Origin of the sequence: Vibrio sp. HDW18, from assembly GCF_011306175.1 — a bacterium.
Taxonomy (GTDB): domain Bacteria; phylum Pseudomonadota; class Gammaproteobacteria; order Enterobacterales; family Vibrionaceae; genus Vibrio; species Vibrio chanodichtyis.
Genome location: NZ_CP049913.1, coordinates 2,132,873 through 2,248,215, shown reverse-complemented (window position 1 = coordinate 2,248,215; position 115,343 = coordinate 2,132,873). Strand labels below are relative to the sequence as shown.

Below are 115,343 nucleotides of genomic sequence, written 5' to 3'. Positions count from 1 at the left end.
TTAATATTTCTTAGTTTTTCCACTACGTCAGGTTGATCCTTAGGTAGTGGAAAACTGTCCACTTGTGCGACGGCACGTTGGGTTGCTGCGCACAAACGGCTATCACCATCAATCACGCTGAGGCTGCCCAGTAAGGCTCCTGTTCCGGTAGGGATCAGCCTTAAGTTCACCCGACACTGCTTACCTCTAAAACTCTCTTCCACTAATAAATTCTGGCGAATCAATTGGGTATAAATTGCACCGTAACGGCCAACTTCTGAAGTCACAAACTGTTGCCGCGCAGCATTATTTTGCTGATTTTCACTACTCAAACTACCAAAAATATCATTCAGTGCCGCTTCTTGTGCTTTACGCTCAGCCGCAGCTTTAGCGGCACGTTCTTTCTCTTGGCGCGCTTTCTCTGCCGCATCTTTCGCCGCTTTTTCTTTGGCTAAACGTTCTTGCTCAGCTTTCGCTGCCAGCTCTTGCTCGCGTTTAGCTTTCTCTTGAGCTTGTTTGGCTTCCTGTTCGCGTTGGATGCGCTGCTGCTCAGCTTTGGCTGCCGCCGCTTCTTTGGCGACTCGTTCTTGTTCGGCTTTTCTCGCCGCATCTTCTTGAACTTTACGTTCAGCGGCGGCTTTAGCGGCACGCTGCTGTTCTTCACGCGCTTGTTGCTCAGCGGCAACACGCTGTTGTTCTTGCTGCTGGCGTAATTTTTCCGCTTCGCGGGCGGCCTTTGCGTCTTTGGCTTGCTGCTCTTTGAGCTGACGAATCCGCTCTTCTTCCGCTTGACGATTTTTCTCAAGCAGCTCACTTTCTCGGCGCAATTTATCTAATCGTTGCTGCTCTTTTTTAGCCGCTTCTTCGCGTTGATTGCGAATTTGCTGGGCTTGTTGGCGCACCAATTGCGGATCAATCACCACCGCTTCAATCATTTGTCCTGTCGGTTCAGGCTCAGACATGCTGAAATCTGCGCCCCAGAATAAAATCACCACTAAAGCACCATGCATAGCCAGTGAAAGCGTGATTGATTTAGCATTACTACTTGTTCTGGACTTATTCTCTTTCATGCTCAATGTGAAACCTACTACTTAAGGTCGGTGAGTAACCCTACTTTGGGAATGCCGGCTCGACTCAACTCATCCAATACCAAAACAATCTCTGCATAAGGCGTAGCAGCATCCCCCCCACGGCAACTGGCGAATTAGGTTTAAGGCTCAATTCGGCTTTAACACGTACGATCACATCTTGCAGTGATAACCCGCGCTGCACATCCTCATCATTCACACTCAAGCCAACATTACCCTCTTTATCAACCTCAACGATAATAAAGCTCGAATCGCTCTCTCCGGCCATATCGGCGGCTGATTTTGCCGAGTGTGTTTTGGGTAATTCAACATCAACGCCTTGAGTGACAAATGGCGAAGTCACCATAAAGATAATCAGCAGAACCAGCATAACGTCGATATAAGGCACCACGTTAATTTCTGCTTTCATCTCACGCTTTTTCGGTTGATAACCAGCCATAGTTACTCTCGACCCGCCATCGCTTGACGGTGCAAAATAGTATGGAACTCTTCAGAGAAAGTCGCATAGGTGTGCTCAAGCTTACTGACCTTATGGCTCAACCGGTTATACGCCATGACCGCAGGAATAGCGGCAAACAGACCAATCGCGGTCGCGATTAGCGCTTCAGCAATCCCCGGCGCCACCATTGCCAACGTGGCTTGCTTAACTTCACCTAGAGCAATAAAAGCATGCATAATGCCCCACACCGTGCCGAATAGACCGATATAAGGGCTGATAGAGCCCACCGTCGCCAAAAAAGGCAAACTGGTTTCTAAAGAATCCACTTCACGAGCCACTGCGATGCGCATCGCCCGTCCGGTGCCTTCCATCACAAAATCTGGGGCACTAGGATTGGTTTTACGTAAACGAGCAAACTCGGTAAAGCCAGCATAAAAGATTTCCTGAATACCATAGATCTCGTCTTTGCGTTTTTTTACATCTTGATAGAGAGCACCAAGATCAAGCCCAGACCAAAAACGGTCTTCGAATGCATCCGCTTCACGCTCCGCTGCGGCAATCACTCTACTGCGTTTGATAATGGCCGCCCAAGAAGCCACCGACATGCCTAGCAAGGTCAACATGACCATTTTTACCAAAAAACTGGCTTGTAAAAAAAGATCCAGAAATGAAATATCAGCGCTCACTACCGTTAAACTCCAAACTGATTAATTGAGGCAATGCCTTCGGCCTCATATTTTCATGATCAATACATGCTACCTTAACCTTCGCTTTAGACAATACAGCGCCGTCAGGATTAACCAGTTCCTGACAGAAGGTTAAAGAAGCTTTTCTTAATTCAGACACGTAAGTGATCACTTCAAGGTGGTCATCTAATTTTGCCCCTTTAAGAAAATCTATCTCCATGTGTCTGACCACAAAACCTGTATTTTGTTGCAGCAAACTTTGCTGATTAACGCCAAATGCTCGTAGCATTTCAGTACGAGCTCTTTCAAAGAATTTGAGATAATTGGCGTGATAAACGACACCACCAGCGTCAGTATCTTCGTAATACACTGTCACAGGCCAACGAAAAGTTTTCATGGTTTTGATAAAAATCTCATATACCTAGGATCGGCCGCTACTATAACGCAACTCTTGGATGATAGTACAAATGCGGATAAAGTTTTCTTAAGCGAATAATAAAAATTGGCGCTATCTCAAAGAGACAGCGCCAATCTGCTTAAAAGCTCATCAATTATTAAACCACCAGCTATACCCAAACAACTTGGAGTTGCAGGTAGGCGGCAAGTGAGTGAATCCCCATGAGCATAGGCAAACGATGTGATTGGGGTGAGCGAACGTCGCCAACACCGCTGCAACTTCAAGTTGGAAGGATATAACCGATAAATGGCACCAAGGTCAGATAACTCAAGATCGTCAGTGAGAGATAGGGACTAAACACCACCTGCCATAGCCAGTAACGCGGTTTAAACCCGATACCAAATATCATACTGGCACAAATAGCCCAGATCATCAGCGGAGCAAGCAGTGCGTTAAAGCCGCCAATCCGAGCGGCATAACTGCTGGGATCCCACATCACCATTGCCGTATGGTAAAAACCTAACCCTAAAGATAAGGCCTGTAACCAGGCCTTATCTGTGATGCGGTGGAAAACGGCGATCTGTTCAGACCACGATTTCAACCGATTATTCACTGTCTTTATCCATCATCTCAGAATGCTCTAGCCAAAGAGCATTGATGATACCGAATGAACAGGCCAGCAATACGCCCAAAATCCATGCGAAATACCACATAATAATTGCTCCTTAGTACAATGAATTTTTATTATCTTCGATGAATTTATCATCGAGACGACCAAACATCTTGTAGTAACTCCAGATGGTGTAACCCAAAATGATAGGCACCATCACCACCGCAACCACAGTCATCAGCTCTAACGTCAGTTTGCTTGAAGTTGCATCCCACATAGTCAAGCTATGTGATGGATTGAGGCTGGAAGGCATCACAAATGGGAACATCGCAAAGCCAGCGGTCAAGATAACGCCAGCGTTACCTAAGCTAGAAGCCAAGAACGCAAAACCACCTTTATTCAAGCGTGATGCAAGCACAGCCAGCAGCGGCATCAACACGCCTAGCGCTGGGGCTAACCATAGTAGCGGCACTTGTTCAAAGTTACGCAGCCAAGCGCCCGCCTCACGAACCACTTCTTTATTCAACGGGTTCGAAGCGGCATTACCATCAACGACACCTACCCATAGATAACCTTCAATTTGCTGGATCCAGAAACCTGCGGCAACAAAACAAATTACGGTCAAAATACCCATCAACTGGGCGACATTACGCGCGCGTTGATGAACATGAGCCGTCGTTTTCATCTGTAGCCATGTTGAACCTTGCAGCAAGATCATAAACAAGCTAACCAAACCACACAGCAGAGCAAATGGATTAAGCAGACCAAAGAATGAACCATGGTAGGTTGGCATCAGAAAGTCGCTCAATTGGAATGGTACGCCTTGCAGCAAATTGCCAAACGCAACCCCGAAAATCACCGGTGGGATGAAACCAGATGCTGAGATGGCTAAATCCCAATTATTGCGCCACTTGCTACTCTCAATTTTTGAGCGGTAATCAAGCCCGAGCGGACGCAGCCACAATGCGGCTAACGTCACCAGCATCGCGAGATAAAATCCAGAGAATGATGTCGCATACACTAATGGCCAAGCGGCAAACAGTGCGCCACCGGCGGTGATTAACCAAACTTGGTTACCATCCCAGTGTGGAGCGATCGAGTTGATCATCACGCGACGTTCATTATCGGTTTTACCAATCACAGGTACCAAGGCACCCACGCCCATATCAAAGCCATCGGTAATGGCGAAGCCGATCAGCAGCACACCAATCAGTATCCACCAGATGAGTCGTAAGATTTCATAATCAAACATGGTTATATCTCCTCGCCTTATGCTTCAACTTGACGATTAACTTGATCCTGAACTGATTCAGCACCTTGTTCAAAATGATAGCGTCCGGTTTTAAGGCTACTTGGACCCATTCGGGCGAACTTGACCATCAAGTACACTTCGGCAATCAGGAAAATGGTGTATAGCGCTAAAATCGCCAGCATTGAAATGATGATATCACTGACATTAAGCGCAGAAGCGGCAATGTTAACCGGTAAAATTTCACCGACTGCCCACGGCTGACGGCCAAATTCAGCCACAAACCAACCGGTTTCGACTGCGATCCAAGGTAGCGGAATGCTGAATAATGCTGCTTTCAGTACCCATTTTTTCTGCTCAATTTTCTGGCGACAGGTTTGGATAAAGGCAGCACCAAATACGATCAGCATAATAAAGCCACAAGCAACCATGATGCGGAATGACCAGAAAAGTGGCCATACGGTTGGAATTGAATCATCGGCAGCCGCTTGGATTTGCTCCTCGCTCGCATCGGTCACTTTGTCGGTGTAACGCTTAAGCAGAAGTCCGTAGCCCAGATCCTGTTTCACTTCATCAAAGGTCGCCATATTTTCTGGCGTTTTTTCACCAGCACGTAAACGCTCAAGCAGCTCATAGGCATACATACCATTACGGATCCGCTCTACGTGTTCAGCGCGCAGGTCACGCAAGCCAATCACTTGTTCATCAAGTGAACGGGTTGCAATAATCCCCATCACGTAAGGAATTTTTATCGCATAGTCAGTATGCATGGTTTCTTGGTTTGGAATACCAAACAGAGTGAAAGCCGCAGGGGCTGGCTCGGTGTGCCATTCAGACTCAATCGCCGCTAATTTGACCTTCTGGACATCACCCAGTTCATAGCCAGATTCATCGCCTAATACGATAACCGACAGCACTGAAGCCATACCAAAAGAGGCCGCAATCGCAAAAGAACGGCGGGCAAACGCAACATCACGACCTTTCAATAAGTAGTAGGCGCTGATACCGAGAATAAACATCGCACCCGTGGTGTAACCTGCCGCGACAGTGTGGACAAATTTCACCTGCGCAACTGGGTTAAGTACCACTTCGGCAAAACTCACCATCTCCATCCGCATGGTTTCAAAGTTAAACTCAGAACCGACTGGATTTTGCATCCAACCGTTAGCCACTAAGATCCACAATGCCGAGAAGTTAGAACCTAACGCCACCAACCAAGTTACGGTCAAGTGTTGGCGCTTAGATAGGCGATCCCAGCCAAAGAAGAATAAGCCGACAAAAGTAGATTCAAGGAAGAAAGCCACCAAGGCTTCAATCGCGAGAGGCGCGCCAAAAATGTCACCGACATAGTGTGAATAGTAGGACCAGTTAGTCCCAAACTGGAACTCCATGGTGAGGCCGGTGGCAACACCAAGCGCAAAGTTAATCCCAAATAACTTACCCCAGAACTTGGTCATGTCCTTGTAGATCTGTTTATCGGTCATAACATAAAGAGACTCCATAATGGCAAGTAAAAACGCCATACCTAGAGTCAGAGGAACAAACAGGAAGTGATACATCGCAGTCAGCGCAAACTGCAACCGCGATAAATCGACGACATCGATCATGATAACTCCTTTGTGTCGGCTGAATGACACGTTCGACATAGCACAACAATCACAAAGCCAAACGTCAGCAAAATGCTGCGATTGCGTTGCGATTTAGCACCAATATAATTAGTTAATTGTTAAGTCACAGCTGATATAAGCTAGCGCTAATACTAATGCCAAACAGAGCTTGTTTCAAAAGGTTTCTAGAAGAATTACGCTTTGATCTACATCAGTTTTACCCACAGAAAAGTGCGCAATAAATCATCAGGATGATCTAAATCAAAATGGAAAAAGCAATTGAGTTATCAAACGGTAAATAAAGTGATGCAGCTCAAACAAAAAACAATATGGCGCCAACAATTTATCAGTGATACCAACAATTTATCATTGATACCAACAATGGATTAGATGAAGTAAATAGTAGAAATGCGATCGTTATCAAACCAGCTAAACTCGCCCAATACACTGAGCGAGTGGAATAACCCTCACTTCTCAAGCCAAAAATTATTTTTCAAGCCCAAAATGTAAGTAAGCGCGATCGGTGGCAATCCGACCACGCGGTGTACGTTGTAAATAACCTTGCTGGATCAAAAAAGGCTCTAACACATCTTCAATGGTATCTTTCTCTTCACCAATTGCCGCAGCTAAGTTATCTAATCCCACTGGACCACCGGAAAATTTTTCCATAATCGCCAGCAACAATTTTCGGTCCATATAATCGAATCCTTGATGATCGACATCAAGCATATCGAGGGCTTTATCTGCCGTTTGCGCGCAAATATGCCCATCACCTTTGACTTCCGCATAATCTCGCACTCGGCGCAGCAAGCGGTTGGCAATCCGCGGGGTGCCGCGTGCCCGTCGTGCCACTTCTAATGCCCCATCACTGTCCATTGAAAGCCCTAAACAGTGGGCACTCCGCTGAACAATATTTTGTAAATCAGCCACTTGGTAATACTCCAAACGCTGGACTATCCCAAACCGATCACGCAGTGGTGAGGTTAAAGAGCCGGCACGAGTGGTCGCACCGATTAACGTAAAAGGAGGCAGATCAATTTTGATCGAGCGTGCCGCAGGACCTTCACCAATCATAATATCCAGTTGGTAATCTTCCATGGCTGGATACAGCACTTCTTCGACTATCGGGCTTAAGCGATGAATCTCGTCGATAAACAGCACATCATTATGCTCAAGGTTGGTCAGCAGCGCCGCCAAATCACCGGCTTTTTCCAATACCGGGCCAGATGTGGTGCGAATATTCACTCCCATTTCATTGGCGACAATGTTGGCTAAGGTTGTTTTGCCCAGACCCGGCGGGCCAAAAATCAGCAGATGATCTAACGCCTCTTGGCGTTGTTGCGCGGCTTTAATGAAGATTTCCATTTGATCACGCACGTGATCTTGGCCTTGGTAATCAGCAAGCTGCTTAGGACGAATCGCGCGATCAATCACTTCTTCATCTTTAAAAGTGTGATTAACCGGAGCGATTAAACGATCGGCTTCTATCATATCTTCTCTATTGACTTAACGCTGAGTGGCAAATGATGCATCAATCTCTGTGGCTACACCATAGATCGCAGAGCTTCACGGATCAACGCTTCACTGCTCATGCCCGGTTTGGCGACTTGAGTCACCGCTTTGGAAGCTTGAGGAGGCTTATAGCCTAACGCCAACAATGCACTTATCGCTTCTTCTTGGGCATTCTGCGCGATAGTAGGTATCGAATCCATCGGCGCGGCATCAGTGGCAGGGGTAAACAGATCACCAGCCCCCCAACCTTTTAAGCGATCTTTCATTTCGACCACCAGTCTTTCCGCGGTTTTCTTACCAACACCAGGCAGTTTGATCAGGGTAGAAATATCTTCTTTTTCGACACAACGGACAAACTGAGTAGCGGTCATTCCCGATAAAATAGCCAGCCCCATCTTCGGACCAACACCATTAGCTTTAATTACCTCACGAAATAGAGCTCGCTCATTAACGGTATTAAAGCCATACAGCAATTGCGCATCTTCACGCACCACAAAATGGGTATAAATGATCGCCTCTTCACCAAGGTTGGGCAGTTCATAAATACAGCTCATTGGCATCTGTACTTCATAGCCAATTCCGCCCACTTCAAGCAAAATTTGAGGTGGCAATTTTTCAATCAGCGTGCCGCGAAGACGTCCAATCACAGGAAATTCCTTATGGATGAGGGAAAAGTAAGATGGGCAAGATGATAATCAATAACTGGATGGATAGCCAGTAAAAACCAGCCTAAGTTTAATCCCATCAACGATAGCGACCACGACGCGCACTGGTCGCCTGCCCTGCCAATGCCAATAATGTGTTATTGGTATTCGCATGACAAATCGCCACCCCTAATGCATCCGCTGCATCGGCTTGTGGTTTACCGGGCAGTTTTAACATTTGTTGTACCATATGTTGCACTTGGCTTTTATCTGCCGCTCCCGTTCCGACCACAGCTTGTTTAATCAATCTGGCGGCATATTCATAAACTGGAAGCTCGGCATTCACTGCCGCGACAATCGCACTGCCGCGGGCTTGGCCCAGTTTCAGCGCTGAATCAGCATTTTTAGCCATAAAGACTTGTTCAATCGCAAAATCATCCGGCTGAAATTGGGTAATGATTTCACTCACCCCGGCATAAATTTGCTTCAAACGCAGTGGCAACGCTTGCTCTGAAGTACGAATACAACCACTACCAAGGTAGATAAGTTGCCGCCCTTGCTGACGGATCACCCCATACCCCGTTACTCGTGATCCCGGGTCTATTCCTAAGATGATCGACATAACTCGCTTGCCTTGTTGATTTGAAACCGGCGCATAACACGCAAAAATACAGAACCGTTAGCAAATATAAAACCGTTAGAAAAAGAGTGGGCCTAAGCCCACTCTTTGATTGGATGGGGGTTATTTACGACGCCAAGTCGTACCGTTAGGACCATCTTCCAGCACGATGCCCAACGCATTAAGCTGATCACGCGCCAGATCGGCATTCGCCCAATCTTTACTGGCACGCGAATCGTTACGCAGTTTGATTAACGCTTCAATTTGTTCTGCTTGTTCATCTTCAGCGCCACCTTGGAAAAACGCTTCTGGCTCTTGGTACAAAATACCAATCACATCCGCTAGCTCACGCATCAGGCTTGCCAATGCGCTGGCGTTGGTCACATCTTCACTTTTCAGGCGATTAATTTCACGCGCCATATCAAACAACACCGAATACGCTTCCGGGGTATTGAAATCATCGTTCATCGCGGCAGTAAAACGAGAAACATACTCCTCACCACCAGCGGCAGGCACCGAGCAATCCAAACCACGTAGCGCGTTATACAGTCGCTCTAACGAAGCGCGCGCTTGATTGAGGTTCTCTTCACTGTAATTTAACTGACTACGGTAGTGACCGGACATCAAGAAATAACGAATGGTTTCTGCATCGTAGTGACCAAGTACATCGCGGATAGTAAAAAAGTTGCCTAATGATTTAGACATCTTCTCTTTATCGACCATCACCATGCCACTGTGCATCCAAGTATTAACGTACTGGGTATCATGGGCGCAGCAAGATTGCGCAATTTCATTTTCATGATGAGGAAATTGCAGATCGGAACCGCCACCGTGAATATCGAAATGATGACCTAAAATTGATGAGTTCATTGCCGAACATTCAATATGCCAACCTGGGCGGCCGGCTCCCCAAGGTGATTGCCACGTTGGCTCACCCGGTTTAGACATTTTCCATAACACAAAATCCAATGGGCTACGTTTGGCTGCTTCAATATCCACCCGAGCGCCAGCCTGCAATTGATCCAAATCTTGTTTAGATAACTTACCGTACTCACGGTATTGGCCCACTTCAAACATCACATCGCCGTTAGCCGCCACATAGGCGAAACCACGTTCAATCAAACGCTCAACCAGCGCAATAATCTCTTCAATGTAGGCCGTAGCGCGAGGTTCTACATCCGGACGCTTAATGTTTAATGCATCAAAATCGGCGTACATTTCTTGAATCAAACGTTCGGTTAATGACTCACAGCTTTCTTGGTTTTCTGTCGCACGTTTGATGATTTTGTCATCAATATCGGTAATGTTACGCACAAAGGTCAAATCATAACCCAAGTAGCGTAAATAACGGGCGACCACATCGAAAGAGACGAAAGTCCGTCCGTGTCCAATATGACAGAGATCATAAATAGTGACACCACACACATACATGCCCACTTTACCAGCGGTGATGGGTTTAAATTCCTCTTTCTGTCGTGTAAGTGAGTTATAAATCTTCAACATGATCGCTATCTGATTACCAGCAAAATTATAAATGGCGGACAGTATAACAACTCAAAGATTGCTAGGTCATCCATTTGATGTTTTGAATGCACAAAAAGTTAAGCTAAACTCTGGCTCTCAATCGATAAATGCGAAGGTAAAACTCATGATCACCCTGCATACCAATTTTGGTGACATCAAAATTCAGCTCAACTTTGAACAAGCGCCAATCACTAGCGCAAACTTTGAGCAATATTGCCGTGAAGGTTTCTACGACAACACTTTGTTCCACCGCGTGATTGATGGTTTTATGATCCAAGGCGGCGGCATGACTTCTGGCCTGCGTGAAAAAGAGACGCGCGACGCGATTCGTAATGAAGCCAACAATGGCCTGAGCAATAAAGTGGGTACTCTAGCGATGGCTCGTACCATGGATCCACATTCAGCCAGCTCGCAATTCTTTATTAACGTCAACAATAATATCTTCCTAGATTTCCGTGCCGAAAGCCGCGATGGATGGGGCTACTGCGTATTTGGCGAAGTGGTTGAAGGGATGGACATCGTCAATAAAATCAAGGCGGTGAGCACTGGTTCTTATGGCATGCATCAAGATGTACCACTAGAAGAAGTGCTGATCACCAGCACTACGATTGAAGCTTAATTGGATGAGGAGCGCTTAGGCGCTCCTTTTGTTATAAAAATGCACACACTATTTATTTCTGATCTCCATCTCTCGGCTCACCAACCTGAGATTACTGCCGCCTTTATCCAGTTTATACGTGAACAGGCGACTCAAGCCGATGCACTGTATGTACTTGGTGATCTGTTCGATTTTTGGGTGGGAGATGATGACCCAAGCGCCTTTGCTCAGCAGATCAAAGCCGAATTTCGCCAACTGACGCAACAAGGTGTCCCCTGTTATTTGATCAAAGGCAACCGTGATTTTCTGCTCGGGCAACAGTTTGCCAAACAGACCGGTGTACAATTACTGGCGGACGAAGCGGTGGTTGATTTGTATGGACAAAAAGCCCTATTGCTGCACGGTGATACCCTGTGCACCCAAGATACTCGCTATCTCGCATTTCGTAACAAAGTTCACCAACCTTGGCTGCAGCGCTTGTTTGCATTATTGCCCTTTGCGCTACGCCAGCGCATAGTGAGCAAGATTCAGTCTGATATTCGAGATCACAAACAGCACAAATCGATGCAGATCATGGATGTTACACCCAGTGAAGTGCTAAAGGTCATGCAACATCATCAGGTTGACTTAATGATCCACGGCCACACTCATCGCCCGGCGATTCACCAGATTGCGGCCGATCAAAATAAGCCAAAAACACGCATTGTATTAGGTGATTGGTATGAGCAAAGTTCAGTATTAACTTATTCTAAATCAGCTGAATACCAATTATTGTCTCAACCGCTTAGACATAATGGTTGATTGTATGCTAATAAAGGGACGTTTACGGGATAAAAGTCTTCGTATAATCAATAATGAATAATAAATGTATACCCAAACAACTTGGAGTTGCAGGTAGGCGGCAAGTAAGTGAGTCCCCATGAGCATAGACAAACTATGTGATTGGGGTGAACGAACGTAGCCAACACCGCTGCAGCTTCAAGTAGGAAGGGGATAACAAGACTGAAGGATAGATGAACCTGTGAAATATTCATACGTAGCCAGACAACCGATTTTAGATCGCGATAAGTGCACTATCGGCTATGAATTGCTGTTTCGGGATGGCCCCAAAAATACCTTTCCAGATATCGATCCTGAAGAAGCGACTAGCCGATTACTGTCCGATCACTTTTTGAGCGCGCATTACAAGACGCTGGGCGATCACCTTGGCTTTGTTAACTTTCCCTACCAAAGCCTGATCAATATGATCCCGACCCTATTTCCGGTCAAAAGTCTAGTGGTTGAGATCCTCGAAGACTGCCCTCCAAGCGATGAATTGCTTAACGCAGTCAAAAAGATGGCTCAATATGGTTACAAAATCGCTCTTGATGACTTTATTCCCAGCAATGAATGGAAAGCTTTTCTGCCTTATATTTCGATCATCAAGTTTGATATCCGTTTAGTGCCGATCCCAAAAGCGCACCTGTTCATCAATAAACTGCGTGCGACCAAGATCCAGTTCTTGGCTGAAAAAGTAGAAAATTATCAAGAGTTTGAACAAGCCAAAGCCGCGGGATTTCACTACTTTCAAGGCTACTTTTTTAGTAAACCAGAAATTATTCAGCGCAAAGCCCTGCAACCCTCTTTCCTCGCGGTGGTTAACTTACTCAGAGAAGTTTCCAAGCCCGATGTTGATTTTGGAAAAATCGAAGCGATCGTCGCTCAAGATGTCTCGCTGTCGTATAAATTACTCAGTTTTGTTAACTCATCAACCACGGTGAGCACCAAAATTCAATCATTTCGCCAAGCCTTAGTCTATCTAGGGCTACAAAAATTACGTAAATTTATCGCGTTAATGGCCGTCGCTTCGACCCAAGACTCAAAGCCAGAGTACTTATATGATTTGGCGATTTTACGCGCGCGTTTTTGTGAACGATTGTGTGAACAAGTCACGCCAGCCATCAATACTGAGGCTGGCTTTCTCACCGGAATGTTCTCATTACTGGATAGCTTACTCGACCAGCCTCTAGAGTCGATTGTGCATGAAATACCCATCGAAGAAGAGATTAAAGTGGCATTAACCCAAGGTGGCGGTACGCTTGGACAGATCCTGAATTTAAACAAAGCGTATGAAATGGCCGACTGGGAACAAGTGCTAGCACTGACTAAAGCCCTCAATCTACCCAGTGATGCGCTCAACGAATGTTATATCGAAGCGATCAAATGGAGCGAAGATCTTCTCGGTGCACAGGCTGGTAATTAACCCAATCGCTCGCTAGACTTGGCAACTCGATCATCGGCTAAATCTAAATATTGTTATGTCCTGTTATTGCGGAAATACCCTATCCTATGCCTTGTGCTGCCAACCGATCCATCATGATCCGTTGCAAGCCAAAACCCCAGAGCAACTGATGCGGGCACGCTTTAGTGCCCACATGCTGCAAGATGTTGAGTTTGTGATCAAAACTTACCACCCCTCTTGCCATGCGGAAGATGAACGCCAAGCGATCAGCGAATCGGTACACAGCCACTGGCGACGCCTCGAAGTGCTGGCGGCCGAACCCGGTGCGACCAGCGAGGAAGGATTTGTACACTTTCGCGCCTATTTTGAGCAACAAGGCAAAGAGCAGTGCCTTGCTGAGCGCTCGCGTTTTGTGCGTGAAAATGGCACTTGGTACTATATTGATGGTGAATTTATTGATGGCGAATTTATTGATGGCGAATTTATTGATGGCGAATTTGCCGCTACACCGAAACAGCGGCGCAACGACCCTTGCGCCTGTGGTAGTGGCAAAAAATTTAAAAAGTGTTGTGGGTAAAAATAAAAAAGCCGATCACATCGGCTTTTTTACATAGATAAGATCGATAACTAACTAGAAGTACCAGTAAGCTGCAGCAAATACCCAAGTCTCTTCTTGGTTAATACCTGCATCACCATTTTTGATGTCCTGTTTTACATCAAATTGGATGTCTACACCATTAAGATTGTAGAATCCTGATACGTTGATGTATGAAGCATCAACATCGGCGGAGCCTTTCTTTTCATCCGTTGTAGCAGAATAACCAAGCGCTAGAGTGAAATCATCCGTTAACTGATAAGCAGCACTGGTATAGAATCCTGTTGATTTCTTTTCATCTAAATTTTTACCAGTCAGATCACCCTTATCTCCATCATTAATCCACGCATTAAGACCGATTTGCAAAAGCCCGAATGTTGCGTTCCCTGATAGAGACATAACATCATATTTAGCCTCATCACGTGTTTCGTAACCAGCATAGATATTAAATAGATCAGATTCATAACCGATAAAACCATTTAGACCACTATCAGCTTCTTCATCATCACGGTCATCTTTGGTATCAAAATAAGAGATACCATAAGCGATACTTGCCGTCTTACCACGGAATTGGAAAACATTGAACGCATCAGATACATCGCCTGCACTATTACCAAACTCAGCGGTAAAATCACCAGCACCGTCAACGACGTCAAGCGCTGTATCATTTTCCCAGCCCCAAGACAGAATGCCATACCCTGTGTCAATACCAATCCAAGCTTTATCAATGTCAGTAGCAGGGCCATTTTGAATTGGACCTTCATATGGACTTACTTTACTTTCATTAGTATCAAAGTTCATCTCTAGATCAGCTTCTAGATAACCAACAATGTATCCATTCTTGTAGTGCACTTTCACTGTTGCTGCTGTAGCCCAATCATCGTATACAGAATTAGTATATGAGTCATAATAGCCACCAAGTCCAAGTTGGCCGCTCACTTTAAATTGATCAGCAGAAATAGCTTTCGGTGCTTCTGCAAATGCTTGCGTTGATAAAGTGGCTACTGCCACTGCTAATAATGTTTTTTTCATATTAATCCACTGCCTTTTCTTAAGTTGGGAATTCCCTATCCGGTTCCCTGTTGTGTAGATGATGGTTTGCTAACTCTTTGTTTAGTCATAACCACCACTGTGCGTGACTAAGATTGCAAAAGAATATTCTGCATGTCAAACATCATAAAAAAACCAACAAAAAAAACATAAAATCAAAAAATATCATAGCGTTACACTTATTGCAGTGATTTTTTCGAGCGACTTCTGAACTAGCAGCCAGGCAGAGTCGAAATGCTAATTGCAAGGCTAGACAGCACAAAAATCCAAACAACAACCACAAAATATGAAAATATAGTTTTTAATAAAAACTTAATCACCTAGATCAAGGGATATATTTCTCACGCAAGCAAGCAAACCCAGCTCCTCAAAAGTTCAGTTTTATTTCGTGATCCAGATCAAACTTTGAACCAAAACCATGGAATTTCGTGACCTAGGTATCACGGATTGAACTGTGCTACCATCACGGCAACGTACTTTGGGCCCCCTTATGCTGACAAAAAACATCCAAGACTCGATCCGCAACAGTTACCACAATCTACAACATCAACTGGATAACTTTATTCCACGACGCGCGCAAAATTTTCTGGTGGCTGAAATCGCAAAGACACTGAGTGGCAACTATCACCCATCGAACCGAATCTTGGTGGCCGAAGCCGGAACCGGCATTGGTAAATCCCTTTCTTATTTAATGGCGGCGATCCCGGTTGCGCTGGTCAATCGACGTAAAGTTGTGGTATCCACCGCGACGGTAGCACTGCAAGAGCAGCTGCTGAATAAAGATCTGCCGCTTTACCGGCGCATCAGTGATCAAAGTTTTTCCTTTATTCTGGCCAAGGGACGTCAACGTTATTGCTGTAGCGAGCGTTTAGCCGCCACTTGCACCACCGATGATGCACAAATAGCACTGTTCGAAAGCAAACCGAAACCGCAAGAGAGCGCATTGTTGAATGAGCTTTATCACGCGCTCAACCAAGGCAAATGGGATGGTGATCGCGACGCTTGGCCAACCCCGATTGCCGATCATTTATGGGCGATGATTGTCAGTGATAAACACAGCTGTAATGGCAGTTTTAGCGCCCATCGCCACTGTCCATTTCAAAAAGCACGTTCCGAGTTAGATAAAGCGGATGTGATTATTGCTAATCACAGTTTAGTGATGGCGGATGCTGATTTAGGTGGTGGGGTGATCCTGCCTGCGCCGGAAGAGACAATCTACGTATTTGATGAAGCGCATCATTTACCGACTGTCGCCCGCGAACATGCCTCAGCGGCCGCGACATTAAAAGGCGCAGCCAGTTGGTTAGAAAAACTCAATCAATCATTAGCCAAATTTACCGCTTTGAGTGATGAGAAGCGTGCCGAGCGCTTTGCACAAGAAGCTCGTGAGGCAATGCAATTTTTAATTCCCACTTTAGCCCAGTTGCCCAAGCAGTTTGTGGCCGAGCAATTTGTCGATGGTATCTACCGCTTTGAACATGGTGAGTTACCGGTGTGGCTGGCCGAAGAGTCGCAAGCTCTGAGCAAAGCTGCGCAGAAAACAACACAAGCTATAGGCAAAATTACCGATTTAATTGCGGAAAAGGTCAAAGAGGGCGAATTGGCGGCCAGAATTGCCGAACCGGCATTAGGCGAACTCGGCTTTTATATTCAACGTTTAGAAAATCTCAGCCAAGTTTGGCAACTAATGGCCAAACCCAATCAGGAGAAAGGAGCGCCGCTGGCTCGTTGGTTAGAGATCAGCACCGAGCGTGAGGGCGACTATTTAGTCAGCGTATCACCGCTAGAAATTGGTTGGCAGCTTGATAAGCAAATCTGGAGCCGCTGTATCGGCGCAGTGCTGGCATCTGCCACGTTGAGAGCCTTAAATTCGTTTAGCTTTTTCTGCCGCCAAGCTGGGATCAGTGAGAAAGCCGAGGATGGGGTACAATTTTTGGCTCTCGCCTCACCGTTTGACTATGCCACTCAAGGCGAATTACTGATCCCTAAAATGGCGCTTGAGCCACAAGCGGCGGGGTATACCGCCTATTTAGCCGATAAAGTACTCTGCTACTTACAAGCAGATAAAGCCAATTTGGTGCTGTTTGCTTCCTATTGGCAAATGCGTGAAGTGGCGGAGATTTTACAAAAAGAGTTCACCAAGCGTGATTGGACATTACAAATCCAAGGCGAAAAGTCACGCCAAGAGATCCTAAGTCAACACAAAAAACTGATAAAAAAGCAAAAAACCAGTATTTTATTTGGCACTGGCAGCTTTTCGGAAGGACTGGATCTGCCGGGCGATTTATTGGAGAACGTGATCATCACCAAAATTCCATTTGCGGTGCCGACTTCGCCGGTCGAGCAAGCTCATGCCGAGTATATTGAGCAATTCGGTGGCAATCCATTTATGCAGATCACGGTTCCACAAGCCAGTAAAAAGCTCATCCAGTCGGTTGGCCGTTTACTGCGTAAAGAACGTGATTCTGGTAGAGTAGTCATCCTTGATCGGCGAGTCGTCTCTAAGCGTTACGGAAAAGCCTTGTTGGATGCTTTACCGCCGTTTAAACGTACCATCGAATACTAATTATAACGAATCATCGACTTAGGATGCGCTTTTGATGGAATGGATAGAACCCACCACTCTAGTGGTACTGGCTCTGGTGGCTTTCATCGCCGGATTTATTGATGCGGTCGCCGGCGGCGGTGGCATGCTGACGGTGCCGGCTCTGCTGTCACTCGGTTTGCCGCCTCACCTTGCATTAGGTACCAACAAACTCGCAGCGACATTTGCCTCTTCAACCGCAGCATGGGCCTACTATCGACAAAAATTGTTTGATCCAGCTTGTTGGAAACGCGCTTTTATTGCCACTTTACTTGGCGCGATAATCGGTACTCTAACCGTTGATGCGATCAGCACCGAATGGCTCGCCAAAGTGCTACCATTACTGATCTTAGCCGCCGCTCTCTATACGGTGTGGCATCGTCCGCAGTCCAATCGGCAAAGCACTACCCCACAACCTTGCCCCAAATTGCAGCGTAAACAAATTTTACAAGGTTTCGGGCTAGGTTTTTATGACGGTTTAGCGGGGCCCGGCACTGGCGCATTTTGGACGGTCAGTTCAATGGCGCTATACCGCTTTAATATTTTGTTCGCCTCGGGACTTGCTAAGGCGATGAACTTTACCAGTAACTTCTCCTCACTGGTGATATTTGCCCTGCTCGGCCATATTAACTGGTTACTCGGCCTGACCATGGGCATCTGCTTAATGGCGGGAGCATGGGTCGGAGCGCATTCCGCCATTCGTTTGGGCGCGCGTTTTATTCGGCCACTGTTTATTGTGCTGGTGACTTTGCTCGCCACAAAACTGGCTTATGATGCATGGTGGATCGCATGATGGATAAATACACCAAACTGGATGAAGCGCTCAACGAGCTCAAATCTTCTGCTGCGCATGTGGATCGCCAACGCGGTGAACACAGCCAACCATTGTTTGATGCGGTGCTGTTTCATTGTCATGGTAAGCTGTTGACACCTTGTGTGGCCGAAACCCATGCGACTTTGCAAGCCTTGATCCGCGAAAAAGAGAGTGGCCGTTTGACCGCGCTACGCGCTGAATATTTATCCGAACGTTTATTGGCTCAAATTGCGGCGCTTAAGCGTGAGATTTCAACCCAAAATGTACGCCGTAAAGAGCCTAAGCCCACCAGTTATTTTAAAAAGCCGATTAATGCGCTTTACCAAGAATTGGCGCAGCATCAGGATTGGGAACGTCGGCTGATGGAACTGGTGAGTGATAAAGAGCTATTGCTGGCGCAAGCGCATCCAATCCAAAAAATGAACGCGCAACAAGCATTGCTGCTCGCCGAGCAGCGGCTAAACCGCTGCCAAGCGGCAAAAATAAAGCTTGAGCAACGCATCACCATGCAGGAGAGAAAAGCCTAAATGTCGCCGCAATCTACCACTTTGCAATCTGCCCCTTTGCAATCTGCCCCATTACAATCTATCCCATTAAATGAAGCCGCCGATGAGATAAAACTGGCGGTTGATCTGATCTATTTATTGGAATCTCATGCCATTGCGCCACATATCGCACTGGCCGCGCTAGAGATCGTCAAGCATGACTTAGAATCTAAATTAACACCAAAACCACATTCGATTTAGCTAATATCACGCTTACGCAAGCGCTGGTGAGCTCTCAAATAGAGGTGATACCATCACCCTCCAGTCAATCAAAAGGAATCTCCATGAAAATCGTTAGCTTCAACATCAATGGTCTACGTGCCAGATTGCATCAACTGCAAGCGCTGATCGATAAGCACCAGCCGGATGTGATTGGTTTGCAAGAAATTAAAGTTCATGATGAGGCTTTTCCTCGTCAAGCGGTGGAAGAGATGGGCTATCAAGTCTATTTCCATGGTCAAAAAGCCCATTATGGGGTAGCGATTTTATGCAAACAAACCCCACAGGAAGTGATTAAAGGTTTCCCAACCGACAGCGAAGATCACCAAAAACGGATGATTATGGCGACATTTGCCGACCAAGCAGGTAATAAAACCACCATTCTTAACGGTTATTTCCCGCAAGGTGACAATATTGAGCATGAGACTAAGTTCCCTTATAAACGTCAGTTCTATCGTGATTTGATGAGCTACTTGCGCGAACAATGCAGCAATAGCGAACGTTTAGTAGTAATGGGCGATATCAACATCAGCCCTCTCGATCTAGATATCGGCATCGGTGAAGCCAACCGCAAGCGCTGGTTACAAACCGGTAAGTGTTCCTTCCAGCCACAAGAGCGTGAGTGGTTACAAACCTTATTAGATTGGGGGTTAGTCGATACCTTCCGTCAACTGCATCCAACAGTGGATGATCAATTCTCATGGTTTGACTACCGTTCACGTGGCTTTGAAGATAACCGCGGTCTACGCATTGATGTGATCCTTGCTACACCAGCACTGGCAGAGACATGCCAAGAGGCTGGCATCGACTATGAGCTGCGCGCCATTGACAAGCCATCAGATCACGCCCCGATTTGGGCCACTTTTAGTTAATGGCGACCCTTAGTCACTGCTTAACCCCTTAATCACCGCTTAACCAACTGGCGATCCCTCCCCCTATTGAGCCATAACAGGGGGAGATTCACCGCATCGCGGTATGGCATATTGGCCGATTGCAACCGAGCGAAGCAGAAATTACTCACCATACACATCGTAGGTGAAATATTTGGCTTGGATTTGCTGATAAATGCCCTTATCACGCAGCGCCTTGATCGCCGCGTTCAATTGCTGAGTTAAATCTTTATCTTGTTTACGTACGGCAATCCCAAACCCCTCACCAAACCATCTAGAATCGGTGAGAGCAGGGCCAACAAACTCATATCCATCGCCTCCCACTTTATTAAGCACCGCCTCTAATACTGAAGCGTCGCCCAACAGCGTCACAATCCGTCCGCTAGCCAAATCTCGGTAAGCTTGCTCCGAAGCTCCGTAGCGCACAATCTCGGCTACATCGCCATAATTATCGGTAAGATACTTATCGTGAGTGGTGGCTCGTTGCACCCCAATCTTCACCCCTTTTAAACCTAGTTGGCTAAACGATAGATTAGTGCCTTTTTTAGCAATAAACTTGTTCGGGATCAGCGCATATTTATCAGTAAAATCGACTTTCGATTTACGATCTTCGGTTATCGACATCGCGGCAATAATCGCGTCGTATTTGCGTGCGAGCAGGGCTGGAATGATGCCATCCCAATCTTGAGCAACGATTTTACACTCCACCTGCATTTCAGCGCACAGCGCATGCGCCATATCAACATCAAAGCCTTGTAGTGAACCATCAGCAGCAGTCCAACTAAAAGGAGGATACGCCCCTTCAATACCAAAGCGTAGTGTGGTCCATGGTTTTGCTTGGCTGACTCCACTCAGAGTCACCACCATTAATACGCTGACAACTAACCATTTTTTCATATCGAGATTCCTGTGCTGGTGGTGATACTGTGTTACAGTGCGCGACTAGATAAAAATACACTACTTTAAGTACACAAATAAAATCAAACTATCCTATTGATATTAATAATGATAATCAGGGATCATTCATTTACATAAGTAAAGTGATCGAGATCAATCGATACGCAGAATAAGCACGCTAAACTCGCCGCCAATCGCAGACTTGCCTATAATGCTCAATCCTATAGCCCCCGTGGTTAGGACACGAGCAATGAGTACGTATCTGGGGTGCAAAGTAGTACACCAACTGAGATGCGCAGGATGGATTTGATTGCTATGCTTGCTGTTAACTCGTGCTACAAGTCGACACTTGCAATCATCACCATGAGTTATTGATGCCGATAGATAAACCGACCTTAGTGATACCAAATAAACTTTATTTTAATTTTTTAACTTTTATTGATTTAGTTTAAGGATTGCGATTTTTTTTTAGTGTAGAATAGCTGCGTTGCTGGAACTAATAGCAATATCCATATTCAAACTATGACAGAGTGAATTTGGATATCGTTATTGAAGAGTGTACTGCGCCCTACGGGGATAGCTGACTCAACAGCGAAAACAGTACGTGTTTTTTCTACTAATAAAGGTAGGTATGTCATGGCAGAGCAATTTGCTAACGCTTGGGAAGGTTTTGCAGCAGGTGACTGGCAAAACGAAGTTAACGTTCGTGATTTTATTCAAAAGAACTACACACCGTATGAAGGCGACGAATCTTTCCTAGTTTCTGAAGGTACTGAAGCGACTAACAAGCTTTGGGAAAAAGTGATGGTTGGCATCAAACAGGAAAACTCAACTCACGCTCCTGTTGACTTCGACACTTCACTTATCTCTACCATCACCGCTCACGATGCTGGTTACATCAATAAAGACCTAGAAAAAATCGTTGGTCTACAAACTGATGCTCCTCTAAAACGCGCGATCATCCCTAACGGCGGCGTGCGTATGGTAGAAGGTTCATGCAAAGCCTACGGCCGTGAACTGGATCCACAAATTTCAAAAATCTACTCAGAATACCGTAAAACCCACAACGCGGGTGTTTTCGACATCTACACACCAGAAATTCTGGCTTGCCGTAAATCTGGCGTGCTGACTGGTCTGCCTGATGCATACGGTCGTGGTCGTATCATCGGTGACTACCGTCGTGTTGCACTGTACGGTATCGACTTCCTGATGAAAGACAAACTGGCTCAGTTCAAGTCTCTACAGGAAAGATTCGAAACTGGCGAAGATCTGCACATGACCATGCAACTGCGTGAAGAAATTGCAGAGCAACACCGTGCGCTAGGCCAAATGAAAGTTATGGCTGCGAAATATGGTTACGATATTTCTCGCCCTGCGGAAACTGCGCAAGAAGCGATCCAGTGGACTTACTTCGGCTACCTAGCTGCTGTTAAGTCTCAAAACGGTGCAGCGATGTCGCTTGGCCGTACTTCTACTTTCTTGGACGTGTACATTGAGCGCGACATGAAAGCGGGCAAGATCACAGAAGAACAAGCACAAGAGATGATCGACCACTTCGTAATGAAGCTGCGTATGGTTCGTTTCCTACGTACTCCTGAGTACGATGAGCTGTTCTCTGGCGACCCAATTTGGGCAACCGAATCTATGGGTGGTATGGGTCTGGATGGTCGTACGCTGGTAACACGTTCTAACTTCCGCTTCCTGAACTCACTGTACACTATGGGTCCATCTCCAGAGCCAAACATCACGGTTCTGTGGTCTGAAAAACTGCCTGAAGGCTTCAAGAAGTTCTGTGCGAAGGTATCGATCGATACATCTTCAATCCAGTACGAAAATGATGACTTGATGCGTCCAGACTTCGATAACGATGACTACGCGATCGCATGTTGTGTATCACCAATGGTGATTGGTAAACACATGCAATTCTTCGGTGCTCGTGCCAACTTAGCAAAAACTCTGCTGTATGTAATCAACGGTGGTGTGGATGAGAAACTGAAAATCCAAGTCGGTCCAAAAATGCCTAAGATCATGGACGAAGTTCTTGACTTCAACGATGTATGGGACAAATTGGATCACTTCATGGATTGGCTGGCCACTCAATATGTCACGTCATTGAATGCTATCCATTTCATGCATGACAAGTACAGCTACGAAGCGGCACTGATGGCGCTGCATGACCGTGATGTACGTCGTACTATGGCATGTGGTATCGCAGGCCTGTCTGTTGCGGCTGACTCATTGTCTGCTATCAAGTACGCAAAAGTGAAACCCGTGCGTGACGAAGATGGTGTAGCGGTCGATTTCGCAATCGAAGGCGACTACCCTAAATTCGGTAACAACGATGCTCGCGTCGATGACATTGCTTGTGAATTGGTTGAGCGTTTCATGACCAAGATCCGTTCACTGAACACTTACCGCAATGCGATTCCTACTCAGTCAATCCTGACTATCACATCAAACGTGGTATACGGTAAGAAGACAGGTAACACACCAGACGGTCGTCGTGCTGGCGCACCATTCGCACCAGGCGCAAACCCAATGCACGGCCGTGATGAAAAAGGTGCAGTAGCATCTTTGACTTCTGTTGGTAAACTGCCATTTGCTCACGCAAAAGACGGTATCTCTTATACTTTCTCTATCGTGCCAAATGCACTGGGTAAAGATGAGGGCGCACAACGTGCTAACCTAGCAGGTCTGATGGATGGTTACTTCCATCATGAAACTGGCATCGAAGGTGGTCAACACCTGAACGTTAACGTTCTGAACCGTGACACTCTGCTTGATGCTGTTAAGCACCCAGAAAAGTACCCACAACTGACTATCCGTGTATCGGGTTATGCAGTTCGCTTTAACTCTCTGACTGCAGAGCAGCAGCAAGATGTTATCGCACGTACTTTCACTGAATCTCTGTAAGATTTAGCGAATCTAACTAAAGCCCCGTAATAACGGGGCTTTTTGTTTTTCATCGTACGTAATAATTTGTGTATCTGACTGCACATTTGTGCTCTTCTCTACTAGGTTTATTGTCCGCAATAGCTCATGATTCATCAGCTTTTGTTTTATCTTTCCAACATAGTCCACTACATCATGAAATCGATTCGCTATTTGCCTTTGCTGCTGGTCAGCACTTACGTTACCGCAGCACCTACGCCGACTTTTTCCCTCAGCATCGATAATGATGGTGTGTTCGGGGTCGACCAAAACTACACCAATGGCTTTTTCCTTACTTATACCTCAGGAGCAATCACCCCTTACCCATTCGCTCGCCCACTGAGTCTTGCGATCTGGGGAGCGCCAAGTCTCGATAAGTGGGAATTTAGCCTCGGTCATAAAATGTGGACCCCTTCAGACATTGAACTTGACAAACCACAGCCGAATGAGCGGCCCTATGCAGGTTATCTGCACACTGAGTTTAATTATCTTAGCCTACATCCACAGCAAGCTCAGCGCTTCAACCTAACCTTAGGCTTAACTGGCGATGGCTCATTATCCGAACAAGCCCAGAAGATCGTGCACAGTATTACCAACTCGGATAAACCGAATGGCTGGGAATACCAAGTCGAAGACAAATTGGTAGGCAGCTTAGGCTACCGCTCGCATTTCAACTGGGGACGTTACCCAGCATTGGCAGGCACAACATTCGAATTGGCTAACATCTCAGAAGTCAATGTGGGCAATTTTCGCAGTGATCTCTCTTCCGGCTTGATGCTGCGCTGGGGTACCGATTTAGAAAATAACTTTGGTGCGGCACAGATTTCCTCTGAAAACCCATTTACCCCCGGTATGATTGGCGCATCCGACCAAGGTTGGTTTGTGTTTAGCGGCATTAAAGCACGTTACCGTTTTAACGATGTCACTATTGAAGGGAATCGACAACTGGATAATTTAGCTCAGCCATCTGAGTACTATCAAGTGCATGTTAAGCCATGGCAAACCACCGCTGTCGCAGGCTTTGCCATGTACGCTCGCAGTTTTGGTGCCAGCTTAACTCTCACCGCAAGTAGCCCTGAATATAAAGAGGATCAAAATTCGATCAGCGGTACTGGTAGCGTGACGCTGTATGCGTTTTTCTAATCTGAGTGATCACACCAGCCCGTGACTTAACCCCGGGCTGGCACACTGCATCATGTGTCGCGGTTCACATGCCGTGAACAGATTTGGCTTATCGAGCGTGAGCCCTTGCTACGGCTAGTAAACTGAACAATTCTGCGCGAGATAAGCCTATTTAATCCCTGCTATTTGTAATAAAATGCCGCTCAAATAACATAACTGAGAAGCGCTCATGTCTACCATTGGTCGGATCCATTCTTTCGAATCTTGTGGCACTGTTGATGGCCCAGGAATCCGCTTTATTGTATTCCTACAAGGGTGCTTGTTTCGCTGTAAATATTGCCACAACCGAGATACTTGGGACACGCATAGTGGCAAAGAAGTCACGGTTGAGGAAATCATCCAAGAAGCCAAATCTTACCGCCATTTTATGAATGCCTCTGGTGGGGGTATTACTTGTTCCGGCGGCGAAGCGATGCTGCAACCGGAGTTTGTGCGTGATTTATTCCGCGCCGCTAAAGCCGAAGGTATCCACACCTGTTTAGATACCAATGGTCATATTCGTAAGTTCACCCCAGTCATTGATGAAGTGCTGGAAGTGAGCGATCTGGTGATGCTCGATATCAAACAGATGAATGATGACATCCACCAAGATCTGATTGGCGTATCCAATAAACGTACTCTAGATTTTGCCCGCTATCTGCATCAAATTGGCCAAAAAACCTGGCTGCGTTATGTCGTGGTTCCGGGTTATACCGATGATGCCGCATCGGCCCACCAGCTTGGCGAATTCATTAAAGATATGGAAAATATCGAGAAAATTGAGCTATTGCCTTACCACAAGCTGGGCGCTCATAAATGGGAAGCGATGGGTGAAGAATACCCGCTGGAAGGGGTGAATCCGCCCAGCAAAGAAACGATGGATAATATAGTCGCCATCCTTGAGCAGTATCACTCTAACGTCAAATACTGATCTCACCTCGCCTAAACTGTTCCAACCATACCAACCGATCTGGTTGGTATTTTTTTGCCCGTCAGTGGTGAACAATTGGCTTTTTTTTACCCTTTCGCCATCAAAAGTGTAGCCAGATCATATTTCACAACACACCAATCCTGTTAACCTTAATTCAGCAAAATAATAACTCTGATTTAAAGTGAGACCTTATATGGAAATGACTAACGCTCAACGTTTGATCCTCTCGAATCAATATTTCCTGATGTCACAGCTCGATCCAAGTAACGCCAATCAATACCAGCGATTACAAACCATTGTCGAACGTGGCTATGAGCTGCAAATGCGCGAACTCAATCGTGAGTTCGGTTGCCTAGCAGAAAGCGAATGTCGTCAAATTATCGATATAATGGAAATGTATCATGCGATGCAGGAATCGAACCGCATGCTCGATGAGACCGCACGCAAAGAAGTCGACCAACGTCGCTTAACTTTCCTCGGCTTTGACTTGGCGAGCGAAGCGCAGCTCACCCACTACGTACGCTTTTTAGTCGACTCGGAAGGTTTATACCCTCAATTTGATAAAGGCGATCATCATTTCAACAGCCAAGTGCCGATGTTGGCTAAATACCAACGAATGCTGACCACGTGGCGTGACTGCCCGCGTCAGTACCATCTCTCGGCCAATGAACTGCGGCAAATTATCAACGCTTAAGCCTAGCACTAAGCAATGGCTCATCGTTAACACCAAGCTCGTGAAATCCACTTTAAAGCTGGCCATAGCATGCCAGCTTTTTATTAGTCCAATTTTCAATCCCCTACTTTGCCTTTACTCACCCGTTTCATCCTGATCTCAATTGAAATTAATCAATGATTGATGAAGCAAAACCATCAATCACTAACTAGGCTTAATACGTTAAGCATTGGTTTATGGCTGTGCTGTGTCGGGACGACATTTTCAAAGGGGAAACACAATGAGTATTTTTTCACACTTTCAGGCTCGCTATGAAGCCGCCAAAGATGAAGATCTGTCGATTCAAGATTTTCTGACCCTGTGTAAAGAAAACAAAAGTGCTTATGCCAATGCCGCCGAGCGCTTACTGATGGCCATTGGTGAGCCAATTATGGTTGATACCTCTAAACACCCGACCCTGAGCCGTATTTTCTCTAATCGAGTGATTGCACGCTATAAAACCTTCGAAAATTTCTATGGTATGGAAGAAGCGATCGAACAGATTGTGGCTTACCTTAAACATGCGGCACAAGGTTTAGAAGAGCGTAAACAAATCCTCTATTTGTTAGGCCCAGTCGGTGGCGGTAAATCTTCATTAGCCGAAAAGCTGAAAGCCTTGATGCAGCAAATGCCGATTTATGTGTTGTCGGCCAATGGGCAGCGTAGCCCAGTCAACGATCACCCATTTAGTCTGTTTGATGTCAACGAAGATGGCGATCTACTCAAGCAAGAATACGGGATTGAACACCGTTATTTGCACTCAATTATGTCGCCGTGGGCGGCAAAACGGCTGCACGAATTTGGCGGTGATATTACCCAGTTTAGAGTGGTGAAAGTACGCCCATCGATTTTGGATCAAATCGCGATTGCCAAAACCGAGCCGGGCGATGAAAACAACCAAGATATTTCGTCACTGGTCGGCAAAGTGGATATTCGCAAGCTGGAACATTTCTCACAAGATGATCCGGATGCTTATAGCTACTCCGGCGCACTGTGCCGCGCCAATCAAGGGTTAATGGAATTTGTGGAGATGTTCAAAGCGCCGATTAAAGTGCTGCATCCGCTCCTCACCGCAACTCAAGAAGGGAATTATAACGGCACCGAAGGGCTTTCCGCGTTACCCTTTGATGGCATGATCCTCGCCCACTCCAACGAATCGGAATGGCAAACTTTCCGCCACAATAAAAACAACGAAGCATTCCTTGATCGGGTTTATATTGTCAAAGTGCCCTACTGCCTGCGTGTATCAGAAGAGGTGAAGATCTACCAAAAATTGCTCGATCACAGTGAGCTGGCTCAAGCCCCTTGCGCGCCCAGCACGCTCGAACTACTGGCGCAATTTAGTGTACTGTCACGCCTTAAAGTCCCAGAAAACTCATCATTATTTTCCAAAATGCGGGTGTACGATGGTGAAACTCTAAAAGACACCGATCCCAAAGCCAAAAGCTATCAGGAATACCGTGATTATGCAGGGGTGGATGAAGGGATGGTCGGCCTTTCGACCCGCTTTGCATTCAAAATTCTATCGCGAGTGTTTAACTTTGACCATTCCGAAGTCGCGGCCAACCCCGTACATCTGTTCTATGTTATTGAGCAGCAAGTAGAGCGTGAACAGTTCGCGCCGGAAACGGCTGATCGTTATCATGAATTTCTCAAAGGGTATTTGATCCCGCGCTATGTCGAGTTTATCGGCAAAGAAATTCAAACCGCCTATTTGGAATCCTATTCTGAATATGGGCAAAATATTTTTGATCGCTATGTCACCTATGCCGATTTCTGGATCCAAGATCAAGAGTATCGCGATCCGGAAACCGGTCAGCTATTTGAACGTTCAGCGCTGAACAGTGAATTAGAAAAAATTGAAAAAACCGCAGGGATCAGTAACCCGAAAGATTTTCGTAACGAAATCGTCAACTTCGTATTGCGTGCACGCGCCAACCATAATGGTCAAAATCCACTGTGGACCAGCTACGAAAAATTGCGCACGGTGATCGAGAAAAAAATGTTCTCCAATACCGAAGATCTACTGCCAGTGATTTCGTTTAATGCCAAAACCTCTTCTGATGATCAGAAAAAACACGATGATTTCGTGGCACGCATGATGGAAAAAGGCTACACCGAAAAACAAGTTCGCTTATTGTCTGAATGGTATTTACGAGTACGTAAATCATCATAAGTGCGATTGGCAACTATGCTTGGCGTTCACCAAGCCAGCATAGTGGTTGCAAAAAATAGCAGATCGGCAATTGGCAACCACCAGATCGGCTCAATCTCTATATTGAGCAGCGGTGATTAGGGAGCAGTGCATGGCGCAATTTATCGACAGAAGGCTAAACGGCAAGCACAAAAGTACCGTCAATCGGCAACGCTTTTTACGTCGCTATAAGCAGCAGATCAAAGAGTCAGTCGCTGATGCGGTTAACCGCCGCTCAATCACCAATACCGAAAGCGGTGAAGGCGTAGCCATCCCAACTCGCGACATTAAAGAGCCGATGTTTCAGCAAGGCAAAGGTGGTGTGCGTGAGCAGGTGCATCCGGGTAATGATCAATTTATCCGCGGTGATAAAATCGAGCGCCCCAAAACTGGTCAAGGTAATAACGGTGCAGCAGAAGGTGATGCCAGTGCTGATGGCCAAGGCAGTGATGATTTCATTTTCCAGCTCTCCAGAGATGAATATCTTGATATTTTGTTTGAAGATTTAGCACTACCCAACCTCAAAAAAAATCACGCTAATAAAATCGCCGAGTGGAAAACCCATCGCGCAGGTTTCAAAACCGCCGGTGTACCGTCTAACATTGCAGTGGTTCGTTCACTGCAACAATCATTAGCCCGTCGCACAGCGATGACTGCCAGTAAACGCCGTTTGCTTGATGAGTTACAACAACAATTAACCGAAATCCAGCGCCTTGAACCACCACAGATCATCGAACAGAGGCACATCAAACAACAGATTGAAGATCTGCGGAAAAAAATCGGTAGCGTACCTTTTATCGATACCTTTGATTTACGTTTTAAAAACTATGAGAAGCGTCCTATCCCATCCAGTCAAGCGGTCATGTTCTCGCTGATGGATGTCTCAGGATCAATGGATCAAGCGACTAAAGAGATTGCGAAACGCTTCTATGTGCTGCTCTACTTATTTCTGACTCGCACTTATGACAATGTCGAGGTGGTGTTTATTCGTCACCATACCCAAGCTAAAGAGGTCAATGAACACGATTTTTTCTACTCACAAGAAACCGGCGGAACCATTGTTTCCAGTGCCTTGAAATTAATGAATGAGATCATTAAAGCGCGCTACCCACTTAACCAATGGAATATTTATGGGGCACAAGCTTCGGATGGCGATAACTGGGCGGATGATTCGCCGCGCTGTAAAGAGCTACTGGCCAACCAATTGCTGCCTGATTGCCAATATTATGCCTATATCGAAATCACGCGCCGTTCACACCAAACGCTGTGGCACGAATATGAAAAATTGCAGCCCTCTTTCAGTCACTTTGCGATGAAACACATTCGTAGTGTCGATGATATTTTTCCGGTGTTTAGGGAGCTGTTTCAAAAGGAACACGAGTAGGGAGAGCGCAACATGACCATCCAAGCGACACTGCACCACCAACCACTGCCAGATGGCCCTGATTGGACATTTGAACTGCTGGAGCGCTATCACCAACAGATCCGCCGTGTAGCAGAGCTTTACCGTTTAGAAACTTACCCAAACCAGATAGAAATCATCACCTCAGAGCAGATGATGGATGCTTACTCCAGCATCGGTATGCCGATTAATTATCATCACTGGTCGTTTGGTAAAAAATTCATCCAAACCGAGCAAAATTACCAACACGGTCAAATGGGCTTAGCCTACGAAATCGTGATCAACTCTGATCCGTGTATCGCCTATCTGATGGAAGAGAACACCATCACCATGCAAGCCTTGGTCATGGCACATGCCTGCTACGGCCATAACTCTTTTTTCAAAGGTAACTACCTGTTCCAAACTTGGACGGATGCCAGTTCGATTATCGATTATCTGCTGTTTGCCAAACATTACCTCGCCGAATGCGAACAAAAGTTCGGGGTGGAGGAAGTTGAAACTCTACTCGATTCTTGTCATGCATTAATGAACTATGGGGTTGATCGCTATAAGCGACCAGAAAAAATTTCCATTGCCGAAGAAAAAATACGCCAAGAAGAGCGCGAAAACTATCTGCAATCACAGGTCAATACACTGTGGCGTACCGTACCGAAAAAAAACGTGACCGCAGAACAACAGCACCGCTTCCCGGCTGAACCACAAGAAAACATTCTGTACTTTATTGAGAAACACGCCCCATTACTCGAACCTTGGCAGCGTGAAATTGTGCGTATCGTGCGTAAAATTAGCCAGTATTTCTATCCGCAAAAACAGACTCAAGTCATGAATGAAGGTTGGGCGACCTTTTGGCACTATACCCTGCTCAATCATCTGTATGATGAAGGCTTACTCAGCGACCGCTTCATGCTCGAGTTTCTACATAGCCATACCAGTGTTGTCGCACAGCCGCCTTATAACAGCCTTTATTTCAATGGGATTAACCCTTATGCACTTGGCTTTGCGATGTTTCGTGACATTAAACGCATCTGTGAAGATCCAACCGAGGAAGATCAACGCTGGTTTCCCAAATTAGCTGGCAGCGATTGGTTACAAGCAGTGCATTTTGCGATGCGTAACTTTAAAGATGAGAGCTTTATCAGCCAATACTTATCACCCAAACTGATCCGCGATTTTAAGCTGTTCGCGGTTTGTGATGACGATAGAAAGAATCAAATTGAAATCAGTGCCATTCATGATGAACTCGGCTATCAAGCGATCCGTGAAAAGCTCGCGGCACAATACAACCTGAGTAACTTAGAGCCTAATATTCAAGTGTATAGCGTCGATATTCGCGGTGATCGCTCCTTAACCTTACAATATGTGCCTCATAATCGGATCCCGTTAGAAGCCAACTATGAAGAGGTGCTAAAACACTTGCACCGGCTGTGGGGCTTTGAGGTTAAACTCGAAGAAGTCAAAGAGAGCGGGCGTCGAGATCTGCTGGCAACATGCCCGAAAAAAAGCCATTTTGAGTGCCCGATTTAACCGCTTGGTGATTTGATGACCTGATGATTTTGTCGTCGATTATTTTGTAGTCGATAGTTTTATAGTTAATAGTTTGGTGGTCGATAATTTGGTGATAATCAGTCAATCATTACTGACTATCACCAACGTATTATCGCGGATCAGGCCGCTCAGTGAGCTTGCTGAGCGACAATCTGCCGAACTAAAGCCAAATCTTCTGGGGTATCAACGCCAGCCGGAGGCGCTTGTAAGGCCACTGCAACATGAATTTTCTCACCATGCCAAAGCACTCGCAGCTGCTCTAAGCTCTCAATTTTTTCCAATTGGCTAGGTTGCCACTGAAGGTAGGTGTGGATGAAGCCCGCACGATAAGCATAAATGCCAATGTGGCGCAGCACTGGCTGTGCAATCGTTGGCTCTGGCGTGGCAAAATGATCGCGATCCCAAGGAATGGTCGCGCGACTAAAATACAGTGCATAACCGTGTTTATCAGTCACCACCTTAACCGCATTGGGATTAAACATTTCCGCTTGCTGATCAATTTGCACTGCTAGAGTCGCCATGGGCGCATGGCAAGCGGCTAGATTGTCCGCGACTTGACGGATAATCACTGGCGGGATCAAAGGCTCATCACCTTGCACATTAACCACAATGTGCTCAGCAGGGATCGCCATTTTTTCAACCACTTCCGCCAACCGCTCGGTACCTGATTGATGATCAGGCGAGGTCATACACACAACACCACCAAACGCTTGCACGACATCAGCCACTCGCTGATCGTCAGTGGCAATAATCACTCGCTCAGCTCCCGCTTGCATCGCTTGCTGGTACACCCATTGAACCATTGGCTTACCACCAATATCGGCCATCGGCTTACCCGGCAAACGGGTTGATTGATAGCGGGCTGGGATCACAACCGTAAATGACATTAGTGTCCCTCATCCATACTCATGCTACGAGCTTCTGACTCTAACAGCACCGGAATACCTTGTTTGATTTGATAAGCCAGACGATCCAGTTTACAAATCAATTCTTGGCGAGTTTTATCGTAACTCAGCTTACCCTTACACACTGGGCAAGCGACGATTTCAAGCAGACGGTGATCCATATGACTCCATTACCTCTTTAATTTTGTCGACAATACGCAGCTCCATGTCTGGAGCAAATTGAGCCGAAACAGGCAAATACCACCAATTGGCTTGTGCAAATCCAGCACATTTAACTGCATCTTTTTCCGTCATGATCAGATGGTCACCCTGCTGTACCAGTTGCTTTAACTGCGTGGCATCAAACGCGTGGTGATCCGCAAACCCTTGGCAAACCAACAAATCCGCATTCAGTGCCCGTAAAGTATTAAAAAATCGCGTCGGGTGACCAATTCCAGCCATAGCGCACACACGAGTCAATTGATTGACTGGGCAACGCTCACCGGTGCGCAGGTTAACCGCCAAATCCGGCTGCAGGTGCATAGCGATTTCATTGGGCTGCGCGCGACCGCCATTGGTAATAATAAAATCCACTTGCTGTAACCGGCTAATCGGTTCACGCAGTGGTCCGAGCGGGATCAACTGCTGATTACCAAAACGGCGCACGCCATCAACCACGGCAATTTCAATATCGCGCTGCAAAGCATAATGCTGTAAACCATCATCACTGATGATGATATTCACTCCGCATGCCACGAGTGCTTGTACCGCTTGGCTACGTACCGGATCCACCGCCACCGGCGCGCCGCTGCGTTGAAAGATCAGCTTCGGCTCATCACCACAATGCTCTGGCGGTGTGTGCTGATTAACCAGCAGCGGGTAACTCGGCGCTTTCGCCCCATAACCACGCGATACGACGCCCGGCCGATAGCCCAGTTTTTGCAGCGTTTCCACTAACCAAATCACCACCGGCGTTTTGCCATTGCCGCCAGCGGTAATATTGCCCACCACTACCACAGGGATCGGAGCTCGGAAAGTGGCTTTACGGCCAGTTTGATAAGCATTACGCCGTGAGCGGCTGATCGCAGCGAATATTAAGCTTAACGGCGACAACAGTGGCCATAATAAGTAACTCAGCAGATGGCGTTGAAACCAAATTTTTTCAATCACCGTCATTCACCAAACTGAATGCGATGAAGCTGAGTATAGGCGCCGTCTTGGGCTAGCAACTCAGCATGACGACCACGTTCAATAATTTGCCCTTCATCGACCACCAAGATTTCATCTGCTTGTTCGATGGTCGATAAACGGTGGGCAATCACTAGCACTGTTTTGTTTTTCTGTAGCTCATCGAGCGCCGCTTGAATGGCTCGCTCTGATTCCGTATCCAGCGCCGAAGTCGCTTCATCAAGGATCAGTACTGGTGCATCGCGCAACAACGCCCGAGCAATCGCCACTCGCTGCCGCTGACCACCAGACAAACTGGTGCCATTTTCACCGATCACGGTATCCAAGCCTTGCGGCAGATTTTCGATAAACTCCATCGCATGAGCTTGACGCGCCGCTTGCTCGATCTGCTCACGGGTATATTCGCCTTCCGCGGCATAGGCAATATTGTTGGCGATGCTGTCATTAAACAGATGTACGTTCTGTGATACCAATGCGAAATGGCGACGCAGATTAGTCAGTTTATAATCGCGTACATCGTGCTGATCTAAACGGATCGAACCACTATCCACATCATAAAAACGAGTAAAGAGGTTCGCGATGGTCGATTTGCCAGAGCCTGAGCGCCCCACTAGTGCGACGGTTTTACCTTGCTCAATAGTGAACGACACATTGGATAACGCCGGCTTGTCTTTGCCTTGGTAAGTGAAAGTAACATCTTGCACCACCACCTCACCTTTCACGCGATCCACCGCATATTTGCCATTATCGCGCTCGGTTTCCAGATCCATCAAACCAAATAGAGTTTGACATGCGGCCATCCCGCGTTGGAAATCCGAAGTGACATTGGTTAACGCTTTCAGCGGACGCATTAAGCCAAACATGGCTGAAAACACCACAGTAAAGGTACCTGGGGTCAATTCAGCCCGAATCGAATCAACACTCGCCAAAAACAGCACGGCAAACAGTGCTAGGGAAGCAATCATCTGGATCACGGGATCCGCCGTCGCCTGTGCCGACACCAATTTCATGGTTTGCTGACGCATTCGGTTACTGACTTGGTCAAAACGCTTACGCTCCACCGCTTGTCCACCGTAACTGAGCACCACTTTATGCCCTTTGAGCATCTGTTCCGCAGACGAAGTGACGTGTCCCATCGTCGTCTGCATATTGCGGGAAATCTTGCGAAAACGCTTAGAGACAAAGCTAATTGCAAACGCCACCACTGGTGCAACCACAATCAAGACTAAAGAGAGCTGCCAACTGTTCCAAAACATCAGCACCAGCAGGCCAACAATGCTGGCCCCTTCCCGCACAATGCTCACCAAGGCTCGGCTGGTGGCTCCAGCGACTTGCTCCGAATCATAAGTGATCCGCGACAAAAGCCCGCCCGTGGATTGTTGATCGAAAAAGCTCACTGGCATATGCATGAAATGGTTAAACAAACCACGGCGCATTTGCATCACCACGTTGCCAGAGACCCAGCTCAAGCAGTAGGCAGAAGCAAAACTACTTAGTCCACGCACAAACATCAGACCTAAAATCATGAAAGGTAGAATGCGCAAAAAAGTCGATTCAGCATCACCAAACCCTTCATCTAATAAGGGTTTAAGCAGTGAAATCATGTAGGTATCGGCAACCGCATTAATGATCAACGCGATGGTTGCCACCACCAGCCCCGCTTTATAGGTGCTGATATAAGTCCACAGACGTTTAAAGGTCTGCCAGTTAGATTCGTCAGAGTGAAGTGACATAGAAAGGCTTTTCTGATTACAAAATTGGCCTCATTCTACCCCTTTACGTAGCATCTGCCTATACCAAGGCTCCCAGTAGCGCTGCCGCTGAGCCAACCAATCAAGCTGATCCGGATAGAAAAATAGCGAAATCTGCCCCATTTGTCCGGTATCTAGCCACTGCACTTGTTGTTGCTGATAACGTGCAACCACCTGAGGATGAGGCAAGTTCCAGCGGTTATCTTTGGCCAGAGAAGCGATCGCCAACTGGGGTTGCACTTGGGCTATAAACTCGACGGTCGATGAGGTTTTACTGCCATGATGCGGCACTAACATCACATCACTTTGTAATACAACGCCATCTCGGGCGAGTAACCACTCACCCAACGCGGTGACATCACCGGATAACAACACCGAATGCTGGGATTGTGTATCGCTGACGCGGATCACGCAGGAGTGCGGGTTATAAGCTCGGCTCACCCGTTGCGGCGGCCATAACACATTAAATTCAAGTGACTGCCACTGCCAACTCACACCACGAACACAAGGTTCAAATTGCACGCCGTGTTGACTACTACGGATCCAACGCGGCTGCCAGCGGCTAGCCAATCCCTGCCAATCTCCCGCATGATCATTATCCAGATGACTTAAAATCAGCCCATCTAATTGCTGAATCCCACGCTGCTGTAACAGCGGCTCAATCACGCTGTGAGCGTAGCTTCCAGTCGGCCAACTGCTGCCAGTATCGTAGATAATCGCCCGTTGATTTTGCTCAATCATGATCGCTAAGCCATGCCCAACATCCAACACATCGATTCGCCAAAGCGGCTTGATGCAGGGAAACCACCACCATAGTCCAATCATGATCAATATGAACGCGCACGCTTGGCGACTGATGATTCGATACAACAAACTCACCGCCACAATTCCGATCACGATACCTTGTACGTGCTTGGGTACCACCAACCAACCGACTTCCGCAAATTGCAGCGCCCACTCCAGTGGCACAAAAGTCCAATCCACCCATGGCCAGTAGCCAGATGCCCAACTCGGAAGCGCCACCATCAGTAGCAGGCCCAAGAATAGCACCGGTACAATCACCAATGAAAACCACGGGATAAACAACAAATTGTACAACACAGCCGTGATGCTCAATCCACCAAAAAAATACGCCGTGACTGGTGCCATTAAACAAACCAAACAGATTTGCGCCCACAATAACGCCAGCCACTTGGCTTGACGTTGGTTTTGGCTGGCGAGCTGATAAAGCACCACTGCAACCGCGAGAAATGACATCCAAAAGCTATTGGAGAGCGAAGCGAACGGCGACCAAAACAGCACCACCGCAAGGGTGAGTAAAATACGCTGATACGCTGACAGTGGCAAAGCCAATACCACCAACGCCACGTTGAGCAGACACATGATCAGCGCACGCTGAGTGGGTAGCGTGAATCCGGCCAACCAAGCATACAGCAGTGCTAATAAGCCACCGAGGATAAAAGGCGACCAGATCAGCTTGACATGCCAACGCATTAAACCCACCCCCAGCACATAGCCTAAGCTGAATGCGATACCAATATGTAAACCAGAAATGGCCACTAAATGAATCAAACCGCTGTTGCGCAGTGCTTGCCACTCGGATTCCTCGATCGCTTTACGCTCGCCAAAGGTCAGCGCTAAGATCAAGCCCTGGAAGCGGCTAGTATCGGTCAACGCGGTCAATTGGGTTAGCCAAGCAGACCTGACATCTCCCCGCTGGATAATTTGGTAGCTGGTATTGGGTTTAACACTGGCGCGAGCTAAGACCAATTGCGCCATCGAATGCGCTTCTAAATCAAAACCGACTTGATTACGTCGTCCAATCACCGGTTTCAGGGTTACGGAAAATTCGAATTGGTCATTGGGCTGTAACGGTAACGGCGCGGTTAAACGCACGCGCGGCTGATGCCATCGGTGCAATCTTTGACCATTGACCTGCTGAATTAAGATCAACCCCTCATAGGCATAACGTGTTTGTGTAAAAAAGCTGTCAACTCGGCCTTTTATGCTAATATCCGGGCCTGCTTGATAGAGCAGGTTGGATTGATCTCGTATAAGATTGCCATGTAGCACTATGGTCAGGATGGCCAATCCTAAACCAAGCCATTGACGGCAAATTCGGTAATAGATGCACAGGCCACATATCATGAGGCAAAACCACGCCCAGCCCCACGTTGGCATCCATGGCCAATATGGTGCAGAGAGCATGGTGAGTGAAAATGCCATTAGCGACCAGTAATTCGACAAGAGAGTCATAATCCCGTATGCCAAAAAAATTTATTAAACGGTTTATGCCTGACCACGATGTGATCAAACGCCAAAAAGCCCTGCGCGTATTTGGAAATGTGCTATACAACCCAAACCTTTGGTGTCTTAATCGCCGCTCAGCGGCAGGGGCTTTTGCGGTTGGTCTATTTATGGCTTTTATCCCTCTGCCCAGTCAGATGATCATGGCCGCTGGTGCAGCAATTGCTCTGGGGGTTAACTTACCGCTATCCGTTGCGTTAGTGTGGATCACCAACCCCATCACCATGCCAGTGATCTTTTATTGCACTTATAAAGTGGGAGCTTGGCTCATGGGCATCCCTCCCCAATCATTCCACTTAGAGTTGAGTTGGGAATTTCTGCTCAATCAAATGAACACCATCGGCCTGCCGTTTTTACTAGGCTCGGTGGTTTGCGCTGTGATAGCAGCATTAATGGGCTATTTTAGTATTCATGCCTTATGGCGTTATTCGGTGGTGCGCAGTTGGCAAAAACGCCGTCTTAATAGTCGAATTAATAAAAGCCGCGTCAATAACATGCCGGAGAATCGACCGTAATGCACCGCTGCCTCCCCCTGCGCCAAGTAAATTGTGAGTGATAAGCGGACTACAGATGCAAAGCGTGTCAAATTAAGATGAAAAAAGGACCATACGGTCCTTTTTTTGTTGATGCTGCCTGCAGCGGCCTCAGTTATCCCACATGGAGATTATTTACTACTGAGCACTTGGGCTGGATTTAATCGACTGGCACGCCGTGCTGGATACCAGGTGGCCAGCAAACTCAACACGATCGCGGTACCGGACACCAATAGCACATCCGAAGCTTCAACTTGAGAAGGCAAAAAGTCGACAAAATAGATATCGCCAGATAAAAACTGATGGTCAATCAACTGCTCTAACCCGTTGACCAATCGGGTTAAGTTTAACGCAATTAATACTCCCGCGATGCTGCCAGCCACACTGCCTAGCACACCGGAAAAGACCCCTTGCCAGACAAAGATACGCTTAATCAGGCCATCACTGGCCCCCATGGTGCGCAAAATGGCAATTTCCGCCGCCCGATCTTTGACCGCCATCATCAAGGTAGAGACAATGTTAAAGCTCGCGACACCGATTACCAATACCATCACTAAATACATAATGGTGCGCACAAGCTGAATATCACGGTATAAAAAGCCATATTTTTGCTGCCAGCTATTGAGATAAACATATTCGCTAAGCTGGTTGCCCACGTCACGTACGATCTGGGTCGCTTGCAGGACCTGATCAACTTTAACCGCTACTCCGGTGACACCATCACCTAAATTGGCGTAACGCTGGGCATCCGCAAGCGGTATTAGCGCCAAGCTGTGATCAATTTGCCCATTGAGCGCCAGCAAACCACTCACGGTGACACGTACCCGTTTCGGGGCTTGTAATTTGTCACCACTGGCGGTACTGGGTAGCAGCAAAGTGATCATATCACCGACTTGCACACCCAGTTTTTCTGCCACCCCTTGGCCTAAAATCGCCTGCTGTTGATCGGGGACAAAATTTTGCCATGCCTGCGCACTGATAAATTGTGCCAGACGCGATACCGTTTGTTCACGCTGTGGATCGACACCGCGTACTTCAAGCGCTTTTAGCTGAGTGCCGTTTTCTGCCAACGCCGTCATTTTTACATAAGGCGCCGCCGCAACAATTTGCCGATGTTCGGTCGCTTGTGCGATCAACTCCGGCCAACGCTGCACCGGGCCACGCACACCTTCAAACTCACCATGAGGGATCACCGACAACACCCGCGATTGCAACTCACGCTCAAAACCATTCATCGCAGACAGACCAATAATGATCACCGCAACCCCAACGGCAATCCCCAGCGTTGATGAGAGTGAAATAAACGACACCATCTTATTGCGTTGTTTGGCACGACTAAAACGCCCACCAATAAACAGAGCGAGAGAAATCAAGCGTTACGCCCCCGTAATCTCGGTTAATAATCCATCTTTCATCTGCATCTGCCGATCCATTTTCGCCGCCAGTTCACTATCATGGGTCACCACTAAAAACGCGGTGCCCGATTCGCGATTCAACTCACGCATCAAATCGTAAATCGACAGCGCCGTTTGATGATCAAGATTACCCGTTGGCTCATCGGCCAGTACCAAATCCGGTTTATTGACTAAGGCACGTGCAATCGCGACTCGTTGACGCTCCCCGCCAGATAACTCAGCGGGACGATGAGTTAAGCGATGGGCTAAACCCACCCGCTCAAGCAAACGTTGTGCGGCTGCTTTGGCAGCCGCAACCGGATGACCGCCGATCAACAGCGGCATAGCCACATTTTCTAACGCCGAAAAATCAGCCAACAAATGATGAAACTGATAGATAAACCCCAGATGCTGGTTGCGGATCTTCGCCTGCTGATTAGAACTGAGTTGCGACAAGGGTTGATCAAGAAACGCCACTTGGCCAGAGCTCGCGTCATCCAATGCGCCAAGAATATGCAACAAGGTACTTTTGCCGGAGCCAGAGGAGCCAATAATCGACACCAACTCGCCACGTTTCAGTTCAAAACTTACCCCTTGCAGCACTTGGGTGTGTAGCTCGCCTTCTTGATAGGTTTTACACACCTGTGAACAACATAACAGCTTATTCATAACGTAATGCCTCAGTGGGTTGAACAGAAGATGCGCGATAGGCAGGAAACAGTGTCGCCAATAAACTTAAAACCACCGCAAGAGTAATCACCAGCCCAATTTGCCATGGATTAATCACCACCGGTAACCCGCCGCCCACCGAAAACAGAGCAACACCGAAGGTTTCCAACAAACGATTTAAATTCGCCGCCAACAGACCGCCAAGCAAACCACCACTAAGTGCGCCAAGCACGCCGCTGCTCGCGCCTTGCACCATGAAAATGGCCAGCACTTGCTGCGCTTGCATACCTTGGGTTTTGAGTATCGCCACTTCCGCTTGCTTTTCCATTACCACCATAATCAGTGCAGCAATAATATTAAACGCCGCCACGCCAACAATTAAACCCAGCATTAGGCCCATCATGTTCTTTTCCATACGTACCGCTTGAAACAGCTCGCCACGCTGCTCGCGCCAGTCGCTCCAACGCCAACCCTCCGGCAAAGAGCGTTGGGCATAATCACTCACCACAAAGGGATCATCAAAAAATAACCGCCAGCCTGAAATGGTCTGCGTATCGTAACGCAGTAAGCGAGCGGCATCTTGGCGATGGGTGACCATAAGTTGGCCATCAACATCCGATCCGGTGTTAAATATCCCAGCCACGGTAAAATTACGCTGACTGGGTAAGCGACCTAACGGGGTAAATTGGCTGGCTTCAGTGACCATAAGGCGCACCTTATCACCAAGCGTGACATTTAAATTGCGCGCCAGTAGATGACCAAGCAGCAATTGATATTCGCCCCCCTGTAAGGTCGAAACACTGCCAGCCATTAGATAGCCACTCAACGGATCGTTATGCTGCGGCTCAATGCCGATCAGCAGACCCGCCGCCAATTGCGCTGGGCTTTGTATTACCGCTTCACTGCGCACCAAAGGCTCAGCCGGGCGCGAAGGCGATAGCGCTGCGATAAAACTTGGCGGAGTGGCCATCAGAGCCGTTTTTCCCGTCGCCTCACTGACCACCGCTTGTGGCAGTACACCAAGAATGCGTGATTTAAGCTGGGCTTCAAAGCCATTCATCACCGATAACACGGTCACCAACGACATCACGCCAATCGTGATCCCTGCTGTCGACATATACGAGACAAAACGGCTAAAACGATCGCCAGAACGACCGCGCAAATAACGCCAACCAATAAAAGCCGATACCGGATGAAACATAAATCCAACCTTAGAAATACCATGGCGCTACTGTAACGAGAATCCCTGTTCGGTTGTAGTTTTTCTTTCGTAAATCAAAGCAACAAAGCATTTATTTCACACCGAGAACAAGGACATACCTTGATTAGTTACCGCTTATGACGATAATCAACATTGATGTGAGAAGGAACCCCCTATGACCGACCAAGAATTTTTTACTGTTCACCATGCACTGACTCTCAATGTACAGCCGCTGGCTAGCGATTTTACCCTGCCTTCTCACCCTGTTTTTGAAGCCGAGATCCCCGCTCCATTTGTAGTAGCGAGCGAGTTTAGCCAGTTAGAGCAGCTTAACGATAATGCGTGCAGCGAACTCAAAAACAGCGATTTTCCAAGTGTATTACAACTGCTCGAAGCGCAGAACGCCAAACTCAATCTGCTGCTGACCTTTATGCTCGCCCAGCAAGATGATCCCGACTTACGCACCTGCACCACTAGCTTTGGTGCCAGCCAACTCACCTATTTGGCGCCAACCCCGCTCCCTTTAGGCCAAAAAGTGCGGATCAAACTGTTTTTGGAATACCCCGCAGCGGCGATTTATGGCTACGCGAGCGTGACTGAATGCCTATTGCAAGCTGAACATTGCTTAATCACGCTCAAATATGAACTGCTGCGTGATATGGATCAGGATCTGTTGATCAAAGCCGCCTTATACCAGCAGCAGCGCCTGCTGCGTCAACGCTCACTAGATCGAGAAAAAACAGCGTGACTATGACTAGAAATCCCCTACTCTCTCTGTTTGCGGCGCAAGGTGCCGGAGACAAAAAAGCCATCGGTAACTTACCGGGCGCCAGCTTAGCGCTGGCGATTGCCGAACTGGCCAATGCCCACCACAGCCATACTTTACTGGCAGTACCGGATCCACAAACCGCACTTAAATTGCTGCAGGAAATCGAGCAATTTAGCCAGTATGAGGTTGCGCTATTCCCAGATTGGGAAACGCTACCCTATGATAATTTTTCACCACATCAAGACATTATTTCTGATCGGATTGCCCGGCTCTACCAGCTACCGAGCCAAACTCACGGCATCACGATTGTGCCGATCAGCACCTTGCTGCAGCGCCAATCCCCACGTGAGTTTTTGCTGCAACACACTTTAATCGTTAAACGTGGCGATCATTGCTCGCTCGATAAACTGCGTTTGCAACTGACCAACAACGGCTATCGCCATGTGGATCAAGTATTTGGTCCCGGTGAGTATGCCAGTCGCGGCTCAATTCTCGATCTGTTCCCAATGGGCAGCAGTGACCCATTCCGGATCGATTTTTTCGATGATGAAATCGATACCATCCGCACATTCGATCCCGACAACCAACGCTCAATCGCGGAAATGGATGAAATTCGCCTACTACCGGCCCATGAATTTCCCACCAGTGCCGCGGCGATTGAAGAGTTTCGTAACCGGTGGCGGCAGCGCTTTGAAGCGCGTCGTGAACCCGAATCTGTCTATAGCCAAGTCTCTAAAGGTACTTGGCCTGCGGGCATTGAATATTGGCAACCGCTATTTTTTGAACATTGCGAAACCTTATTTGATTACCTGCCCACCGACAGTCAACTGTTGGTGGTGGGTGAAATCGAACAATCCATCGACCATTTTTTAGCCGATGTGGCACATCGCTACGACCAACGTAATATTGATCCGCTGCGCCCACTGCTCGCACCCAATGAATTGTGGCTACGCAAAGATGAGCTATTCAGCCACTTTAAAACTCTGCCCCAGATCTTACTGTCAAGCGATCCGATTGAGCTGCGCGCCGGTCGCATCAATCCACCTTTGCAAGCGCTACCGCCATTAGCGGTTGAGCATCAAAATAAAGATCCACTGGCAGCACTGCGGCAATTCAGTGAACAGTTCACCGGCAAGATCATTTTCTCGGTCGAATCGGAAGGTCGCCGTGAAGCACTGCTGGAACTGCTGCAACGGATTAAGTTACGCCCAGTGAATCACCCTACGTTCAGCGCGGCGTGTCAGCAGCCCGAGAAATTTTCGCTGATATTAGGCGCGGCCGAACACGGATTTATCTTCACTGGTCATCATGATCCATCACCGATCGCACTAATTTGTGAGAGTGATTTACTTGGCGATCGAGTGCTGCAACGTCGTCGTAAAAAAGATCGCAAGACCACGACCAATAGCGATGCGGTGATCCGCAATCTGGCGGAGCTAAAACCAGGGCAACCGGTGGTGCATATCGATCACGGGATTGGTCGTTACTTAGGCTTACAAACGCTGAGTGCCGGCGGCATGGTCAACGAATACGTGATGCTTGAGTACCAAAATGAAGCCAAGCTGTATGTGCCCGTCTCTTCACTCAATTTGATCAGCCGTTATTCTGGCGGCGCAGAAGAGTCGGCTCAATTGCACAAGCTCGGTGGTGAAGCTTGGATTAAGGCCCGCCGCAAAGCGGCAGAGAAAGTGCGCGATGTGGCTGCTGAACTGCTCGATGTTTATGCCAAACGTGAAATCAAACCCGGCTTTAAATTCCAGCTCGATCGCGAACAATACGCAACCTTTAAAGCCACATTCCCGTTTGAAGAAACCGACGACCAAGCCATGGCGATCAACGCAGTACTGTCGGATATGTGCCAAGCCAAAGCGATGGATCGATTAGTGTGCGGCGATGTCGGTTTTGGTAAAACCGAGGTAGCGATGCGCGCTGCTTTCGTCGCCACCGATAACAATAAACAAGTCGCGGTATTAGTGCCAACCACTCTACTGGCTCAACAACATTTTGAGAATTTGCGCGACCGTTTTGCCAATTTGCCGATCCGCGTGGAAGTGTTATCGCGCTTTAAATCGGCCAACGAGCAAAAACAGATCTTACAAGAGGTCGCCGAGGGTAAGGTTGATATTCTGGTCGGCACCCATAAATTATTATCGAGCGAGCTGCAATTCGCCGATCTTGGTTTATTGATTGTCGATGAAGAACACCGCTTTGGGGTGCGGCAAAAAGAGAAAGTCAAAGCGATGCGGGCCGATGTGGATATTTTGACCCTAACCGCTACGCCAATCCCACGGACTCTGAATATGGCGATGAGTGGTATGCGCGATCTCTCGATCATCGCTACGCCGCCAGCGCGACGGCTCGCCATCAAAACCTTTGTACGCCAAACCGAAGAGAGCGTGATCCGCGAAGCGGTACTGCGTGAAATCATGCGCGGTGGCCAAGTTTATTTCTTGCACAATCAAGTCGAAAGTATCGATAAGGTCGCGGCAGATTTAGAAAAGCTGATCCCAGAAGCCCGTATCACCATTGCCCATGGCCAAATGCGTGAACGTGAGCTAGAAAAGGTGATGAACGATTTCTATCACCAGCGCTTTAACTTGCTGGTGTGTACCACGATTATTGAAACCGGGATCGACGTCCCAACCGCGAATACGATTATTATTAATCGCGCGGACAACTTAGGCTTAGCTCAATTACATCAACTGCGCGGGCGAGTCGGTCGTTCGCATCATCAAGCGTATGCGTATTTACTCACGCCCCCACCCAAAGCCATCACCAAAGATGCGGTGAAACGTTTAGAAGCGATCGCTTCTTTAGAAGATTTAGGGGCGGGTTTCACCCTCGCGACTCACGATTTAGAGATCCGCGGCGCTGGTGAACTGCTAGGCGAAGAGCAAAGTGGCCAGATCCAATCGGTCGGCTTTACTTTATATATGGAGATGCTCGAACAAGCCGTTGAAGCGCTTAAATCAGGTAAAGAGCCTGCGCTGGATGATCTGCTGCGCGAGCAAACCGAAGTCGAAATGCGCCTGCCGGCCTTACTGCCTGAGGAATATATCCCAGATATCAATACTCGCTTATCGATGTACAAACAGATCGCCAGCGTAGCAAGTGAAGATGAGTTAGCCGAGCTTAAAGTCGAGTTGATTGATCGCTTTGGTAAATTGCCAGATGCCGCGTTAAACTTGCTGACCATTGCTGAGCTAAAACTGAATGCGATGCGGCTGAAGGTACGCAAAATTGAAGCCCATGAGCGGGGTGGCTATATTGAGTTCTATCCCAATGCTGACATTAATCCACTGTTTTTGGTTAAACTGCTGCAATCGCAGCCTAAGCAGTTTGCCATGGATGGACCTACTAAGTTCAAATTTACCTTACCTTTGCTTGAACGCAGTGCGCGGATCCAATTTGTCGCTGACATGTTGCATAATTTCCAGCAAAATGTGCTGCCTGCGCGTTAAGTTATCGGCAAGTGAGTGAGTCCCCATGAGCATAGGCAAACTGAGTGATTGGGGTGAACGAACCTAGCCAACACCGCTGTAGCTTCAAGTAGGAAGGCTATAGCAACGTCGGTGATTAACCAGCAATAATTGAACGCCAATAGGTAATGCCTTGAGGTAATAACCCAGTGTTGAGCACTGAACGATGGAGTGACAATGAACCGATTGATCCCACTGCTGCTATTGCTGTTGGCCATGCCTAGCATGGCGGCTCGCCAGTTTGATATTGAAGTGATCATGTTTAAACGAGCGGTCGATGCAGAAAAAGTGAGTGAATCTTGGCCCAATAGCCTACCACCACTGAATTTTGCCCGTTCAGGCAGTTTTGCCGATGTCAGCTTTCGCCAAAGCAAAGGTGTCATTTTACTGCCCTCATCGGCCTATCAACTCAATGAGCAAGCTCAGAAATTAAGTAACCATGCCGGTTTCACGGTACTACTGCATACGGCTTGGCGACAAAATGATCAGGGACGCCAAGCTGCACCGGTATTTCATATCCAAGCTGGACGGGATTTCTCAGATCAATTTCAGGCGGACGGCAACCCAATCGTCAGCCGTACTAGCGATGCTCCGATTGATGGTGTCACCGAAATGAGCATTGCTAAACCACTTTATGAGCTAGATGGCACTTTGCAAATCTATGTACAACATTTTTTATTTGCCGAAGCACTATTGGATTTGAAAAAACCAGCCGTGCGTGAAGTGACACTGCAAGATGCGCCATTGCAACTGAGTCTAATGCCAGAGGAGCAAGATGCGACTGTACAAGCTGGGTTGCTTGAAGCGGTATCACCACAAGTTCAAGAGCAACGCTTCCTCAAAAGCTATCGGCTTGATCAAAAGCGTCGGATGCGCAGTGGTGAAACCCACTATCTGGATCACCCATTGATGGGTGTGATCATTCAAGTCCGTCGAGTCGCCGAATAATCTCACTTAGGGGTTTGAGCCGAGTTAGCCATTGGCAACAAACCCCTTTGCCAACCCTGCTCCTGTCTACAGCCGCTGGCCAATTATAGTTAGCCTCACGACCATGCCCCCGAGGTATTTGTCTCATAAACCTTACGCTATCTCATTTGCAACAATGAGATCTGTCTGTAACACAAGAACTCTCCTAAGTTGCAGTGTTGTTGGGTTGAATCATCCATGATCCAACACCGATAATCCTGTCACTATCAGTATTTTTCTTCATGTTTGCTTATTAGTCGTCAGCTTCCGTCCCTAATAAATACTATTTAATGCAGTTGATAACACGAAGATACGATCTGGATATAAACGATAAGGACAGCCCATGAAACTTAACCTCCCCCTATGCACCCTTGGGGCCGTAGTACTCTGTAGCTGGGGGATTCAAGATCCTGCCCATGCCGCAGATGAGATCCTAACCCAACTGAAATGGTCTTGGTCAACCAGTGCTTTTCATCCTGAGTCTAACCAAGTGATGACGACCCCCATTGTGGTACAGCTCAATGACGATAATGGTGATGGAAAAATTGATCAGCATGATGTAGCTGACATTGTGATTGTGACTTTTGCCGGTAATCAATATTCCCAAGGTGGCTACCTTCGAGCTCTGAGTGGCATTGATGGTTCAGAGCTTTGGGACTACAGCAATGGTGGAGTGATTGCCGATGCACGCTATGCTCCCGCGGCCGCAGATCTTGATGGCGATGGAATCGTCGAAATTGTCTCCACCAGCGGGCTAAGTGCTTATATCAATATTGTCGATCACCAAGGCAACCTCAAACAGCAGTTGTCGAAAGCAGCCTCTGTCTGGCGTTCTGTCGGCGATATTAGCCTTGCAGATATTGATAACGATGGCCAGATTGATATTCTGGCGGCTGATGGCGTGTACAACTACCATTCGGGTCTACTGTTTAGCCATGACTGGGCTCCCAGTTCGCTGGCCTTTGATAGCGATGACGATGGCCAACGTGAAGTGTTTGCCAATGGCACCTTGTACCAAAATAGTGGCGCGTGTCTATGGCAATATTCCGCCAACGATACTGTGTGGTTCTCTTCAGTCGCCAACCTCGATTTGGATGAACAACTTGAACTGATTGTTTCTGTTCCGGCGTCACTTAGCACCCCAGAAAATAGTACTATCGCCGTACTTGAGCACGATGGCAGTGTGAAATGGCAAATCAGCAATTCATCTAATCCTGGCGGTAGCGTACAAGCTGTTTCCAGTTTCTTGGCCAAACCGAGTCGGATCGCAACCACAGTCGATGCCGAATCTTTGGTGTACGGTTACTCCGAGTGGGGTGATCGACAAAAGATCGTAGTCGAACCAGACCAACCGCTACTGATTCGCTCTGGTGCGGTAGTTGATGCAATAGGTGTAAATAGCCAAACCATGTTTGGGGGTAACGGTGGCTCAGTAAGCAGCATCGATACCAGTAAAGTCCGCGCCATTGAAATGACTTATGGTAAGAATAAATATTGGTGGACTTACGGAATACTTGAAATGATCTTTACACTCGATAATGGCGAACAAGTCACTGTGGGGACTAAGGATTCAGCCTTTACTTATCCGAGTTTTGAATGGAAAACCAAAACCATCTCTTACTTAGACTTTGAGTGGCAAAGCAAAACGGTGTCTTATTGGTTATTTGGCTGGCACACCAAGCAAGTCTCCTACTTAGCACCGGTTTGGAAAGAAAAAACCATTTCTTACCCAGTTCCAGTAATGCTGTCAAAATCGACGACAGTTCGTTATGAGATCCCACAAGACTCACAACTGTTAGGGGTCAATGTGTGGAGTAAACCACCACATCAGATCAAGCAATTACAGCAAGTTAACGCGGTGCAATTTTTGACGGGTAAACTCAGTACCGACGCCTCACATATGGGCATCGTGTATGCCGGATATTATGCGGTTGATATGTATGATGCGACAGGTAACCAAGTCTGGTCTGTAGCAAATGATGATTTGAACAGCGGCAAGATTGGGGTGTCGGCCTACGATTTCACTGGTGATGGCATCGATGAAGTGCTCGTGCAAGATCGTTTGAGAATGCGCATTCTTGATGGTAAAACCGGTCAGGTATTAAGCACTATTGCTAACTCATCAGGCACACTGTGGGAATACCCTATCGTCGTCGATTTGGCGGGCGACAATAATGCTGCACTGATCATGGTGGCTAATGATTACGATCGCGACAGCAAAATCAACCATGGGGTATATGTATATGAATCGGCGGACCCAAGTAAACCTTGGCAAAATGCCACTCGGACATGGGAGCAATATGCTTTCCATTTCTCAGCGGTGAACAATGACGATCCCAATCCGCCACTGCCAAGTTGGTTAAGTCATAACAGCTTCCGCTCGGCGACCGTGCGGGTACCATTGCAGTAGCTTTAAGTTCCACACCAAACAAATCAAGCGGCCATTGGCCGCTTGATTTGTTTCGCTGGGAAGTCTTAGTGTAATTTAAGGTTGGGTCTAAGCACTCGGTTAATTCTACCGACTAACATCATCAGTCCGGTTTTAAACACACCATGCAAGGCCATTTGGTGCATACGATACAGCGAAATATAAACGACACGCGCAATACGCCCTTCAACCATCATCGAGCCACGAGTGAGGTTACCCATCAAACTACCGACGGTTGAGAAACGACTGAGTGATACCAATGAACCATGATCTTTATACACGTAGTGTTTCAATTCGCGGCCGTACATTTTAGCCACGATATTACGAAATGCCAATGAAGCCATTTGATGGGCGGCTTGAGCGCGTGGTGGGACAAATTTACCATCGGCTTGCGTGCATTGTGCCAAATCACCAATCACAAAAATGTCATCGTCACGGGTCGTTTGCAGGGTATTTTTCACCACCAGTTGATTGATGCGATTGGTTTCTAGACCTGCAATATCTTTGATAAAGTTAGGCGCTTTGATGCCAGCAGCCCATACCATAATCTGTGCCGCAATTTTTTCACCATCTTTGGTGGTTAAACCGTCTTGCTCCGCTTTCGTCACCATCGTCATGGTACGCACATTCACCCCAAGTTTGGTCAACTCTTGATGTGCAGCAGCAGAAATACGTGGGGGTAACGCAGGTAAAATACGCTCACCCGCTTCAATCAGATTAACGTTCAACTTACTTGAATCAAGATCGCCAAAGCCATAAGTGTGCAGTTCTTTGACGGCATTGTGCAATTCAGCAGACAGTTCAACCCCAGTCGCACCGGCACCCACAATCGCAATATCAACCGTACCCTGACCGTTTTTCGCGTGCAGCTTGAGGAACTCATTGTTCATCTCAGTACGGAAGCGATTAGCCTGCTCAGGACTATCTAGGAAAATACAGTGCTCTTTCACCCCTGGGGTATTGAAATCGTTCGAAGTTGAGCCAATCGCTAATACCAATATATCGTATGCTAAATCACGTTTAGGCATCAGCAGCTCACCGTGCTCATCTTTGAGCTCACTTAACGTGATGGTTTTATTGTCGCGGTCAATCGACTCCAAACTACCAAGCTGGAAATCAAAACGGTGATTCTTCGCATGTGCACGGTAACTGAGCGCATCCACCCCCTCATCCAATGAACCGGTTGCCACTTCATGCAGCAGTGGCTTCCATAAATGGCTTGAATTACGATCCACTAGCGTAATATTGGCTCGTCCCTTACGACCAAGAGTGCGACCCAGTTTGGTGACCAGCTCTAAACCGCCAGCGCCACCACCTACAACGATAATTCGTGTCACAGCAACAATCCTCAACTAAAGATTAATAATTATTATCCAGCTCGATCACTCGCGCTGAGAAAATGGGTTACCAGCAGCAACTTATTGGCTAACTGACAGATTTGGGTGCGGGTGGATTACTCTCAACAACACGTTATAAGGTAGCAAAAGCTTGCGCTAGCACAACTTATTGGCAAGTTTATCACTCGCTCTCAATTTTTCTTGATATTTATCAATAAATTTTAGTGTGAGCCATTATATCGGCCTGATTGGATCCTGCAACTATAGATTGATGGGCTTTGATGAGGTTTCTGGTGGGTAACGATAAAATAAAACAGCCTCACGAAGAGACTGTTGCTGCATATCATCAGTTTGGACAATTAGGCGCTTTTAAAAGCCTTAATCGTTTGTAAATGGTGAGAAATCTTTTTGAATTTATGTGTCTGAGTTTCATCCCATAGGATTGGATAATAATCCTGCAACTCTTGCGCGCTGCACTGATTATCATGAATTTCATCCTCACGTGATAAGATCACTAAACAGCGGCCTTGGTTCTTGGCGCGAAATTTTGCTACGCATTTGGTCGCAATATCATCATATTCTTCTGGGCGATCAATTCGACCGAGCATCGTGCGTTCGGGATGCAAATTAGGATTAAACAGCACCTGTTTTATTCCACACAAGAAGCCAATCCGTTCTGACCAGTAACCACCAAGCCCAACACCACAAATTAGCGGCTGCGGATCATCCGATTGATGGATCGCCTTATCCACTTCTTTCAACAAGTGTTGCATATCGTGTTTTGGATGTAAGGTGCTGTAATTAATAAAACGTACATCACTATCAATAAACTGCAATTGCAGCACTTTTTCATGGTTGCCCGGGCTGGTTGAATCAAATCCATGTAAATAAATAATCATAATATTTCCCCCGTTGCTTGAAACTTCACTCTATCACGAAGAGTTTTAATCCACTACGAGCGGTAGGGTTAAATTACGCTACTAACTCTAACTCGCCGCCAACAGAACTTGCTCTAAACGCTGTGCCTGCAGCCGATAAAGCTCATCGCCCCACAACTGATAAGCAAGCAGATACCAAAGCATCGCTAACATAGTGGTACGCGGCTGCCACGCGAGTACCCCTTCCACCCAATCATCAATCGCGGATAATTGGCGCAATTGGCAATAACGAAATACCGCCTCTTGTACAGGGTGATCGGCAACATCAATACTCAGTGCTAAATCAATCCGCGGATCCGCTAACGCGGCATATTCCCAATCAATCACTCGCGGCCCCTGTGCGCTGCCAACCATGTTATAACCAGCCAGATCAAAGTGGCATAACGCTTGGCCAACATCCACCAAATTGGGGATGTTACGCCACTTGGCATACAGCGCTTTAATTGAGTCCGATTTCAACCCATCACCGATTTGCAACCAGTAATGATCGACTCGACCAAGATAATTAAACGGCGCAACTGGGATGCGATGAATAGCCAATTGATGGATGCGGGTTTGAGTTTTGAGTAACGAATCAAAGGTAAGATTATCGGTCAGAGATTCTCCGGCGATCCACTCAACCAACAAACCTTGTGGATTAATCAGTTCCGCTTTAGGACCAATCGCAGCATGCTCAATCGCTTTAAGTATTTGATATTCTTGAACGCGAGAAATTGAAAATGCTTTGGTGATCGCCGTCACCGGACGCCATACAAAAGCACGCTCACCAGCCACAATTTTCCAGCAACGATTGGTCAGACCTCCGGTTAAGGTCTGTGCATAATCCGGAGGCTGCGAGAAAAAGTGGTTCAATGACAACAAAGTAGGGTCGAGCGAACAAGCTTCTCGCCACGCAATCTTTGCCATCATGCCACTCCTTTCCTATCCATGTGTTAAAAACCTAGGGGTTAAAAAACTAGGGGTTAAAAAACTAGGTGTTAAAAACTTATGTATTAAAAACCGAGAAAACTCTTCGATTGTTGTTTCCGAATTTCTGTTTCGTCAGCCCACTCAATTAAGCCGGTTTGTAAATCCATCAAACGCATGGTCATCTTGTAATAGACATCTTTATCCTTACCAGCACTTTTGTTAATGCTCGAAAGGTTGCCGTACAACATATATTGCGCACCGACCATTTTACCAAACTGAATCGCCGTGCTTTGATTGACTAGCTCATCGTTATTTTGGAAGTTGAGCTGATTGCGTACCGCTTCCACCCGATCCATATCGACAAAACGGAACTTACCGGAATTGAGCATTTTGGTACTGATGGTATCGGTGATCGACTCAGTATCAATATGCTCACTGGTTTTGTTCTTAATCCGCTCAACAAAGACGATCGGACGGCTATCACGCGTTATCGCCGCCACCGAGCCTGACATCATCATACTATCAACCATCTCGGCCGCAATTTTCTGCAAATCGGTAGAGCCAAAATCGACCGTGACGGTTTCCACAGCTTGAGCATCACCGTAACTGACTTTATTCGAACATCCGCCTAAAATGATTGCTAAACCTAGCAGGGCAAAAATACTTTTTTTCATCATAATTCCTCTTAACGCACTGATTCTTGATTGGTGGCTTGCTTGTGGATTGACTGTTTTTTTGTTTATTGATTGTTTTTTCGTTTATTGATCATATTCGCGGATCTGGACGCGAAACTGCTTACCATTAGGATTCACGGAAATCTCGCTCAGTGACACCGTCTCCATACCGCGAAAAATCACAATTTTCCAAGGACTTAACTTCGTGTTCACCTCAAGCCCATCATTGTCATACCAGTAAAATCGATACTGAATATTCAAGTCACTTTTCTTTTGATTGAGGATCTGCACTACCCCTCGGGTATGGCCATCAACCAATGTGGTTGTGATGCCCTCAATCTTGAGATGGTTGCTCAAACTGCTGTCATTAAATAACACCTGTCGCGATGCACCATCAACGCGCAAGCCCGCAGTATTCGCACTGCATCCCACCAACAGTAACCCAGTGAGTACAGCGAATAGCCATGTTTTCATTAGCGTATCCCCAGTTGTTTATGCCAAATGGTCGCACTATTAGCTTGCTGTGATAGCCAAACTAATGCAGTGCCATTTTCTGGAACATGGAAGGTATAGCGAGTCCCTGCAATATCCAGCACTTGATCGCCTGCACTGACCACTTGAGTGGCGGTATTGACTGTCGCAGGCAAAGTTAACCAGCTGCGCGTATCGGGCTGCTCGGTTAAGGTATTCCAAATATTAAACACTAAATTCGCCACATCCTCATCTTTGGCAGCCTCTTTGCGCAGTTGGTCTTTCGTAATCACCCGCAGAGCTTGACGCAATACTAATGTCGGCATTTGCTCACTTAATGCGTTGGAGGCCATTAAGTTCACATCCATCACTGGCATTGATGTCAGTTGACGGCCATTGAGCAACAATGGCGAATGATTGGCTAGCACTGATGACGGGTAATACGGCAGTGCAAGAGAATACAACGCGGTGTTACCACGACTGTCAAATAAAGGTAAAGCAATGCGCCACCCTTGTTTGGCTTGCACAATGCCCTGCTCAGCCAGCACGATCACTCGGGCTTGCCCAGTCGCCAGACGTTGCGGCTCGCCATATTGCTGCTTAAGTAAGCTAAGATCTTGTGTCATTCCTAAGCGGGATGCGACCCGCAACGTACCGTCGATCACCGCGCGATTATTTGGCGCAACCGCCAGTGCTCGGCGATAGTCAACATAAGCTGAGTTCAAATCGTTATCGGCTTCATAAAGTAGTGCAGACAGGTAAAGCAGATAGCCATTTTGTACCGCTTGTAAACTTTTACCCGCATCCGGATATTGAGCCAGCACACTCCCTAAATTTGGTGATAAGCCTTGGGCACGCATCTCTTGCTCAGCTTTCCCCAACTGCTGTTCTCGCTGCTGTTTAGCTTGCTCCTGCACTTGATTAGCCCGCCGAATTTCGACCAATGCGCTATTTAAATCATTGCTACGTACATAGTTCAACGCTAAGTACAAATGTAAAAAGCCTAGCTCATAATCGCTAGGCTCATATTCATTTAAGTTATCATTAACTGCGAGTGAACCAACGCTGGTTGCACTACTACTCAGTGAGATGATCGCGCGATCTTGCTGCTGCTGCACCGCTTGATCAGCGGCCGCTAAACTTTGTCGACTTTCGGCGTATTGTTGATTAAGAAAATAAACGCGACCTCTTTCAAGGTTATCGAGCACCTCGCCTGCCACATATTCCGGCAATAATTGTGTCGCTTGCTGATATTGCCCTGCGGCAACCGACTGGTGTAATCCACTGTTTTGTGCGCTGTAATGACTAAAAAGATTGCCCGCGGTGAGATTGCTACACCCCGCAAGCAGTAATGGTGTCAAAATCAGTGTAATGCGCGAGAAAAAGCGTTGCATGTATTGAATCACTTTAATTGGTCACCTTGGCACAACCTACTCTGGTTTAACCCATTAAGAGAGGACCTAAAGGACGGCCGCCGACTAAATGCATATGAATATGATAGACCTCCTGGCCGCCGTGTGAATTACAATTCATGATCAAACGGTAACCATCTTCGGCAATCCCTTCTTGTTGGGCGATTTTTTTGGCAACAGTGAACATCCGGCCTAGCGCCAATTCATCGGCCATTTCTACATCATTCACCGTTGGGATCAACTTATTCGGAATGATCAAAATATGGCTTGGCGCACGCGGATGAAGGTCGCGAAATGCAGTGACCAGATCATCTTGATAAAGAATATCGGCCGCAATTTCTCTGCGAACAATTTTACTGAAAATGGTTTCTTGCGCCATGAGTTACTCCATACAAAGCTTGGGATTGAAAAATTTCTGATTTGAGTATGCGTTAAGCATTGCCAAAGCTCAATAAAAAACACCGTACAGTTAACAGAACCCGAGCCAGTTCACTGCTGAAAGAGTTTTTTTGCTGTCTCGGTCATAAAATGCGTTTCTCAACCTCAATACAATGCGGATCGTTTTGTTATTTTTTTAAGACACCTTTGTCTTTCATTTATTTTCATCAGAATGCGTCATTTTCGAGGGAGAGAACATATGCGGGGTTCCGTAATTAGACGTATGTATGCAGGTTTTGCACTCATTATTATTATGTTTATTGTTACCGTCACAATCGTATTGCGTGGCATGAGTCAGATCCACAGTAATTTTGAAAGCGTCTCTAAGGTCGCGCTACCTTTGGTTTCGTTGTCAAACCAAACCAGTGTTCAATTGTTATCGGCCGATAAATCGTTTAAAGATTTTTTGACCACGCAAAACACGGCACGCATGCAAGACATGCGTCAAGAATTTGTCGAATCAAAACGGCAATTTCAAACCGTTCTTGCAGCATTGAGTCAAGCAAGCCTAAATCATCCCAAACTTGAACAGCCACTTGCAGAACTAAAACAGCTCGAAGCACGTTATTTTAACGAAGCAGATTTAGCCATGAATAATTATCAGGCGATGTTTGCCGCGCAAGAGTCGGTGCAAAAATCAACCCGTGAATTTCAACGCCTACACTCAGAGTTAAGTATCGGTATGAAAGAGTTTGTCGACAATAACGACAGCATTTCAGTCAAGGTGATGGCGAAAAGTTATTTCATCAAATTGAAAGATGCCGAAGTGATCACCTCCGATGCATTAGCCAGTTCCGATGTGGTTTTTGTCGACAAAGCGGTTAATCAGAATCGGAAGGCGGTCACGCATCTGAATTATGCTTACCGTGGGCTGGCAACCCAAATGCCACAATTAAAAGATCGTTTTGATGAATTAGTCGAAAAATTTAGTCGCGATATTGGCCAAAAAGGTGGGGTACTCGATCAACATGATGAGTATTTACGAGCCAGAACCGCGCTGTATGACAACATCACCAATCTCGCTAATCAAGTCGATAATGCGATGATCATTTTAGACGCGTTTAACCACACCGCGACTGATGATCTCAATCAATCTCTTGCCGAAGCGGGTACAGTTTACCAGAAAGGCGTCATCAAAGCGTTGGTGATTAGCGTTGCGGTTATTTTACTCGCCACGGCGATCGGCTATCACTTAGCACACAGTGTGCGCGAACCTGTCACCCGCATCCTAAAAGCATTAGAAAGCCTAACCCAGGGTAATATGACGCAACGGATTGAAATTCGCTCCAATAATGAATTTAGTCGCTTAAGTCGCCATATCAACACTCTCGCGGATAGCTTGCACGAGATTTTAGTCCAACTAAACAGCGCATCCGATGATTTAACCGCTACCGCAGCCAATAACCAAACCACCTCACTGAGTGCGCAAAGCCAGCTCAATAGCCAACGAGAGCAAACCTCAAATGTGGCGACTGCGATGACTGAAATGGCTCATTCGGTACAAGAAGTCGCCAATAGTGCGCAAAATTCTCTGGCGATGGTCCAGCAAGTGGAAGCAGCTTCTGAATCTGGTCGCCATATTATGAGCACCAATATCAGCACCATTGGTCAACTAGAAGCGCGTTTAATTGAGTCGGTCAAAGCCGTGGCTGATTTACGTAAGATGAGTAGCCAGATCGGCTCGATTCTCGATGTGATCCGCAACATTGCCGAACAAACCAACCTGTTGGCACTCAATGCAGCCATTGAAGCAGCACGTGCGGGTGAACAAGGGCGCGGTTTTGCGGTTGTCGCAGATGAAGTCCGTGTGCTCGCTCAACGTACCACTCAATCAACTTCAGAAATCGAGTCAATGATCAGCAATCTGCAAGCTAGCTCTTCACTGGCCAACAATGTGATTGAAAGTTGTATGCAAGATATGGAACTGTCGGTTGAACAAGCTTCGCATGCCAACAGTGCAATGGAGGAAATCCAAGCTTTAATCATCGAAATCAGTCATATGAGTACCCATATTTCTCAAGCCGCGGGTGAACAAAATGAGACCACCAGCTCGATTGCACGCAGCATTGAAGATATCAACCATATCTCCGATGCCAGCTATCAAGCGATGTCGCAAATCGCGCAAACTAGCACTAACTTAACCACACTGGCCGAACAGCAGAGCTCATTGGTGCATCGATTTAAACTCTAATTTAACGGCTAGCGATAACCATTCGTTTCTATTTTGTTCAAACAGCGACTCTTTACCTGAGTCGCTGTTGTTTTTGGAGTAAGTATACCCAAACCACTTGGAGTTGTAGGTAGGCAAGTGAGCCCATGAACATAGGCAAACTATGTGATTGGGGTGAGCGAACGTAGCCAACACCGCTGCAACTTCAAGCAGGAGCGGATAATCATTATATGACCCATAGTCTCAATTCACTGTGAGGGGAAATCAATTGATAAACAAAATCCCTTCACCCGCTAAGCATCATCTTCCGTAAAATTCGATGGCAAGGTCATTTTCATCTCATTCCAGATGTGAGCACTAGCAATACCGTATTGACGGATCACATGAGGCAGTTGCTCTCGCTCACCGCTTTGGCAAACTGCTAACAATTGGCGATAAAAATCCATCGCTAATTCACGCGCTTGCGGATTAGAGAAGTAGTAACAGCCGACCCGATCGTATAGCTTCTTTACCCCATTAAAAATCAAGCCATAAATCTGATTCCCAGAGTGGAACGCCAAGCGCTGGAACAGCATATAGTCATAAAAATTGAAGGTTTTCGCGATCAAGATCTCCTGCCGCTTCAACTCATCTTTTTCGCTATCCTCTTTGACTTGCTGCAAAATTTTTTCAGCATAAGGTGAAGTGGTAATAAACTCAGTCCAAGATGGGGCCTGAATTAACGCCTCACACGATTCAATCACATTGAGTATGATGCGCTCAGCACTCTCTTTATTGAGTTTGAAAGTATTGCGCATAAAAATAGGGCTAATATTGGTTCTCGCCGACAGCAGATCTTCCACAATACTGGTGGCATTGTCGGCATCGAGTGTCATCAAGGTGTCCAAGATATGTAACCCGGAAGTTTCCATAAATTGATTCACTTTGGTTGGTTTACCGTGCTGGATTGTCAGCCAGCCATCACGCGCCAAACGCTGTAATACTTCTCGCAAAGTGGTACGCGTCACGCCGATCAATTCAGAAAGCTCACGCTCTGCAGGTAAAATCGAGCCAGGGGGAAAGCGACCATTCCAAATACTTTCAATAATGTACTTCTCAGCGAAACCTGCTGGGCTTTTTGCCTTAATGACCATTAATCAGTTATCCAATGCTTATTTTATTTGGGTCGAATGGCACTCATCATACCACTAGTTGCTCTTCACCGAAAACCAAGCAGCACTATTCTTGTCACAAAGCTGAAATAGTGTAATTACTCTAATTTAACCTAACAGAACCAACTGGAACCATTTGCTACAAAAATAAGCTGAAATAAAGTTGCATACACCGAACCACATAAATTACTTGGAATTAAATGGAGTTAGCTCACACTTTGATGAATCTTTTTAGCAAAATAAACTTGCTCCAAAGAGGTATTTATTCCGAGTTAATATGTATTAAATTCCATTTTGCCTGACTGACCGCGACTAGGTGATTTTTTAGATGGTTTGATCCATGGCATACGCCACCTTGATCGCGTTTTTAACTAAAGCTACCCAATTTTTTATCATCATCCTGTTGATTGTTGACTATTATTTAACGGTGCAATTTCGTTGTAAGTTCAATATCCACACGATTTGGAATGATGCGTTGGCGGCAAGCCAGCCAATCATTAACCGCAGATGCAAACTAAAGTCATCACCTATACCCAAACAACTTGGAGTTGCAGGTAGGCGGCAAGTAAGTGAGTCCCCATGAGCATAGACAAACTATGTGATTGGGGTGAACGAACGTAGCCAACACCGCTGCAGCTTCAAGTAGGAAGGGGATAACAACTTAAGAGTAATCACCATGCCAATATCCCTCGGAAATGTGTTTATCAAAAATTTCCTTGGTAAAGCGCCTGATTGGTACAAAGTGGCCATCATCGCTTTTCTTATTATTAATCCTATCGTGTTCTTTTTTATCAATCCGTTCTTGGCCGGTTGGTTACTGGTGATTGAGTTTATTTTTACTCTCGCGATGGCTCTGAAGTGCTATCCGCTACAGCCTGGCGGATTACTGGCACTAGAAGCGATTGCAATTGGCATGACCAGCCCAGAGCAAGTCAAACATGAGCTGGTCGCCAATATTGAGGTGCTGCTACTGCTGGTATTTATGGTCGCAGGCATCTACTTTATGAAACAGTTGTTACTGTTCATTTTTACCAAGATCCTGCTTGGTATTCGTTCTAAAATCCTCCTTTCGATTGCTTTTAGTGTCACCGCGGCCTTTTTGTCCGCCTTTCTCGATGCATTAACTGTCATTGCCGTGATCATCAGTGTCGCGGTAGGTTTTTATTCGATTTATCACAAAGTAGCCTCAGGTCAGCCCAGTTTGTCTGCAGCCGATGAAAAGGCCGATGAGCAAGATGATGATGGCGTATCGGAATTGACTCGTGATGACTTACAACGTTATCGCGCATTTTTACGCTCATTACTTATGCATGCTGGGGTGGGAACTGCATTGGGTGGCGTTACTACTATGGTTGGTGAGCCGCAAAACCTGATCATCGCCGATCAAGCGGGCTGGCAATTTGGTGAATTTTTACTGCGTATGGCTCCGGTTACGGTACCGGTATTTATCGCTGGCATAATCACTTGCGCACTGATCGAAAAATTCCAGCTGTTTGGTTATGGGGCACATTTGCCTACCAATGTGCGGCAAATTTTGCTCGATTTTGATGCTGAACAACGCCAAAACCTCACCAAGCAAGATATCGCCAAACTTTGGGTACAAAGCATGATCGCAGTATGGCTGATTCTGGGTTTAGCGCTCCATTTAGCAGCGGTCGGCCTAATCGGTTTATCGGTGATCATTCTCGCCACCGCATTTACTGGCATTATTGAAGAGCATTCACTCGGCAAGGCTTTCGAAGATGCGCTGCCTTTCACCGCGTTACTGACCGTGTTTTTCTCGATTGTCGCGGTAATTATTGATCAACAGCTGTTTAAACCCTTGATCGATGCAGTACTCAATGTCGAAGATCATGGCACCCAACTTGCCTTATTTTATGTCGCCAATGGCTTGTTATCCATGGTGTCAGATAACGTGTTTGTCGGTACGGTCTACATCACAGAAGTAAAAACTGCACTAATTGAAGGGATGATTTCGCGCGATCAGTTTGATTTATTGGCGGTCGCCATCAATACCGGTACCAATTTACCTTCGGTTGCGACCCCGAACGGCCAAGCCGCCTTCCTGTTTTTATTAACCTCAGCACTCGCACCGCTGATCCGGCTCTCTTATGGGCGCATGGTCGTGATGGCATTCCCCTATACTCTGGCACTCTCACTGATCGGTTTTATTAGCATCATGTTCTTGCTAGATCCAATGACTGAGCTTTTCTATAGTTTGGGCTGGATCACTCATCACCCGGTGCCGACGGCAACGCTACTGCCCAATGGCCACTAAATTTGCGTTGCACCGGAAACTAATCCAAGCTAAAAAGCTCTGAGTTATTCAGAGCTTTTTTCAAAAGGATCTATCTGTGCGTTTACTCTCTTCACTGAACCGCTTTTCTCAATCACGGCTAGCTTGGGTATTGCTACTGGCTTTTGTGGTTTTCTTTACCTTATGTGCGCTGTATTTCCAACATATACTGCTACTTGCACCTTGTGTGATGTGCATCTATGAGCGCATTGCGATGTTGGGTATCGGGGCAGCCGCGTTAATCGGTGCTGTGGCACCACAAAATCCCGTGATGCGTTGGCTCGGTTTTGCCGCTTGGGGAGCCAGCAGCTATAAAGGTTTGAGCTTGGCGATTGAACATGTCAACTATCAGTTCAATCCATCACCTTTTGCCACCTGTGATCTGTTTGTTACCTTTCCGGCCTGGGCACCGCTCAATCAATGGGCACCTAACCTGTTTGAAGCCTATGGAGATTGCAGCAAAATTGTCTGGCAATTTTTAACCCTTTCAATGCCGCAATGGCTAGTGATTATTTTTGCTGCCAATTTAATCGCATTAGCGATTTTCGTGCTGGCACAGTTGGCTAACCTATTAAAATCATAGCATTTAGCTAACATTCGATCGCGATGGCTTACCCGCATGCTTGAAGGATTCAAATAACTAAGGCGCTTATAGCGCCTTAGTTATTTTTTAACCGCGTGGTGATGCTTGATTAATCACGCATTGGCGCAGGGGCAAGCACATCGCGGTTACCATTATGGCCCGGAGAACTAACAATGCCTTGTGCTTCAAGTTGCTCAACGATGCGTGCTGCTCGGTTATAGCCAATTTTAAAGCGGCGTTGAACACCTGAGACCGAGCCGCGGCGTGTTTCAACCACATGCTCAACCACTTGATCAAATAGCGGATCGAGATCCTCATCCGATTCTAAATGCTCACCCGGCAACATCGCTTCAGGGCCATGATCACCTTGAATGATTTCGCTGATGTAATTCGGTTTGCCACGCGCTTTCCAGTTATTAACTACCGCATGCACATCATCGTCCGAAGCAAAGGCACCATGCACCCGAATCGTGTGGCTTGAGCCAGGTGGTAAATAGAGCATGTCCCCCATACCGAGCAATGATTCCGCACCACTTTGATCCAAAATGGTCCGTGAGTCCGTTTTGGTCGATACCGTAAAGGCGACCCGAGTTGGGATGTTGGCTTTAATCAGTCCGGTGATCACATCAACCGATGGACGCTGAGTGGCCAAAATTAGGTGAATACCAGCCGCACGAGCCTTTTGTGCCAAACGGGCGATCAACTCTTCAACTTTTTTGCCGACCACCATCATCAGATCGGCAAATTCATCAACCACCACCACAATATAAGGCAATTTTTCCAACAGCGGCGGCTCGCTCTCCATACTATCGCCCTCTTTCCAGAGCGGATCGTAGATCGGATGTCCCGCTTCCGCGGCCATACGTAACTTATCATTAAAGCCTTTGATGTTACGCACCCCAAGCACGGACATCAGCTTATAGCGGCGCTCCATTTCCCCCACACACCAACGCAAAGCATTCGCCGCATCTTTCATATCTGTCACCACTTCTGCCAGCAAGTGCGGAATACCTTCATAAATCGACAGCTCAAGCATTTTAGGGTCAATCATGATGAAACGAACCTCTTCCGGAGACGCTTTATAAAGCATGCTCAGGATCATCACGTTGACACCGACCGATTTACCGGAGCCCGTGGTACCAGCTACCAGCACATGTGGCATTTTAGCCAGATCCACCACCACGGCATCACCGGCAATATCTTGTCCAAGGACCACTGAGGTAGGCGATTTTGACTCTTTAAACTGGGCGCTGGCAATCACATCAGAGAGATACACCGTCTGACGTGACATATTGGGCAATTCCAATCCCACATAGGGTTTACCTGGGATCACTTCCACGACCCGAACCGCCATTGCCGATAATGAGCGCGCTAAATCCATCGAAAGGCTAGAAATACGGCTAACTTTAACTCCAGGGGCTAAATCCAATTCAAAACGAGTAATTACTGGACCAGGGAAAATATCCACTACTTGGGCCTGAATTTTATAATCGGCTAATTTGGCTTCCACCAAACGTGCAATATCTTCCAACGCTTCGCGGTCGATAAAGTTTTCACGCTTCTCCGGGTGATAAAGCAGCTCTAAGGTTGGCATTGGCTCGGTCGGCTTAGGTAAATTAACCGCCTGCTGTACTAAAAATGGGTTCTGTTTGGCCGCCACACTAGCCTGTGCTTGCGCGACGATATTTTGAAATGCAGTGACATCGCTATCGGCAAACTCATCATCTTGCACATCCAACTCAGGTTCCATCGAAATCGCAGGTAATTCATCAAGCTCTTCTGACCAATCCATATTTGAGATGCGCGGTTCACTCTCTTCATCGGCAATATCGACGTTAAAACTGTGGCTAAACGGCTCATCACTCGTTTCATCGTCTGGCGTGATAACCGGCGATACAGGGTTGTCAGTCAGATAAGTGATTGAGCTTTGCTCAGCCAATTCATCGGCATAATCATCTACCAAACGCGCTTGTTGATCGAGCTCTTCAATCGTGGCATCCCACTGCTGAGTGCGAGTCGAAAACCTAGCTGGCTCAGCGATGATTACTTCTGGTGCTGGCGGTTCAGGTTGACGCAGCGACGATGGGTCAATCGGTGCTCTATCACGCGCTTCAGGCATATGAATATTAAAGCGCCGTGAGTTGAGCGTCGGTTTCACAAGGGCAACTTCGCTCGTAGCGGACAATGGTGGTTCCAACTCTGCAGAGAGCAATTCAGGTTGGTGCAGATCTGCGTTGACCAATTCTGGCTCAATTAACTCAGGGATCAGCCGTTCGCTTTTTTCACCACGTAGCCGACTCAATACGCGAATAAACGCGCTAATACTGCGCTCACCAATCCACTCAACGATCCGCAACCAAGAGATCCCACTCAGCAACGTAAAGCCAGCTCCCCAGGAAAAAAGTAAGACTAACGTGGTGCCGAGCAAATTGAGCGTGGGCAGCGCTAAGCTGGTTAATACATCGCCAATCACACCGCCCGATGAGAAATACCAAATATCGTCAAAGTTGATATCCGCCAAGCCACAACTGGTCAGTAAAAGGATGGTTAAGCCGAGTAGCTTGGTCGCCCAAAGGGTAAAATCAATCGGCTCATCTTGATCACGAGTGCGCAGCGTCACCCAAGCCATCGCCGCTACAATCACTGGCAACGGATAGGCCAAACAACCAAAAATGAAAAATAGCGTATCGGCGAGCCAAGCTCCGGCCAGACCACCCACATTATGAATATCACTGCCCCAAGCCGTTTGTGACCATGAAGGATCGGCCGGATTAAAACTAAACAGTGCGATTGCCAGAAAAATAGCAAATAAAACAGCTAAAATCAGACTGCTTTCTTTTAGACGTTGTGAGCCATTGAGTCGAGAGGAAGGGAGCTCCTCACTCGTTTTAATAATGGTTTCGACTTTATTTTTGCGCTCTTTGAACATAAACCAACTTGAATACGGTTAAGGCCACACGACGTAATACAATACGCAGCTTAATGGCGTGAAAACAGTCCGAGCGGCATACGCCGCTCGGTTTGTTGGGAGATTTAACCATATCAAGAGCAAAAACCCAATTCGCGTAAGTCAGAATGTGGCAATATCTGCAACATTCGCTGTTGCTTAACGAGTTTTAATCACTAGCTGGTTGGTTTGTTTCACTTCTTCCATCACGACGTAGGTTCGTGTGTCATTAACGCCCGGTAAACGCAGCAAGGTATCACCAAGCAAACGACGATAAGCGCCCATGTCCGATACCCGAGTTTTAAGTAGATAGTCAAAATCACCCGATACTAGATGACACTCTTGAATATCATCCAATTTTTGTACTGCGGTATTGAATTGTTCAAATACATCGGGCGCACCACGATTTAACGTAATTTCAACAAATACCAATAGTGACGCGTCAAGATACTGAGGATTTAATAACGCGGTGTAACCGGTAATAAATCCTTGACGTTCCAGACGTCGTACCCGCTCAAGACAGGGTGTAGGTGAAAGCCCTACACGTTTTGATAATTCTACGTTTGATATTCGACCATCTTTTTGCAATTCATTCAATATATTGCGATCAATACGGTCTAAGTCCTTAGACGGCTTCTTATAACTATCCACCATTTTTTATTCCACCTTATTACGTCCTTGCAAAAAAATACACTACAACTGCTTAACATTTGGCATCAAATTTTCTACACTAGTTACTATACTAGTCATAAACTCGACAGAACAAGCCTATATCTAGTCAATATAACCAAATCAATCTAAGGAGTCAGGATGATTATTGGTGTTCCAAAAGAAATCAAAAACCACGAATATCGAGTGGGTATGATCCCCGCTAGCGTGCGCGAGCTTATCGCACACGGTCACCAAGTTTATGTAGAAACAAATGCCGGTTGTGGCATCGGCTTTTCAGACGATGATTACATCGCTGTAGGCGCATCCATTCTTCCTACCGCTGCAGACGTCTTCGCGAGCGCAGAGATGATTGTAAAGGTTAAAGAACCTCAAACTGCTGAGCGAGCAATGCTCAAAGAAGGGCAAATATTATTTACTTATCTGCACCTTGCTCCCGATTTTCCACAAACTACAGAGCTAATCAATAGCAAAGCCGTCTGCATCGCCTATGAGACTGTAACAGATAATATGGGTCGCTTACCACTGTTGGCTCCAATGTCCGAAGTTGCAGGGCGCATGTCAATCCAAGCTGGTGCACAAGCGTTAGAAAAATCACGCGGTGGCAGCGGGTTATTGCTCGGTGGTGTACCGGGAGTCGCACCGGCTAAAGTGGTGATCCTCGGCGGTGGCGTTGTCGGTGCTAATGCCGCTCGTATCGCGATTGGGCAGCGGGCCGAGGTGACTATCTTAGATCGCAATATCGATACGCTACGCAAACTCGATGAAGAGTTTCAAGGCCGAGCAAGATTGGTTTACTCAACAGCCGATACTATCGAACAATACGTATTAGAGGCGGATCTCGTCATCGGTGCAGTGCTGATCCCCGGTGCTGCCGCGCCTAAATTGGTCACTAAACAGCATATTCAACGCATGAAACCCGGCTCGGCGGTAGTCGATGTCGCTATTGATCAAGGGGGCTGCTTTGCCACCTCGCACCCCACTACCCATGCCGATCCGACTTATATCGTTGATCAGGTAGTACACTACTGTGTTGCTAATATGCCCGGTGCGGTAGCGCGAACTTCAACCTTTGCCCTTAATAACGCCACACTACCCTACATAGTAAAGCTCGCCAATCAAGGTTACCAAAAAGCATTATTGCAAGATGGTGGATTTTTAAAAGGGCTCAACGTTATCCACGGTAAAGTCACCTGTAAGGAGGTGGCGGACAATTTTGGTCTCGATTATCTCGATCCTGCTCAAGCGATCGCGATGTTCAACGAATGATGAATATTCAACAAATTGTCGCCGAGAGCCGAAGCTATCGGCTCTGGCTGACAATACGCTGCGCATTCACCATCAGATTACGCGGCGTGGTTTGTCTGTCACAAAATTCGCCAATCGTGACCTGATAGCCTTGTTCTTGTAAATACAGCGACTTATCTAACACTAACCACAGTTCGAGTAAACGCCGAAACCCTTGCTGAACGAGACTGACTCGCTCCATCTGCCAAAAACGCTGTTCGCCTAATTGCTCGAAATAGGCTAGATCATGCTGCGTGGCATCCAAATCAATATTTTTCTGGCGCAACGCCCAATCACAAAACGCAGCAAAACCTTGGTTTAAATGCGATTTTTGAATGCTCGGGATCGGTATATAGGCGGTTTGGTTCAACTCATGGCTTAATAATGCATCCAAGCCTAAGCGGTAAACCATCTCCTGTTGACGCTGCCGTTTGACTCTTTCGCCACCGGTTACCGTTTCCTGCAGTGGTAAACGTAGCTCTTGCTGAGTCAAGTGTAGTGTAGATTGCTGGGCTAAATTCGACATCGCTTGATAATGCGGATCGCGGATCAAGTGATAGCAGCACGGCGAAAAACTGATCGCAGCCACCTGTGCTGCCGTTGCGTATTGCAACAGTTTGACGTGTAAATCGCCGCATGCATGCAGCGCAACCGCATGAGTATTTGCTTCAAATAACCTTGCCACCTCAGATTGAAATGCATCACCTTGTACAAAATGCATGGGTAAGTGCAGCAATTTGGCTTGTTGCTGACCCGCAGCACAAAGTTCAGCTTGATATTCAAAGCTAACCACCGGCTGCTGGCTAACACTGGCTAAAATCCGGCCCAGATAACCTTTACCAGCACACCATTCTAACCATTGCGCTCCTTGATGGTGAGCCAATAACACGCTGCTCATGGCGACAATTTGTTGCCACTTACGCCCAGGGATCCCTTGGTCAAGATACTTTGGCAAGCTTAGTACGGTAGCGCGAGGAGCGGGCTTGATCGCAAGCATCGCCTTAATTTCAGCCAGTTGCGGAAAAAACTCACTCAAGATCGCACACAAATGCTCGGAGTTAAGTTTGTAATACTCAATCTGATCTTGCTCAAGCGCAATCAGCCATGCACTGAGTTCCGGATGCTGATCACCCCATGGCAAGTCACTTCCACTACATGAGTGAAACGCCTCATAACGCCAAAATGATTGCGATTGAGTTAAAAATAAATCGAGTAATTTAAACTGTGCGTGCATGCATCCTCCCGTGGGAGGAGCATTTTAGAAGCAAGCATGATGAAGTGGAAGTAAAAGCACGTTAGCGAACGGGTAAGTCGATATCTTTAAACATTTCGGCTATCTCAAGGTTGGACTTTAATGAAATGGCTTGTTCAACCACCGGACGCGTAAGATGTGGCGCAAAGCGCTCCATAAAATCAAACATGTAAGAGCGCAAGAAAGTGCCTCGACGAAAGCCAATACTGGTGGTGCTGGCACTAAAAATATGACTGGCATCGATAGCAACCAGATCGGTGTCCTGTTTTTTATCGACCGCCATACTCGCAATTACCCCAACCCCAATCCCCATTCGTACATAGGTTTTGATCACATCAGCATCGGTGGCTGTAAACACTACTTTAGGGGTCATACCAACACGATTAAATGCACTATCTAACTCGGAGCGTCCCGTAAATCCAAACACATAAGTCACCAATGGATAACCCGCAAGATCCTCTATCGTGACATGCTCTTTTTTAGTCAGTGGATGGTCTTTCGGCACGACAATCGAACGATTCCAATGGTAACAAGGCAACATAATCGCATCTTGATACAAATGCAGCGCTTCGGTGGCAATGGCAAAATTGGCCGTACCTTTAGCAATCGCTTCTGACATTTGCGTTGGCGTACCCTGATGCATGTGTAACGAGACTCTAGGGTAACGCTTGGTAAAACCTTTGATCACTTCTGGCAACGCGTATCTGGCTTGGGTATGGGTAGTCGAGATATTCAAAGTGCCCATTTCAGGGTGGGTATGCTCGGCGGCTACCGCTTTAATACTTTCGACTCGGGATAAAATCTCAGTCGCGATACGCACAATATGTTCACCCGCAGGTGTCACTTGAGTTAAATGCTTGCCGCTACGCTCAAAAATTTGAATGCCCAGCTCATCTTCTAATAGCCTGACCTGTTTACTGATCCCAGGTTGCGAGGTATAAAGATTCTCGGCAGTGGCTGACACATTCAAATTGTAATTGACCACTTCCACTATGTACTTCAACTGCTGCAATTTCATTGTTGCGATAATCCCTTGTGGGGTTTGCCAGATAAACCCATATTCTATAATGATTAGTTATAACGCTTCAGCGTGATAATTCCTAGCCTTTAGCGCAAGAAGCGTGATTAGGCAATTTAGCCGTTTGCTTCATTCGGCAGAAAATTTACCATCTAACCCTCAAAACTATCGTAACATCGCGGTTTTTACTTGATAAAACAGCAATAATTAGCAGAGTAAATTGTCGGGATCACCATGAACGTGTATCCTTAATCGTTCGCCATTGAAACTGAAGATACGGATTTTATGAATACAGCTTTAATCATTGCTCTGGTGGCCATTTTGCTTGTATTGGTCCTTGGCTACAACATTATGTTGCAATACCGAGTGAGGCTCGAAAGTGTTAAGAAACAAGAATCTTCACGTTATGTTGCGATTATTGATGCCACCGAAGATCTGATCGGTAATGCTCACCATCTACCATTTAGTAAAGAACTTTTAGTTTGCTTGAATAACCGTATTCTCGATGCACTACAAAGTATGTATGACCTTGACCCCAAAAATAAGCAATTAGCTCAACGGATAGAAAATATGAAGGGGCAGATCGATCATCTTAAAAATAATCATTCCGGTGGTGAAAGTACCTCATTTAAAGTACCGAGCGGCGATAAACAAGCGATTGTTATGTTGAAATTGGTGAAACGCCTACGTGACACCATTCGTAGTGAGCACAACAAAGGTCGTTTTGAAACCCAAACTTATGTGACTGAAAATGCCCGTTTAGAAACCATCCAGATCCGCATCAACATTGAAAACGTCATCAAACGGGCTAATGATTCCATTCTACGCGGCCAGCCTGGCACGGCTATCCAATTACTGCGTAAAGGGATTGATGTCTTAGCGTCAAAAAATGACAGTTACTCCAACCAAGCGCGTGAGAAACTGCAAACCATGTACGATGAACTTGAGCAAAAACGTCAGCATAAAAGTGCCGCTGACTTGCAGCAACTCGAAGAGAATGAACGTAAGAGTGATATGGACGTGCTATTTGGTGAGAAGAAAAAATGGTAATGCGCTACGCCATGCTGCTTTAATTCATTCAGCTCCAACAATAACGCCCTAGTAAGCTAGGGCGTTATTGTTGGAGCCATCCACACTAGAGATTAGATAAGCGACCGATTGATGGCTTGCAGTACTAAGTCCGGTTGTTGCGCTTGGGTAATAGGACGGCCAATCACTAAATAGTCAGAGCCAGAAACCAGAGCTTGGGCTGGCGTCATGATCCGGCGCTGATCGCCTTGCTCTGACCCCTCAGGACGGATCCCTGGGGTAATTAGCTTAAACTCCGCGCCTAAATGCTGTTTCAATAGTGATGCTTCTTGCGCCGAGCAAACTACCCCATCCAAACCCGCATTTTTGGTTAATGTTGCCAAGCGCAATACATGATCTTGTGGAGCACACTCGATACCGATACCTTGTAAATCAGTCGCTTCCATACTGGTTAACACCGTTACACCAATCAATAATGGACGCTGTTTACCATAAGGCTCTAAGATCTCGCGCGCAGCAAGCATCATGCGTTCACCACCACTGGCGTGCACATTGACCATCCATACCCCCAGCTCAGCCGCCGCCTTCACCGCTTTTGAGCAAGTATTCGGAATATCATGGAATTTCAAATCTAGAAACACTGAAAAACCACGCTTGTGCAATTCACGAACAAAATCTGGACCAAATAAAGTAAACATCTCTTTGCCAACTTTCAGTCGGCAGGTGTTTGGATCGATTTTATCTACAAACGCGAGCGCATCCGCGAGATTGTCATAGTCCAGTGCAACAATCACTTTTGGGTCGTTCATCGTTTCTCCTATCTGTACTGCATGTTTAAAAAAGCAGCGAAAGTCGCTGCATGGTAATAAAATGATGGGCTCATTCGCCATCCAAACCTCGGATCGGTTTAATCGATCCCCAACTTTTACACGACGGGCAATGCCAATAAAGTGAATGGGTGGAAAAACCACACTTGCGACACCGATAATGAGGCTTCACTTTAAGTTGTTCACCAACCAAACGCTGTAAGGTTGATAAGCTCGCTTTGGCTCTGCCCTCTTCCGCTTCGGCAATATGAAAATCAATTAGCCGATAGAAGCCTTTCATGGTCGGGTTTTTGACTAATTGGCGGGTTAAAATTTCTTGAGCGGATGCAACGCCCTCATGCTGAGCGACTAACTGAGCTAACATTAATTCAGCCGACACACCGGCTTTTTCCGCAATGCAACGCCGTAAGAAAGCGATCAAATCTTGCTCACGGCCTAAATGATGGTAACACTCGGCCAAGATATTGAGTACTTCGCTGACAAAATCAATATCCTGTTCAAGTACCTTTTCTAAATAATCAATCGTATTCTGGTAATCTCGATTTTGCAGATAAAGCTTACCCAATGAAATGGAGGCACGCACACATTGAGCGTCTTCATGTAACGCTTTTTTAAACAATTGCATCGCTTTATGATCATGACCATCGGCTTTTTCAAGCATGGCCAACTCACAATAAAAATGGGCGATACTCACCTTCATGCGCTTGCGTCCAAGCCTCACCAACGCGGATGCACATTCAATCGCTTTGTGCCATTCACGAGTTTGTTGGTAAATCGCGGTCAATTGCTGGAGCGCTGACTCACGATGCTCCGGTTCATCGATCAATTGCTCAAAAATTTTCTCCGCGCGGTCCAGAAAACCAGCCACCATGTAATCTTTCGCTAACTGCTGCAGAGCCAAATTCTTCTGATCTATGGTCAAGCCTGAGCGCGAAATAAGATTTTGGTGGATCCGGATCGCGCGATCGACTTCACCACGCGAGCGGAATAGATTACCTAACGCCAAGTGGGTATCGATCGTTTCATTATCCACTTGCAATAGTTCGATAAAGTGATCAACCGCTTTATCCGATTGATCAGAAAGCAACAGGTTCAAACCCGTGACGTATTGACGAGAAATTTGGTGTGATTGCTTCTGCTTGTCTTGCTGAGCACTGCGATGCCCCATATACCAGCCGTAAGCGGCGGCAATCGGCAATAACAAGAACAGTATTTCTAACATTGAAGCAGCCTTATCCGCTATGTACTGTGGTTGCTGGTGCTGATTGCTGATTAGTAACTATTTTGAGTTGCTTAGTCAGCCTGCGGATCTTCAATTGTGATTTGAGATGCAAACTAGCGAAAAGCACACCAGCACAAGCAAAGCCAAGTACAAATACGCTACCCAGTAAGGTCGATAGATGAAACTCACCTTGCGCCAATAAGTAGTTAAACACCACCACCGATTGATTTTGAGAGCCTAAAGCTAATGCGATTAAGAAAAGAGCCAGCACCGCGACTATCTTTATAATTTTCATAAGTCATCACCTTTTCACAAAATGGCACACAGATTATGCAGGAAAACAGTACGACAAACCACGGCTAATCACCGCCCGCTATAAAAAAGCGGCACGCTAAATCAGCATGCCGCTCAGATGAACAAATTATACTCAATAACGCTTACAGGTTAACGCGCTCGCGCAGTTCCTTGCCAGGTTTAAAGTGTGGCACGTACTTACCTTCTAGCTCTACTTTATCGCCTGTTTTAGGATTGCGTCCAAAACGTGGCTCACGGTAGTGTAAAGAAAAACTACCAAAACCACGAATCTCGATTCGCTCACCAGCTTCTAGGGTCGCGGCCATCTGCTCAAGGATGTTTTTTACCGCATCTTCGATTTCTTTCGCAGACAAGTGTGTTTGTTCAGCACAGAGTCTTTCAATCAGTTCGGACTTAGTCATAGCTTCCCTCTTCGAGTGTTTACCGACTAATTATAGTCAGTAATATCAATTCCAACAAACATCTGATTTACATTGGATAAAAAGAATTTGATCGTGAACCGACTCTTATTCTAGATTCATCATTCAGCTTATTAACCGTGCGCACCATAATACGATTTCGCCACGTTTAGTCGTTATTCAGCTCTGTTCGCCAGCATGAGATTATAAGCACAAAAAAGGAGCCTTGCGGCTCCTTTTATCTATTAGCGTTAAGCTATTATTCGCCTTTCGCCGCTTTGAAAGCGTCAGCCATAGCATTACCGAACGCAGCTTCATCTTGCTTGTTCAGAGTTGCCATTACTTCTTGCTCTTCAGCTTCATCTTTTGCTTTGATAGACAGGTTGATTACGCGGTTTTTACGGTCAACACCAGTAAATTTCGCTTCAACTTTGTCACCAACGCTCAGGATCAGTGATGCATCTTCGATACGATCACGTGATACTTCAGAAGCACGGATGTAACCTTCAACGCCGTCTTCCAGCTCGATGGTTGCGCCTTTCGCGTCAACTGCAGTAACAGTACCGTTAACCAGAGCACCTTTCTTGTTGTCTGCTACATAAGCGTTGAATGGATCATTTTCCATTTGCTTGATGCCCAGAGAAATGCGCTCACGCTCAGCGTCTACTGCCAGAACTACTGCAGAGATTTCGTCGCCTTTCTTGAATTCACGAACTGCTTCTTCTCCTGGTACATTCCAAGAGATGTCAGACAGGTGAACCAGACCATCGATACCGCCGTCTAGACCGATGAAGATACCAAAGTCAGTGATAGACTTGATCTTACCCGTTACTTTGTCGCCTTTAGCTTGCGCTTCAGCGAAAGATTGCCATGGGTTAGCTTTACACTGTTTCAGGCCTAGAGAGATACGACGACGTTCTTCGTCGATATCCAGAACCATAACCTCAACTTCGTCGCCAACATTAACAACTTTAGATGGGTGGATGTTCTTGTTAGTCCAGTCCATTTCAGAAACGTGTACCAGACCTTCAACGCCTTCTTCGATTTCAACGAAGCAGCCGTAGTCAGTTAGGTTAGTTACACGACCTGACAGACGGTGACCTTCTGGGTAACGCTTAGCGATTGCTACCCATGGATCTTCGCCTAGCTGTTTCAGACCTAGCGATACGCGAGTACGATCACGATCGAACTTCAGTACTTTAACTAGGATTTCGTCACCAACGTTAACGATTTCTGATGGATGCTTAACGCGTTTCCAAGCCATGTCAGTGATGTGTAGCAGACCATCAACACCGCCCAGATCAACGAATGCACCGTAGTCAGTCAGGTTCTTAACGATACCTTTAACTTCAGTACCTTCTTGCAGAGTTTCCAGCAGTTCATCACGCTCTACGCTGCTTTCAGATTCGATCACTGCACGACGAGAAACAACAACGTTGTTACGCTTCTGGTCTAGCTTGATAACTTTGAACTCGAGCTCTTTGTTTTCTAGGTGAGCAGTGTCACGGATTGGACGCACGTCAACCAGAGAACCTGGTAGGAACGCACGGATGCCGTTCAGTTCAACAGTGAAACCACCTTTAACTTTACCGTTAATTATACCGATAACAGTTGCAGCTTCTTCGTAAGCTTTTTCAAGTACGATCCAAGCTTCATGGCGCTTCGCTTTCTCACGAGAAAGTTGAGTTTCACCGAAACCATCTTCAACCGCGTCCAGAGCTACGTCTACTTCAGAACCAACTTGAACTTCTAGTTCGCCAGCAGCGTTCTTGAATTGTTCAGCAGGGATAGCAGACTCAGACTTCAGGCCAGCATCAACCAGAACGTAGCCGTTCTCGATCGCTACTACAGTACCTTTAACGATGGTACCTTGTTGGAATTGGGTCTCGTTCAGAAACTCTTCAAAGAGTTGAGCAAAAGATTCAGTCATTTATTTAATCTTCAATAAGTAAACGGCCACGGGTATCCTACCACATGGGGTTATTAGCTTCGCCGGTCATCATCCTTGCGACCAACGTTCTCACCTGACGTGATTAACTCACACCAGTTTAGATTCGATATATTGTAGCGCTTGTTCAACCACTTGATCGATAGTCAATGTGGTTGAATCTAGCACTAACGCGTCTTCAGCAGGACGTAAAGGAGCCACAGCACGATTTCTATCGCGATCGTCTCTTTGCTGAATTTCGCTTAAAAGGGCGTCAAATTTAACATCAAGCCCTTTGAGTTGCAACTGCTTGAAGCGTCTACGCGCTCTTTCTTCTGCGCTAGCATCAAGGAAGATTTTGGCTTCTGCCGTAGGGAAAACCACAGTTCCCATATCGCGCCCATCCGCGACTAAACCAATACCACTAGCAAATGCTCGTTGACGACGTAACAACGCTTCACGAACACGTGGCAATGCGGCAACTTTTGATGCCGCCATACCCGTCTCTTCTTTGCGCAATTCACGAGAAACGTCTTCACCTTCGAGAATAACCTTGACCAAATCGCCTTCGGCAATAAATTGAACATCAAGGTGGGTCGCCAGAGGAACTAGCGCCGGTTCCGATTCAAGATCTACCCCATGATGAAGCGCCGCCAGTGCGAGTACGCGATAGATCGCTCCGGAGTCCAAAAGTTGAAAACCGAGTTGTTTAGCCAACAACATGCACAATGTGCCTTTACCTGCACCGCTAGGCCCATCAACGGTAACAATCGGCGTATGAGAAGACATGTTTTTCTCCACTTTTTGTTTTAGGCGGTCGAGAGCACGTCCGCATTTTCGGCGTAGAATTATAAGTGTAAAGGCGTCGAGGTGCTAGGTAAGAGTCCTGAGAATAGCCAGAAAAAGCCGATCCAGTTAAAAAAATCAACTCGGCCTAAGCCGAGTTTCACAATGAGTATTCGTGTTAAATCCTATCCACACACTGACAGTGCCAAATCATCAGCCAGTTTATAGCAAAATTCTTGCTGCATTTTGGCGCACGATAGACTCTCCAATTCCAGTCACTTGGGTAAGATCATCAGCACTCGCAAACGGGCCATTGGTTTGTCGATAATCCACAATCGCTTGTGCTTTCTTAATACCAACCCCTTTCAGTAAAGTAGCCAGCTCTTCTGCTGATGCGGTATTAATATTTACCGTGATCACTATTCCTTCTTCGATCGGTGCAACCGATGTCGCCTCTTGTGCACAAGTCAACATCGGAGCGGCAGGTAAACACAGTACAAGCAAGGCCGTCATCATTCTAGTTTTGAATTGCATAATAGACTCTCATATTGGGTTATGGAGTCCGCAGCATAGCGAGGTTAAATCGAGGCGAAAATTACGGTTTAATATAAATACAACGGGCTATTGCTATAGCCCGTTTATTTAAACATATCAATTACATCGTAACTGCTTATTCGGTCGCAATGTGATATTCAATCTTAGTACTTTGGCGTAATACACTAACCACACCGGTCAAATCTTGCTGTGCACCGATCCGCTGTAGTTGGCTAGCAATTTGCTCATGGTAAGCAGGGGTGGTTTTACTTTCTACCTTATTCAGTTCAATCACCACAATGTTGCCATCAAAATCTTTAGCTTGTGCGTACACTTGCTGTCCATCTTGCGGTTTAACCATCGCATAAACGGTATTGGCCAGTGGTGAGCTGCGATCAATCATTTGCGATTCACCAAAAGCTAAGCCAGATTCGCTTAGTAGCGCACTATTACCCGCCGCTAAACCAGCAACCAGTTGGTTAGCCAACTCTAAGGCTTGCTGTTCACCTTTCATGCGTGACAATTGCTCAACCACTTGAGCCTTGACCTCAGCCAGAGGCAATAGGGTTTCAGGACGTGACTCCTCAACACGCACCACTACGACATGCTCTGGTGCTACTTCAATCAGTTCAGAGTTAAGGCCATCTTCTTTAACTTCTGCTGATTTGAGAACCTGTAGGACGGCAGGTATTGCCAGTGGATCGGGAAGTTGTGTGAATGAGACAAACTCAGTGTGCTCCACTGTACCAGCAATGGCTTTAGCTGCGTCATCCAGAGAATCGGCATGCTCAAAAGCCAGCTTTTCCAACTCACTTTGTTTGGCATAGAAACTATCTAATGCTTGTTGATCGGCCAGTTCTAGTTTGATCGCTTGTTCAACCTCACTGTATGGTTTAACCACAGGGGCTTTCACTTCATCCAGACGAATGATGTGATAACCGAATTCCGATTTGACCAAACCTGAGACTTGGTTAGGTTCGGTAAGTGCAAATGCCGCCGCTTCAAAAGCCGGATCCATCGTATCACGCTCAATCCAGCCCAATGAGCCACCATCTTGCGCGCTACCTACATCTTGAGATTTTTGTTGGGCAAGAGTTGCAAAATCACCACCCGCCTTCAGTTGATCCAAAATGGCCTGTGCTGACTGCGCATCATCGCCCTCAATCAGGATATGACTTATCTTACGCTGCTCTGCCGTGGAGTATTTGTCCAGATGCTCTTGATAGAACTGCTGTGCAGCGTGATCATCAATGCTCAAAGTCGCTTTTAATCCGTCGGCTGACAGCTCAATGTAAGAGACTTTGATCTGCTCTGGACGCGTGAAACGCTCTGTATTAGCTTGGTAATATTGCTCAATCTCTTCATCACTCAGAGTCACTTTTTGGGCAAAATCAGCCAAGGATAAAGCAATGGTGCGGATATTTCGTGTTTGTGAGATCAATTGATCTTGTAAATTCACTTCACCAGGCAAACTGAATTCACTACCTTGCAACGCACTGATTAACTGGTTACGCACTAAATCGGTACGCAAATACTCAGCAAACATATCAGGCGAGAATCCTGCGCGGCGTAGCGCCGTTTGGTACAGTTCCTGATCAAATTGGCCCTGTAGCTGAAACTGTGGCATCTCTAAAATCATTTGTCGCACTTGCTGATCACTGACACGCAAACCCAGTGAGGCTGCATATTGCTCAATCAACAAATCGTTGACCATACGATCCAGTACTGATTTACGGAAAGAAGCAACATAAGCCGGATCCGCCAGTAAATTGGAGAAATAATCCCCCAGTTGAGCTTGCATACGGTTACGTTCGTTTTGATAGGCTTGCTCAAAGTCACCACGACTGATTTCTGCATTGCCTACTTTAGCGGCCGCATTATTACCACCACTGATCAGGTAGTTACCTACACCAGCAAAAATGAAAGACAGGATAATTAATCCAAGGATAATTTTAACCGCGATGCTGTTCACGCCTTCGCGTAATCGATCCATCATAATGCTACTACTCTCCGGGGTTGATATCAGGCCTATAAGCCCAAAGTGAATGGCGCGATAATATCAGAAAAAGAAATGCGCATCAGTAGGATGCGCATAATTTCAAAAGGTTCGCAGAGATTTTGCAAAAAAACCGCAAAATCTTGATTTAAATTAGTTGCAAGCGTCTTTTAGCGCTTTACCTGCTTTGAATGCAGGCACTTTTGCTTCAGCGATTTTGATCTCTTCACCGGTTTTTGGATTACGGCCAGTACGCGCGGCACGAGTACGTACGCTGAATGTACCAAAACCAACCAGTGCCACTTGGTCACCAGATTGAAGCGTATCACTTACCGCTTCGATAAATGCATCAAGAGCGCGACCTGCAGAGGCTTTAGAGATGTCTGCATTAGCGGCAATTTGTTCTACTAGTTGTGTCTTATTCACTGTGATTCCCCTTTGGTCACCCTTTATTATTTTATCGGTGCCGATTTCGTTCCATTAAAGTTTAAACTAGCCTAAAGCCTTGTTGCATCAGGGCTACAAGCTATAGCTCGTAACGTTAGCGCCCAAAAAAAACGCTGACAAGCCTTTTTAGGTCTATCAGCGTAAAGATTTACTTATTTTTGCTGCGCATCACTCTTTTTGCTCTCAAAGCTAACCCCTGTCGGGTCTTGCTCTAAGGCAACCTTGAGTACCTCATCGATCCACTGCACTGGTAGCACTTGCAGATCGGCAATCACATTGTCCGGAATATCTTCCAGATCACGCTCATTATCTTTCGGGATCAGCACGGTTTTAATCCCGCCGCGGTGTGCTGCCAGCAGCTTCTCTTTCAAACCACCAATCGGTAATACTTCACCACGTAAGGTAATTTCACCGGTCATCGCCACTTCGGCTTTGACTGGATTGCCAGTCAAGCTCGATACCAACGCCGTACACATCGCGATACCCGCACTTGGGCCATCTTTAGGCGTGGCGCCTTCTGGCACATGCACGTGGATATCTTTTTTCTCGTAAAAATCGGGGTTGATGCCCAATTTTTCGGCACGCGAGCGTACCACGGTCATCGCGGCTTGAATCGACTCTTGCATCACATCGCCAAGTGAACCAGTCTGAGTGAGCTTCCCTTTCCCAGGCATCGATTGGGTTTCAATGGTCAGCAGATCGCCGCCCACTTCGGTCCAAGCTAAACCGTTAACTTGACCAATTCGGTTGCTCTCTTCCGCCTTGCCATAGTCAAAACGCTGAACCCCCAAAAACTCTTTTAAGTTTTGTTGGTTAATCACTACGGTTTTAACACTGTTATCCAACAAAATTTTCTTCACCGCTTTGCGGCAAATTTTGGAAATTTCACGTTCTAGGCCACGCACTCCAGCCTCACGGGTGTAGTAACGGATGATGCCAACAATCGCTGAGTCTTCGATAACAATTTCGCTGGCTTTCAGGCCATTGCGTTCAATTTGCTTATTGACCAGATGATCTTTGGCAATATTGAGTTTTTCATCTTCGGTGTAACCCGATAAGCGGATCACTTCCATCCGATCAAGTAGCGGCCCCGGAATATTCATCGAATTGGATGTCGCGACGAACATCACATCAGAAAGATCGTAATCGACTTCCAGATAGTGGTCGTTAAACGAATTATTTTGCTCTGGATCGAGCACTTCTAGCAAGGCAGAAGCGGGATCGCCACGCATGTCAGAGGACATCTTGTCAATTTCATCGAGCAAGAACAGCGGGTTTTTAACCCCGACTTTCGCCATCTTTTGAATGAGCTTACCCGGCATAGAACCAATGTAGGTACGGCGATGACCACGGATTTCTGCTTCATCGCGCACCCCACCCAGTGCCATACGTACATATTGGCGACCAGTAGCGGCAGCAATTGAACGGCCTAGTGAGGTTTTACCCACCCCCGGTGGTCCAACTAAGCACAAGATCGGCCCTTTCAGCTTGTTAATTCGACTTTGTACCGCGAGATATTCTAAAATACGCTCTTTAACCCGCTCTAAACCATAATGATCGGCGTTGAGGATCTCCTCCGCTTTGGAGAGATCTTTTTTGACTTTGCTGCGCTTAGTCCACGGCACATTAATCATCCAATCAATGTAACTGCGCACCACGGTTGCTTCCGCTGACATCGGCGACATCATTTTCAGCTTATGCAGCTCTTGCTCGGTTTTCTCGCGTGCCTCTTTAGGCATCTTCGAGTCTTCGATTTTCTTTTGCAGGGTGGCAAATTCATCAGGTGTATCTTCCATTTCACCCAACTCTTTCTGGATCGCTTTCATCTGCTCATTCAGATAGTACTCACGCTGCGATTTTTCCATCTGTTTTTTAACTCGAGTGCGAATACGCTTCTCGACTTGCAGCAGCTCGATTTCGGACTCCATTTGTCCCATTAAAAACTCTAAACGTTCAGTCACGTCGAGCAATTCGAGCACTTTTTGTTTATCAACCAATTTGAGTGGCATATGCGCTGCAATGGTATCCGCTAGACGCGCCGCTTCATCAATCCCGTTAAGTGAGGTTAACACTTCCGGCGGGATCTTTTTATTCAGTTTGATAAAACCTTCAAATTGATTAATCGCGCTGCGTACCACCACTTCTTGCTCACGTTCATCCAGCTCAGGGGTGATCAGATACTGCGCATCCGCCAAAAGATATTCTTCTTCATAGAACTGGGTAATTTTGGCGCGTTGCTGCCCTTCAACCAGCACTTTTACCGTACCGTCAGGTAATTTCAGCAATTGTAGTATGGTGGCGATGGTCCCGACTTCAAATAAATCGGCCACTGTCGGCTCATCAGTTTCCGCTTTCTTTTGGGCGACCAACAGAACTTGCTTGTTGTGATCCATGGCGGCTTCTAAGCATTGGATCGATTTTTCGCGGCCAACAAACAGAGGGATGACCATATGTGGGTAGACAACCACGTCACGCAGGGGTAGTACGGGGATCTCGATACGCTCGGAACGCTCCAAGTTCATATTTTTCTCTCTTCCGCTTTGCATTTGTTACGCAGTATATGGGGGCTAACTGACTGGATTCAATGACAGAATAAAAAAAAGGAGGTATTGAATACCTCCTGATTATTTTTTGTTACTTGAGATTACTCTGCGCCTGCGGCTTGACTCTCATTGGCGCTGTAGATCAGCAGCGGAGCTGACTCACCGTTGATCACGGATTCATCAATCACCACCTTACTGACCTCATCCATTGAAGGCAGTTCGTACATGGTTTCTAGCAGTACCGCTTCAAGGATAGAACGTAAGCCACGTGCCCCAGTTTTACGCTTCATCGCTTTAGCCGCAATGGCTTTTAGCGCATCTTCGCGAAACTCAAGGTCAACATTTTCTAATTCAAACAATGCCGCATATTGCTTAGTCAAGGCATTTTTCGGCTCACATAGAATTTGAATCAATGCCGCTTCGTCCAGCTCAGTCAGCGTTGCCGTAACAGGCAAACGACCGATAAATTCTGGGATCAAACCGTATTTCACCAAGTCTTCTGGTTCAACCTGAGTAAACAGTTCACTCAAGGTTTTACTGTTATCTTTAGAGCGCACATCCGCACCAAAACCGATACCAGTGCCCGTTGCCACACGCTGTTCAATCACTTTATCTAGGCCAGCAAAAGCGCCACCACAGATAAATAAGATTTTTGAAGTGTCCACTTGCAGGAATTCCTGCTGCGGATGCTTACGTCCACCCTGTGGCGGCACAGAGGCTACCGTGCCTTCGATCAGTTTCAACAACGCTTGCTGAACCCCTTCACCCGAGACATCACGGGTAATCGATGGGTTTTCTGACTTACGAGAAATTTTGTCAATTTCATCGATATAGACAATACCACGCTCTGCTTTGGCGACATCGTAATCACATTTTTGCAGCAGCTTTTGAATAATATTTTCTACATCTTCACCCACGTAACCCGCTTCAGTCAGCGTGGTCGCATCGGCCATCGTAAATGGCACATCCAACAAACGCGCCAGTGTTTCTGCCAGCAGGGTTTTACCGCTACCGGTTGGGCCAATCAGCAAAATATTACTTTTGCCAAGTTCAACGCCATCCCCTGTCGTATCACCATTACGTAAACGCTTGTAGTGGTTATATACCGCAACCGCTAACACTTTTTTGGCGTGTTCTTGACCAATCACATAGTCGTCAAGATGTTCACGAATCTTTCTTGGCGTTGGTAACGCCGTCGATTCCTTTCGCGGTAGAACATCTTTTATCTCTTCACGAATGATGTCGTTGCATAAATCAACGCACTCATCACAAATGTATACCGACGGACCTGCGATCAGTTTGCGAACTTCGTGCTGGCTTTTGCCACAGAAAGAGCAGTACAGCAGTTTACTGCTACCGCCCTCTTTGCTTTTATCTGTCATTCGCTAACCTCTTAGCCTTTACTCATTTTGGTTTGAGTGTATAACAATTCCATCAGAAATGCGTTATACAATTACCCGCTTACCCAGCGCGATGTTTCAGCACCGCGTCCACCAAACCATATTCTACTGCTTGATCGGCCGACATGAAGTTATCACGGTCCGTATCACGCTCAATCACCTCGAGTGGTTGACCGGTGTGCTCTGCCAGTAAGCGGTTCAGCTTATTCTTAATAGTCAAAATTTCTTGTGCATGGATTTGAATATCCGATGCTTGACCTTGGAATCCGCCCAGTGGTTGATGGATCATCACGCGTGAATTCGGTAGCACATAACGCTTACCTGGCGCACCACCCGCAAGCAAGAAAGCACCCATTGAACAGGCTTGCCCCATACACACAGTGCTCACATTAGGCTTGATAAACTGCATGGTGTCGTAGATCGACATCCCTGCGGTCACACTGCCACCTGGCGAGTTGATGTAGAGGAAAATATCTTTATCAGGGTTTTCAGATTCTAAGAAAAGCAGTTGAGCCACAACAAGATTTGCCATGTGATCTTCTACTTGACCAGTTAAGAAAATCACCCGCTCTTTAAGTAGGCGAGAATAGATGTCGTAGGAGCGCTCACCACGGGAGGTTTGTTCAACCACCATAGGCACTAGTGCGTCAACAATCGGCGACATTGCATTTTTTTCTTGATAGATCATAGCCTTATATCCCTAAAATAAATGGCCCGAATGATGGGTATCATACGGACCATTGTTAGCAGATGATTGCTTATTACGTCAACCTTCTACACGACAGTTTGCTGATTAAGCGGCAACTGGGTTCATCAGCTCGCTAAAGCTGATTGCTTTTTCAGTTACTTGTGCTTTCGCAATGATCGCATCTACCGCTTGCTCTTCAAGAGCAACGTTACGCATATTGTTCATCAACTGTTGGTTTTGCTCGTAGTAAGCTACAACTTCTGTTGGATCTTCGTATGCCGTCGCCATTTCAGTGATCAGCGCTTGAACTTTTTCTTCGTCCGCTTTCAGATCATAAGTACGGATCACTTCACCCAGCAGCAGGCCAACCATTGCACGGCGTTTAGCTTGCTCTTCGAACAGTTCACTTGGTAATTGAGCAGCGGCTTCAACATTACCACCAAAGCGTTGTGCTGCTTGTTGACGCAGCGCATTCACTTCTTGCTCGATCAGAGCCGCAGGAACTTGGATTTCGTTCTCTTTTACCAAACCTTCAATCGCTTGCTCTTTGATGCGCGCTTTGATGGCTTGATGCAGTTCACGTTGCATATTTTTACGCACTTCCGCCTTCAGAGCCTCAACGCCACCTTCAGCAACACCAAAACGAGCTACAAACTCATCGTTCAACTCTGGCAGTTCACGCGCTTCAACTTTGTTGACTTTGATCGCGAACTGAGCGGCTTTACCTTTCAGGTTTTCTGCGTGGTACTCTTCTGGGAATGTCACGTCGATCACCAGTTCCATACCTTTAGTTTTGCCAACGATACCGTCTTCAAAACCAGGGATCATGCGACCAGCGCCCATTTCCAGAGGGAAGTTTTCCGCTTTACCGCCTTCAAACTCTTCACCATCAATCGAACCAACGAAATCGATAGAAACACGTTTGCCGTTATCTGCAGCTTCGTCAACTTCTTTCCAAGTAGTTTGTTGCTTACGCAGTGTTTCCAGCATTTCTGCCACATCCGCGTCAGTCACTTCAGCAGTTGGTTTTTCTACGCTGATGTTTTCTAGACCTTTCAGTTCAACTTCTGGGTACACTTCAAATGTTGCAGTGAAAACCAAATCTTTGCCTTCCGCAATTTCAACTGGAGCAAAAGTCGGAGTGCCCGCTGGATTGATTTTCTCTTTTACGATCGCTTCAATGAAATGACGGTGCATGACTTCGCCCAGCATGTCTTGACGCACAGCTTTACCGTACATTTTTGCAACCATCGCCATTGGCACTTTGCCTTTACGGAAACCATCGAAACGACGATTCTTCGCGATATTGCGTAATTCTGATGTTACAGCGTCTTCGATGTTGGCAGCTGGAACAGTAATATTCAGACGGCGCTGTAGGCCTTCTAGGGTTTCAACAGTAACTTGCATTATTTCTAAACCTCAAAAACTGGCTCAGGATCTCTGAGCATCATGCGCCAACACCACAAGGTGAGACGGCATTGTTGTTTTGTGCCCGATTGAACACTGAAATGTAAATATTGAGCATCGGTTTTCAAGTACATGACCCGAAAACCAGACTAATGAGCGATATCTTTAACTAAAGGTATCTCCGATTAGTCTCAGGACAAAATTTCAGACGCGACATTCTAACGACCACAGCCTAAGCTGTCGAGTGAATCCCCGTAACAGTCAAGCCAATCTTCTGAAAACCCAATCAAGTGCTAAAAATTCCACCACAAGGGAACCGCTAACGATTCTAAAATGGGGACAATATAGGCTTTTTCAATGGAATCGAGGCTTTTTTTTATTGAAAAGTGGAAAAGGAGATCTTGCTCTTATTTTGCAAGCCGAGCTTTGAACTCGGCCAGCAATTTTTATACCCAAATAACTTGGAGTTGCAGGTAGGCGGCAAGTGAGTGAATCGCCATGAGCATAGACAAACTATGTGATTGGGGTGAACGAATCTAGCCAACACCGCTGCAGCTTCAAGTGGGAAGGGGATTGTGCCATTACAGCAAGATGAAAGTGACTCCTAATGCCAGCAAGGAAAACACTAAAATACGACCCACAACACCCAGCACACTAGGTTGTACCATTTCAACGTGTTCCATAGTGAACTCCTTAAGCTTTATGTTTATGACGCTGTAATGACAATATGGTTAAGTTTCAAAAGATCAGCAACGCATCGAAAAATTAATTTTTCGTGACATAAATGACTTCAGCTCGCAGCTCTTCTCGTGCGGCAATTTTTGTGAGCTTCCCCCGCAAACTGAGTAAGCAAATAGAGCCGTGTGCAGTAATTGACTTGGTTTTGTAGCAAGCCATCCCCATTGATGGCGGTAAAGCTGGTGAAAAAGTTGTGCTTTTCAATAAAGATTGACGTATCGCAATGCGTCATCGACCGCGCTAGATTCATTATTCGCTTCTGTTTCGAAGCACCACCGATAGGATTTGTAAGATGTCTGATGTTTCCACTACCGTCGAATTTGCTACCCAAACCGTTCAGCCTGTTGTTGAATCCAGCGGCTCAATCTGGGGATATGTGGTCGGCGGAATTGTACTGGTGATCGCGGCCGGGTATTTGGGTTTTAGAAAGATCAATAAACCTGCGTTTATGATCAAGCAATTGCGCAAACGCAACCAAAAAGAGATGAAAAAACAAGGGGTAGAAAGCGCCGAAGCGATGGGCGATCTCGACCTACTACTGGATGCGGTGGAAGTGTATGCCACCGAGAAAAAGATGAAAGGCACCGAAATGGTGAAACTGCTGGCACCACTGAATGATGCGAAAAAAGTTAAATCAGCCAGTGATTTTTATCATGCGATGTCGTTTATCGCCAAAGGGATTGATAATCCAACCCTCGCAAAAAATTTACTGAACAAATCTAAGCAGGTGAAATCCAGCTCAGCACTAATGGCTGGATTACTCAAGCGCGCAGGCATCTAATCTCGCACTAGCCGATACAGTAAGAGCCACGTGAAGTGGCTCTTATGCTATTTAACCTCATTAACCTCACCCAATGTTATCTCATCTCAGCCAACAAAGTTTGTGAATATTGATAAGGCGTTAATTGAAACTGCTGCTTAAAGCGCGCAGAAAAACGGGTCAGTGATTGATAGCCACAAGCCAGCGCCACGTCCATTAATGGGCGTAATTCTTGCAGCAAGGCAAGCGCATAGTTCATCCGCACTTCACTCAATACTTCACGAAAGCCACTCCCCTCACCCGCTAAATGGCGAGCCAAGGTTGCGCGACTCATCGCAAAGTGCGTGGCCACCGTTTCGATGCTGTGTTCATCACCCGGATTGACACTCAGATAACGCGCCACACGCTCACGCATCGAAGCATTATCGTGAGGAAACAGTAGATGCAGTGCTTTCTCATCACGCAGTTGCGCGTAAAAACCGAGCACAAACTGGCGCTGGGTTTCTTGACTAAGGGATTTCTGGTTCATCCCATAAAGAAGCTCAAAGCAGTAAGCCAGTGCGCCGCTAACTTTGATTTTCGGCTCGTGTGTGAGTGCTGTTTGGCTAGATTGCGCAATCCACTCTGCCGGAGGCGCTTCATGCAAAGTCAAGGTGCGTGAATAAAACTGCGCCTGCTGCGGCACATTGACAAAGGTAAGATACTGATTGGCTGGCAACATCAGCCAATCAGCTGCGTGGAAATTGAGCGTCGTGTCATGCCACCAGAGCTGTTTATGTCCATGCGTTACCCAAATAATGGTAGGCGCATAGATCAAAACATTATGCAGAGGCTGTTTACGCAAACCTTTAAACTGCCCAGTCTGCACGATCACTTTGCTCATTTATCTTCCTTATTATTCATTCACATAGGTTGCGGTTAGCGTGGCCTGCTCAAGCGCATTAGCGCGCAGCATAAAGCCGACTAAAGCATTCGAAGCGCCTTGCGGGATCTCCATTTTTTCGAAAGGGAGTGCCCAAACCGTAAATTGATAACGGTGCATACCGTGGCCTTGTGGAGGACAAGCACCACCAAAGCCGCTAAAGCCGTAATCGTTGTTCAGCTCACGAACTCCTTTAAGTTGTTTGGTTGCACCACGAGCCACGGCGTGTTGATCCGCCGCGATATCCAGTGCTACCCAGTGCCACCAACCACTGCCAGTCGGCGCATCGGGGTCATAAGCGGTAATGGCAAAACTTTTGGTGCCTTGCGGCGCATTGTTCCAGCTCAGTTGTGGCGACAAATTATCACCGCTACAACCAAAACCATTGAAGACAAAATGATTCGCCATGCGGCTGCCTTCTTGGATATCTTGACTGGTGATGGTCATGACCGGACTGCTCAGCGCAGGAAAAGCGAGCGCAGCAGCGAGTACAGGTAAAATATAACGTGCTTTCATTGAGATTCTCCTCGTTAAGTTGACGTGAATAATTTACCTTCTTCAACCACTCAATAAGCAACAATAAAACTCAAAAAACACTCAAGATTCGTTACTTTTGAGTTTTATCGTTACATTCAATCACTGTCAACGTGCAAAAAAGGCTCACGGTATAGCTGTTCAACAGGTTTAACCAGTAAGAAAGCCTGACTTCGTGGCTTGTCCTTGCTCGCTTAGCACGTCATTATCCCAGCCTTAAATACTCAAGCTCTTGAAGCAAGAGGCAATAAATAGGATATCAATATGTTACTTTCTGCATCCGCTTTGCTTTGGCTACCGCTGGCCTTAGCGATCATGGCGGGCTTCACTCGTTATCACCGCATTAGTTGGGGACTACTGATCATCACTCTGCTCAGTGCATTAGGAAGTGGTCACCTCACCTTCGTTGGCGCTGGAATCGTCGGTATTGGTTTTGCTCTGGCGTATCTGGCTGCGAATGGTCAATCACACTGGCGCACGACCGCTTGGGTTGCTTTGCTGCTGTGGTGTTTGGCGCTATTTCTCCATTGGCTACCCGGTTTTTCTAACCTCAAAGTGCTGGATAAAGTGATCGCCAGTGCGCACAGTACCCCTTTCAGCCTTTATCTAAATTTAGATAAACCGCTGGTGTTTTTTGCACTGTTACTCGCGTTTCCAGCACTACTGGGTCAGTCTAAAACTCCAAACATCAAGGCCACACTGCTGAGCTTAGTACCTTTATTTGCTCTCTTGCCGATCGCCGTTTGGCTAGGCGCGCTGGCGTTTGAATGGTCATTGCCGGAATGGTGGTGGATTTTTGCACTCAACAATTTGCTATTTACTTGTGTGGCAGAAGAAGCGCTATTTCGTGGTTTGATTCAGCAAAAGGCTCAGCAGCAGTTTGGCGCCATTGTCGGACTTTTGATCGCCAGTGCGCTGTTTGGTATGGCCCATTTTGCGGGTGGTCCATTACTAATGATCTTCGCCGCCCTTGCGGGGCTTGGCTATGGTTTGGTGTTCCATTTTACCGGGCGTCTTTGGGTCAGCGTGGGCGTGCATTTCTTATTTAACTTCGCTCACTTGCTGTTTTTCACCTATCCCATGCTGGCGCGTTAAACGCCTTTTCCATTTTTCTTATCCCTTTTCCAAGCATAGAAAAGCCCAGCCAAATGGCTGGGCTTATGTTTCATGAACGGTAGTTAACTTAGATTTTGCACACCGCTTTCCATGATGCATCGGAGCTGGATGGTGTACTGTTCGTCCACCAGTTGGCTTGCCATACAGAACCATTGTGGATCAGTTGCTCACCACCTGCCGCGTGGTCGCCACGTGGAAACTCTGGGTACACTTTCAAGCCATTCGGGTTGATGCTGGCATCGGCACAAGATTGACCCGCACCACCTTCGTTCCCATTGCCGCCATCGGTGGCACCTTCAAACGCTGGCAATGTTGGGAAGTCTTTCTTCAAGCCGACCGTTTCGTTACCCACGATAAAGCGCACGCCGTTAGCCACGCCAGAGACTGGGGTGTAGTACACCATATCGACGCTGTACTCACCGCCGGCAGGGATCGTTTCGGTTGAGCGCAGAGTCACGGCCACTTTGTGGAACAGTTTCTTCTCACCGTTGACCGAGAAGTTAGTGCCAGTATGGCCACTTTCGATCACTTTAAGCCCTGCACCACTCCAATCTTTAACAATGTCACCAGTTGAAGTTGGCATTAAGAACTCAATCGTCGAACCACCAGGAATGGCAACGTCTGAGTGGTTTTTGAACACTACCGTTGGGTTGATTGGGTAGTTGCTGTCGCCTTCTGGCCAATCCGTGGTTGAAACGGTGACATCAATCACCGAGTCAGGCTGTGGCAGATCGTTATGGCGAATATCCATCGGTTCTGCTGCTGCAAACACTTCATGAGCGTAAGAGGTCATGTCCGAACCAATCACGTATTCACGTTTTACCGCATCATACGAGTAGTCACCGGCCATTTCCCAAATCATCATGCCGCCTAAACCGTTATCGACGATGTAGTCCAGTTTTGGCTTAAGTGAGTCTTTATCTTCAATGCTTAGGAACACTTTTTTGGTGTCGTTCCATAGCCATGCTGTTTGCAGATCTTGACTCCATACCCGCTCATACTTACCTTCAATCAGGTGTTTTGGATTGGTCGGATCCATACCCCACGCAGGACCATAGCTTGGCATTCCATCAATGCCTAGTGCATCAGCGTGCATCAGGTTCATGGCATGCCACATTGGCACGACACCGGCTTTGATTTCATTGCCATTCTCATCCAGATCATGCCAGATGTTATCGGTACCTTCCGCGCCCCAACCACAAACAGTGGTACCTTCTGGGCATGACGATTGGTTAGGCTCAACCGCACGACCCCACAGACCTTTCTCACCGCCGCTCACGCCTTGCCAGCCACGGGTGTAGTAAGGAATCCCCATGTTGATTTGGCTTGGTTTAAAGGCGCCACGGAAGAAGTGGTGCGTCCACGCTTGGTTTAAGTAGCCAATGCCTTGATATTCTGCGGTCGTGTACACGCCCCATTTGGCAAGTTCAGCATCTTTACCATCATCAAACAGTGCGGCTTGTGGGCCGACAAACTCGTTCCACGTACCATGCAGGTCGTAAGACATGATGTTGACGTAATCCAGAACATCTTGCATCGCGAAGTCTTGCATACCGCGCAGTAGGTAACCCGACGATGGTGCCGCGATAGTCAGCATGTAACGACGACCATCTTCTTCACCGGCTTTATCCAGTTCTTTACGCAGTTCAGTCATCATTACCATGTAGTTATCCCACAGTTGGCCACGACATTTGTTTGACTGCTCGAAATCAATGGGGTTACCAGAATCTTTCATCGATGATGGGTATTCATAGTCAATATCTACCCCATCAAAATCGTATTTACGGATGAAATCGACTGCTGATTGGTTGAACGCCTTAATGCCTTCCATGTTCACGGAGCAAGAAGCCAGATCAGTGGTCATTGGATAGAAGCCACCGGTTTCTGCCCAGCCACCAACCGAAATCAGTGTTTTAACATCAGGGTACTGCTGCTTGAATTTGCTCAGCAAGTTGAAATGACCTTGATACGGCAGAGCAGGATCCATCTCCGCACCTGGTACATTATCCCACGTCATTTGAGTTGCCGACTCATCCACTTGCATACTGAAATCAGCAGGATTGATGCTGGCAAATGCGTAGTTAATGTGAGTGAGTTTTTCCCACGGTAAATCGCCGGCTAAATAAGCTGGCAGGCCATTTTTACCGGTACGCCATGAGGTGTAGTAACCGATGATCCGGCGTGGGTGATCATCACCCATACATTCAGTACCATCTTCACGATAAATTTGTTTGATGTCACAGCTTAGGTTACCGGTGCCCATCTCTTGGGCATTCACGGTGATGGTTGGCGTTGACGTTTGATGCCCAGCGGCATCATAAGCAATCGCTTCAATAGTGTATTGACCCAGCGCTGCTGGAGTCCAAGCCAGTTGATATGGGGCTTGAGCAACACGGCCAATCAAACTGCCATTGACTAAAAACTCAACCGCCGTCAGATCGCCATTTTCATCACTCGCATTGGCCGCTAACGTGGTGGCTTTGCCTAAAAATACCGTTTGTCCATTACGTGGATTGGTCAGTTCAATCTGCGGAGCAACTGGCAGTTCTGGCTCTGGCTCAACCGGTGGATCAATTTCTTCGGCTTTTACGGTAATACGTACCGCTTGCTCTTTAAGCAAACCTGAAGTGTCTTCTACGATCGCTTTGATCGAGTGTGCACCCTCGCCCACCGCAATCCAGCTCGCTTGGAATGGTGCTTGTGTCAGCTCGGCAATTTGCTCACCGTCAACCAAGAAAGTTACGGTTTTCACCGTGGTATTGGTAACGCTTACGTTAGCCAGCATCGCAACCACTTGACCTTCAATAAATTCAGCACCTTGAACTGGAGAAGCCAGTTCCAAAGAGAGTTCAGGTTGACCTGGCTCAACCTCACCATCTGTCTCCACGGTGATCGTACTTTGCAGCAGACTTAGATCGAGAACGCCGCTCACGCCCAACGTCATCTCGATGCTCGCACCCGGCAACAGTTGGCTATTAACCCAACTGCCTTGATCAAAGCCTAAGGTTAAGCGGTTATTAAATACTGAACCTTGTGCGGTGCTGCTAAAGCTCATGCTTGGGTATGAAATGCCGGTAGCTGACCAAGAAGGTGTCGTTAGAGAGAGGTTGCTATCAAACACAATACTGGCATCACGCAGTTCGACTGGATTGTTGCCATTGTTAGTCAATGTGACTTTGTAGTTATTCCACCATTCGCTCTGTGAGCCAACGATAGAAGCATTACTGTTGATTGCCGCCTGCGCTGCAGGCATCGCCATTCCTACTGCTAACGCAAGAATGGTTGGCATTAAAGTTAATGTTGATTTTTTCATCGTTACCAGACTTATTTAATTGAACAAATTTTCTCTCCTATTATAAGAAGAAAACAATTTCATTCTGTTTCATCTGGATGTAAGCAAATGTAAATATCACTCGATAAATACAAACCATCGCACAGCACGCAATCAAATCAATCAAAAATGCAATCTCAAAAAAACATCTGAGATCACGGTTCAATAAAATAATTCAATCACAGCCATACCGCATAACAATCATCAATACCAAAGCATAGAAATAAAACAAAAACTAATAGTAATGTCATGCTTTTATTACAATAGCGTTAGCCACCCCTTATTCGCCAGAAACATTTAATTACACTTTGTACAACAAAACGGCAGAGATAATAAAATAATTAAGTCGTAACTAATCTGAACACCAATAAAACATCAGCAGGAAAGATACAAAAACATAAATAAATAACAACAAGCAATGTCAAAATAAGAATTAACCCACACCAATCCCCAGGGCGTCCGCATGAATGGTTAGAATTTAGCCGCCAACTGAAATCCAGCTAACAAGACTTGCTCCAAGAAGCCGGGGTTCATCATGCAACGCTTCTGCTTCATTGGCACACTAATTTTGGTTGGCTCAGCTCTTAGCATGTTAAGCGCCATGTGTCTTAACCCTGCCAAGTTTTCAGCTGCGTTTTCTCGGTAAATCTGACAAGCATCTTCCCGCATGCTCACATCTAAAATCCAATGCATTGACTCAATGCCCCAGTGGGCTCGAATAGCATTTCCAGCTTGCTCCGGAGTCAGGTCCGCTGAACTTATGTAATAGCGGTACTCCAACACTGGTGCTTTGCCTTTTGCTACTCGGTAATTTTCAACCATGACTATACTGCTTAGTCGGCTCCACGTAGAGAAGTCACCCTCCAACTCGCAGGCCTTGAGTACATGGCAAGTTCGTGCTTCAACACGGCCTTTCTGTTTTTCGATGTGATAGGTGTTTTTTTCAATCGGAGCACGACGGTGTGGGGCGAAGGCGGCCTGTACGGCTGCCGACAACTTGCCTTGGTTTCCCTTTACTGCGAATAAGTAATCACCGCCTTTGTTGGTAATTACCTTGGCAATTTTGGTCTGGCAGGCCATCGCATCAATCGTCACGAGGGCTCCGCGCAAGTCGAGCATCTTAACCAATTCCGGAATTGCGGTGATTTCATTGCTCTTATCGTCAGTTTTGAGTTGGCCCAATACCAGTTGGTTGGCACTCGCGTAGGGCTCACCATATGGATGGTGCTTTGTCTGCCATCTCTATCGTAGGAGCCGCGCAAAGTCTTGCCATCAATGGCAACCACCTCACCACACGTCAAGGTATGTACCGCATTCATCCAGCCCAGGAAGCAGTCGCGAAACTCGGCAGGGTCAATACCTGCGATCAGACGAGCAAAGGTATCGTCAATAGGCACACCGTTTTCAAACAGACCTTGTTTAAGAAACCACTCATGGTGACCAAGAACATATTCACGAATGTCGGTCCAGCCTTGACCACCGGCTATCACGGCACAGATTGAACCAAACAAAATATCAAACAGAGGGTAGTCAACTTTTGTGCTTTGCCGTTCGTCACGGATGATGCTGAAGTGCTCTTTGATGGTATTAATATTCATGGCAGCTCCTTAAAAAAGGAGCATAAGATCACAGCCCGCACGTCAGGTCAAACTTAACCTCGCATTGCGCAAAAAACGTTCATGATCTTGCCCTGATGTCAACGATGACATCCATAAAAAAACACCACTTATTTGATGGCTAGGCATATCACCCCGACACATAGCTTGTCTATGCTGATAGAGACGATAAAAGCATCCTTGATATCACCAGTGGCGCGCCTAAATAGGCTCAATTTGTCAGTCACTTAGCGCGCATCTGCAACTCCACGCCGTTTGAGTATAGAACATAATGGTAATAATGCCCGCGCTACCACTCAGCATGAGATATTGACAACCGGAGATCATCGAGAGCGTCAAACACTACTGCCATTACTTGGCAAAGTCGGCAGTTTTTCGACTCGCACCGCAGCGACTTTGAACTCTGGGATCTTTGCATGCGGATCAGTAGCACTCGTGGTTAGGCGATTGACGGGTGATTCGACAAAATGGAATGGAATAAACACCACACCAGCTTGCATGCGTTTGGTGACAAAGGCGGCGATTTCAATTTCACCACGCCGGGTAGACACTTTGAGCATATCACCGTTGCCAATCCCAAGCGCCTCAGCATCTTGCACACTGATCATGGCACGTGGACCGGCCAGCTTGTTCAAACCGGGGGTTTTGCGCGTCATGGTGCCGGTATGAAATTGCTCTAACACTCGCCCAGTGGTCAGCACCAATGGAAACTCTTGATCCGGCAGTTCAGCGGCATAACGAAATGGGATCGCCTCCATCTGCCCTTTACCACGGGTAAATTGGGTTTGATGCATGATGCGTGTTCCGGCAGGATTATTTTTACTACTCGGCCACTGCACACCATCACGGGGAATGTTGTCCCAATGGAGTCCTGCATATTGTGGTGTGACCCGCGAGATTTCATTGGTAATGTCAGCCACCGAACGATAGTGCCAATCACTGCCCATCGCATTGGCGATGTCTTGAATAATGCGCCAATCCTCTTTCGCTTCACCCGGTGGATTAACCGCCGGATAAATACGCTGAACACGACGCTCAGTATTGGTGAAGTGACCGGATTTTTCAGCAAACGAATAGGAGGGCAACACAACATCCGCGTATTGTGCGGTTTCAGTAAGAAAAATATCTTGCACCACTAAGAAATCCAGCGCTTGTAAACCTGCAATCACATGTGCCTGATTAGGATCACTCAGTACCGGATTTTCCCCCATCACATACAAAGCGCGCACCTCACGGCGACACGCACTATCGATGATTTCGGTTAGGGTTAAACCAGGTTCAACCGAGAGATCCGGTGCATTCCATGCACTAGCAAATTTTTCGCGCACCAATGGGTTATACACTTTTTGATAGCCAGGGTAAGTATTGGGCAGCGCCCCCATATCACAAGCGCCCTGCACGTTAGACTGACCGCGTAATGGGTTGATACCTCCACCTTCTATCCCTATGTTGCCACACAGCAGTTGCAAATTAGCGATCGAGCGCACGTTATCATGGCCGGTGGTATGTTGGGTGATCCCCATCGAGTAATACACCGCGGTGCGCTTTGCAGTGCCTATCATTCGCGCCATCGCAAAGATATCGTCCGCTTTTACGCCCGTGACCAGCTCGACTTTATCTAAGGCATAAGCAGGCGACATCACCAATTGCAACATGGTATCAAAACCATCAACCCGCTCTTCAATATACTCGCTATCGTACCAACCATTTTTGATGATTTGCTGCATCACACCATTGATCAACATTACATCAGTCCCCGGACGATGCGCCAAATAAAGTTCGGCATGATCGGCCATCGCGATGCGTTTCGGATCCGCCACAATCAAGCGTGCACCATAATGACGAACCGCTTGTTTAATGTGAGAGGCGATCACCGGATGCGCCGCTGAAGTATCAGATCCAATAATAAAAATCACATCGGAATGTTTGATGCTAGGAATGTCATTGGTCATCGCGCCACTGCCGAGCGAGGCTTCTAATCCAGTGACGGTCGATGCGTGACAAAGCCTAGCACAGTGATCTACGTTATTGCTCCCCAACTCACGACGCATAAATTTTTGAAAGGCGTAGTTGTCCTCATTGGTGGTTTTCGCCGAAGAGAAACCAGCCAATGAGCGACCACCGAAATCTTGTTTGATAGTACGGAATTTACTCGCAATCAAGGTAATTGCTTCTGGCCAACTGGCCGGTTGCAACCGGCCATCTTTGCAGATCAGTGGGGTGGTGAGGCGCTCTTTGCTGGCGATAAAGTCAAAACCGTACCGGCCTTTCACACACAACATGCCTTGATTGACCGGCGAGTCTGCCCCTTCAATATAGCGAATGCGGTTTGCCACTTGATCGACGTGCATGGTCAACTTGCAACCGACACCGCAATAGGTACAAATGGTATCAACTTTGTGTAAGGCAGTTTCACGCCCTTGCGAGCGATCACGCGCATCGGTCATCGCCCCAACAGGGCACGCTTGTACACAAGCACCACATTGCACACAACGAGAATCGCCCATCATCACCCCTTGACCACCGAAATTCGGACGGCAATCAGGGCGCAGCACAGGACGACCATGTTCAAGCTGCATAAAGCTCAGCACGCCTTGCACAGATTGTTCACGACAGGCTTGAATACACTGTCCACAACGAATACAGCGGTTGGCGTCAAACACAATAAACTGTGAACTGCGGTCGACCATATATTTATGGCGCGGATCGCTGCGACGAAGTGCTTGCCATTGTTCATCACTGTTAATATTCACCGAATGGTCAAAGTGTTGCGCTGCACCATACTCTGTCGCGTAATCGCGCAAGTTGCACGCGGTATTGACTTGGCAGCCACACTCTAAGCAGCGCGCCGCTTCGGCCATCGCTTGGGTATGATCAAAACCGAGCTCTACCTCTGCAAAGCACTGTTCACGCTGTGCGGATGTGAGCTCTGGCATTATTGTGCGCGCCACTTTTTGAATATGGGCAAAATGGTGTGAGTCGACCTGCTGGAGCTTCTTCTCTTTACGTGAGTTAAAAGGCATCACAGGAATGTGGTCGATGCCACCTTCCAAATAACGGTCGATCGCCTGCGCAGCAAGGCGGCCATCGGCGACCGCTTCTACTGCGGTGGCCGGGCCACGCCGAAAATCGCCGAGGCAGAAAATATTGCCAATCCCGCTGTGCATGGTTTGTGGATTGACCTCGGCCGTATTCCAACGCGTGAGTGGAATGGTTAATGCTTCACCTTGCATAAAACTCAAATCCACCTGCTGAGAAACCGCGGCAATCACAGTATCAAACGATTCCGTAAAATATTCTCCCGTTGCTTCAGGACGACGACGCCCGGAGGTATCTGCGGCACCAAGGGCCATTTTTTCCAACTTGACCGCGCACACCCGCCCGTGCTCATCGGCGATATTTTCTAGCGGATTAGTTAAAACCAGAAACTTCACCCCTTCATGTTCAGCTTCTTCAATTTCATACTCTGCGGCCGGCATTTCAGAGCGAGTACGACGATAGATAAGAGTGGTGTCAGCCCCGGTTCGCACTGCGGTACGGGCACAATCAATCGCGGTATTGCCGCCGCCAATCACCGCGACTTTCTTGCCGGTGATAAAGCGCGGCTCAGTGACAAAGTCTTTCAGATAATCCACCCCCAAATAGCAACCGGCCAGATCGCTCCCCGGATAGTGCATAGCCACGGCTTGTGAAGCTCCGATTGCCAGACATAGCGCATCATAATCCACACTTAATTGCGATAAGGTGATGTCGCGGCCAAGTTTTTGATTGGTATGGATCATCATACCGTTACGGCACATTAATTCGATCTCTTGATCCAGAATGCTTTTCGGTAACCGGTATTCTGGAATGCCATAACGCAGCCATCCACCCGCTTGCGGCATCGCTTCAAACACATCCACTTGATAGCCTTCGTTAGTGAGGTAATAACCAGCGGTTAAGCCGCCTGGGCCACTACCGACAATCGCGATGCGCTTGGCTTTTTCCGCTTTTTTCTCGGGTGTATAGGCTTGTTGTGCAGCAAGATCGGCATCCGCGGCATGGCGCTTTAATTGACGAATGGCAAGCGGATCGTCGACCAGCGCTCGGCGACACTCAGATTCACAAAACGCAGGGCAGACCCGACCAATCGACAAGGGCATCGGCAAGGTGCGTTTGATAACTTCAATCGCTTTTTGCTGGTCGTTTTGCGACAGATGATAAAGATAAGATTGAATATCGACACCGGCGGGACACGCCGTTTTACACGGCGCTTCACAGTCGGCATAGTGGTCACTCATAATCCGGTTAAGTGCCTGTTTACGCTGGAGTGAAAGGGCGGCAGATTGGGTTTTTACGCTGAGGCCATTGTAAACTTCAAGCTCACAAGCGCGGTGAATACCGCCACTTTCCACTTCAACCACACACAAACCACAGGCCATTTTTTCTGCCGAGCGATTCAGGCCACACAGCGATGGGATCTCGACCCTACACACTTTAGCGGCTTGCAGTACGGTTTGCCCTGCCTCAACGATACGATATTTACCATCTATAACAATTTGGATCATACGTTACCCCTTAGGCCTGCGGATGGCACCAGATTTTGTGCCGCCAACTGTAAGCGAGTGACTTTACATCAAGCCATTGTTCCGCCATCTGAGCGACTTATTATCATTTCCCATAATAAAGCTAGGGGAATGTTGCGTGTAACATCATACTCAACCGCGATAGCTTTCTTAAGGAAATATCCTGCATTGTGTGAAGCGGATATAAGCAAAATGCTTGGACACTGCGGAGTATTGACACCGACCACCACTCATCCTCCTTATCGCTCACATCCACTCAAAAAACGTATCGCTTGCTTAAACGTCCTGTTATCATCCTTGGCAAATAGTCGGGGGCCACGTGATAAACGTCGGCTGAGATCGAAATTCGAGACCCGTTGAACCTGATTCAGTTCGTACTGACGTAGGGAACTATAAAAACTTTACCTTGCGCCTTATTTCTCAGGCACGCTACAGCCGATCCGAAACGGGATCCGCTCTTAGCCGGCAAAGTCAGTTCCTATACGTCTTGCTATAGGAGCGACCATGGCAGCACCATCACCGTTTTGTTCTCACCAGATCCGATCCTCAACCATTCCTATTGTATTAACCATCGCCGGCTCAGACAGTGGTGGCGGGGCGGGCATTCAAGCCGACATAAAAGCCATCTCGGCAACGGGCAGTTTTGCATGCTCAGTCATTACCGCCGTTACCTCACAAAATACCCAAGGCGTGTCAGCCATTTTTCCAATCCCAATCGAACATGTAGCCAGTCAACTCGATGCTGTTTTTAGCGATCTCAATATCGTGGCGGTAAAAATCGGTATGCTGGCGGATGCCAATATCATCAAAGTGGTGGCGCATAAAATTCAACAATACCAACCCAAATATCTAGTGATTGACCCGGTTATGGTTGCCACCAGCGGTGATCTCTTACTGGAGCAATCCGCGATCAGCACATTGAAGCAATTACTCATCCCACTTGCAGACATCATCACCCCCAATCTTGTTGAGGGTGCGACATTAACCGGCAAATCAGTACCCGAATCCGAAGCAGAAATGCAGGCGATGATGGATGATCTTCGCGCGCTTGGCGCTAACGCCGTGTTGTTAAAAGGCGGTCATCTACAGAAGGATCAAAATAGCAATGATCTGCTGATCACGTCAGAGGGTGCCGAACTGCTCAGGGCACAACGTTACCCCACCAACAACACTCATGGTACAGGCTGCACTCTTTCTGCAGCGATGGCCTCTTATCTTGCACAAGGCCATCACCTTAGCCATGCGGTTCATCTCGCTAAGCACTACATCTCTCAAGCGATCGCTCATGCCGATGAGCTGGAAGTGGGTCAAGGTCACGGCCCGGTACACCACTTCTTTGCAGGGCACCACGATGTGCGCTAAAGCAATGGGGATTGAGCTTAGTGATGCCAGTCTGAGATACCAAGACAGCCAGACGGCGACATTAGCAACCATCAACATGACCATTCCTGCTGGTCAGTGGACGGTGTTATTGGGACGCAGCGGCTGCGGAAAAACCACGCTGTTACGCTATCTGGCTGGCTTGTTAGATGAGCAAGCAGTTTGGCAAGGTAAGCTAACAACCAGCGACGGATTACCGCTGCGCGAGCGGATCGCCTATATGGCACAACAGGATTTGTTGTTGCCGTGGCTCAATGTCTTGGATAACGTTCGCTTAAGTGCGCGCTTTTCTGGCTCGCACTCCAATCCCGCAGCGGAAAAGCAACCAGCAATTCACTTGCTCGAACAAGTTGGCTTAGCGGACTATGCCGACGCCAAACCTGCCCAGCTTTCAGGAGGAATGCGGCAACGGGTGGCACTAGCCCGCACTCTGATGCAAGACAAGCCACTGGTTTTGATGGATGAGCCGTTCTCGGCACTCGATGCCGTAACCCGGCATAAGTTGCAAACCTTATCTGCCACGCTACTCAAAAATAAAACGGTGGTGCTGATCACTCATGATCCACAAGAAGCGGTGCGGCTGGCTGATCAGTTATATGTACTGCAAGGCTCCCCCGCCCAAGCTCAGCGTCTGCCGCTACCCGACACTCGCCCTCCTCGCTTGTTTGATGGTGCCTGCGCCACCTTACAGCAAACGATCCTAGATCAGTTGGAGCAAGATTATGCGTGATATCACTCAAGACTCCGCGGCCTCGCTATCGATCACTCACCGACAACCGGTCAGCAATCCAATCTTACGCTTAGTGATCACAACCGCAGTCATCTTAGGCCTGTGGCAACTGATAGTCATGACCTTCAATATACCGAGCTTTATTGTGCCAGCACCGCAGGATGTGTTGCAGCGGCTACTCTCTCGCTACCCCGTGTTACTCGCACACACTTGGGTCACCGCACAGGAAATCTTGCTCGGTCTAGGGCTTGGTTTGTCTATGGGTTTGCTGTTTGCACTACAAATGTTGCTGTACGAACCACTAAAACGTTGGCTACTGCCGCTACTGATCGCCAGCCAAGCCATTCCGGTGTTTGCCATCGCGCCCATTCTGATGCTGTGGCTTGGCTATGGGATTGCCTCCAAAGTGGTGATGGCGGCGATCATCATCTTTTTCCCTGTGACCACCTGCTGTTATGACGGTTTACGCAATACCCCAACCGGATACCTCGATCTGGCGAAAACCATGGGCGCTTCGAAATGGCAACTACTGTGGCACATTCAATTACCAGCAGCACTACCCACCTTGGCCTCTGGTATTCGGGTTGCGGTGGTGATCGCTCCTATCGGTGCGGTCGTCGGAGAGTGGGTTGGATCCAGTGCTGGCTTGGGTTATCTGATGCTGCAAGCCAACGCACGGATGATGATCGATGAGATGTTTGCCGCGCTGTTTATCCTTGCCGTGCTCTCTATCGCACTCTATTTCATCACGGACAGATTATTGAAAAAAGCCATACCTTGGCAACAGCAATCAAGATAACGTAAAGGATCACCCTTATGAACAGAAACAAACTTATTCGCGCGACCGCTCTACTGGCATCGCTTATCGCCACTCACGCCCTTGCGGCACAAAAAGAGCTAACGTTGATGTTAGATTGGTTCGTGAACCCCAATCACGGCCCGATCATTGTTGCTCAGCAGCTTGGCTACTTCAAAGAGCAAGGTTTGAAAGTCAATATTCAAGAGCCAGCCGATCCCAGTATGCCGCCTAAGCTGGTCGCTGCAGGTAAAATGGATCTGGCGATATCATACCAGCCAAACCTGATCATAGATGTGGCCGCCGGACTGCCACTGATCCGCTCCGCGACACTGATCGCGACACCGCTGAATACCATGATGGTGCTAGACAACGGCAAGCATGACAGCCTTACCGATCTCAAAGGCAAGAAAATTGGGATTACAATCGCAGGTAATGAAGAAGCAACCATCGGCACTATGCTGGCCCAAGCAAATATCAAGCTGTCGGAAGTACAAATCATCAATGTCGGCTGGGCGCTCTCTTCATCTTTAGCCTCAGGCAAAGTGGATGCGATTTGGGGGGGACTGCGCAACTTCGAAATAAACCAACTCGCGTTAGAAGGTTACCAAGCCAAAGCGTTCTTCCCTGAAGAATATGGCGTTCCGGCATATGATGAACTGGTGTTTGTCGCCAATGCCAAAACCTACGATAAGCAAGCGATCACAGCCTTCAACAAAGCGCTTGAACGAGCCACCATGCACATCATCAACCATCCGCAATCCTCTTGGGCCACCTTTGTCGCTTACTCGCCAGATACGCTCAACAACCCACTCAATCAACGCGCTTGGAATGATACCTTGACCCGTTTCGCGCTTCGTCCATCCGCGATTGATCTAAAACGCTATGACGATTATGCCGAGTTCATGTACTCGCAAAACATCATTGCAACACGCCCACAAGCGAAAGATTACCTACCTAATTTTGACTGAGCCCGAGGTTATCCCCTTATGCAATCCCAAGATTTAATCAACGCATGCCGTCAAGATTGGCAGCAATATACCGAACACCTTTTCGTACAACAATTAGCACAAGCAACACTGGCTCAGCCCTGTTTTCTGCACTATCTCAAACAGGATTTCTTATTTCTCAAACAATATGCTCGCGCTTACGCGTTAGCGATTTATAAAGCTCGCACATTGCATGACATGCGCCGGGCATTGCCGAGTGTTCAGGCGCTGCTAGAGTCAGAAATTGCTCATCACGTCACTTACTGTGCGCAGTGGGGACTAACCGAGTCCGATCTGGAACATGAACCGGAAGATGTTGGCACCGTCGCCTATACGCGCTATGTGTTGGATGCGGGCATGAGCGGTGATTTGCTTGACCTGTACACGGCATTAGCCCCTTGCTCTATCGGTTATGCGACTATCGGCAAAATGCTGATCAACGATAACAACACCGTCATCGCCGGTAATCCTTACGCAAGTTGGATCACTCTCTATGGTGGAGCAGAGTTCCAGTCTGGGGTTGAAAAAGGCACGCAACACTTTAACCAGCTATTAGCTGAAATCGACCTCAATAGCCAACGCGGTCAAAATCTGATTGAGGTATTCAAAACCGCAACACGCATGGAAGTGGCTTTCTGGCAACAAGGCTTGAACGCTAAACAAGGCAAATAGGGAAAATCGACATGTTAATTGAACAAATCACTCAAACGTTAAACGCAGTGCGCCAACAAAAACCACTGGTGGTTAACATTACTAACTACGTGGTGATGAACAACACGGCCAACGCTCTGCTGGCGATCGGTGCATCGCCAATCATGGCCCATTCACAACAAGAAATGACAGAAATGATCGCCTTGGCTGGGGCACTGGTGATCAACATTGGCACGCTCGATAGTGTTTGGACACCACGCATGTGGTTCGCGGTACAGCAAGCGAATGCCCAGCATAAAGTCGTCGTGCTTGATCCTGTCGGCTGCGGCGCTAGCGGCTTGAGAACTGAAACCTCCCGCCAGATTGCGCGCTTGGCGGATCGACTGATCATTCGTGGTAACGCCTCAGAAATTATTGCGCTCGCCGGTCAGCCAGCACAAAGTAAAGGAGTGGATGCCCTAGACTCTAGTGATGCAGCCTTAGGCGCCGCTCAATTTCTCGTCGCGAGCTACGGCGCAAACGTGGTCATTTCCGGCGAGACCGATTACATCGTCACCCCATCTCGCATCGTAAGCCTACACAATGGCCATCCGATGATGCCATACGTCACCGGAATGGGTTGCACCCTAACCGCACTCACGGGTGCCTTTGCCGCAGTGGGCGATCACACCGGTTTGGCTGCCGCCGCAGTGCTGGGCGTAGCCGGTGAAATCGCAGCAGAACAAGCGCGTGGACCCGGCAGCTTACAATTCACTTTACTTGACGAGTTATATCGACTTGATGACCAAACATTAACCAAGCGACTCAAGCTACAGGTCATTGAAAATTCGATTGATTAACCCAAAAAAAACGAGCCAATGAACAGAATGCCCCAACTCATCACAAAGGTTGGTGGCAGTGAGGAAACCCCATGAATGCCTATCGTCTGTATTTAGTCACCGATGACCAACAAGATTTAGCCACACTCAAGCGGGTGGTCAGCAAAGCGGTACAAGGAGGGGTCACTATGGTGCAAGTTCGAGAAAAACATGGTGATGTCCGTGCTTTTATTACGCGAGCCCTCGCGGTAAAAGAGATCCTCCAAGGCACCAATGTCCCGATGATCATCAACGACCGAGTGGATGTCGCACTCGCCGTCAATGCTGATGGCGTACATCTCGGTCAATCGGACATGCCAGCGCACATCGCACGTCAACTGATTGGCCCCAATAAAATCCTAGGTTTATCAATTGAAAATGAACAACAACTTGCAGAAGCCGACGCCCTGCCGATTGATTACATCGGCTTAAGCGCCATCTATGCCACACCAAGCAAAACCAATACTAAAAAGCACTGGGGGATCAATGGATTGAAGATGGCGCTCAACACAACCTCCCTCCCCATCGTCGCGATCGGTGGCATCAACCAAACCAACATTCCAGATCTCACGGCAACCGGAGTACACGGTTTAGCACTGCTATCAGCCATCTGTCATGCAGACGATCCAAAAGCAGCGTGTAAATATTTGCTGAGTTTAATGAAATGAGGAGAGACTGAACGATGTTACTGATGGCCTCTGCTACCAGAGGGTGATGCTAGCCAGAACTTGTGTGCGATATTGCTTCGGACTCACACCATAACTCTGACGGAATTTTTTCGCAAAATAGGCTGGGCAACTAAAACCGACACTATGTGCTATTTCTGTCACCTTGCTTGATGAATCACTTAGCATTCCTGCTGCAGAGCGTAAGCGGTAACTCATCAAGTAACCATTTGGCGTGCAATTGAGAGTCTGCTTGAACATACGATAGCACTCACTCTCACTAATATTTGCAGCAGCGCTGATGTCTGCAACCGAGATACTTTCAGCATAATGCGATTGAATAAACTGCATCACATTTTGTACCCGTCTTTCGTTTCCAGAACCTTTCTCTCCCTCACTTAAAAGATGAGATTCATTACGACAAAGGAGCATCCAGCATTGCATCAAACTGGCGGTCATTATCATCTCATAGCCAATACCTGATGATTCCCACGCACTAAAACCATTGCGAAGCTGAGCGATCGCTTCTGCTTGCCACGATTGTTGTGACTTGAATTGATAAAACAGAAAACTGCGATTACTGACGATAGGTTTGACGTATTTCGTATACAAAAGGCTAGCAGGATCGCCGCCAAACAAACGAGGCTTGAACAATACATTCAATATTCGACAATCCTCAGTTCCTACATCAGTAAAGCGATGCAATATTCCTGAGTTTATCAAGACCATCTCGCCCTGTTTGAGTACCGTTGAATGTCTAATACACTCTAGTTTTTTCTCGCCTTTCGCGACGAAAACGACTTCTACCTCATCATGCCAATGCCATGGCACTTCACCGTTTAGAAAATGCGAAAACAACTCATCGTAAGAGGCACATGGGAAAGACGCATCACCATGCGTGGTTAACTCCTGCCCGTGATTATCTGTCTTTATGTCATAAACCTGCATTTTCTAATCTCGATAGAATCGTCATATAAGTTGGAAGTATATCCATAGCTTTGACTATGTTGTGAGAGTATATTCCCACAAAACAAATAAACCACTAGCGATAGCTAACTACTAGAAATCAACGTCATGTTATTACTCACCATTATCTATCTCGCCTTTATCAGTCTTGGCTTACCAGATGCGGTTTTAGGCTCAGCTTGGCCGACCATCAGCCAAGATCTTAATACTTCTATCGAACACGCGGGTGCTATCTCACTCATAGTGAGCGCGGGTACGGTTCTCTCGAGCCTATTGGCTGCACGTATTACCTTTTATTTTGGTACAGGAAAGGTGCTCACATTTAGTGTGTTAGCAACGGCCTTCGCTTTATTTGGTTTTACTTTATCGAATTACATCTTAAGTATGGCGCTGTTAGCCATTCCTCTTGGACTTGGTGCTGGTGCGGTTGACGCCGCGTTAAACAATTTTGTTGCGCTCAACTATAAATCTAAACACATGAATTACCTCCACTCTTTTTGGGGCGTAGGCGCAACGGCTGGGCCATTCATCATGGCAAGTTATCTGGCTGTGGATCAAGGGTGGCGTGATGGCTACCTAACACTCTCTATTATTCAGTTTACCTTGGTGGTTGCATTATTCGCGACACTGCCACTTTGGAAGAGAATGGCTCAAGAAGAGACTCAGGACTCTGAAGAGCGAGACCAAATGCCAATCAGCAACCGAGAAGCATTGCGTATTCCGCGAGTAAAGGCGCAGCTTTTCTTATACTTTTGCTACTGTTCATTAGAAGCGGGAACAGGCCTTTGGGCTGCAAGTTACCTTACAGCAGAAAATGGACTGTCTGCCTCTAACGCAGCCTTTTGGACTGCGATGTTCTTCCTGGGTATCACTGCAGGTCGATTCGTTTGTGGTTTGATTGCAGAACGATTCAAAGAAGAGAGCATGGTGCGTGTTGGGATCCTGTTGATCGTCGCTGGCGTCGTGGGGCTATTGCTACCTATCTCTGCATTAGTTTCGCAATTAAGCCTGATATTAATCGGCCTAGGCTGTGCTCCGGTTTACCCGAACACGCTTCACTTAACGCCTAAGCGTTTTAGTAAACGTGCATCACAGGCAATCATTGGTCTTTCTATGGCGACGGCTTACGTGGGAATCACCGTTATACCTCCAGCAATGGGGATTGTATTTGGTCATCTCTCTTTTAGCCTGCTACCAGTTATTTTATTCATTCTTAGCGTCTCGATGTTAATCGCAAGTGAGACCCTACGCCGCTCCGAACAAACGCCAGAGCTCGAATTCCAAGAGGAACATTGAAATTACTAACCTAATCTCCAAAGCCAGCTTGAGTCAGATGCTCCTGCTCAAGTTGGCCCCCTGATTTGCTTCTCAGTAACGAGAACTAACCGTCTGTTGAACTCACTCAACGCTACTCTCTGCTTTTCTTCAAAGCGCTCCCTAAAATCAGGTTTAAGAATCTGGTTAGAGTGTTTGATCTCGAAGAATGTTGATTGCTCATTGTGGCCTATTGCTAAAAAGTCACGAGTATATCGGCACTTACGGTTATTGAATTGATAGTGGAAACCAAAAGGTTGAGAGGTAAAACTTTTGATATTTGGGTGGTATTCGAGGTGAAAACAGAAATCGAACTCCAGAATGGAGAGAGTGCGAACAACAGCATCATTCTTCAAGTTCATGAACTTACAGAGGTTGTGTCCGAGAGATGATTACTTCGTCTGATCAAACATCGCCAACTCACTTTGTTGTAAACCGACAACAAAACGTAGTCTATGCAGACTTATAGTGCAAATTTGCGAAATATTCTGCAATTTATGCGAACTTATTTTGCAAACATCAGATGGGCGGAGGCCCCAGCCACATCCCGGCACACACGTCATCCGCTATGGCTGCTTCCTTCCGGATCTGACCAGGTTCACGAACTAGTGTTGCGGGAGGACCAGGGCCCCCATCGATTTGAGTTTGGATTGTCTCCAAAGCAGGGCGATTATTAAACATCGACTTAACCAATGCAAGCGATAATACTGATTTCGATCGATAGACCAACCTAAGCGAGCAGCATTTCACCAGTTACTGACCTTTTGCTACGGCTGAGGTGCTTGCTCAGTGCTTTTTAACACATAATCGGTTATCCATGCCGTCGCTAAGATTGATATCCATAGCACGAAAACGGGCTTGGGGATTTCAATACTTGGTGAGAGCACTAACGTAGCAAAGCTGACACAAGGCAAACTCCACCCCAATAAATGGCTCCAATTGATCACAGAGGCAGATTTGGAGAGTAACGGCTCACCCGCGGCCAACATGCCGGTGAGCAGCAAAGCGATGGCGACGGCATCAAATTGCTCCGCAACCCACAGTGGCACCAGCAAGCCTAACGCCCACCAATGATGAGAAGGGCTTGGTTGCCAACCGCGTGCCACCCACCATGTCAGCATCACCAGCAATAATTGCCCTAGAGTAATCAGCGGTGAACCTTCCAGTTTGCCGGCAGATTGAGTTACCATGATGCCAACGTATAAGGTGATTGCCATCCATGCGCATACCGCGACCACTCGCCAATTGCTGCGCGCAGAAAAGACCACCATCAATAACGGGATCACTACCCATTGACTCACCGATAAAGCGACGGGTTGCAATGGCAAAGTGGCGGCAAAAGCCCCCAGCGTGACTAGCAATACTAGGCTAGAAAAGCGTAAGGTTAACCATAAACTCGGGATCAAAAAGGCGATGATGGGGATCTCTCCGTCACTCACTCCCACCACATGTGCCGCAGCCATTGAACATAAGGCAGCGCTCAAAAATTGTAAGGTAGACAATAACATGCCAACTCCCTATACCTATCCTTGGTAAATCATTGCGGGCTTTTGCATTATGGACCTATTTTTACAACAGATCTTTGTCGTGATTCACCAAATTCCGTTTGATCAGGTAGCAACTTATGGTGCGGTGGCGAAAATGGCCGGTTATCCGGGTTATGCCCGTCAAGTCGGTAAAGCGCTCAGTCAGCTACCGGCCGATAGCCAACTACCGTGGTATCGGGTGATCAATAGCCAAGGAAAAATATCACTATCAGGAGAAGATTTCGTTCGCCAACAGCAACATCTATTGGCAGAAGGCGTCGAGGTGAGTCCTACGGGGAAAATATCGTTACACCACCATCAGTGGCAACCTTAATCCACTATAGCAACCTTAACCAAGCGGGTGGAAACCACAAGGGCAGCGCCAATACCGCTGCCCTATCTTGCTGTCCTTGCATTGACTCAATGACGCAGGGTCATCACGCTAGCTCAGTGATCCTTTTACGGTTGACTATGAACGCCGACCAACATCATATCCACTTGCTTAGTCGCATCCGCATCGGTGATCACCGCATAGTGACTATCGCTAATAAAACGTAGCGTACCATCAAGCTCAATTCGCGCGCTGACACTGTAACGGTGGCTCGGATTGATCTTACTGCGGTCATAACTCAAATTAAACGCCAGTGGTATCTGCGCCCCATTGGTAATAAAATTTTGTTTGGCAATTACCGTTGCTGGAGCATCGGCCAATGAGACATCTTGTAGGTAAACCGTCACCAGCGCATTATCGGGCAGTGCAATTCGCTCACGATAAGCGACAGTGCCCGTGATGGATTGTATTTTATCTTGCTCCTGACTGGATTCACTCAATTGACATCCACTGAGCAGCCCCGTCGACAGCACCGAGAACAGAACCAAAAAAACCTTTTTCATAAAGCCTCACTACACTGGAAAAATATCGAATTGGCAAACCAGCAAATTATATGCCATTGCGATATTTGTGTCATTGCGCGGCGAGATGATTGACAAATATCTGACTCGCATCCCAAGATCAGCGAAATAGACAAAAAGGATCGTAAATAATGAGTAAACCGTTAGATGAGCTGCTAAAACTGCTGCAATTGGAAAAGCTAGAAGAGGGATTATATCGCGGCGCGAGTGAGCACATAGGGTTGCCGCAAGTGTACGGTGGTCAAGTGATCGGTCAAGCACTCTCTGCCGCTCGCTACACGGTGGAACCAGACCGTACTGTACACTCTTTCCACAGCTATTTTTTGTATCCGGGCGATCCTGAAAAACCGATCATTTACGATGTAGAAAACCTGCGCGATGGTAAAAGTTTTAGTACCCGCCGGGTCAAAGCGATTCAAAATGGGCGGCCAATTTTCTACTTAACCGCCTCTTATCATGGCGAAGCGCCGGGATTTGAGCATCAAAAAAGCATGCCGCAAGTAGCAGGACCGGAAAACTTTGCCTCTGAAACTGAATTAGCCGCGCAGATTGCTCAATTCCTACCAGAAAAACTGCAAAAAACCTTGTGTGGCGAAAAACCGATTGAAATACGCCCAGTGACCGTGGTCAATCCGCTCAAACCACAAAAAATTGAACCCAAACAGTATTTGTGGATCCGTGCCAACGGCAATCTGCCACAGGATCAACTAATTCACCAATACCTACTCGGTTATGCTTCAGATTGGGGATTTCTCACCACGGCATTACATCCGCATGGCGTTTCCTTGCTGACCCCTAAATTCCAAGTTGCGACTATCGATCACTCGATCTGGTTTCATCGCCCATTCAAAATGGACGATTGGTTACTGTATGCGATCGAAAGTCCAACTGCCAGCAATACACGCGGCTTAGTGCGTGGAGAAATCTATGATCGGCAAGGCAATTTGATCGCAACTGCGGTGCAAGAAGGCGTGATGCGCTTTTTGAACTAAAACACGCTCTTTATAACGGTAATTGTGTAGTGTATTTGAGTGACTCCATCGCAAAAGTCGAGGTCACTTTGTTCAGACCTTCAATGCTATTGACCAGTTTTTTATAAAACTGGTCAAAACAAGCCATATCTTTGACCAAAACCTTCATCATATAGTCGTATTCACCGGCCATACGATAAAACTCCATCACCTCGGGAAATTCCTCCACCACACTGACAAAGCGGCAATACCATGCGTGAGAATGGTTATTGGTGGTCACCATCACAAAAGCGGTAAACGCAAGATCAAGCGCATTTGCATCGAGCAGTGCGACGCGCTCCCGGATCACCCCACTCTCTTGCATTTTTTTTAAACGTTTCCAACAAGGTGTCGTGGTTAAATTCACAGTCTGGGCTAACTCATTGAGCGATATGGTGCAATTTTGTTGCAAAATCGCCAAGATTTGCCGATCAACTGGATCCAGTAACATAGTAACCTCGATGTAGAGAGAAAATTTTTCTCCAAAACTACAAAAATACAGCAAAAATGGCAAAGTTTTTCTCAGTGTGACTGGTTACACTGAATCAGTCATTCAACAAGGAAACGTCGTTATGTGTACTGACCATCAGTGGATCAATAGTGCGATCCGCAAAATAGAAGCCGACTATCAACGCTCTGCCGATACCCATTTAATCAAACTTGATCTGCCTTGCGTCGCTGGGATCGATATCTATTTGAAAGATGAAAGTACCCACCCCACCGGTTCTCTCAAACATCGCTTAGCCCGTTCACTGTTTTTGTATGCCTTATGTAACGGCTGGATTGGGCCACAAACTACGATTATTGAATCCTCTTCCGGCAGCACGGCCGTTTCCGAAGCCTACTTTGCTCGCCTGCTTGGCCTGCCCTTTATTGCGGTGATGCCTAAATGCACTGCACGCAAAAAAATCGAACAAATTCAATTTTATGGTGGCAAAGCACACCTTGTAGATCGTTCGGATCAGATTTACGCCGAATCTCATCGCCTCGCCCAACAGCTGCAAGGCCATTATATGGATCAGTTCACTTACGCTGAACGAGCCACCGATTGGCGCGGCAACAGCAATATCGCGGAGAGTATTTTCAGCCAGATGCAATTAGAGCAACACCCAGTGCCGAGTTGGATTGTGATGAGCCCAGGGACTGGCGGCACTTCGGCCACCATCGGACGCTTTATTCGCTACCAGCAACACAACACCAAACTGTGCGTGGTTGACCCACAAAACTCGGTATTTTATGACTACTACCACACTCGCAATCCTGACTTGACTGGTGAGTGTGGCAGCAAAATTGAAGGGATTGGCCGCCCAAGAGTTGAGCCGAGCTTTATTGCTGATGTGGTGGATGAGATGCGCCAAGTCGCCGATGCGGCCAGCATTGCCACCATTTATTGGTTGGAGAACATTCTTGGCCGTAAGGCTGGAGCCTCAACCGGCACCAATCTGTATGGCGCGCTACAACTGGCGTGTGAAATGAAGCGGCGTGGCGAGCAAGGTTCGATTGTCACTCTGTTATGCGATAGCGGTGAACGCTATCTGGATACCTATTACAACCCAGAGTGGGTCAAAAACCATATTGGCGATTTGAGCGAGTACATGCACAAATTGGAGACTTTCTCCGCCACCGGCTGTTTAGATTAAGCAACCCTCACCTCATCAAATACAAAAACGCGCTTAGAATTCACGCTAAGCGCGTTGGACTGGTGAGAGCGCTGACTAGCAAACACCCTTCCTACTTGAAGCTGCAGCGGTTGGCGACGTTCGTTCACCCCAATCACATAGTTTGTCTATGCTCATGGGGACTCACTCACTTGCCGCCTACCTGCAACTCCAAGTTGTTTGGGTATATACCTAGGACGTGATACCTATGATCGTTATACCTATGATCGTTATACCAAGGGACGTTGACCTCGGCTGATCAGTTTGAGTAGCACGTTGTCAGCCGCCTCTCCTGCCACACCAGCTAATTTATCGGCCAGCTTTTTCTTCTGCACATAATGCAGTTGCAATACCTTTTTGGTTTTGCACGCGGCACTGATCAAATCATCCGACGTTTGAATGTCATCGACTAATCCCAGTGCTTTGGCTTGCGTGCCAAACCAGTGTTCACCAGTGGCAACTTGATTCAGATCCAGCGCTGGACGGCGCTCGGCGATAAAGTCTTTAAACAGTTGATGCGTTTCTTCCAACTCTTGTTTGAATTTATCCCGTGCTTTATCGGTATTTTCTCCAAACATGGTTAGGGTGCGTTTGTATTCGCCCGCAGTCAGTTGCTCAAACTCGATATCATTTTTCTTCAGTAGCTTATGGAAGTTTGGCAACTGAGCCACCACCCCAATCGAGCCGACAATCGCAAATGGCGCACTGACAATTTTATCGGCGATACAGGCCATCATATAACCGCCACTGGCCGCCACTTTATCCACCGCAATGGTCAGTGGTAAGCCAGCCGCTTTAATGCGATCCAGTTGTGATGATGCCAAACCGTAACCATGTACCATACCACCACCGGTTTCCAAGCGCAGTAGTACTTCATCGCCACTTTCGGCAACCGCTAAAATCGCGCTCACCTCTTCACGCAGCGAAGCCACTTCTTTGGCATCAATGCTGCCATGAAAATCGAGCACAAACAGATGCGAGTCACGTTTGCTTGCTAGATCGCCTTGTTTAGCCGCTTGCTTAAGCGATTTTTCACGACTTTTCTGCTCCGCTTTCTCTTTCTTCTTATCCGCTTTATCACGCGCTTTTAAAAACGCTTCGTCATGCAGATAAGCTTCTAAATGCTCAACCGTGTGTTTATATTGCTCGGTCAGATCGGTGATTTCCAACTCCCCTTTGGCACCACCACTGCGTGCACCGAGTGATTTTACGATCACGAGCAGCGCCACCAATCCGACTAACACCGTCACTATCTTGGCCAAAAACAGGCCATACTCTAACAAAAACGCCAAGTGATTCATCCTTCTTGAATACGAATTGGTGTATTGTAACCACCTTGTCACGCAGACTTAAAGCAAATCCTCTTCCAACGCAACCAACCTTGGATTTTTGACGCGCCTTAGACAGAGTTTGCCAGCAGGAAGAGCTAAACAATAATAAGGAATAAGACGTGAATTATTCAGTTTCAACAGCCGCTTTGAAAGAGAAAGTGATTTTAGTCACCGGAGCCAGCGATGGCATCGGCAAACAAGCAGCATTAAGCTTTGCCGCACATGGGGCGACGGTGATCCTACTCGGCCGTAATGTTGAAAAGCTCGCACAGGCTTATGATGCGATTGAAGCGGCCGGCTACCCAACCCCAGTGATAATGCCTTTGGATATGCAAGGCACCAGCAAACAAAACTATTTGGATATGGCCGACAGCATTGCCGAGCAGTTTGGCCGTTTAGATGGTGTGCTACACAATGCGGGGTTACTCGGCACGTTAGGCCCATTTGAACAAATTAGTGAAGCCTGTTTTGATCAAGTGATGCAAGTCAACGTCAAAGCACAGTTGCTGATGACCCAAGCGTTACTGCCACTGCTGCATCAATCCAGCGATGCTCGAATTGTGTTTACCAGCTCAACAGTCGGGCATAGTGGGCGCGCTTACTGGGGCAGCTACGCCATGTCAAAATTCGCCACCGAAGGCATGATGCAAATTTTGGCCGATGAACTGAGCGAAACAACCATTCGCGTCAACGCGATTAATCCAGGGGGAACCCGCACCGCGATGCGTGCCAAAGCCTACCCGGCAGAGGATGCTGAGCAGTTAAAAACTCCGCTCGATATAATGCCGCTCTATCTGTATTTAATGGCTCCTGAAGGGCGCGCGGTGCATGGTCAATGCATTGATGCGCAACCAAAGAAATAACGCGGTTTATCCCCTTCCGACTTGAAGTTGCAGCGATGTTGGCTTTCGCAGGAAGACAAACGCCTTGCAAGTAGCAAGGCGTTTGGGTTCTCTAACATCACCATTGATGAGCAAAGCGCTTAATCTCGGCTCATCAGCACAATATGATCTTCCCAATCAATCACATCCACTTCATACACCACTTTCCCGCGTACACTTTCATCCGCGGCATGCATCGCATCTTTCGAGCCAGTTAACAGCGGGTGCCACTCAGGTAGCGTTTGACCACTGCCCAACAACCGGTAAGCACAAGTCTCAGGCAACCAGATAAATTCGGCAATTTTGTCACGGGTCAGTTTTAAACACTCTTCGCCAGAGCTAAAACGATTAGGGTAATCTTTACAGCTACAAGTTTGACTGTTAAGCCAGCTACACGCCACATTGGTGTAGTAGATTTCATCGGTATCTTCATCCATCAGTTTGTGCAGGCAGCATTTGCCACAACCATCGCACAGCGATTCCCATTCAGCTTCGGTCATTTGGTCTAAAGTTTTGCTGTGCCAGAAGGGTGTACTCATTGCAGTGTCTTACGCTTAATCGATTGGGGCTCGATTTATACTCTTTGCGCAGCCAAAGTGCAACAAAAGAGCAACTCAGTGCATCCTAGCAAGCTTTCGGTTAGCCTAGCTTTCCGTTAACCACGCTTTCTGTTAGCATGGCCGCCCATTTTTCCCGTGTAAAGAGAGCATGATGGATTGTCGATTAGGCTGCGGAGCGTGTTGTATCGCACCGAGTATTTCCTCCCCGATCCCGGGCATGCCACACGGCAAACCGGCTGGGGTGCGCTGCATTCAGCTCAATGAGGATAATTTGTGCAAGCTATTTGGCCACCCTGAGCGCCCAAAAGTGTGCCACGCTTTCAAAGCCTGCCCTGTCGTTTGTGGAAAAACTAATCAGCAAGCCCTCGCCAATTTAACCGAGCTTGAGCAATTAACTTAAGCATAACGTGGATTCCGCTACGCGACTTCGCCTCCAAACACAGAGAAAAGACAAGCACAGATAAAAGAATGCCGCTCATCGAGCGGCATTGTAATTTTTGAGGCTGAGTTAAAACAGTTTGTGACGGCCCAACAGCGAATGCGATAAGGTCGTGCCATCCACCAACTCAAGTTCGCCGCCCACGGGAACACCATGTGCAATGCGACTTGCGGTGACTTGATGCTCACGACACAACTCGGCAATGTATTGCGCGGTCGCCTCACCTTCCACGGTTGGATTGGTAGCTAAGATCACTTCACTGATGTCGCTGCGTTGTAAGCGATAATCGAGTGTATCGAGGCCGATGTCGCTCGGCCCAATTCCATCCAGTGGCGACAGATGGCCCATCAACACAAAATAGCGACCAGAAAACTGACCGGTGGCCTCTAGCGCGGCAATATCCGCCGGACTTTCCACCACACATAACTGACCATTTTCTTTACGCTTAGGATTGCTGCAAATATGACAAACATCCTGCTCAGTAAAGGTGCGGCACTCCTGACAATGGTCAATTTCCACCATCGCCTGACTGAGTGCCTCAGCCAGTTGTAAGCCGCCTTTACGATCGCGCTGCAACAGATGAAATGCCATGCGCTGCGCCGATTTAGGACCAACGCCCGGCAAGCAACGCAAGGTTTCCATCAAATGTTCCAGCATATGACTGGTACGCATAAAGTTCGCTCAGATCAGAATGGCATTTTCATGCCCGGTGGCAATTGCATTCCACCAGTCACCGAGGCCATTCTCTCTTTTTGTGTCTCTTCGATACGACGAGCCGCGTCATTAAATGCCGCTGCAATCAAATCTTCCAAC

Annotated in this window: 98 protein-coding genes, 1 other RNA gene, 4 pseudogenes and 1 riboswitch (2 of these 104 running past the window's edge); of the genes and pseudogenes, 41 read left to right on the top strand and 62 right to left on the bottom strand. The window is 47.1% G+C overall.

What is annotated here, in order from left to right; translation table 11 throughout:
* The 12 genes and pseudogenes from tolA to cysS all read right to left on the bottom strand — a co-directional run.
* Window positions 1–1,049, bottom strand: partial view of a cell envelope integrity protein TolA gene (tolA, locus tag G7083_RS10755; RefSeq protein ID WP_166014768.1) — the 5' portion only. Its footprint begins 22 nt before the window's first position; only the first 1,049 of its 1,071 coding nucleotides appear in the window; its start codon is at window positions 1,047–1,049; its stop codon lies beyond the left edge, outside the window.
* Window positions 1,050–1,066: 17 nt separating this feature from the next.
* Window positions 1,067–1,506, bottom strand: a pseudogene (locus tag G7083_RS10750) (ExbD/TolR family protein).
* A gap of 2 nt (window positions 1,507–1,508) precedes the next feature.
* Complete coding sequence (gene tolQ, locus G7083_RS10745) at window positions 1,509–2,192, bottom strand: protein TolQ (protein WP_166014767.1); 684 nt, start codon at window positions 2,190–2,192, stop codon at window positions 1,509–1,511.
* On the bottom strand, window positions 2,182–2,589 hold the full coding sequence (gene ybgC / locus G7083_RS10740) for a tol-pal system-associated acyl-CoA thioesterase (RefSeq protein ID WP_166014766.1): 408 nt from the start codon (window positions 2,587–2,589) through the stop codon (window positions 2,182–2,184). The genes tolQ and ybgC overlap by 11 nt, the downstream gene beginning before the upstream one ends.
* Window positions 2,590–2,869: 280 nt before the next feature.
* On the bottom strand, window positions 2,870–3,190 hold the full coding sequence (ybgE, locus tag G7083_RS10735; RefSeq protein ID WP_166015044.1) for a cyd operon protein YbgE: 321 nt from the start codon (window positions 3,188–3,190) through the stop codon (window positions 2,870–2,872).
* A 4-nt stretch (window positions 3,191–3,194) separates the two neighbouring features.
* Window positions 3,195–3,302 (bottom strand): cytochrome bd-I oxidase subunit CydX, encoded by a 108-nt coding sequence (gene cydX / locus G7083_RS10730; RefSeq protein WP_087479513.1) that lies wholly within the window; start codon window positions 3,300–3,302, stop codon window positions 3,195–3,197.
* Between the two features lie 12 nt (window positions 3,303–3,314).
* Complete coding sequence (gene cydB / locus G7083_RS10725; RefSeq protein ID WP_166014765.1) at window positions 3,315–4,451, bottom strand: cytochrome d ubiquinol oxidase subunit II; 1,137 nt, start codon at window positions 4,449–4,451, stop codon at window positions 3,315–3,317.
* A gap of 17 nt (window positions 4,452–4,468) precedes the next feature.
* On the bottom strand, window positions 4,469–6,055 hold the full coding sequence (cydA, locus tag G7083_RS10720) for a cytochrome ubiquinol oxidase subunit I (protein WP_166014764.1): 1,587 nt from the start codon (window positions 6,053–6,055) through the stop codon (window positions 4,469–4,471).
* Window positions 6,056–6,541: 486 nt separating this feature from the next.
* Window positions 6,542–7,546 (bottom strand): Holliday junction branch migration DNA helicase RuvB, encoded by a 1,005-nt coding sequence (gene ruvB, locus G7083_RS10715; RefSeq protein WP_166014763.1) that lies wholly within the window; start codon window positions 7,544–7,546, stop codon window positions 6,542–6,544.
* Between the two features lie 53 nt (window positions 7,547–7,599).
* Window positions 7,600–8,214 carry a Holliday junction branch migration protein RuvA gene (gene ruvA, locus G7083_RS10710; protein ID WP_166014762.1) on the bottom strand — a complete coding sequence of 205 codons (615 nt, stop codon included), beginning with the start codon at window positions 8,212–8,214 and terminating at the stop codon, window positions 7,600–7,602.
* Window positions 8,215–8,311: 97 nt separating this feature from the next.
* A complete protein-coding gene (gene ruvC, locus G7083_RS10705; protein WP_166014761.1) occupies window positions 8,312–8,833 on the bottom strand; it encodes a crossover junction endodeoxyribonuclease RuvC in 522 nt (173 codons plus the stop codon).
* Window positions 8,834–8,953: 120 nt separating this feature from the next.
* Entirely contained in the window at window positions 8,954–10,333 is a 1,380-nt protein-coding gene (gene cysS, locus G7083_RS10700; protein ID WP_166014760.1) for a cysteine--tRNA ligase, read from the bottom strand.
* 145 nt (window positions 10,334–10,478) lie between these two features.
* On the opposite strand from cysS, the gene G7083_RS10695 reads away from it, so the two are divergent.
* The 4 genes from G7083_RS10695 (at window position 10,479) to G7083_RS10680 (ending at window position 13,750) form a co-directional block, all read left to right on the top strand.
* Window positions 10,479–10,973, top strand: a complete 495-nt coding sequence (locus G7083_RS10695) for a peptidylprolyl isomerase (protein ID WP_166014759.1) — start codon at window positions 10,479–10,481, stop codon at window positions 10,971–10,973.
* Between the two features lie 39 nt (window positions 10,974–11,012).
* Window positions 11,013–11,753, top strand: coding sequence for a UDP-2,3-diacylglucosamine diphosphatase (lpxH, locus tag G7083_RS10690; protein WP_166014758.1), 741 nt, complete (start codon window positions 11,013–11,015; stop codon window positions 11,751–11,753).
* Window positions 11,754–11,973: 220 nt separating this feature from the next.
* Window positions 11,974–13,194 (top strand): EAL and HDOD domain-containing protein, encoded by a 1,221-nt coding sequence (locus tag G7083_RS10685; RefSeq protein WP_166014757.1) that lies wholly within the window; start codon window positions 11,974–11,976, stop codon window positions 13,192–13,194.
* A gap of 55 nt (window positions 13,195–13,249) precedes the next feature.
* Window positions 13,250–13,750, top strand: coding sequence for a YchJ family metal-binding protein (locus tag G7083_RS10680; protein WP_166014756.1), 501 nt, complete (start codon window positions 13,250–13,252; stop codon window positions 13,748–13,750).
* Between the two features lie 54 nt (window positions 13,751–13,804).
* Here the strand turns inward: G7083_RS10680 and G7083_RS10675 are convergent, their stop codons facing one another.
* On the bottom strand, window positions 13,805–14,800 hold the full coding sequence (locus tag G7083_RS10675; RefSeq protein WP_166014755.1) for a porin: 996 nt from the start codon (window positions 14,798–14,800) through the stop codon (window positions 13,805–13,807).
* A gap of 508 nt (window positions 14,801–15,308) precedes the next feature.
* Between G7083_RS10675 and dinG the strand changes: the two genes are divergently transcribed.
* The 5 genes from dinG to xthA all read left to right on the top strand — a co-directional run bounded on the left by dinG (window position 15,309) and on the right by xthA (window position 19,852).
* Window positions 15,309–17,384, top strand: coding sequence for an ATP-dependent DNA helicase DinG (dinG, locus tag G7083_RS10670; protein ID WP_166014754.1), 2,076 nt, complete (start codon window positions 15,309–15,311; stop codon window positions 17,382–17,384).
* A 34-nt stretch (window positions 17,385–17,418) separates the two neighbouring features.
* A complete protein-coding gene (locus G7083_RS10665; protein WP_166014753.1) occupies window positions 17,419–18,195 on the top strand; it encodes a TSUP family transporter in 777 nt (258 codons plus the stop codon).
* A complete protein-coding gene (locus G7083_RS10660; protein ID WP_166015043.1) occupies window positions 18,195–18,743 on the top strand; it encodes a primosomal replication protein in 549 nt (182 codons plus the stop codon). Before G7083_RS10665 ends, G7083_RS10660 begins: the two co-directional genes overlap by 1 nt.
* Window positions 18,744–18,962 (top strand): pleiotropic regulatory protein RsmS, encoded by a 219-nt coding sequence (gene rsmS, locus G7083_RS10655; protein ID WP_166014752.1) that lies wholly within the window; start codon window positions 18,744–18,746, stop codon window positions 18,960–18,962.
* 83 nt (window positions 18,963–19,045) lie between these two features.
* Window positions 19,046–19,852, top strand: a complete 807-nt coding sequence (xthA, locus tag G7083_RS10650) for an exodeoxyribonuclease III (protein ID WP_166014751.1) — start codon at window positions 19,046–19,048, stop codon at window positions 19,850–19,852.
* A gap of 141 nt (window positions 19,853–19,993) precedes the next feature.
* On the opposite strand, the gene G7083_RS10645 is transcribed toward xthA, so the two are convergent.
* A complete protein-coding gene (locus tag G7083_RS10645) occupies window positions 19,994–20,767 on the bottom strand; it encodes an ABC transporter substrate-binding protein (protein WP_166014750.1) in 774 nt (257 codons plus the stop codon).
* A gap of 636 nt (window positions 20,768–21,403) precedes the next feature.
* Between G7083_RS10645 and pflB the strand changes: the two genes are divergently transcribed.
* From pflB to G7083_RS10610, 7 genes are all read left to right on the top strand, one after another.
* The gene (pflB, locus tag G7083_RS10640; protein ID WP_166014749.1) at window positions 21,404–23,680 is read left to right on the top strand and encodes a formate C-acetyltransferase; all 2,277 of its coding nucleotides are present in this window, start codon (window positions 21,404–21,406) and stop codon (window positions 23,678–23,680) included.
* Window positions 23,681–23,854: 174 nt separating this feature from the next.
* The gene (locus G7083_RS10635; protein WP_166014748.1) at window positions 23,855–24,841 is read left to right on the top strand and encodes a lipid A-modifier LpxR family protein; all 987 of its coding nucleotides are present in this window, start codon (window positions 23,855–23,857) and stop codon (window positions 24,839–24,841) included.
* A gap of 208 nt (window positions 24,842–25,049) precedes the next feature.
* Complete coding sequence (pflA, locus tag G7083_RS10630; protein ID WP_166014747.1) at window positions 25,050–25,790, top strand: pyruvate formate lyase 1-activating protein; 741 nt, start codon at window positions 25,050–25,052, stop codon at window positions 25,788–25,790.
* A 193-nt stretch (window positions 25,791–25,983) separates the two neighbouring features.
* On the top strand, window positions 25,984–26,484 hold the full coding sequence (locus G7083_RS10625; RefSeq protein ID WP_166014746.1) for a YfbU family protein: 501 nt from the start codon (window positions 25,984–25,986) through the stop codon (window positions 26,482–26,484).
* A 259-nt stretch (window positions 26,485–26,743) separates the two neighbouring features.
* Window positions 26,744–28,678, top strand: a complete 1,935-nt coding sequence (locus tag G7083_RS10620; RefSeq protein WP_166014745.1) for a PrkA family serine protein kinase — start codon at window positions 26,744–26,746, stop codon at window positions 28,676–28,678.
* 130 nt (window positions 28,679–28,808) lie between these two features.
* The gene (locus G7083_RS10615; protein WP_166014744.1) at window positions 28,809–30,080 is read left to right on the top strand and encodes a YeaH/YhbH family protein; all 1,272 of its coding nucleotides are present in this window, start codon (window positions 28,809–28,811) and stop codon (window positions 30,078–30,080) included.
* Between the two features lie 12 nt (window positions 30,081–30,092).
* Complete coding sequence (locus tag G7083_RS10610) at window positions 30,093–31,622, top strand: SpoVR family protein (protein WP_166014743.1); 1,530 nt, start codon at window positions 30,093–30,095, stop codon at window positions 31,620–31,622.
* A gap of 149 nt (window positions 31,623–31,771) precedes the next feature.
* Here the strand turns inward: G7083_RS10610 and kdsB are convergent, their stop codons facing one another.
* Genes kdsB through G7083_RS10585 form a run of 5 tightly spaced genes read right to left on the bottom strand, consistent with a single transcriptional unit; the run spans window position 31,772 to window position 37,674 of the window.
* Complete coding sequence (kdsB, locus tag G7083_RS10605) at window positions 31,772–32,530, bottom strand: 3-deoxy-manno-octulosonate cytidylyltransferase (RefSeq protein WP_166014742.1); 759 nt, start codon at window positions 32,528–32,530, stop codon at window positions 31,772–31,774.
* Entirely contained in the window at window positions 32,530–32,709 is a 180-nt protein-coding gene (locus G7083_RS10600) for a Trm112 family protein (RefSeq protein WP_166014741.1), read from the bottom strand. The genes kdsB and G7083_RS10600 overlap by 1 nt, the downstream gene beginning before the upstream one ends.
* A complete protein-coding gene (gene lpxK / locus G7083_RS10595) occupies window positions 32,690–33,697 on the bottom strand; it encodes a tetraacyldisaccharide 4'-kinase (RefSeq protein ID WP_166014740.1) in 1,008 nt (335 codons plus the stop codon). The genes G7083_RS10600 and lpxK overlap by 20 nt, the downstream gene beginning before the upstream one ends.
* A 2-nt stretch (window positions 33,698–33,699) precedes the next feature.
* Complete coding sequence (gene msbA / locus G7083_RS10590) at window positions 33,700–35,448, bottom strand: lipid A ABC transporter ATP-binding protein/permease MsbA (protein ID WP_166014739.1); 1,749 nt, start codon at window positions 35,446–35,448, stop codon at window positions 33,700–33,702.
* Between the two features lie 30 nt (window positions 35,449–35,478).
* Window positions 35,479–37,674, bottom strand: a complete 2,196-nt coding sequence (locus G7083_RS10585; protein WP_240911938.1) for a DNA internalization-related competence protein ComEC/Rec2 — start codon at window positions 37,672–37,674, stop codon at window positions 35,479–35,481.
* 56 nt (window positions 37,675–37,730) lie between these two features.
* Here G7083_RS10585 and G7083_RS10580 point away from each other — a divergent pair, with 56 nt between their 5' ends.
* A complete protein-coding gene (locus G7083_RS10580; protein ID WP_166014737.1) occupies window positions 37,731–38,288 on the top strand; it encodes a DUF2062 domain-containing protein in 558 nt (185 codons plus the stop codon).
* Between the two features lie 149 nt (window positions 38,289–38,437).
* Here G7083_RS10580 and lolE read toward each other — a convergent pair whose 3' ends face one another.
* From lolE to lolC, 3 genes are read right to left on the bottom strand one after another with little or no spacing between them, the layout of a single operon-like run.
* The gene (gene lolE / locus G7083_RS10575) at window positions 38,438–39,679 is read right to left on the bottom strand and encodes a lipoprotein-releasing ABC transporter permease subunit LolE (RefSeq protein WP_166014736.1); all 1,242 of its coding nucleotides are present in this window, start codon (window positions 39,677–39,679) and stop codon (window positions 38,438–38,440) included.
* A gap of 3 nt (window positions 39,680–39,682) precedes the next feature.
* Window positions 39,683–40,369: a lipoprotein-releasing ABC transporter ATP-binding protein LolD gene (lolD, locus tag G7083_RS10570; protein ID WP_166014735.1), complete on the bottom strand. Its 687-nt coding sequence runs from the start codon at window positions 40,367–40,369 to the stop codon at window positions 39,683–39,685.
* A complete protein-coding gene (gene lolC, locus G7083_RS10565; protein ID WP_166014734.1) occupies window positions 40,362–41,570 on the bottom strand; it encodes a lipoprotein-releasing ABC transporter permease subunit LolC in 1,209 nt (402 codons plus the stop codon). Before lolC ends, lolD begins: the two co-directional genes overlap by 8 nt.
* 175 nt (window positions 41,571–41,745) lie before the next feature.
* Between lolC and G7083_RS10560 the strand changes: the two genes are divergently transcribed.
* From G7083_RS10560 to G7083_RS10545, 4 genes are all read left to right on the top strand, one after another.
* Window positions 41,746–42,318 carry a PilZ domain-containing protein gene (locus G7083_RS10560; RefSeq protein WP_166014733.1) on the top strand — a complete coding sequence of 191 codons (573 nt, stop codon included), beginning with the start codon at window positions 41,746–41,748 and terminating at the stop codon, window positions 42,316–42,318.
* 2 nt (window positions 42,319–42,320) lie between these two features.
* Window positions 42,321–45,800 (top strand): transcription-repair coupling factor, encoded by a 3,480-nt coding sequence (mfd, locus tag G7083_RS10555; protein ID WP_166014732.1) that lies wholly within the window; start codon window positions 42,321–42,323, stop codon window positions 45,798–45,800.
* 195 nt (window positions 45,801–45,995) lie between these two features.
* Window positions 45,996–46,766 carry a peptidoglycan binding protein CsiV gene (locus G7083_RS10550; protein WP_166014731.1) on the top strand — a complete coding sequence of 257 codons (771 nt, stop codon included), beginning with the start codon at window positions 45,996–45,998 and terminating at the stop codon, window positions 46,764–46,766.
* Between the two features lie 361 nt (window positions 46,767–47,127).
* The gene (locus tag G7083_RS10545; RefSeq protein ID WP_166014730.1) at window positions 47,128–49,194 is read left to right on the top strand and encodes a beta-prism lectin domain-containing protein; all 2,067 of its coding nucleotides are present in this window, start codon (window positions 47,128–47,130) and stop codon (window positions 49,192–49,194) included.
* A gap of 65 nt (window positions 49,195–49,259) precedes the next feature.
* Here the strand turns inward: G7083_RS10545 and G7083_RS10540 are convergent, their stop codons facing one another.
* From G7083_RS10540 to hinT, 7 genes are all read right to left on the bottom strand, one after another.
* Window positions 49,260–50,549, bottom strand: a complete 1,290-nt coding sequence (locus G7083_RS10540) for an NAD(P)/FAD-dependent oxidoreductase (protein WP_166014729.1) — start codon at window positions 50,547–50,549, stop codon at window positions 49,260–49,262.
* Between the two features lie 359 nt (window positions 50,550–50,908).
* Window positions 50,909–51,448 (bottom strand): alpha/beta hydrolase YcfP, encoded by a 540-nt coding sequence (ycfP, locus tag G7083_RS10535; protein WP_166014728.1) that lies wholly within the window; start codon window positions 51,446–51,448, stop codon window positions 50,909–50,911.
* An 87-nt stretch (window positions 51,449–51,535) separates the two neighbouring features.
* A complete protein-coding gene (locus G7083_RS10530; protein ID WP_166015042.1) occupies window positions 51,536–52,393 on the bottom strand; it encodes a phosphotransferase in 858 nt (285 codons plus the stop codon).
* Between the two features lie 86 nt (window positions 52,394–52,479).
* Window positions 52,480–53,070: a penicillin-binding protein activator LpoB gene (gene lpoB, locus G7083_RS10525; RefSeq protein ID WP_166014727.1), complete on the bottom strand. Its 591-nt coding sequence runs from the start codon at window positions 53,068–53,070 to the stop codon at window positions 52,480–52,482.
* Between the two features lie 84 nt (window positions 53,071–53,154).
* On the bottom strand, window positions 53,155–53,544 hold the full coding sequence (locus G7083_RS10520) for a YcfL family protein (RefSeq protein WP_166014726.1): 390 nt from the start codon (window positions 53,542–53,544) through the stop codon (window positions 53,155–53,157).
* A complete protein-coding gene (locus G7083_RS10515; RefSeq protein ID WP_166015041.1) occupies window positions 53,544–54,935 on the bottom strand; it encodes a hypothetical protein in 1,392 nt (463 codons plus the stop codon). Before G7083_RS10515 ends, G7083_RS10520 begins: the two co-directional genes overlap by 1 nt.
* A 46-nt stretch (window positions 54,936–54,981) precedes the next feature.
* Window positions 54,982–55,332, bottom strand: coding sequence for a purine nucleoside phosphoramidase (hinT, locus tag G7083_RS10510; RefSeq protein ID WP_166014725.1), 351 nt, complete (start codon window positions 55,330–55,332; stop codon window positions 54,982–54,984).
* Window positions 55,333–55,590: 258 nt separating this feature from the next.
* Between hinT and G7083_RS10505 the strand changes: the two genes are divergently transcribed.
* Window positions 55,591–57,582, top strand: a complete 1,992-nt coding sequence (locus G7083_RS10505) for a methyl-accepting chemotaxis protein (protein WP_166014724.1) — start codon at window positions 55,591–55,593, stop codon at window positions 57,580–57,582.
* A gap of 272 nt (window positions 57,583–57,854) precedes the next feature.
* Here the strand turns inward: G7083_RS10505 and fadR are convergent, their stop codons facing one another.
* A complete protein-coding gene (fadR, locus tag G7083_RS10500; RefSeq protein ID WP_166014723.1) occupies window positions 57,855–58,694 on the bottom strand; it encodes a fatty acid metabolism transcriptional regulator FadR in 840 nt (279 codons plus the stop codon).
* Window positions 58,695–59,388: 694 nt separating this feature from the next.
* Between fadR and nhaB the strand changes: the two genes are divergently transcribed.
* Both nhaB and dsbB read left to right on the top strand, forming a co-directional pair.
* Window positions 59,389–60,990: a Na(+)/H(+) antiporter NhaB gene (nhaB, locus tag G7083_RS10495; RefSeq protein WP_166014722.1), complete on the top strand. Its 1,602-nt coding sequence runs from the start codon at window positions 59,389–59,391 to the stop codon at window positions 60,988–60,990.
* Between the two features lie 76 nt (window positions 60,991–61,066).
* Entirely contained in the window at window positions 61,067–61,591 is a 525-nt protein-coding gene (gene dsbB, locus G7083_RS10490) for a disulfide bond formation protein DsbB (RefSeq protein ID WP_166014721.1), read from the top strand.
* A gap of 109 nt (window positions 61,592–61,700) precedes the next feature.
* Here the strand turns inward: dsbB and G7083_RS10485 are convergent, their stop codons facing one another.
* Both G7083_RS10485 and lrp read right to left on the bottom strand, forming a co-directional pair.
* Window positions 61,701–64,520: a DNA translocase FtsK 4TM domain-containing protein gene (locus tag G7083_RS10485; RefSeq protein WP_166014720.1), complete on the bottom strand. Its 2,820-nt coding sequence runs from the start codon at window positions 64,518–64,520 to the stop codon at window positions 61,701–61,703.
* A 177-nt stretch (window positions 64,521–64,697) separates the two neighbouring features.
* Window positions 64,698–65,192, bottom strand: a complete 495-nt coding sequence (gene lrp, locus G7083_RS10480) for a leucine-responsive transcriptional regulator Lrp (RefSeq protein ID WP_000228498.1) — start codon at window positions 65,190–65,192, stop codon at window positions 64,698–64,700.
* Between the two features lie 156 nt (window positions 65,193–65,348).
* Here lrp and ald point away from each other — a divergent pair, with 156 nt between their 5' ends.
* Entirely contained in the window at window positions 65,349–66,476 is a 1,128-nt protein-coding gene (gene ald, locus G7083_RS10475) for an alanine dehydrogenase (protein WP_166014719.1), read from the top strand.
* Between the two features lie 34 nt (window positions 66,477–66,510).
* Here the strand turns inward: ald and G7083_RS10470 are convergent, their stop codons facing one another.
* On the bottom strand, window positions 66,511–67,728 hold the full coding sequence (locus G7083_RS10470; protein WP_166014718.1) for a methyltransferase: 1,218 nt from the start codon (window positions 67,726–67,728) through the stop codon (window positions 66,511–66,513).
* 61 nt (window positions 67,729–67,789) lie between these two features.
* Window positions 67,790–68,764 (bottom strand): HTH-type transcriptional regulator CysB, encoded by a 975-nt coding sequence (gene cysB / locus G7083_RS10465; protein ID WP_166014717.1) that lies wholly within the window; start codon window positions 68,762–68,764, stop codon window positions 67,790–67,792.
* A 285-nt stretch (window positions 68,765–69,049) separates the two neighbouring features.
* On the opposite strand from cysB, the gene G7083_RS10460 reads away from it, so the two are divergent.
* Complete coding sequence (locus G7083_RS10460; RefSeq protein ID WP_166014716.1) at window positions 69,050–69,814, top strand: DNA repair protein; 765 nt, start codon at window positions 69,050–69,052, stop codon at window positions 69,812–69,814.
* A 92-nt stretch (window positions 69,815–69,906) separates the two neighbouring features.
* Here G7083_RS10460 and pyrF read toward each other — a convergent pair whose 3' ends face one another.
* The 13 genes from pyrF to tig form a co-directional block, all read right to left on the bottom strand.
* Window positions 69,907–70,602, bottom strand: coding sequence for an orotidine-5'-phosphate decarboxylase (pyrF, locus tag G7083_RS10455; RefSeq protein WP_166014715.1), 696 nt, complete (start codon window positions 70,600–70,602; stop codon window positions 69,907–69,909).
* Window positions 70,603–70,672: 70 nt separating this feature from the next.
* Window positions 70,673–71,842 (bottom strand): lipopolysaccharide assembly protein LapB, encoded by a 1,170-nt coding sequence (gene lapB / locus G7083_RS10450; protein ID WP_166014714.1) that lies wholly within the window; start codon window positions 71,840–71,842, stop codon window positions 70,673–70,675.
* A 10-nt stretch (window positions 71,843–71,852) separates the two neighbouring features.
* A complete protein-coding gene (locus G7083_RS10445; protein WP_166014713.1) occupies window positions 71,853–72,137 on the bottom strand; it encodes a lipopolysaccharide assembly protein LapA domain-containing protein in 285 nt (94 codons plus the stop codon).
* A gap of 142 nt (window positions 72,138–72,279) precedes the next feature.
* Entirely contained in the window at window positions 72,280–72,558 is a 279-nt protein-coding gene (gene ihfB, locus G7083_RS10440) for an integration host factor subunit beta (protein WP_166014712.1), read from the bottom strand.
* Between the two features lie 256 nt (window positions 72,559–72,814).
* On the bottom strand, window positions 72,815–74,485 hold the full coding sequence (gene rpsA, locus G7083_RS10435; RefSeq protein ID WP_166014711.1) for a 30S ribosomal protein S1: 1,671 nt from the start codon (window positions 74,483–74,485) through the stop codon (window positions 72,815–72,817).
* 108 nt (window positions 74,486–74,593) lie between these two features.
* Window positions 74,594–75,271, bottom strand: coding sequence for a (d)CMP kinase (gene cmk / locus G7083_RS10430; protein WP_166014710.1), 678 nt, complete (start codon window positions 75,269–75,271; stop codon window positions 74,594–74,596).
* Window positions 75,272–75,490: 219 nt separating this feature from the next.
* Window positions 75,491–75,802 (bottom strand): ComEA family DNA-binding protein, encoded by a 312-nt coding sequence (locus G7083_RS10425; protein WP_166014709.1) that lies wholly within the window; start codon window positions 75,800–75,802, stop codon window positions 75,491–75,493.
* A 136-nt stretch (window positions 75,803–75,938) separates the two neighbouring features.
* Entirely contained in the window at window positions 75,939–77,798 is a 1,860-nt protein-coding gene (ppiD, locus tag G7083_RS10420; RefSeq protein WP_166014708.1) for a peptidylprolyl isomerase, read from the bottom strand.
* Window positions 77,799–77,951: 153 nt separating this feature from the next.
* Window positions 77,952–78,224 (bottom strand): HU family DNA-binding protein, encoded by a 273-nt coding sequence (locus G7083_RS10415; RefSeq protein ID WP_166014707.1) that lies wholly within the window; start codon window positions 78,222–78,224, stop codon window positions 77,952–77,954.
* Window positions 78,225–78,397: 173 nt separating this feature from the next.
* The gene (gene lon, locus G7083_RS10410) at window positions 78,398–80,767 is read right to left on the bottom strand and encodes an endopeptidase La (RefSeq protein WP_166014706.1); all 2,370 of its coding nucleotides are present in this window, start codon (window positions 80,765–80,767) and stop codon (window positions 78,398–78,400) included.
* 122 nt (window positions 80,768–80,889) lie between these two features.
* The gene (gene clpX / locus G7083_RS10405; protein WP_166014705.1) at window positions 80,890–82,170 is read right to left on the bottom strand and encodes an ATP-dependent protease ATP-binding subunit ClpX; all 1,281 of its coding nucleotides are present in this window, start codon (window positions 82,168–82,170) and stop codon (window positions 80,890–80,892) included.
* Between the two features lie 79 nt (window positions 82,171–82,249).
* Window positions 82,250–82,876, bottom strand: a complete 627-nt coding sequence (gene clpP / locus G7083_RS10400; protein WP_166014704.1) for an ATP-dependent Clp endopeptidase proteolytic subunit ClpP — start codon at window positions 82,874–82,876, stop codon at window positions 82,250–82,252.
* Between the two features lie 105 nt (window positions 82,877–82,981).
* Window positions 82,982–84,283 (bottom strand): trigger factor, encoded by a 1,302-nt coding sequence (gene tig / locus G7083_RS10395; RefSeq protein WP_166014703.1) that lies wholly within the window; start codon window positions 84,281–84,283, stop codon window positions 82,982–82,984.
* Window positions 84,284–85,313: 1,030 nt separating this feature from the next.
* On the opposite strand from tig, the gene G7083_RS10390 reads away from it, so the two are divergent.
* Complete coding sequence (locus G7083_RS10390; protein WP_166014702.1) at window positions 85,314–85,802, top strand: hypothetical protein; 489 nt, start codon at window positions 85,314–85,316, stop codon at window positions 85,800–85,802.
* A gap of 76 nt (window positions 85,803–85,878) precedes the next feature.
* Here G7083_RS10390 and G7083_RS10385 read toward each other — a convergent pair whose 3' ends face one another.
* Both G7083_RS10385 and G7083_RS10380 read right to left on the bottom strand, forming a co-directional pair.
* A complete protein-coding gene (locus G7083_RS10385) occupies window positions 85,879–86,664 on the bottom strand; it encodes an AraC family transcriptional regulator (protein WP_166014701.1) in 786 nt (261 codons plus the stop codon).
* Window positions 86,665–86,676: 12 nt separating this feature from the next.
* The gene (locus G7083_RS10380; RefSeq protein ID WP_166014700.1) at window positions 86,677–87,219 is read right to left on the bottom strand and encodes a YbhB/YbcL family Raf kinase inhibitor-like protein; all 543 of its coding nucleotides are present in this window, start codon (window positions 87,217–87,219) and stop codon (window positions 86,677–86,679) included.
* A 282-nt stretch (window positions 87,220–87,501) separates the two neighbouring features.
* Between G7083_RS10380 and G7083_RS10375 the strand changes: the two genes are divergently transcribed.
* Window positions 87,502–88,332 (top strand): CPBP family intramembrane glutamic endopeptidase, encoded by an 831-nt coding sequence (locus G7083_RS10375; RefSeq protein WP_166014699.1) that lies wholly within the window; start codon window positions 87,502–87,504, stop codon window positions 88,330–88,332.
* 88 nt (window positions 88,333–88,420) lie between these two features.
* On the opposite strand, the gene G7083_RS10370 is transcribed toward G7083_RS10375, so the two are convergent.
* The 3 genes and pseudogenes from G7083_RS10370 to fdhF form a co-directional block, all read right to left on the bottom strand.
* Window positions 88,421–91,642, bottom strand: coding sequence for a glycosyl hydrolase family 18 protein (locus G7083_RS10370; protein ID WP_166015040.1), 3,222 nt, complete (start codon window positions 91,640–91,642; stop codon window positions 88,421–88,423).
* A gap of 513 nt (window positions 91,643–92,155) precedes the next feature.
* A pseudogene (locus G7083_RS10365) lies at window positions 92,156–93,282 on the bottom strand (ISAs1 family transposase).
* A 353-nt stretch (window positions 93,283–93,635) separates the two neighbouring features.
* A complete protein-coding gene (gene fdhF, locus G7083_RS10360; RefSeq protein WP_166014698.1) occupies window positions 93,636–97,847 on the bottom strand; it encodes a formate dehydrogenase subunit alpha in 4,212 nt (1,403 codons plus the stop codon).
* Between the two features lie 317 nt (window positions 97,848–98,164).
* Window positions 98,165–98,271: riboswitch (TPP riboswitch) on the top strand.
* A gap of 98 nt (window positions 98,272–98,369) precedes the next feature.
* Here fdhF and thiD point away from each other — a divergent pair.
* The 7 genes and pseudogenes from thiD to thiE all read left to right on the top strand — a co-directional run bounded on the left by thiD (window position 98,370) and on the right by thiE (window position 103,936).
* Entirely contained in the window at window positions 98,370–99,227 is an 858-nt protein-coding gene (gene thiD / locus G7083_RS10355; protein WP_166014697.1) for a bifunctional hydroxymethylpyrimidine kinase/phosphomethylpyrimidine kinase, read from the top strand.
* The gene (locus tag G7083_RS10350) at window positions 99,217–99,975 is read left to right on the top strand and encodes an ABC transporter ATP-binding protein (RefSeq protein WP_166014696.1); all 759 of its coding nucleotides are present in this window, start codon (window positions 99,217–99,219) and stop codon (window positions 99,973–99,975) included. The genes thiD and G7083_RS10350 overlap by 11 nt, the downstream gene beginning before the upstream one ends.
* Window positions 99,976–100,030: 55 nt before the next feature.
* Window positions 100,031–100,774: pseudogene (locus tag G7083_RS10345) on the top strand (ABC transporter permease); the annotation flags it as partial.
* A 17-nt stretch (window positions 100,775–100,791) separates the two neighbouring features.
* On the top strand, window positions 100,792–101,742 hold the full coding sequence (locus G7083_RS10340) for an ABC transporter substrate-binding protein (RefSeq protein ID WP_166014694.1): 951 nt from the start codon (window positions 100,792–100,794) through the stop codon (window positions 101,740–101,742).
* 18 nt (window positions 101,743–101,760) lie between these two features.
* A complete protein-coding gene (locus G7083_RS10335) occupies window positions 101,761–102,432 on the top strand; it encodes a TenA family protein (protein WP_166014693.1) in 672 nt (223 codons plus the stop codon).
* An 11-nt stretch (window positions 102,433–102,443) separates the two neighbouring features.
* A complete protein-coding gene (thiM, locus tag G7083_RS10330) occupies window positions 102,444–103,250 on the top strand; it encodes a hydroxyethylthiazole kinase (protein ID WP_166014692.1) in 807 nt (268 codons plus the stop codon).
* Between the two features lie 71 nt (window positions 103,251–103,321).
* On the top strand, window positions 103,322–103,936 hold the full coding sequence (gene thiE, locus G7083_RS10325) for a thiamine phosphate synthase (protein WP_166014691.1): 615 nt from the start codon (window positions 103,322–103,324) through the stop codon (window positions 103,934–103,936).
* 33 nt (window positions 103,937–103,969) lie between these two features.
* Here the strand turns inward: thiE and G7083_RS10320 are convergent, their stop codons facing one another.
* Window positions 103,970–104,881: an AraC family transcriptional regulator gene (locus G7083_RS10320; protein ID WP_166014690.1), complete on the bottom strand. Its 912-nt coding sequence runs from the start codon at window positions 104,879–104,881 to the stop codon at window positions 103,970–103,972.
* 126 nt (window positions 104,882–105,007) lie between these two features.
* On the opposite strand from G7083_RS10320, the gene G7083_RS10315 reads away from it, so the two are divergent.
* Window positions 105,008–106,195, top strand: a complete 1,188-nt coding sequence (locus G7083_RS10315) for an MFS transporter (RefSeq protein ID WP_166014689.1) — start codon at window positions 105,008–105,010, stop codon at window positions 106,193–106,195.
* A gap of 50 nt (window positions 106,196–106,245) precedes the next feature.
* On the opposite strand, the pseudogene G7083_RS10310 reads toward G7083_RS10315, so the two are convergent.
* From G7083_RS10310 to G7083_RS10300, 3 genes and pseudogenes are all read right to left on the bottom strand, one after another.
* Window positions 106,246–106,575 (bottom strand): annotated as a pseudogene (locus G7083_RS10310) (TnsA endonuclease N-terminal domain-containing protein); the annotation flags it as partial.
* 169 nt (window positions 106,576–106,744) lie between these two features.
* An RNA gene (gene ffs, locus G7083_RS10305) (signal recognition particle sRNA small type) lies at window positions 106,745–106,841 on the bottom strand.
* Between the two features lie 139 nt (window positions 106,842–106,980).
* Window positions 106,981–107,721, bottom strand: a complete 741-nt coding sequence (locus G7083_RS10300) for a hypothetical protein (protein WP_166014688.1) — start codon at window positions 107,719–107,721, stop codon at window positions 106,981–106,983.
* Window positions 107,722–107,770: 49 nt separating this feature from the next.
* On the opposite strand from G7083_RS10300, the gene G7083_RS10295 reads away from it, so the two are divergent.
* Entirely contained in the window at window positions 107,771–108,073 is a 303-nt protein-coding gene (locus G7083_RS10295) for an MGMT family protein (protein ID WP_166014687.1), read from the top strand.
* Window positions 108,074–108,198: 125 nt separating this feature from the next.
* On the opposite strand, the gene G7083_RS10290 is transcribed toward G7083_RS10295, so the two are convergent.
* The gene (locus tag G7083_RS10290) at window positions 108,199–108,633 is read right to left on the bottom strand and encodes a YbaY family lipoprotein (RefSeq protein ID WP_166014686.1); all 435 of its coding nucleotides are present in this window, start codon (window positions 108,631–108,633) and stop codon (window positions 108,199–108,201) included.
* Window positions 108,634–108,782: 149 nt separating this feature from the next.
* Here G7083_RS10290 and tesB point away from each other — a divergent pair, with 149 nt between their 5' ends.
* Entirely contained in the window at window positions 108,783–109,643 is an 861-nt protein-coding gene (tesB, locus tag G7083_RS10285) for an acyl-CoA thioesterase II (RefSeq protein ID WP_166014685.1), read from the top strand.
* A 10-nt stretch (window positions 109,644–109,653) separates the two neighbouring features.
* Here the strand turns inward: tesB and G7083_RS10280 are convergent, their stop codons facing one another.
* Window positions 109,654–110,112 (bottom strand): Lrp/AsnC family transcriptional regulator, encoded by a 459-nt coding sequence (locus tag G7083_RS10280; RefSeq protein WP_166014684.1) that lies wholly within the window; start codon window positions 110,110–110,112, stop codon window positions 109,654–109,656.
* A 121-nt stretch (window positions 110,113–110,233) separates the two neighbouring features.
* On the opposite strand from G7083_RS10280, the gene G7083_RS10275 reads away from it, so the two are divergent.
* Window positions 110,234–111,301, top strand: a complete 1,068-nt coding sequence (locus tag G7083_RS10275; protein ID WP_166014683.1) for a PLP-dependent cysteine synthase family protein — start codon at window positions 110,234–110,236, stop codon at window positions 111,299–111,301.
* A 248-nt stretch (window positions 111,302–111,549) separates the two neighbouring features.
* Here the strand turns inward: G7083_RS10275 and sohB are convergent, their stop codons facing one another.
* A complete protein-coding gene (sohB, locus tag G7083_RS10270; RefSeq protein ID WP_166014682.1) occupies window positions 111,550–112,611 on the bottom strand; it encodes a protease SohB in 1,062 nt (353 codons plus the stop codon).
* Between the two features lie 158 nt (window positions 112,612–112,769).
* Here sohB and G7083_RS10265 point away from each other — a divergent pair, with 158 nt between their 5' ends.
* Window positions 112,770–113,513: a YciK family oxidoreductase gene (locus G7083_RS10265; RefSeq protein WP_166014681.1), complete on the top strand. Its 744-nt coding sequence runs from the start codon at window positions 112,770–112,772 to the stop codon at window positions 113,511–113,513.
* A 119-nt stretch (window positions 113,514–113,632) separates the two neighbouring features.
* On the opposite strand, the gene G7083_RS10260 is transcribed toward G7083_RS10265, so the two are convergent.
* Window positions 113,633–114,070, bottom strand: a complete 438-nt coding sequence (locus tag G7083_RS10260; RefSeq protein WP_166014680.1) for a YcgN family cysteine cluster protein — start codon at window positions 114,068–114,070, stop codon at window positions 113,633–113,635.
* A gap of 172 nt (window positions 114,071–114,242) precedes the next feature.
* On the opposite strand from G7083_RS10260, the gene G7083_RS10255 reads away from it, so the two are divergent.
* Complete coding sequence (locus G7083_RS10255) at window positions 114,243–114,491, top strand: YkgJ family cysteine cluster protein (protein ID WP_166014679.1); 249 nt, start codon at window positions 114,243–114,245, stop codon at window positions 114,489–114,491.
* A gap of 108 nt (window positions 114,492–114,599) precedes the next feature.
* Here G7083_RS10255 and recR read toward each other — a convergent pair whose 3' ends face one another.
* Both recR and G7083_RS10245 read right to left on the bottom strand, forming a co-directional pair.
* Window positions 114,600–115,202 carry a recombination mediator RecR gene (gene recR, locus G7083_RS10250; RefSeq protein ID WP_166014678.1) on the bottom strand — a complete coding sequence of 201 codons (603 nt, stop codon included), beginning with the start codon at window positions 115,200–115,202 and terminating at the stop codon, window positions 114,600–114,602.
* A 14-nt stretch (window positions 115,203–115,216) separates the two neighbouring features.
* Window positions 115,217–115,343: the final stretch of a YbaB/EbfC family nucleoid-associated protein gene (locus G7083_RS10245; protein ID WP_166014677.1), read on the bottom strand. It continues 203 nt past the right edge of the window; the window shows 127 of its 330 coding nt (coding positions 204–330); the start codon falls outside the window, past its right edge — the gene reads right to left on this strand; it ends in the stop codon at window positions 115,217–115,219.

What these genes read in the sequence shown, in the direction of transcription:
- G7083_RS10610 (WP_166014743.1), top strand. Translation starts at nt 30,093, where the DNA reads ATGACCATCCAAGCGACACTGCACCACCAACCACTGCCAGATGGCCCT.
- G7083_RS10275 (WP_166014683.1), top strand. Translation starts at nt 110,234, where the DNA reads ATGTGTACTGACCATCAGTGGATCAATAGTGCGATCCGCAAAATAGAA.
- G7083_RS10505 (WP_166014724.1), top strand. Translation starts at nt 55,591, where the DNA reads ATGCGGGGTTCCGTAATTAGACGTATGTATGCAGGTTTTGCACTCATT.
- G7083_RS10295 (WP_166014687.1), top strand. Translation starts at nt 107,771, where the DNA reads ATGGACCTATTTTTACAACAGATCTTTGTCGTGATTCACCAAATTCCG.
- ybgC (WP_166014766.1), bottom strand. Translation starts at nt 2,589, where the DNA reads ATGAAAACTTTTCGTTGGCCTGTGACAGTGTATTACGAAGATACTGAC.
- lolD (WP_166014735.1), bottom strand. Translation starts at nt 40,369, where the DNA reads ATGAATAAGCTGTTATGTTGTTCACAGGTGTGTAAAACCTATCAAGAA.
- dinG (WP_166014754.1), top strand. Translation starts at nt 15,309, where the DNA reads ATGCTGACAAAAAACATCCAAGACTCGATCCGCAACAGTTACCACAAT.
- pflA (WP_166014747.1), top strand. Translation starts at nt 25,050, where the DNA reads ATGTCTACCATTGGTCGGATCCATTCTTTCGAATCTTGTGGCACTGTT.
- G7083_RS10615 (WP_166014744.1), top strand. Translation starts at nt 28,809, where the DNA reads ATGGCGCAATTTATCGACAGAAGGCTAAACGGCAAGCACAAAAGTACC.
- cydB (WP_166014765.1), bottom strand. Translation starts at nt 4,451, where the DNA reads ATGTTTGATTATGAAATCTTACGACTCATCTGGTGGATACTGATTGGT.
- pflB (WP_166014749.1), top strand. Translation starts at nt 21,404, where the DNA reads ATGGCAGAGCAATTTGCTAACGCTTGGGAAGGTTTTGCAGCAGGTGAC.
- ruvC (WP_166014761.1), bottom strand. Translation starts at nt 8,833, where the DNA reads ATGTCGATCATCTTAGGAATAGACCCGGGATCACGAGTAACGGGGTAT.
- G7083_RS10350 (WP_166014696.1), top strand. Translation starts at nt 99,217, where the DNA reads ATGTGCGCTAAAGCAATGGGGATTGAGCTTAGTGATGCCAGTCTGAGA.
- G7083_RS10600 (WP_166014741.1), bottom strand. Translation starts at nt 32,709, where the DNA reads ATGGATCACCGTCTGCTTGAAATCGTCGCTTGCCCAGTGTGTAAGGGT.
- nhaB (WP_166014722.1), top strand. Translation starts at nt 59,389, where the DNA reads ATGCCAATATCCCTCGGAAATGTGTTTATCAAAAATTTCCTTGGTAAA.
- mfd (WP_166014732.1), top strand. Translation starts at nt 42,321, where the DNA reads ATGACTAGAAATCCCCTACTCTCTCTGTTTGCGGCGCAAGGTGCCGGA.
- G7083_RS10425 (WP_166014709.1), bottom strand. Translation starts at nt 75,802, where the DNA reads ATGCAATTCAAAACTAGAATGATGACGGCCTTGCTTGTACTGTGTTTA.
- G7083_RS10260 (WP_166014680.1), bottom strand. Translation starts at nt 114,070, where the DNA reads ATGAGTACACCCTTCTGGCACAGCAAAACTTTAGACCAAATGACCGAA.
- G7083_RS10390 (WP_166014702.1), top strand. Translation starts at nt 85,314, where the DNA reads ATGTCTGATGTTTCCACTACCGTCGAATTTGCTACCCAAACCGTTCAG.
- fdhF (WP_166014698.1), bottom strand. Translation starts at nt 97,847, where the DNA reads ATGATCCAAATTGTTATAGATGGTAAATATCGTATCGTTGAGGCAGGG.
- thiM (WP_166014692.1), top strand. Translation starts at nt 102,444, where the DNA reads ATGTTAATTGAACAAATCACTCAAACGTTAAACGCAGTGCGCCAACAA.
- G7083_RS10375 (WP_166014699.1), top strand. Translation starts at nt 87,502, where the DNA reads ATGTTACTTTCTGCATCCGCTTTGCTTTGGCTACCGCTGGCCTTAGCG.
- G7083_RS10335 (WP_166014693.1), top strand. Translation starts at nt 101,761, where the DNA reads ATGCAATCCCAAGATTTAATCAACGCATGCCGTCAAGATTGGCAGCAA.
- G7083_RS10520 (WP_166014726.1), bottom strand. Translation starts at nt 53,544, where the DNA reads ATGAAAACATGGCTATTCGCTGTACTCACTGGGTTACTGTTGGTGGGA.
- G7083_RS10675 (WP_166014755.1), bottom strand. Translation starts at nt 14,800, where the DNA reads ATGAAAAAAACATTATTAGCAGTGGCAGTAGCCACTTTATCAACGCAA.
- lpxH (WP_166014758.1), top strand. Translation starts at nt 11,013, where the DNA reads ATGCACACACTATTTATTTCTGATCTCCATCTCTCGGCTCACCAACCT.
- msbA (WP_166014739.1), bottom strand. Translation starts at nt 35,448, where the DNA reads ATGTCACTTCACTCTGACGAATCTAACTGGCAGACCTTTAAACGTCTG.
- G7083_RS10645 (WP_166014750.1), bottom strand. Translation starts at nt 20,767, where the DNA reads ATGAAAAAATGGTTAGTTGTCAGCGTATTAATGGTGGTGACTCTGAGT.
- ihfB (WP_166014712.1), bottom strand. Translation starts at nt 72,558, where the DNA reads ATGACTAAGTCCGAACTGATTGAAAGACTCTGTGCTGAACAAACACAC.
- ald (WP_166014719.1), top strand. Translation starts at nt 65,349, where the DNA reads ATGATTATTGGTGTTCCAAAAGAAATCAAAAACCACGAATATCGAGTG.
- ycfP (WP_166014728.1), bottom strand. Translation starts at nt 51,448, where the DNA reads ATGATTATTTATTTACATGGATTTGATTCAACCAGCCCGGGCAACCAT.
- G7083_RS10660 (WP_166015043.1), top strand. Translation starts at nt 18,195, where the DNA reads ATGGATAAATACACCAAACTGGATGAAGCGCTCAACGAGCTCAAATCT.
- ruvB (WP_166014763.1), bottom strand. Translation starts at nt 7,546, where the DNA reads ATGATAGAAGCCGATCGTTTAATCGCTCCGGTTAATCACACTTTTAAA.
- G7083_RS10470 (WP_166014718.1), bottom strand. Translation starts at nt 67,728, where the DNA reads ATGCACGCACAGTTTAAATTACTCGATTTATTTTTAACTCAATCGCAA.
- G7083_RS10380 (WP_166014700.1), bottom strand. Translation starts at nt 87,219, where the DNA reads ATGAAAGCACGTTATATTTTACCTGTACTCGCTGCTGCGCTCGCTTTT.
- G7083_RS10370 (WP_166015040.1), bottom strand. Translation starts at nt 91,642, where the DNA reads ATGCCAACCATTCTTGCGTTAGCAGTAGGAATGGCGATGCCTGCAGCG.
- tesB (WP_166014685.1), top strand. Translation starts at nt 108,783, where the DNA reads ATGAGTAAACCGTTAGATGAGCTGCTAAAACTGCTGCAATTGGAAAAG.
- lapB (WP_166014714.1), bottom strand. Translation starts at nt 71,842, where the DNA reads ATGTTAGAAATACTGTTCTTGTTATTGCCGATTGCCGCCGCTTACGGC.
- G7083_RS10635 (WP_166014748.1), top strand. Translation starts at nt 23,855, where the DNA reads ATGAAATCGATTCGCTATTTGCCTTTGCTGCTGGTCAGCACTTACGTT.
- xthA (WP_166014751.1), top strand. Translation starts at nt 19,046, where the DNA reads ATGAAAATCGTTAGCTTCAACATCAATGGTCTACGTGCCAGATTGCAT.
- kdsB (WP_166014742.1), bottom strand. Translation starts at nt 32,530, where the DNA reads ATGTCATTTACGGTTGTGATCCCAGCCCGCTATCAATCAACCCGTTTG.
- G7083_RS10255 (WP_166014679.1), top strand. Translation starts at nt 114,243, where the DNA reads ATGGATTGTCGATTAGGCTGCGGAGCGTGTTGTATCGCACCGAGTATT.
- G7083_RS10550 (WP_166014731.1), top strand. Translation starts at nt 45,996, where the DNA reads ATGAACCGATTGATCCCACTGCTGCTATTGCTGTTGGCCATGCCTAGC.
- tig (WP_166014703.1), bottom strand. Translation starts at nt 84,283, where the DNA reads ATGCAAGTTACTGTTGAAACCCTAGAAGGCCTACAGCGCCGTCTGAAT.
- G7083_RS10445 (WP_166014713.1), bottom strand. Translation starts at nt 72,137, where the DNA reads ATGAAAATTATAAAGATAGTCGCGGTGCTGGCTCTTTTCTTAATCGCA.
- thiD (WP_166014697.1), top strand. Translation starts at nt 98,370, where the DNA reads ATGGCAGCACCATCACCGTTTTGTTCTCACCAGATCCGATCCTCAACC.
- G7083_RS10485 (WP_166014720.1), bottom strand. Translation starts at nt 64,520, where the DNA reads ATGTTCAAAGAGCGCAAAAATAAAGTCGAAACCATTATTAAAACGAGT.
- recR (WP_166014678.1), bottom strand. Translation starts at nt 115,202, where the DNA reads ATGCGTACCAGTCATATGCTGGAACATTTGATGGAAACCTTGCGTTGC.
- G7083_RS10665 (WP_166014753.1), top strand. Translation starts at nt 17,419, where the DNA reads ATGGAATGGATAGAACCCACCACTCTAGTGGTACTGGCTCTGGTGGCT.
- cysS (WP_166014760.1), bottom strand. Translation starts at nt 10,333, where the DNA reads ATGTTGAAGATTTATAACTCACTTACACGACAGAAAGAGGAATTTAAA.
- G7083_RS10385 (WP_166014701.1), bottom strand. Translation starts at nt 86,664, where the DNA reads ATGAGCAAAGTGATCGTGCAGACTGGGCAGTTTAAAGGTTTGCGTAAA.
- clpX (WP_166014705.1), bottom strand. Translation starts at nt 82,170, where the DNA reads ATGACAGATAAAAGCAAAGAGGGCGGTAGCAGTAAACTGCTGTACTGC.
- cmk (WP_166014710.1), bottom strand. Translation starts at nt 75,271, where the DNA reads ATGTCTTCTCATACGCCGATTGTTACCGTTGATGGGCCTAGCGGTGCA.
- G7083_RS10280 (WP_166014684.1), bottom strand. Translation starts at nt 110,112, where the DNA reads ATGTTACTGGATCCAGTTGATCGGCAAATCTTGGCGATTTTGCAACAA.
- cydX (WP_087479513.1), bottom strand. Translation starts at nt 3,302, where the DNA reads ATGTGGTATTTCGCATGGATTTTGGGCGTATTGCTGGCCTGTTCATTC.
- G7083_RS10315 (WP_166014689.1), top strand. Translation starts at nt 105,008, where the DNA reads ATGTTATTACTCACCATTATCTATCTCGCCTTTATCAGTCTTGGCTTA.
- G7083_RS10580 (WP_166014737.1), top strand. Translation starts at nt 37,731, where the DNA reads ATGCCAAAAAAATTTATTAAACGGTTTATGCCTGACCACGATGTGATC.
- G7083_RS10625 (WP_166014746.1), top strand. Translation starts at nt 25,984, where the DNA reads ATGGAAATGACTAACGCTCAACGTTTGATCCTCTCGAATCAATATTTC.
- G7083_RS10300 (WP_166014688.1), bottom strand. Translation starts at nt 107,721, where the DNA reads ATGTTATTGTCTACCTTACAATTTTTGAGCGCTGCCTTATGTTCAATG.
- rpsA (WP_166014711.1), bottom strand. Translation starts at nt 74,485, where the DNA reads ATGACTGAATCTTTTGCTCAACTCTTTGAAGAGTTTCTGAACGAGACC.
- cydA (WP_166014764.1), bottom strand. Translation starts at nt 6,055, where the DNA reads ATGATCGATGTCGTCGATTTATCGCGGTTGCAGTTTGCGCTGACTGCG.
- G7083_RS10340 (WP_166014694.1), top strand. Translation starts at nt 100,792, where the DNA reads ATGAACAGAAACAAACTTATTCGCGCGACCGCTCTACTGGCATCGCTT.
- lolC (WP_166014734.1), bottom strand. Translation starts at nt 41,570, where the DNA reads ATGTTTCATCCGGTATCGGCTTTTATTGGTTGGCGTTATTTGCGCGGT.
- G7083_RS10560 (WP_166014733.1), top strand. Translation starts at nt 41,746, where the DNA reads ATGACCGACCAAGAATTTTTTACTGTTCACCATGCACTGACTCTCAAT.
- G7083_RS10620 (WP_166014745.1), top strand. Translation starts at nt 26,744, where the DNA reads ATGAGTATTTTTTCACACTTTCAGGCTCGCTATGAAGCCGCCAAAGAT.
- G7083_RS10585 (WP_240911938.1), bottom strand. Translation starts at nt 37,674, where the DNA reads ATGCTCTCTGCACCATATTGGCCATGGATGCCAACGTGGGGCTGGGCG.
- G7083_RS10460 (WP_166014716.1), top strand. Translation starts at nt 69,050, where the DNA reads ATGAATACAGCTTTAATCATTGCTCTGGTGGCCATTTTGCTTGTATTG.
- G7083_RS10680 (WP_166014756.1), top strand. Translation starts at nt 13,250, where the DNA reads ATGTCCTGTTATTGCGGAAATACCCTATCCTATGCCTTGTGCTGCCAA.
- G7083_RS10545 (WP_166014730.1), top strand. Translation starts at nt 47,128, where the DNA reads ATGAAACTTAACCTCCCCCTATGCACCCTTGGGGCCGTAGTACTCTGT.
- lon (WP_166014706.1), bottom strand. Translation starts at nt 80,767, where the DNA reads ATGAACTTGGAGCGTTCCGAGCGTATCGAGATCCCCGTACTACCCCTG.
- G7083_RS10290 (WP_166014686.1), bottom strand. Translation starts at nt 108,633, where the DNA reads ATGAAAAAGGTTTTTTTGGTTCTGTTCTCGGTGCTGTCGACGGGGCTG.
- G7083_RS10530 (WP_166015042.1), bottom strand. Translation starts at nt 52,393, where the DNA reads ATGGCAAAGATTGCGTGGCGAGAAGCTTGTTCGCTCGACCCTACTTTG.
- G7083_RS10515 (WP_166015041.1), bottom strand. Translation starts at nt 54,935, where the DNA reads ATGCAACGCTTTTTCTCGCGCATTACACTGATTTTGACACCATTACTG.
- G7083_RS10695 (WP_166014759.1), top strand. Translation starts at nt 10,479, where the DNA reads ATGATCACCCTGCATACCAATTTTGGTGACATCAAAATTCAGCTCAAC.
- hinT (WP_166014725.1), bottom strand. Translation starts at nt 55,332, where the DNA reads ATGGCGCAAGAAACCATTTTCAGTAAAATTGTTCGCAGAGAAATTGCG.
- ppiD (WP_166014708.1), bottom strand. Translation starts at nt 77,798, where the DNA reads ATGATGGATCGATTACGCGAAGGCGTGAACAGCATCGCGGTTAAAATT.
- clpP (WP_166014704.1), bottom strand. Translation starts at nt 82,876, where the DNA reads ATGATCTATCAAGAAAAAAATGCAATGTCGCCGATTGTTGACGCACTA.
- lrp (WP_000228498.1), bottom strand. Translation starts at nt 65,192, where the DNA reads ATGGTGGATAGTTATAAGAAGCCGTCTAAGGACTTAGACCGTATTGAT.
- pyrF (WP_166014715.1), bottom strand. Translation starts at nt 70,602, where the DNA reads ATGAACGACCCAAAAGTGATTGTTGCACTGGACTATGACAATCTCGCG.
- rsmS (WP_166014752.1), top strand. Translation starts at nt 18,744, where the DNA reads ATGTCGCCGCAATCTACCACTTTGCAATCTGCCCCTTTGCAATCTGCC.
- lpoB (WP_166014727.1), bottom strand. Translation starts at nt 53,070, where the DNA reads ATGAAAAAAAGTATTTTTGCCCTGCTAGGTTTAGCAATCATTTTAGGC.
- thiE (WP_166014691.1), top strand. Translation starts at nt 103,322, where the DNA reads ATGAATGCCTATCGTCTGTATTTAGTCACCGATGACCAACAAGATTTA.
- G7083_RS10320 (WP_166014690.1), bottom strand. Translation starts at nt 104,881, where the DNA reads ATGCAGGTTTATGACATAAAGACAGATAATCACGGGCAGGAGTTAACC.
- fadR (WP_166014723.1), bottom strand. Translation starts at nt 58,694, where the DNA reads ATGGTCATTAAGGCAAAAAGCCCAGCAGGTTTCGCTGAGAAGTACATT.
- cysB (WP_166014717.1), bottom strand. Translation starts at nt 68,764, where the DNA reads ATGAAATTGCAGCAGTTGAAGTACATAGTGGAAGTGGTCAATTACAAT.